78 protein-coding genes, 1 tRNA gene and 1 pseudogene (1 of these 80 running past the window's edge) are annotated in these 84,124 nt (G+C 63.9%); 36 read left to right on the top strand and 44 right to left on the bottom strand.

Translation table 11 applies throughout. The annotated features are described in order from the left end of the window. Window positions 1–1,229: carotenoid oxygenase family protein (locus CFE35_RS16055; RefSeq protein ID WP_292932023.1), on the top strand; the 1,229-nt coding region annotated here is incomplete at its 5' end. A 20-nt stretch (window positions 1,230–1,249) separates the two neighbouring features. Further along, window positions 1,250–2,863, top strand: coding sequence for an AMP-binding protein (locus tag CFE35_RS16050; RefSeq protein ID WP_292932022.1), 1,614 nt, complete (start codon window positions 1,250–1,252; stop codon window positions 2,861–2,863). Window positions 2,864–3,096: 233 nt separating this feature from the next. Here the strand turns inward: CFE35_RS16050 and CFE35_RS16045 are convergent, their stop codons facing one another. Genes CFE35_RS16045 through CFE35_RS16035 form a run of 3 tightly spaced genes read right to left on the bottom strand, consistent with a single transcriptional unit; the run spans window position 3,097 to window position 4,678 of the window. After that, window positions 3,097–3,903 carry an SDR family oxidoreductase gene (locus tag CFE35_RS16045; RefSeq protein WP_292932021.1) on the bottom strand — a complete coding sequence of 269 codons (807 nt, stop codon included), beginning with the start codon at window positions 3,901–3,903 and terminating at the stop codon, window positions 3,097–3,099. Between the two features lie 20 nt (window positions 3,904–3,923). Then, entirely contained in the window at window positions 3,924–4,277 is a 354-nt protein-coding gene (locus CFE35_RS16040) for an antibiotic biosynthesis monooxygenase (RefSeq protein ID WP_292932019.1), read from the bottom strand. Continuing rightward, entirely contained in the window at window positions 4,274–4,678 is a 405-nt protein-coding gene (locus CFE35_RS16035; protein WP_292932017.1) for a nuclear transport factor 2 family protein, read from the bottom strand. The genes CFE35_RS16040 and CFE35_RS16035 overlap by 4 nt, the downstream gene beginning before the upstream one ends. Window positions 4,679–4,835: 157 nt before the next feature. On the opposite strand from CFE35_RS16035, the gene CFE35_RS16030 reads away from it, so the two are divergent. From CFE35_RS16030 to CFE35_RS15995, 8 genes are all read left to right on the top strand, one after another. Next, window positions 4,836–5,609 (top strand): SDR family oxidoreductase, encoded by a 774-nt coding sequence (locus tag CFE35_RS16030; protein ID WP_292932015.1) that lies wholly within the window; start codon window positions 4,836–4,838, stop codon window positions 5,607–5,609. 4 nt (window positions 5,610–5,613) lie between these two features. Then, window positions 5,614–6,039, top strand: a complete 426-nt coding sequence (locus CFE35_RS16025; protein WP_292932013.1) for a nuclear transport factor 2 family protein — start codon at window positions 5,614–5,616, stop codon at window positions 6,037–6,039. Between the two features lie 3 nt (window positions 6,040–6,042). Then, window positions 6,043–6,834 (top strand): SDR family oxidoreductase, encoded by a 792-nt coding sequence (locus tag CFE35_RS16020; RefSeq protein ID WP_292932011.1) that lies wholly within the window; start codon window positions 6,043–6,045, stop codon window positions 6,832–6,834. Window positions 6,835–6,963: 129 nt separating this feature from the next. Further along, window positions 6,964–7,938 (top strand): thiamine pyrophosphate-dependent dehydrogenase E1 component subunit alpha, encoded by a 975-nt coding sequence (locus CFE35_RS16015; protein WP_292932010.1) that lies wholly within the window; start codon window positions 6,964–6,966, stop codon window positions 7,936–7,938. Window positions 7,939–7,957: 19 nt separating this feature from the next. Continuing rightward, on the top strand, window positions 7,958–8,971 hold the full coding sequence (locus CFE35_RS16010; protein WP_292932008.1) for an alpha-ketoacid dehydrogenase subunit beta: 1,014 nt from the start codon (window positions 7,958–7,960) through the stop codon (window positions 8,969–8,971). A 10-nt stretch (window positions 8,972–8,981) separates the two neighbouring features. After that, complete coding sequence (locus tag CFE35_RS16005) at window positions 8,982–10,433, top strand: dihydrolipoamide acetyltransferase family protein (protein ID WP_292932006.1); 1,452 nt, start codon at window positions 8,982–8,984, stop codon at window positions 10,431–10,433. Window positions 10,434–10,446: 13 nt separating this feature from the next. Beyond that, a complete protein-coding gene (locus tag CFE35_RS16000) occupies window positions 10,447–10,980 on the top strand; it encodes a VOC family protein (protein ID WP_292932005.1) in 534 nt (177 codons plus the stop codon). An 11-nt stretch (window positions 10,981–10,991) separates the two neighbouring features. Next, the gene (locus CFE35_RS15995; RefSeq protein ID WP_292932004.1) at window positions 10,992–12,002 is read left to right on the top strand and encodes an NADP-dependent oxidoreductase; all 1,011 of its coding nucleotides are present in this window, start codon (window positions 10,992–10,994) and stop codon (window positions 12,000–12,002) included. Between the two features lie 165 nt (window positions 12,003–12,167). Here CFE35_RS15995 and CFE35_RS15990 read toward each other — a convergent pair whose 3' ends face one another. From CFE35_RS15990 to CFE35_RS15935, 12 genes are all read right to left on the bottom strand, one after another. Continuing rightward, window positions 12,168–13,511, bottom strand: coding sequence for an aromatic ring-hydroxylating dioxygenase subunit alpha (locus CFE35_RS15990; RefSeq protein ID WP_292932003.1), 1,344 nt, complete (start codon window positions 13,509–13,511; stop codon window positions 12,168–12,170). 16 nt (window positions 13,512–13,527) lie between these two features. Further along, complete coding sequence (locus tag CFE35_RS15985) at window positions 13,528–14,052, bottom strand: nuclear transport factor 2 family protein (RefSeq protein ID WP_292932002.1); 525 nt, start codon at window positions 14,050–14,052, stop codon at window positions 13,528–13,530. A 4-nt stretch (window positions 14,053–14,056) separates the two neighbouring features. Beyond that, on the bottom strand, window positions 14,057–14,566 hold the full coding sequence (locus tag CFE35_RS15980; RefSeq protein ID WP_292932000.1) for a nuclear transport factor 2 family protein: 510 nt from the start codon (window positions 14,564–14,566) through the stop codon (window positions 14,057–14,059). Beyond that, a complete protein-coding gene (locus tag CFE35_RS15975; protein ID WP_292932033.1) occupies window positions 14,563–15,078 on the bottom strand; it encodes a nuclear transport factor 2 family protein in 516 nt (171 codons plus the stop codon). The genes CFE35_RS15980 and CFE35_RS15975 overlap by 4 nt, the downstream gene beginning before the upstream one ends. 2 nt (window positions 15,079–15,080) lie before the next feature. Continuing rightward, a complete protein-coding gene (locus CFE35_RS15970; RefSeq protein ID WP_292931999.1) occupies window positions 15,081–16,460 on the bottom strand; it encodes an aromatic ring-hydroxylating dioxygenase subunit alpha in 1,380 nt (459 codons plus the stop codon). A gap of 46 nt (window positions 16,461–16,506) precedes the next feature. Further along, window positions 16,507–19,005, bottom strand: coding sequence for a TonB-dependent receptor (locus CFE35_RS15965; RefSeq protein WP_292931997.1), 2,499 nt, complete (start codon window positions 19,003–19,005; stop codon window positions 16,507–16,509). Between the two features lie 205 nt (window positions 19,006–19,210). Beyond that, window positions 19,211–20,209, bottom strand: coding sequence for an NADP-dependent oxidoreductase (locus CFE35_RS15960; protein WP_292931995.1), 999 nt, complete (start codon window positions 20,207–20,209; stop codon window positions 19,211–19,213). A 91-nt stretch (window positions 20,210–20,300) separates the two neighbouring features. Then, entirely contained in the window at window positions 20,301–21,251 is a 951-nt protein-coding gene (locus CFE35_RS15955) for an NmrA family NAD(P)-binding protein (protein WP_292931994.1), read from the bottom strand. A 10-nt stretch (window positions 21,252–21,261) separates the two neighbouring features. Then, on the bottom strand, window positions 21,262–22,878 hold the full coding sequence (locus CFE35_RS15950) for an FAD-dependent oxidoreductase (protein WP_292931993.1): 1,617 nt from the start codon (window positions 22,876–22,878) through the stop codon (window positions 21,262–21,264). A 1-nt stretch (window position 22,879) separates the two neighbouring features. Then, window positions 22,880–23,653 (bottom strand): SDR family oxidoreductase, encoded by a 774-nt coding sequence (locus CFE35_RS15945; RefSeq protein ID WP_292931991.1) that lies wholly within the window; start codon window positions 23,651–23,653, stop codon window positions 22,880–22,882. Further along, window positions 23,650–24,942, bottom strand: a complete 1,293-nt coding sequence (locus CFE35_RS15940) for an aromatic ring-hydroxylating dioxygenase subunit alpha (RefSeq protein ID WP_292931990.1) — start codon at window positions 24,940–24,942, stop codon at window positions 23,650–23,652. Before CFE35_RS15940 ends, CFE35_RS15945 begins: the two co-directional genes overlap by 4 nt. 40 nt (window positions 24,943–24,982) lie before the next feature. After that, window positions 24,983–25,753 carry an SDR family oxidoreductase gene (locus CFE35_RS15935; protein WP_292931988.1) on the bottom strand — a complete coding sequence of 257 codons (771 nt, stop codon included), beginning with the start codon at window positions 25,751–25,753 and terminating at the stop codon, window positions 24,983–24,985. Between the two features lie 88 nt (window positions 25,754–25,841). Between CFE35_RS15935 and CFE35_RS15930 the strand changes: the two genes are divergently transcribed. From CFE35_RS15930 to CFE35_RS15920, 3 genes are read left to right on the top strand one after another with little or no spacing between them, the layout of a single operon-like run. Then, window positions 25,842–26,306, top strand: a complete 465-nt coding sequence (locus CFE35_RS15930) for a nuclear transport factor 2 family protein (protein ID WP_292931987.1) — start codon at window positions 25,842–25,844, stop codon at window positions 26,304–26,306. A 31-nt stretch (window positions 26,307–26,337) separates the two neighbouring features. After that, the gene (locus CFE35_RS15925) at window positions 26,338–27,078 is read left to right on the top strand and encodes a glucose 1-dehydrogenase (RefSeq protein ID WP_292931985.1); all 741 of its coding nucleotides are present in this window, start codon (window positions 26,338–26,340) and stop codon (window positions 27,076–27,078) included. 14 nt (window positions 27,079–27,092) lie between these two features. Continuing rightward, window positions 27,093–27,887 carry a TIM barrel protein gene (locus CFE35_RS15920; RefSeq protein ID WP_292931983.1) on the top strand — a complete coding sequence of 265 codons (795 nt, stop codon included), beginning with the start codon at window positions 27,093–27,095 and terminating at the stop codon, window positions 27,885–27,887. Here the strand turns inward: CFE35_RS15920 and CFE35_RS15915 are convergent. The 5 genes from CFE35_RS15915 to CFE35_RS15895 all read right to left on the bottom strand — a co-directional run bounded on the left by CFE35_RS15915 (window position 27,884) and on the right by CFE35_RS15895 (window position 32,916). Beyond that, the gene (locus CFE35_RS15915; protein ID WP_292931981.1) at window positions 27,884–29,482 is read right to left on the bottom strand and encodes a peptidase S10; all 1,599 of its coding nucleotides are present in this window, start codon (window positions 29,480–29,482) and stop codon (window positions 27,884–27,886) included. The two genes, CFE35_RS15920 and CFE35_RS15915, sit on opposite strands and share 4 nt — an antisense overlap. Window positions 29,483–29,603: 121 nt before the next feature. After that, window positions 29,604–30,536: an NmrA family NAD(P)-binding protein gene (locus tag CFE35_RS15910; protein WP_292931980.1), complete on the bottom strand. Its 933-nt coding sequence runs from the start codon at window positions 30,534–30,536 to the stop codon at window positions 29,604–29,606. Between the two features lie 66 nt (window positions 30,537–30,602). Then, window positions 30,603–31,373: an SDR family oxidoreductase gene (locus CFE35_RS15905; RefSeq protein ID WP_292931978.1), complete on the bottom strand. Its 771-nt coding sequence runs from the start codon at window positions 31,371–31,373 to the stop codon at window positions 30,603–30,605. Window positions 31,374–31,378: 5 nt separating this feature from the next. Then, complete coding sequence (locus CFE35_RS15900) at window positions 31,379–32,527, bottom strand: thiolase family protein (protein ID WP_292931977.1); 1,149 nt, start codon at window positions 32,525–32,527, stop codon at window positions 31,379–31,381. Beyond that, complete coding sequence (locus tag CFE35_RS15895) at window positions 32,524–32,916, bottom strand: OB-fold domain-containing protein (RefSeq protein ID WP_292931975.1); 393 nt, start codon at window positions 32,914–32,916, stop codon at window positions 32,524–32,526. The genes CFE35_RS15900 and CFE35_RS15895 overlap by 4 nt, the downstream gene beginning before the upstream one ends. A gap of 180 nt (window positions 32,917–33,096) precedes the next feature. On the opposite strand from CFE35_RS15895, the gene CFE35_RS15890 reads away from it, so the two are divergent. The 3 genes from CFE35_RS15890 (at window position 33,097) to CFE35_RS15880 (ending at window position 38,859) form a co-directional block, all read left to right on the top strand. Then, window positions 33,097–34,386, top strand: a complete 1,290-nt coding sequence (locus CFE35_RS15890) for an MFS transporter (RefSeq protein WP_292931974.1) — start codon at window positions 33,097–33,099, stop codon at window positions 34,384–34,386. Window positions 34,387–34,432: 46 nt separating this feature from the next. After that, the gene (locus CFE35_RS15885; RefSeq protein WP_292931973.1) at window positions 34,433–36,007 is read left to right on the top strand and encodes an aromatic ring-hydroxylating dioxygenase subunit alpha; all 1,575 of its coding nucleotides are present in this window, start codon (window positions 34,433–34,435) and stop codon (window positions 36,005–36,007) included. A 287-nt stretch (window positions 36,008–36,294) separates the two neighbouring features. Next, the gene (locus CFE35_RS15880; RefSeq protein WP_292931971.1) at window positions 36,295–38,859 is read left to right on the top strand and encodes a TonB-dependent receptor; all 2,565 of its coding nucleotides are present in this window, start codon (window positions 36,295–36,297) and stop codon (window positions 38,857–38,859) included. A 333-nt stretch (window positions 38,860–39,192) separates the two neighbouring features. On the opposite strand, the gene CFE35_RS15875 is transcribed toward CFE35_RS15880, so the two are convergent. Beyond that, the gene (locus tag CFE35_RS15875; RefSeq protein ID WP_292931969.1) at window positions 39,193–41,346 is read right to left on the bottom strand and encodes a molybdopterin-dependent oxidoreductase; all 2,154 of its coding nucleotides are present in this window, start codon (window positions 41,344–41,346) and stop codon (window positions 39,193–39,195) included. A 153-nt stretch (window positions 41,347–41,499) separates the two neighbouring features. Between CFE35_RS15875 and CFE35_RS15870 the strand changes: the two genes are divergently transcribed. After that, window positions 41,500–42,510 (top strand): NADP-dependent oxidoreductase, encoded by a 1,011-nt coding sequence (locus CFE35_RS15870; protein ID WP_292931967.1) that lies wholly within the window; start codon window positions 41,500–41,502, stop codon window positions 42,508–42,510. Here the strand turns inward: CFE35_RS15870 and CFE35_RS15865 are convergent. From CFE35_RS15865 to CFE35_RS15840, 6 genes are all read right to left on the bottom strand, one after another. After that, window positions 42,507–43,310, bottom strand: a complete 804-nt coding sequence (locus CFE35_RS15865) for an SDR family oxidoreductase (protein ID WP_292931965.1) — start codon at window positions 43,308–43,310, stop codon at window positions 42,507–42,509. The two genes, CFE35_RS15870 and CFE35_RS15865, sit on opposite strands and share 4 nt — an antisense overlap. A gap of 11 nt (window positions 43,311–43,321) precedes the next feature. Then, entirely contained in the window at window positions 43,322–44,125 is an 804-nt protein-coding gene (locus CFE35_RS15860) for a glucose 1-dehydrogenase (protein WP_292932031.1), read from the bottom strand. Then, window positions 44,125–45,567, bottom strand: a complete 1,443-nt coding sequence (locus tag CFE35_RS15855; RefSeq protein ID WP_292931964.1) for an aromatic ring-hydroxylating dioxygenase subunit alpha — start codon at window positions 45,565–45,567, stop codon at window positions 44,125–44,127. Before CFE35_RS15855 ends, CFE35_RS15860 begins: the two co-directional genes overlap by 1 nt. Before the next feature lie 177 nt (window positions 45,568–45,744). Next, window positions 45,745–46,917, bottom strand: coding sequence for an acyl-CoA dehydrogenase family protein (locus CFE35_RS15850; protein ID WP_292931963.1), 1,173 nt, complete (start codon window positions 46,915–46,917; stop codon window positions 45,745–45,747). A gap of 42 nt (window positions 46,918–46,959) precedes the next feature. Beyond that, entirely contained in the window at window positions 46,960–47,385 is a 426-nt protein-coding gene (locus CFE35_RS15845; RefSeq protein ID WP_292931961.1) for a GFA family protein, read from the bottom strand. Window positions 47,386–47,460: 75 nt separating this feature from the next. Continuing rightward, entirely contained in the window at window positions 47,461–49,203 is a 1,743-nt protein-coding gene (locus CFE35_RS15840) for a class I adenylate-forming enzyme family protein (protein WP_292931959.1), read from the bottom strand. Between the two features lie 128 nt (window positions 49,204–49,331). Between CFE35_RS15840 and CFE35_RS15835 the strand changes: the two genes are divergently transcribed. The 5 genes and pseudogenes from CFE35_RS15835 to CFE35_RS15815 all read left to right on the top strand — a co-directional run bounded on the left by CFE35_RS15835 (window position 49,332) and on the right by CFE35_RS15815 (window position 55,566). Continuing rightward, entirely contained in the window at window positions 49,332–50,267 is a 936-nt protein-coding gene (locus CFE35_RS15835; RefSeq protein WP_292931956.1) for a thioesterase family protein, read from the top strand. After that, window positions 50,267–51,490, top strand: a complete 1,224-nt coding sequence (locus tag CFE35_RS15830; protein WP_292932029.1) for a serine hydrolase domain-containing protein — start codon at window positions 50,267–50,269, stop codon at window positions 51,488–51,490. The genes CFE35_RS15835 and CFE35_RS15830 overlap by 1 nt, the downstream gene beginning before the upstream one ends. A gap of 59 nt (window positions 51,491–51,549) precedes the next feature. Next, window positions 51,550–52,785: pseudogene (locus tag CFE35_RS15825) on the top strand (3-hydroxyacyl-CoA dehydrogenase NAD-binding domain-containing protein); the annotation flags it as partial. A 14-nt stretch (window positions 52,786–52,799) separates the two neighbouring features. Beyond that, window positions 52,800–54,398: a class I adenylate-forming enzyme family protein gene (locus CFE35_RS15820; RefSeq protein ID WP_292931954.1), complete on the top strand. Its 1,599-nt coding sequence runs from the start codon at window positions 52,800–52,802 to the stop codon at window positions 54,396–54,398. Continuing rightward, window positions 54,391–55,566 carry an acetyl-CoA C-acyltransferase gene (locus CFE35_RS15815; protein WP_292931952.1) on the top strand — a complete coding sequence of 392 codons (1,176 nt, stop codon included), beginning with the start codon at window positions 54,391–54,393 and terminating at the stop codon, window positions 55,564–55,566. The genes CFE35_RS15820 and CFE35_RS15815 overlap by 8 nt, the downstream gene beginning before the upstream one ends. A gap of 78 nt (window positions 55,567–55,644) precedes the next feature. Here CFE35_RS15815 and CFE35_RS15810 read toward each other — a convergent pair whose 3' ends face one another. Further along, window positions 55,645–57,288: a calcium-binding protein gene (locus CFE35_RS15810; RefSeq protein ID WP_292931950.1), complete on the bottom strand. Its 1,644-nt coding sequence runs from the start codon at window positions 57,286–57,288 to the stop codon at window positions 55,645–55,647. Between the two features lie 300 nt (window positions 57,289–57,588). Here CFE35_RS15810 and CFE35_RS15805 point away from each other — a divergent pair, with 300 nt between their 5' ends. The 3 genes from CFE35_RS15805 (at window position 57,589) to CFE35_RS15795 (ending at window position 60,755) form a co-directional block, all read left to right on the top strand. After that, entirely contained in the window at window positions 57,589–58,347 is a 759-nt protein-coding gene (locus CFE35_RS15805) for a hypothetical protein (RefSeq protein WP_292931948.1), read from the top strand. Window positions 58,348–59,479: 1,132 nt separating this feature from the next. After that, the gene (locus CFE35_RS15800) at window positions 59,480–60,076 is read left to right on the top strand and encodes a hypothetical protein (RefSeq protein WP_292931946.1); all 597 of its coding nucleotides are present in this window, start codon (window positions 59,480–59,482) and stop codon (window positions 60,074–60,076) included. Between the two features lie 40 nt (window positions 60,077–60,116). Further along, window positions 60,117–60,755, top strand: a complete 639-nt coding sequence (locus CFE35_RS15795; protein WP_292931944.1) for a DUF4410 domain-containing protein — start codon at window positions 60,117–60,119, stop codon at window positions 60,753–60,755. Between the two features lie 34 nt (window positions 60,756–60,789). On the opposite strand, the gene CFE35_RS15790 is transcribed toward CFE35_RS15795, so the two are convergent. Both CFE35_RS15790 and der read right to left on the bottom strand, forming a co-directional pair. Then, a complete protein-coding gene (locus tag CFE35_RS15790; RefSeq protein ID WP_292931942.1) occupies window positions 60,790–61,215 on the bottom strand; it encodes a DUF983 domain-containing protein in 426 nt (141 codons plus the stop codon). An 8-nt stretch (window positions 61,216–61,223) separates the two neighbouring features. After that, window positions 61,224–62,621, bottom strand: coding sequence for a ribosome biogenesis GTPase Der (der, locus tag CFE35_RS15785; protein ID WP_292931940.1), 1,398 nt, complete (start codon window positions 62,619–62,621; stop codon window positions 61,224–61,226). A 238-nt stretch (window positions 62,622–62,859) separates the two neighbouring features. On the opposite strand from der, the gene CFE35_RS15780 reads away from it, so the two are divergent. Next, complete coding sequence (locus CFE35_RS15780) at window positions 62,860–63,540, top strand: CHAP domain-containing protein (protein WP_292932028.1); 681 nt, start codon at window positions 62,860–62,862, stop codon at window positions 63,538–63,540. Between the two features lie 77 nt (window positions 63,541–63,617). Here CFE35_RS15780 and mmsB read toward each other — a convergent pair whose 3' ends face one another. The 6 genes from mmsB to CFE35_RS15750 all read right to left on the bottom strand — a co-directional run bounded on the left by mmsB (window position 63,618) and on the right by CFE35_RS15750 (window position 69,525). After that, window positions 63,618–64,607 carry a 3-hydroxyisobutyrate dehydrogenase gene (mmsB, locus tag CFE35_RS15775; protein WP_292932027.1) on the bottom strand — a complete coding sequence of 330 codons (990 nt, stop codon included), beginning with the start codon at window positions 64,605–64,607 and terminating at the stop codon, window positions 63,618–63,620. Continuing rightward, entirely contained in the window at window positions 64,492–65,274 is a 783-nt protein-coding gene (locus tag CFE35_RS15770; protein WP_292931938.1) for an enoyl-CoA hydratase-related protein, read from the bottom strand. The genes mmsB and CFE35_RS15770 overlap by 116 nt, the downstream gene beginning before the upstream one ends. Next, a complete protein-coding gene (locus CFE35_RS15765) occupies window positions 65,271–66,317 on the bottom strand; it encodes an enoyl-CoA hydratase/isomerase family protein (protein ID WP_292931936.1) in 1,047 nt (348 codons plus the stop codon). The genes CFE35_RS15770 and CFE35_RS15765 overlap by 4 nt, the downstream gene beginning before the upstream one ends. 26 nt (window positions 66,318–66,343) lie before the next feature. Continuing rightward, window positions 66,344–67,489: an acyl-CoA dehydrogenase family protein gene (locus tag CFE35_RS15760; RefSeq protein WP_292931935.1), complete on the bottom strand. Its 1,146-nt coding sequence runs from the start codon at window positions 67,487–67,489 to the stop codon at window positions 66,344–66,346. A 151-nt stretch (window positions 67,490–67,640) separates the two neighbouring features. Then, on the bottom strand, window positions 67,641–67,991 hold the full coding sequence (locus CFE35_RS15755) for a RidA family protein (RefSeq protein WP_292931934.1): 351 nt from the start codon (window positions 67,989–67,991) through the stop codon (window positions 67,641–67,643). A 37-nt stretch (window positions 67,992–68,028) separates the two neighbouring features. Next, the gene (locus tag CFE35_RS15750; RefSeq protein ID WP_292931932.1) at window positions 68,029–69,525 is read right to left on the bottom strand and encodes a CoA-acylating methylmalonate-semialdehyde dehydrogenase; all 1,497 of its coding nucleotides are present in this window, start codon (window positions 69,523–69,525) and stop codon (window positions 68,029–68,031) included. Window positions 69,526–69,619: 94 nt separating this feature from the next. On the opposite strand from CFE35_RS15750, the gene CFE35_RS15745 reads away from it, so the two are divergent. Continuing rightward, a complete protein-coding gene (locus CFE35_RS15745; protein WP_292932026.1) occupies window positions 69,620–70,510 on the top strand; it encodes a LysR family transcriptional regulator in 891 nt (296 codons plus the stop codon). Between the two features lie 68 nt (window positions 70,511–70,578). On the opposite strand, the gene CFE35_RS15740 is transcribed toward CFE35_RS15745, so the two are convergent. Further along, a complete protein-coding gene (locus CFE35_RS15740) occupies window positions 70,579–70,896 on the bottom strand; it encodes a DUF3297 family protein (protein ID WP_292931931.1) in 318 nt (105 codons plus the stop codon). Between the two features lie 103 nt (window positions 70,897–70,999). Here CFE35_RS15740 and CFE35_RS15735 point away from each other — a divergent pair. Next, window positions 71,000–71,074 (top strand) — tRNA-Val (locus CFE35_RS15735). Between the two features lie 125 nt (window positions 71,075–71,199). Here the strand turns inward: CFE35_RS15735 and CFE35_RS15730 are convergent. The 3 genes from CFE35_RS15730 to CFE35_RS15720 all read right to left on the bottom strand — a co-directional run bounded on the left by CFE35_RS15730 (window position 71,200) and on the right by CFE35_RS15720 (window position 72,785). Continuing rightward, complete coding sequence (locus CFE35_RS15730) at window positions 71,200–72,063, bottom strand: tyrosine-type recombinase/integrase (protein ID WP_292931929.1); 864 nt, start codon at window positions 72,061–72,063, stop codon at window positions 71,200–71,202. Between the two features lie 92 nt (window positions 72,064–72,155). Then, window positions 72,156–72,527 carry a hypothetical protein gene (locus CFE35_RS15725; RefSeq protein WP_292931927.1) on the bottom strand — a complete coding sequence of 124 codons (372 nt, stop codon included), beginning with the start codon at window positions 72,525–72,527 and terminating at the stop codon, window positions 72,156–72,158. Window positions 72,528–72,545: 18 nt separating this feature from the next. Continuing rightward, window positions 72,546–72,785 carry a hypothetical protein gene (locus CFE35_RS15720; RefSeq protein ID WP_292931925.1) on the bottom strand — a complete coding sequence of 80 codons (240 nt, stop codon included), beginning with the start codon at window positions 72,783–72,785 and terminating at the stop codon, window positions 72,546–72,548. A gap of 110 nt (window positions 72,786–72,895) precedes the next feature. On the opposite strand from CFE35_RS15720, the gene CFE35_RS15715 reads away from it, so the two are divergent. Continuing rightward, on the top strand, window positions 72,896–73,285 hold the full coding sequence (locus CFE35_RS15715; RefSeq protein ID WP_292931923.1) for a helix-turn-helix transcriptional regulator: 390 nt from the start codon (window positions 72,896–72,898) through the stop codon (window positions 73,283–73,285). Window positions 73,286–74,088: 803 nt separating this feature from the next. On the opposite strand, the gene CFE35_RS15710 is transcribed toward CFE35_RS15715, so the two are convergent. Continuing rightward, window positions 74,089–76,608: a S8 family peptidase gene (locus CFE35_RS15710; RefSeq protein ID WP_292931921.1), complete on the bottom strand. Its 2,520-nt coding sequence runs from the start codon at window positions 76,606–76,608 to the stop codon at window positions 74,089–74,091. Then, the gene (locus CFE35_RS15705) at window positions 76,559–77,590 is read right to left on the bottom strand and encodes an ATP-binding protein (protein ID WP_292931919.1); all 1,032 of its coding nucleotides are present in this window, start codon (window positions 77,588–77,590) and stop codon (window positions 76,559–76,561) included. The genes CFE35_RS15710 and CFE35_RS15705 overlap by 50 nt, the downstream gene beginning before the upstream one ends. Window positions 77,591–78,160: 570 nt before the next feature. Here CFE35_RS15705 and CFE35_RS15700 point away from each other — a divergent pair. After that, the gene (locus CFE35_RS15700) at window positions 78,161–78,985 is read left to right on the top strand and encodes a lytic transglycosylase domain-containing protein (RefSeq protein WP_292931918.1); all 825 of its coding nucleotides are present in this window, start codon (window positions 78,161–78,163) and stop codon (window positions 78,983–78,985) included. Between the two features lie 45 nt (window positions 78,986–79,030). On the opposite strand, the gene CFE35_RS15695 is transcribed toward CFE35_RS15700, so the two are convergent. Both CFE35_RS15695 and CFE35_RS15690 read right to left on the bottom strand, forming a co-directional pair. Further along, a complete protein-coding gene (locus CFE35_RS15695) occupies window positions 79,031–79,474 on the bottom strand; it encodes a hypothetical protein (RefSeq protein ID WP_292931916.1) in 444 nt (147 codons plus the stop codon). A 150-nt stretch (window positions 79,475–79,624) separates the two neighbouring features. Beyond that, window positions 79,625–80,011 (bottom strand): hypothetical protein, encoded by a 387-nt coding sequence (locus CFE35_RS15690; RefSeq protein WP_292931914.1) that lies wholly within the window; start codon window positions 80,009–80,011, stop codon window positions 79,625–79,627. 292 nt (window positions 80,012–80,303) lie between these two features. Between CFE35_RS15690 and CFE35_RS15685 the strand changes: the two genes are divergently transcribed. From CFE35_RS15685 to CFE35_RS15660, 6 genes are all read left to right on the top strand, one after another. Further along, entirely contained in the window at window positions 80,304–80,624 is a 321-nt protein-coding gene (locus CFE35_RS15685; RefSeq protein WP_292931912.1) for a hypothetical protein, read from the top strand. 84 nt (window positions 80,625–80,708) lie between these two features. Beyond that, the gene (traL, locus tag CFE35_RS15680; RefSeq protein WP_067614853.1) at window positions 80,709–80,993 is read left to right on the top strand and encodes a type IV conjugative transfer system protein TraL; all 285 of its coding nucleotides are present in this window, start codon (window positions 80,709–80,711) and stop codon (window positions 80,991–80,993) included. A 3-nt stretch (window positions 80,994–80,996) separates the two neighbouring features. Then, the gene (locus tag CFE35_RS15675; RefSeq protein WP_292931910.1) at window positions 80,997–81,560 is read left to right on the top strand and encodes a type IV conjugative transfer system protein TraE; all 564 of its coding nucleotides are present in this window, start codon (window positions 80,997–80,999) and stop codon (window positions 81,558–81,560) included. Further along, a complete protein-coding gene (locus tag CFE35_RS15670) occupies window positions 81,557–82,390 on the top strand; it encodes a type-F conjugative transfer system secretin TraK (protein ID WP_292931908.1) in 834 nt (277 codons plus the stop codon). Before CFE35_RS15675 ends, CFE35_RS15670 begins: the two co-directional genes overlap by 4 nt. Next, complete coding sequence (locus CFE35_RS15665) at window positions 82,387–83,730, top strand: TrbI/VirB10 family protein (protein WP_292931906.1); 1,344 nt, start codon at window positions 82,387–82,389, stop codon at window positions 83,728–83,730. The genes CFE35_RS15670 and CFE35_RS15665 overlap by 4 nt, the downstream gene beginning before the upstream one ends. A gap of 12 nt (window positions 83,731–83,742) precedes the next feature. Continuing rightward, window positions 83,743–84,124: the beginning of a DsbC family protein gene (locus tag CFE35_RS15660; protein ID WP_292931905.1), read on the top strand. The gene runs 452 nt beyond the window's last position; only the first 382 of its 834 coding nucleotides appear in the window; it begins with the start codon at window positions 83,743–83,745; its stop codon lies off the right edge, out of view.

Genomic DNA, 84,124 nt, shown 5'->3' with positions numbered 1-84,124 from the left:
GCCGCGTCTCGATGCGCAACCGCTGGGTGAAGACCGAGAAGTTCGAACTGGAAAAGGCCGCCGGGCGCCGCCTGTTCGGCATCTTCGGCAATCCGATGACGTCCGACCCCAGCGTGCAGGGCAAGCGATACAACACCGGCAACACCAATATCATCCTCCACGGCGGGCAACTGCTGGCGCTGATGGAAGGCGCGCCGCCGGTCGCGCTCGATCCGCGAAAGCTCGATACGCTGCACGAGGAGACCTATGGCGGGCTCGTCACCTCCAGCTTCTCCGCGCACCCCAAGATCGACTACGCCACGCGCGAGATGATCAACACGGGCGCTGCCATCCACGGCATGATGGGCCCGGCGGAAATGCGCTACGATGTGGTCGCGGCAGACGGCACGATCCGCAAGACCGAGATCATTCCGATGCCGCATTTCAGCCTGATGCACACCTTCCTGCTGACGGAAAACTGGGCGATCTTCCCGTTCATTCCGATCGATACCGACCTCAAGCGCTTTGCCGCTGGCGGGCCGATGACCGCGTGGGTGAACGACCGGCCGACCAAGTTCGCGGTGATGCCGCGCGAAGGCACCGCCGATCAGATCAAGTGGTTCGAGTTCGAACCGCGCCACATGTTCCACGAGCTGAACGTGTGGGAAGAGGACGGCAAGATCATCGCCGATGTCGCTGCCGCCAACGGCACCGCGCTGTTCCCGGACGAGACGGGCGCGCGGCGCACCCACGGCGATACGCAGCAGAGCCTGCGCCGCTGGACCATCGACCCCACCGGCAACACCGGCTGGATCAAGGAAGAAGTGCTCAACGGGCGCGACATCCAGTTCCCCCGCCCCGACGACCGCCTGATGACGCGCAAGAGCCGCCACAGCTTTGCCAACATCAACCTCAAATCGCGCGATGGACGCGTGGAGGGCATGGACGCGGTGCTGCGGTATGACACGCAGACGGGCGAGGAAGATATCTGGCACTTCGGCGCGGGCGCTGCGGCGGGCGAGCTTGTCTTCGCCCCCCGCCTTGGCAGCACCGACGAAGCCGACGGCTATGCGATGACGCTGGTTCACCCCGCGAACAGCGGCACCAGCGAACTGGCGATCTTCGCCGCCAAGGATATCGCAGCCGGGCCGATTGCCCGCGTCCTCATTCCCTTCCGCGTGCCCAGCGGCTTCCACTGCAACTTCTACGCCGAGGACAATCCGCTCTACCAGCAGACCCTCGCCAACTGACCTTCGAACGAAAGCATCCCATGACCACGATCCCCGCGCACCTTGCGCAATACGCTGCCGATGGCAGCTGGACCGACATGACCATCGGCGATTACGCGCGCCGTTGGGCCGAGACCGATCCCGACAAGGTCGTGTACCTCAATGATCCCGCTGCCCCGACTTATGCCAGCCTGCTGGCGGACGGCGAGGCACTGGCGCGGGCGCTGCGCGATCTGGGCCTGCGCACCGGCGAGGTGATCGGCGTTCAGGTGCCGAACTGGGTCGAGGCTTCGGTGATCAATCTCGCCGCCAATCTCGGCGGCTTCGTGATCGCGCCGATCGTGCCGATCTACCGCGATGCCGAAGTGATCCAGATGCTGGGCGATTGCGGGGCCAAGGCCTACTTCGTAGCGGAAAGCTTCAGGGGCTACGATTTCGCCGGGATGATGGACCGGGTGCGCCCGCACCTGCCCGATCTGAAGCACGTCATCTACGTGCGCCCCACCGAACGCACGCCCGATTTCGCCGCGCTGGTAGAACATGGGCGGGGCCTCAACACGCCGCTCGAGAAGGTCGACCCGAATGCGCTGAAGCTCGTTCTTTACACCTCCGGCACCACGGGCCGGGCCAAGGCGGTGCTCCATTCGCACAACACGCTGGACCGGGTGGCACAGTTCGGCCGCCAATATAGCGGCGTGCCGGGTGACGTGACGCTGATGCCCTCCCCCGTGACGCATATCAGCGGGTTTTCCGGCGGGCTGGAGAAGCCGTTCGCCTCGGGCAGTCAGGTCGTGCTGATGGAAGTGTGGAAGGCCAAGGAGGCGGTCGAACTGATCGACCGCTACGGAATCACTTCCACCGTCGCCGCAACGCCCTTCCTGCAGGAACTGTGCGATGCGGCGGACGCCGCCGGTTCCAAGCTCCCCACCTTCCGCCGCTTTGCCTGCGGCGGCGCAGCGATCCCTTCGGAGCTGGTCTACACCGCCAACAAGCGCCTCGCACACGCCTGCGCCTACCGCGTCTATGGCAGCAGCGAAGTGCCGCTGGCGACGCCGGGTGTCTTGCCCGAAGAAAGCCTTGAACTGGCCGCCGAGACCGATGGCCGGCCGCTCGATTATGAACTGCGGCTGGTGGATGACGACGGAAACGAAGTACCCCACGGCAGCGACGGCGAAATCCTCGTGCGCGGCCCGGCCATGTTCCTGGGTTATGCCGACGAAGCGCAGACGCGCGAGGCGCTGACCGAGGACGGCTATTTCAAGACCGGCGATATCGGCCGCATCACGCCATCGGGCTCGCTTGTCATCACCGGACGCAAGAAGGACCTCATCATCCGAGGCGGCGAGAACATCAGCGCCAAGGAAATCGAGGACGTGATGCATCTGCACCCCGCGATCAAGGAAGCCGCCGTCGTCTCCATGCCGCACGCGCGTCTTGGCGAGGGCATCTGCGCCTATCTGATCCCCGAAGGTGCGGATCATCCGGACATGGCGAGCCTTTCGGCCTTCGTCAGCGATGCGGGCCTTGCCAAGCAGAAGTGCCCCGAACGCATCGAATGGGTGGAAAGCTTCCCCCGCACCGCTTCGGGCAAGATCCGCAAGGATGTGCTGCGCGGCATGATCAAGGCGCAGATGGAAGCGGAGAAGGCAGGGTAGGCGCTGCGCCTCCGGCACCTCCCAAACCACACACGGTCCATACCGCCACACTTTCCGTCGCCCCGGGCTTGACCCGGGGCTAGGCTTCTATGGTCACGCGCTGCACCCGCAGAAAAGCCCAACCGCGGGTCAAGCCCGGGGTGACGAAGGCGGGGCGGCTTGGGCGAAAACGAAAAAGCCCCCTCTCCTTTCGGAGAGAGGGCTTTCAAGGCAGTGTATAAGCTGCGGTCTGATCAGTTCCCCGCCGCCTGAATCGCCGCCATTGCAGCGCCGATAGCAGCCTGGATCTCGCCCGGGCGCGGGTTGCGGCGCAGGGTCAGGCCGCCGTTGATCTGCAGGTTCTGGCCCGACATGAAGCAATCGTCGCTGACGACCCAGAGCGCGGCCTTGGCGATGTCTTCCGAAGTGCCGACACGGCCCAGCGGATATTCCTTGGTGAACGCATCGACGAGGCCGGGCACCGCGAACGACTGCTCGGTCATCGGGCTTGAGGTGAAGCCGGGCGAGAGCACGTTGGCACGGATGCCCTGCGGGCCATACTGGTTGGCGACGCAGCGGATCAGCGCCTCAGACCCCGCCTTGGTGGCGATATAGGCGGCGTGATCATCGATGATGCACTGCGTGGTGGCCGAAGAAATCTGCACCAGCGAACCGCCATGCGGCATCGCGCGGATGAACGCGCTGAGGAAGTAGTGCACGCCCTTCAGCTGCAGCGCGATGATCTGGTCGAGCTCGTCCTCGGTGATCTCGTGCAGGCCCTTGAGCAGGCCCCAGCCGGTAGCGTTGATGGCGATATCCACTTTGCCGTGCCGTTCCAGCACCGTGGTGGCAAGCGCTTCGACATCGGCCTTCTTCGACAGATCGCACAGCGCCCAATCGCCCGCGATCACCCCGGCGAAGCGCGAGAGTTCATCGGCCTTGCGCCCGGCGACGACGACTTTCGCCCCCGCATCGGCGAGGGTCTGCGCAATGTGCTGGCCCATGTTGCCCGCACCCGCCGCGCCGATCACGACGGCGACCTTGCCCGAAAGATTGGTCATGAGAGGTATTTCCTTTTCAATTAGGCCTTTGCGGTGAGAAAATTGGCGGTGGCCACGCCGTCGGGGCCATAGACCGGCTCCGAAATGTCACAGCGATACTTGCGCGTGTTTGCGCCCAGAATGGTGAAGCCCGCGAGGTGAGCGCCCATCTTGAAGTAGGATTCGGCGAGCAGATGCACGGCCAGATCCTCTGCCGTCTCCCACTCCTCGAACACGTGGATACGGCCCGGATTGTGCGGGTCGAGGCTCCACGCGTAGTGGCGGCAGCCCTTTTCGGCGAGCGCCATGTCGATCAGCGGCTGGGCGTCCTTCAGAACTTCATCACGGACTTCAGGCGCGAAATCGATTTCACCTGCAACAACGACGATCATCATTCATACCCCTTCAGAACTGCAAAGCTGCGGCTCTTGAAGAGCCAGGTCCCGCCGCGCTTGACGTAAGTGTCCTCATAGCGGCCGATGCTGCGGCGCAATTTGCCTTCGAGGTCTTCAAGCGTTTCGTTGGTGTAGACGCGGCCCGTTGCCGTATCGCCGTCGATGACGATGGCGGCGGTCTGCTGGAAGAAGCCCACGAACGCGAAAGTGCCCATCGCGCCCTGCCACAGGCCAACGATGGAGTCCTTGCCGTTCACCGTGGTGCCCGCCAGATCCCAGACGGCATCGTCCGCCCAGAGCGCGCCCCAGTCGGCCGCATCGCGCCGGAACACGGCGTCAGCGTAAGTGTCGTGCAGCGCGCGGATCGCGAGCTGGTCTTCGATTGGTCCGGCGATAGCCATGGTCTCTCCCGATCTTGGCCCAGATCTTGGCCCGATTTGAGCGGAGCCTAAGGCGATTCAGAAGGCTCAGAAACTATCATTTCCGCGCGCTGTCAGGCATCCGGATTTGGCTATTCTGGCGCGGCAAAAGCCCGGACTTGCCGGGCACGAACCATGGATGGAGAGCGCGATGGATCTGGGTCTCAAGGGCAAGAAAGTCATCATGAACGGCGGTGCGCGCGGCATCGGCCTCGAAATCCTCAAGATCCTCACCAGCGAAGGCGCGGACGTCGCGTTCTTCTCGCGCGATCAGGGCAAGATCGATGCCGCACTGGCCGTTCTTGCGGGCAATCCCGGCAAGGCGCACGGCGATGCGTTCGATATGACCGGCAACCTCGAAGGCTACGTCGCGTGGTTGAATGGCGCCGTGGAGAAGCTCGGCGGCTGCGACATCTTCATCAACATGGCGAGCGTTTCGGGCGCGGGTGCCACGCAGGATTGGCAGAAGTGCCTCGACGTGGACATCATGGCCGCGGTCAAGGGCATCGAGACGCTGACTCCGGCGCTGGAAGCCTCGGGCGCAGGCTCGATCATCGTGATGTCGTCCACCGCTGCGGTCGAGACCTTCATCATGCCGCAGGCCTACAACGCGATCAAAGCCGCGCTGATCACTTATGCCTCGCAGCTTGGCCAGGCGCTTGCGCCCAAGGGCATCCGTGTCAACACCGTGTCGCCCGGCCCGATCGAGTTCCCCGGCGGCAGCTGGGAGATGATCCAGGGCGCGATGCCGGACTTCTACAACAGCATCAAGGCGCAGATGCCGATGGGCCGCCTTGGCGCACCGGACGAAGTGGCGCGCTCGGTCGTGTTCCTCGCCAGCCCGGCCTCGTCCTACTCGACCGGCGTCAATCTGGTGATCGACGGCGGCTTCACCAAGCGCGTGCAGTTCTGATCTCATGACCAAGACACCGCGCGAACTCGCCGAGACCATGCTCGGCTGCATCGACAAGGGCGATTGGGCCGGGCTGATGGCGATCACCTCGCCCGATTATGTCGTACACGAGCCGCCGGAGCTTCCCTTCGGCGGCGACTGGAAGGGGCAGGATGCGCTGATCCGCCTGTTCCCCCACGTGTGGAGCTACTGGGACGACGTCGTGGTCGATCGGCTGGGCATCCTGACGGACGAGAACTACTTCTGCCTGCAGCTGCGCATGTCGATGACCTCGAAGCTGACGGGCAACCGCATCAGCACCTCGCTGGCAGAGACGACGCGCTGCGTGGACGGGCTGATGGTGGAATACACCATCCACTACCACGAAACCGCGCTCGTCGCCCGCGAAGCCGGCCCGCCGCGCCCCGGCGCGGTGAAGCTGGAGGGCTGAGGCATGGATCGTCTGAAAGGCAAAGTCGCCATCGTCACCGGTGCGGCCAAAGGCCTCGGCGCGGCGGATGCGCGGCTGTTCGTGGCCGAGGGTGCGCGCGTGATCCTTACCGACGTCGATGACGCGGCGGGCAGCGCGCTTGCGGCGGAACTGGGCGAGGCGGCAGAATACCACCGCCTCGACGTGACCAGCGAAGCGGCATGGGAAGCGCTCGTTGCCGATGTGGTAGCGCGCCACGGACGGCTCGACGTCCTCGTCAACAACGCGGGCGTCGTCGAATTCGGCGATCCCGAAACGCTGACCGAGGCAAATTACCGCAAGATCATGGCTGTCAGCATCGACGGCGTGGTGTTCGGCACCAAGCACGCCATCCCCGCGATGGCCGCGAACGGCGGCGGTTCGATCGTCAACATGGCCTCGATCGCCGCGATCCAGGGCGAGCCGACCTTTGCTGCCTATAGCGCCGCCAAAGGCGCCATCGACGCCTATACCCGCGCCACCGCCGCTTATTCGATCAAGAACGGGCGGGGCGTGCGGGCCAATTCGGTGCTCCCGGCGGGGATCGATACGCCGATGGTGCGCAGCCTTGGCGGCAAGCTGGCCGATCTGGGCGCAGCGGCCCCGGCGCACGACAACGCCACCGCGATGAACCGGCTGGGCGAGCCGGTTGATGTGGCGAACCTCGTCCTGTTCCTCGCCTCGGACGAGAGCCGCTTCATCAATGGACAGAGCCATGTGATCGATGATGGGGCTTCCATCATCGCCGGTGGAACGGTACCTCGCACAGATCGGTGATTGCGCGGAAATCCGCGCTTACCTATCACTTTTGCGGCTTCTCAAGCGTAGTGCTGGGTGGCCATGTCATTTGCATGATCTGCGCGCGGCCACCACCGCCCGCGCGGCCTCGTAACCGGGAGATTGAAGGTGCAACTGAGCCGCGACCAATTGCTGCAGGCCTATCGCCAGATGAAGGTCATCCGCGAATTCGAGGAACGCCTGCACGTCGATATCCAGACCGGCGAGATCGCCGGCTTCACCCACCTCTATTGCGGGCAGGAAGCCGTCGCGGTCGGCGTGTGCGAGCATCTTTCGACCGATGACAAGATCGTCTCCACCCACCGCGGCCACGGCCACTGCCTTGCCAAGGGCTGCGATGTTAACGGCATGATGGCCGAGATCTGGGGTAGCCGCGAAGGTTTGTGCAAGGGCAAGGGTGGCTCGATGCACATCGCCGATATCGACAAGGGCATGCTGGGCGCGAACGGCATTGTCGGCGCGGGCGCGCCGATTGCGGTGGGCGCGGGCATTGCCGCCAAGATCGATGGCAAGGGCCACGTTTCCATCGCCTTCTCCGGCGACGGCGCATGCAACCAGGGCACCACGTTCGAGGCGATGAACATGGCCGTCGTCACCAAGGCGGCGTGCATCTTCGTGTTTGAAAACAACCACTATTCCGAACACACCGGGTTCGAATACGCGGTCGGCACCGACAAGGACATCGCCAGCCGCGCGCAGGCCTTCGGCATGAAGGTGTGGCGCGGGGACGGCACCGATTTCTTCTCGGTCTATGAAACGATGCGCGAAGTGCTCGAATATGTTCGCGTTCCCGGCAATGGCCCGGCGGCGGTCGAGTTCGATACCGAGCGCTTCTTCGGCCACTTCGAAGGCGATCCGCAGCGCTATCGCGGCCCGGGCGAGCTTGATCGCATCCGTGAGACGCGCGATTGCATCAAGAAGTTCCGCGCCAGCGTAACCGGTGCCGGTCTGCTGACCGATGCCGATATCGATGCTGTCGATGCCGACGTGATGGACGCCATCGAAACTGCCGTGGCCAAGGCCAAGGCTGCCGACCGGCCCACCCCCGAGGACGTCCTCTCCGACGTCTATATCTCGTACTGAGCCCCCAGGAGCGCGACCAATGGCAAGAATGATGTATCGCGAGGCGGTCCTCTCCACGATCGCCGAGGAAATGGAGCGCGACGAGAACGTCGTGGTGCTGGGCGAAGATATTGTGGGCGGCAACGGCACCGCAGGCGGCCCTGAGGCCATCGGCGGCATCTGGTCGACCTCGACCGGCCTCTACGGCAAGTTCGGCGCAGACCGCGTGATCGACACCCCGATCTCGGAAAGCGCGATCATGGGCGCAGCGGCGGGCCTCGCGCTTTCGGGCAAGCGCCCGGTGGCCGAACTCATGTTCGCAGACTTCATCGGCGTTTCGCTCGATCAGATCTGGAACCAGCTCGCCAAGTTCCGCTACATGTTCGGCGGCAAGACCAAGTGCCCGGCGGTGATCCGCATGGCCTGGGGCGCGGGCTACAACGCCGCCGCGCAGCACAGCCAGGCGGTCCACCAGATCCTGACCGGGATGCCGGGCCTCAAGGTCGTGATGCCCAGCACCCCGGCCGACGTGAAGGGCCTGCTGCGCACCGCGATCCGCGATGATGACCCAGTGATCTTCCTGGAGCACAAGGCGCTCTACGGCGTGAAGGGCGAAGTGTCCGACGACAAGGACTTCATGATCCCCTTCGGCCACGCGCGCCTGACCCGCGCGGGCAACGATGTCACCATCGTCTCCACCGGCCTGCTGCTCGGCTTCTGCGAGGCCGTGGCCGACAAGCTGGCGGCGGAAGGCATCGGCTGCGACGTGATCGATCCGCGCACCACCAGCCCGCTGGATGAAGAAGCGATCCTCGATTCGGTCGAAGTGACCGGCCGCCTCGTGGTGGTCGACGAATCAAACCCGCGCTGCGGCTTTGCCGGTGATATCTGCGCGATGGTGGCGGAAAAGGCTTTTGCCAGCCTCAAGGCCCCCCCGCTCAGCGTCACCCCGCCGCACACCCCTGTCCCGTTCGCGCGCGAGCTGGAAACCGCGTACCTGCCCTCGATCCCCAAGATCGAAGCGGCGGTGCGCAAGGTCCTCTCCTACCGCTAAGGAAGCCGTCATGGCCGATATCCGCCCCTTCTGCATGCCCAAGTGGGGCATCGAAATGACCGAGGGCACCATTGCCGAATGGATGGTCCAGGAAGGCCAGGCGTTCACGCGCGGCCAGGTCATCTGCCTCATTGAAACCGACAAGATCACCAACGAAGTCGAAGCGGAATACGATGCCGTGCTGAAGCGCGTGCTCGTGCCCGCCAGCGATCAGCCGCACCCGGTGGGCGCGCTGCTGGGCGTGTTCACCGATGCCGCCACCACGGATGCCGAGGTTGACGCCTTCATCGCCGCGTTCAAGCCGGCGGAAACCGGGGTTGCCGCCAAGGCCGCCAGCGCAGACGCAGCGCCTGCTGCTGCCGCTGCGCCGGAACCGGCCCCTGCCCCCGCCGCTGCTGCGCCGAAGAAGATCGTCACCAACCGCCCGATCAGCCCCGAAGCCCTGAAGCTTGCCGAAGCCAATGGGGTCGATATCGAGCCCATCGCGGGTTCGGGCCGGGGTGGCCGCATCACCTATCAGGATGTGGTGCAGGCGATGCGCCCAGAGCAGGTCTATACGCCGAAGGGTCCCGCCGATCTGCCGCCGGTGGCGCAGGCGATCTATGCCTCGCCCCTCGCCGCGCGCCTTGCCGCGCAGTATGGCATCGACCTGAGCACGCTCAAGGGCACCGGCCCGCGCGGCCGTATCTCGAAGGCCGACGTGCTTGGCGCGGTAAAGCCCGCCGTGCCGGAAGCGGCCCCTGCCCCCGCGTTCGGTGCGCCCTTCGTGGCGGTCGCCAACACGCCGGTCGTCCAGCCGTTCGACAAGGTGCGCAAGGTCGTCGCCCGTCGCCTGACCGAAGCCAAGCAGACCATCCCGCACTTCTACTTGCGCGTTTCGGCGCGGGTCGATGAACTGGTCGCGCTGCGCAAGACGGCGAACGTCGTCATGGGCACCAAGGCTTCAATCAACGACTATCTGGTCAAGGCCGTCGCCATGGCGCTGGTCCGCCATCCGGATGTCAACGTGCAAGTCGCCGCCGAGGCGGTGCACAGCTTCCCCCATGCCGACGTGGCGATTGCGGTGGCGAGCCCCAAGGGCCTCGTCACGCCGATCGTGCGCCAGGCAGACCGGATGCACATCGCGCAGATCGCGGCCACCACCCGCGCCCTGATCGACAAGGCGCAGGCCGGACGGCTGAGCTTCGAGGACATGGACGGCGGTACGTTCTCCATCTCGAACCTCGGCATGTTCGGGATCGAGGAATTCGACGCGATCATCAATCCGCCGCAGGGCGCAATTCTGGCCGTTGGCGGGATCAACCGCGTCGCTGTGGAAACGGCAGACGGTGACATCGCGTTCGAGGGCCAGATCAAGCTTTCGCTCTCGGTCGATCACCGCGCCATCGACGGTGCGGCGGGCGCGGCCTTCCTGCAGACGCTGAAAGCGCTGATCGAAACGCCGGAATCGCTGTTCTCCTGATGGGGCGGGTAAGGTGATCGGCAGGCCCATCCGGCAGGTCGCCTATTTCTGCGCCGACGTGCGCGCGGCTGCGGCTGCGCACCACGCGGCGTTTGGCTCCGGGCCGTTCTTCGTGGCGGACAACATCCCCGTTGCGCGCTCGGTGCATCGCGGGGTGGAACGCGTGCTCGATCATTCCTCGGCCTATGGCCAATGGGGCGAAGTGATGATCGAGTTCGTCCAGCAGAACAATCCCGGCCCTTCCCCCTTCCACGACATGTATCCGGAAGGCTCGGGCAGCTACGGCATCCACCATACGGCCGTGTTCGTAGACGATGTGGATGCCGCGCTGGCCCAGCTCGAAGCGCAGGGCGCGCCTTGCGCCATGCGGGCGGAAATGGCCGATGGCTTCGTCTTCGCCTTCGCAGACACCACTGCCACGCTCGGCCACATGACCGAGCTTTACAGCCCGCGGCCCAGCCTCCTCGGTTTCTACGCGATGATAGCCAACGCGGCCCAGGATGGCGCACCGGAGCGCGACCTCATCACCACCATCCGCCTGCGCTGAAAGCCTCCCCCATGACCACCAACCGTTTCTGGCAGCTCGATGCCCATCCCAAGGGCGACGACTTCGCCAGCGCGCTCTCCTTGCGCGAGGAAGCGCTCCAGCCGCTGACCGAAGGGCAAGTGCGCATCGCCGCGCAGTGGCTCTCGATGGACGCGGGCACGCGCATGTGGATGAGCCCGCGCACCGATGGCTATCAGCCGCCCCTGCCGCTTGGCGCGAAGATGTCCGGCCTCGTGATCGGACGGATCACCGAAAGCCGCGATGCGGCGTTCCCCGAAGGCACCCTGGTGCGCGGCTTCGGCCAGTGGGCGGACTACTCCGTTGTCACCCCGGTCGAAGCCGGACTGATGGCGCTCGATGAAAGCCTCCCTGATCTGCGCGAGCATTTCGGTGCGCTCGGCATGAACGGCTGGACCGCGCTGCTCGGCGTGCGGGATACCGCGCGCATCCAGCCCGGCCAGTGGATCGCCGTCTCCGCTGCTGCCGGGGCCACGGGCAGCCTTGCCGTGCAGGTCGCGCGCAATCTTGGCGCCCATGTCGTCGGCATTGCGGGCGGACCTGCCAAGTGCGCCTACCTGACCGAGGAACTGGGTGCGGACATCGCCATCGACTACAAGGCCGACGATATCGCCGCGCGCCTTGCCGCCGAAGTGCCCGGCGGGCTCAATGCCTATTTCGACAATGTCGGCGGGCCGATTCTGGATGCGATCCTGCCCAACATGGCGCTGTTCGGCTGCGTCGCGGTTTGCGGGCTGGTTGCCGCCTATGATGCCGACAAGCCGCTGCCCGGCCCTGCGCGCTATGATCAGGTGCTGATGAAGCGGCTGCGGATCGAAGGCTTCTTCGTGCCCGATCACTTCGGCCGTGCGGAAGAGTTCATCCCCCCGCTGCGCGCTTGGCACGATGAAGGCCGCCTCGTTTCGCGGTTTGACGAAACGCCGGGCCTTGAAAACACGCTCGCCGCCTATGCACGGATGCTGGGCGGCGGCGCTATCGGGAAGGTGCTGGTGAAGGTGGCGTAGCACCCCGCACGGGCGTGTAAGCGGCCCAGCGCTGGAATACATCCAACAGAAGCGTCGGCCCGGACTTGATCCGGGCCTTGGCTTTCTTTTTTCCGGCGCTGCGCTGGAAGCAGAGCCTAACCCCGGGTCAAGCCCGGGGTGACGCAGAATGAATGAGCGTGACGTCTAGTCCGCCATCCACTTTTCCAGATTCTCGTGGAAATACCGCACCCGGCGTTCCTGAAACGCGAGGTAATCGCGCTTGTAGCCGCGCGAGTGCAGGCCGCGCTGCTGCTGCTCCCAAACCGACACGTCCTGATCGATGCCCGGCCCAGCGGAAACCTCGCCCCACTTGCCCTGCACGTGCGGCGCGGGGACCGAGACGTCGACCCATTCCGACATCGACTGCGAGTAGTACCGCGTCGTGCCCGCGGGGAAGAGCGTCATGTACCACATGTCGAAGTAGCACTTTTCCGGATCGGTCTCGTGCGGGCGGGCGCGCAGCCAGATGTTGCCATCGGGCTTGAGGCTGAACGAGAGGTTCGGGAAGATCGTGTAGTGCCAGTGATCGGTCAGCTGGTCATCGTGGTAGGTCGAGAAATCAAAGCCCTTCTCGGCGCCCTTCTCGCGCTTCGCTTTCTGCAGCGCTTTCCGGATCTCGCCCGTCTTGCCGCCGCGGAACTGAGCGGGATCGAGCCCCCAGAACTCCAGCTCCTCGCGCAGCATTTCGAGCGTTTCCGCCTCGCCGCCGCGCAGCTGCTTGGTCGGCCCGGCGCCCGGCATGAACATGCGCGCGTGGCCTTCGGGGTAGAGATCGAACTGGCACTGGCTATAGGCATATTCCATCACGAACTTCGTCTGCGGATGGACGAAGGGCACGTGATAGCTCTCGTTGAAGTTGTCCTGCACCAGCTTCCAGTTGAAGTTGCCCTCGATCGTCACCCAGTGCGTGCGGACCATCGCGTCCATCGGATACGTATCGATCTGATCGGCGATCGGCCCCATGAACTGGCGCAGTGGCGCAGCGTCGTTGTCCATGTTGATCCATACGAACCCGGCCCAGGTCTCACACTTCACCTCGATCAGGTTGAGCTTGCCGCACGGCGAACCCTGCACGAAATCAGCCTCATCCGGCACGACCTTGAGCTTGCCGGCAAGATCATAGGACCAGCCGTGATAGGGGCAGACGAGCCGCTTGGAGTTGCCCTGTTCACCCGAGACAACCGGCATCGCGCGGTGCTGGCACACGTTGTAGAACGCGCGCACCTGCCCGTCGTCGCCGCGCACGCAGACGATGGTTTCGGGGCCGAAATCAGCCGTCAGCCAGTCGCCCGTATTGGGGATCTGCGCCTGTGTGCCCGCGATCTGCCAGGTCTTGGTCCAGATCTTGTCCCACTCGCGGTCCGCCCATTCCTTCGAGAAATAGCGATCCGGCGTGATCGGCGCGTTGCCCAGCGCCGGATCGGCCAGCGGGGTAATATCGGCCAGCGACGTGGCGCGGGCGCGGGCGAGCTGTGCTTGAGTCGTCATGGGATGGTCTCCTGTTTCAGGCACCGTTGAAGTGGTTGTATGATGGATCGGCGTGGCCGCGTTCGCCAAATGCGTATCCCGGCATGGCGGCGCGGTCCCACATGTCGGTCGAAGCTTGTGCCGTGCTCCAGTCATAGACGGCATGGCGGTGCGACATCTTCCATGTCCCATCGCGCCGCTCGAACCGGTCGAGATAGCGCCCGGCGGCGACCATGAAGGTATCGCCGCTTTCGCCGGGGATGTGGTGGTGCGCGATGAAATAGGCCTCGCCCTGCGCCTTGTCGCCGTCCACCTCGATCAGCACGTTGCCGATCATGTGCTGGGTGCGGCGCATCCCGGCGAGCACTTCCATCACCCACGGCACGAAATCGGCGGCCGTGCCCTGATACATGCCGTGGTCGTCAGTGGCGTCGGGGTGGAACACCGCGCGCACCAGATCGGCATCGCATCGGTCGATCCCGCGCGCGAGGCGGTGGACGAGTTCGGTGCAGGCCATCTTGTCGAGCAGCAGCGCCACGCGGGGATCGAGATCAGCGGCCATCGGTTCAGTCTCCGGTATAGAGGGCATCGTCGGGCATGCGCTTGCCGTGGCGCTTCAGCGTACCGTAGAGCGGTCCGTCCCACTGCGCAGTCGAGGGACAATTCCGGCTCCAATCGAGCACATAGCGGCGGTGAAGCAAGCGCCATTCGTCGCCGCGTTTCTCCAGCCTGTCGAGATAGCGCCCGCCGACGTCCATTTCCTGCGGGCCATCGGGCGAATCGACTTCATGCCACGCGCGGCAATAGGTCTCGGCAGTTGCGCTCGCGCCGTCGATATCGATCAGCATGTTGCCGAGGAAGTGCTGCGTCCGCCGCATCGCGCCAAGTGCGGGCAGCACGGTTTCGGACCAGCCTAGCGCCGGGGCTTCGCCGGTGCCGTAATCGACCAGCGCATCGTCCCACCACACGCTTTTCAGCACCGCGAGATCGCAACGGTCGATCCCGCGCGCATAGCGGTTCAGCACATCCACGATCGCCAACCGATCGGCGACCTGCTCAGGGTATACCTTGCTCATCGGGTCCGCATCTCCTCGCGCCGGCAGCTGAGATCATCGGGGCTGCGCCCGCCCCACGGGAACATCGTGTCGCTGCCGGGCAAGTCGGCTGCGGGCTCATCACGCACCCAATCGACCAGTTCGGTGCGGTGCGCGATCTTCCACACGCCCGCGCGCCGCTCGTACCGATCTACGTAGCGCCCGGCGACGAACATGTCCCGCTCGCCGTCCTCCGCCACGATCCGGTGGTGCGCCTGAAAATAGACTTCGCCGAACGCTTGGGTCTCGCTTTCGAAATCGATCCGCACTTGCCCGATCATGTGGTGATTGGCCTTGTGCGGGGTGAGCACACGCTGCGCGAATTCGACGAAGCCCGCTGCATCGCCTTGCCAGCCAGCGCCGTAATCGGTTGTCGCATCATCGTGGAACACCGAGATGTGCAGCGCGGGATCGAGCCGGTCCTGCGCGCGCATGTAGTCGCAGCTGAGGTCGTAGATTGCCTGCCGCGAAACGAGACGGTCGAGCGCGTCCATCGTCACGCCCTTTCCAGATAGCTGTCGAGCGTCTGGTGGAACTGCCGGATGCGCGCTTCCTGATAGTTGCCCAGCGTCTGCCCGCGCTTCGCCGAGCCGAGAAAGCCCTGATACTGCAGCGCGAGGTTGTCGGTGTCCTGATCGTAGACCCCGCCCAGCCCCGGGTTCATCCCCGGCGCTTCGGCATAGGATTGCTCGACCGAAAGCCGCACCGGCTCGGGCGGATGCTCAACCGGGGTGCCCGGCGGCACCAGCTTGAGGAACATGAGATCGAACAGCGAGCGCGACGGATCATTGCCGATGGGCCGGAAGCGGTAGATCATCGGCAGCGAAACGCCCGGAAACAGGCACATGTTGGGGAACAGGTGATACTCGATGGAATCGAGCATCTCGCTGTCGGAATACATGTCCAGCGGGACGCCCAGATCGGCCGACATCTGTTCGCGCAGCTTCTCCGCCGCATAGGACCGCGCCGTCCGCCCTTCAGGCAGGACGCCGGGCGAAACGCGCATCCGGTCAAACAGTTCCTGCTCGGTCTGCGTGCCGGTGTAGTGCGGGCTCGCCACGCCGATGGTGTGGACGAAGCGCGTCACGTGATCGCTGAACAGATCATACTGCGCATTGGCGTCCGCCGCCGTCGGCAGCGCCTGAGAGTGCGTTTCGTAGACGTGGTAGGCTTCGAGGAAGGCCTCCTGCGCAGCCTTCCAGTTGGTCGGCAGTTCCTTCTGCACATGGAGCGCGATGCGCCGGTCAGCGAGATCCCAGCGGCCGGAGAAATGCTCGGCCAGCGGCCCCAGCTGTTCGGCCAGCGGGCGCGCTTCGGGATCGAGGTTGATGAAGATGAACCCGCCCCAGGTTTCCATCTGCACTTGCGGCAGGCTGAAATCCTCGTCCTTCACATGCGGGAAGTCCCACCGGCAGGGCACATGCGAAAGGCCCCCTTCGAGCGACCAGCGCCAGCCGTGGAACGGGCAGCGCAGTTCCATCGCATTGCCGCTGGTGTCCGACCGTTTGAGCTGGGTGCCGCGGTGGAGGCAGGCATTGCGATAGGCACGGATCTCCATGTCATCGCCGCGCACGATGAGCACCGACCACGGGCCGATATCGTAGGTGATGTAATCGCCCGCTTCGGGAATATGCTCCTCGCGCGCGGCCCATTGCCAGGTGCGCGCCCACATCTGGGTGAACTCGCGCGCCATGAAATCGGAGCTGGTGTAGCGGTCATATTCGATGTCGGCATCGCCAGCGAAGCTGTAGGCCTCGGCGATCAGCGCGGGCGGCACGTCCTGCCCGTCGGCGAGGATGATATCGCGCGTGCTCGGCCCGGGGCACCGAGCGGTTCCGGGCTCTGCAGGAAGAGGCAGGCTGGTTTCGAGGTTCATGCGGTTATGCTCCTTGTCACCCTGATCTGCCTCTTCCCGCTGATCATCAATAGCGGACGGTAAGCTGGAACCGCACCGTGCGCGGCATTGCGCCGTAGCCGATGATATCGCCCCGCGTGGCGTTGTTGGTGCCAGTGCCTGCCCCCGTCAGCGGTGCGGTGCCTCCGCCGATGAAGTAGAACTTGTTGGTCAGGTTCTTGCCGATGACAGCCAGCTGCCAGCGATCATTCTGGGCACCGATCCGGAGGCCCGCATCGAGCACGGCATAGCCATCCTGACGGGTATAGGGATCGCCGAAGCTCGATCCGAGATACGAGCTCGAGGTGCGCGTATCGACGTTGCCGCCGATCTTGAGGCTCGATCCGAGGTCGGTCTCATAGGAAACCCCGGCCGTCGCGGTCCATTCCGGGGCAGCCGAAGTCGGCGTACCGGAAAGGTCCTGCCGCTCGATACCGTTCACCTTCAGCGAGCAGCCCGCCGCAATGCTCTGGCCCGACCAGCACGGCGCGATGAAGTTGATATAGCGCGCGCGGTTGTAATTGAGTGTGCCGCGCAGCGTCAGGCCCGGGACCGAACGCGGCGCGTATTCCAGCTCCAGTTCGGCACCCTTCGAGCGCGCCGCACCGGCATTGTAGGTGACGTAGGCGAAGACCTGCGCGTTGAAGAAGTCGATCTGCAGGTCGGTGTACTTGTAGCTGTAGAGTGTCAGGTTCGCGCGCAGCTGGCGGTCGAACAGCGTGGTCTTGATACCCGCTTCGAAACCACGGCCCTTTTCCGGGTTGAACGCAAGGTCCGCGGAAGGATTGACGGTCACCAGCGAGGAGTTGATCGCGCTGTTGGAGAAGCCGCCCGACTTGTAGGCGGTCTTGTATGCGCCGTAGACCATCACGTCGGTTGTCGGCTTCCAGCTGATCGTCACGTCCGGCGACCAGTCGTTGAAGGTCTGGTCACCCGTCAGCACGCCGTTCGCCGCAGCGCTCTGCGGACGGAAGATACCGGTGAGCGCCGGGTTCACGTAAGGCTGCGTGAAAGTGCTCTTCTTGGTTTCGTGCGTGTAGCGCACGCCCGCGGTTGCTTCGACCGTGGGGAGGATCTTCCACGTCGCCTGACCATAGGCCGACAAGGTTTCGCCGTCGGTCGCCGATTCCTTGGAATAGGCGACATAGCGCATGCCCGTGGGCGCAGCCGAGTTCTCGAGACTGGCGAAGAGCACCGCCTGGAAGAAGTCCCGCCTGGTCTTCTGGTAAAGACCGCCGACCATCAGGTTGACCGGGCTGTCGAACTTGGTCTGTGCGCGCAGTTCCTGGCTGAAGGCGTGGTAGCTGGCGTTTTCCGTCGCCCACACGCCGCCGCCGAGGAAATCGCAGTCGCAGCCGAACTTGTTGTTGTTCCAGTTGTAGTTGGTGACCGAGTTGAGGGTGACGTTCTCCATGTCGTAGTTGACCGTGCCGGTCACCTGCCACGACTTGTAGGTGTTGTAGAGATCGCCGTTGGAACGCGCAAACGGGGTGGCCTGCGCGATGTCAACAGGGAAGTTGTTCTGGTAGATCTTGAAGCCGCCATCGCACTTGTAGGCCGGGTTCAGCGCGGTCGCGCCCGTCGGGCACCGCACTGCCGAATAGTTCCAGCCATTGCCGATGGTGTCGTTCCACGAACCCGAAGCCTTGAGCGTCGCGGTGAGGCCACCGCCGCCATCATACTTCAGCGTCGCACGCCCGATCAGCTCGCGCTCCTGCGGCTGATCGGCCGCGGCGGGGGCGGCGACGTGGTTGGTCGATACAAAGCCCTTGGCGACGTCGAGGGTCGGGTAATTCTGCGAACCGGCGGCATTGCGATACCAGCCGCCGAACATCTTCGAGCCACGCACCGCGAGGCGAAGGCCCCAGTTGTCGCCCAGCGGAGTCGAATAGATGGCCTCGCCGTAGAGCTGGCGGGCATTGGCCTCATAACCGATCCGGCCGATGATCTCGCGGTCCTTGCCGGGGTCCGCCGTGGTCAGGCTGATCACGCCGGCCGTCGCGTTCTTGCCGAAGAACAGCGCCTGCGGGCCCTTCAGCACCTCGACCCGGGCGAGATCGAAGAAGCCTTCGTTGATGACGCGGCCTTGCCCGTAATAGACGCTGTCCACCACGATCGCGACGGACTGCTCGATGCCGATCGAGGTCGCGTTGGAGCCAATACCGCGCATCGTGAGCTGCGCGCCTGCGCCGTTCGAGGCGCGCGCGACGGTGAACTGCGGCGTGGCGGCGGCAATCTTCTCAAGGCTGGTGAGATCGCGTGACTGGATGGTCTGCGCGCTGATCGCCTGCACGGCCACCGGAATGCTCTGCACGCTTTCCGAACGGCGGCGGGCCGTCACGATGATGTCTTCGACCCCGCTGGAGGCTGTGGTTTCCGCAGCCGCTCCGGCCTGCGGCGGGGCCTGCTCTTCAGCGGCCAACGCCGGGTTTGCTGCCAGCAGCGCTCCGGGCGCCAACAGGGCCAGAGCAGCGACACGCGCCGTGCTCGAAAGAAATTCCGGTCGCACCGATTTGGTGTGCTGCATTGTGCCTCTCCCGCTTCATGATGCCGCCGCCCGGATTCTTTCGCGGTACAGCTGACGGGTACAAGGGTATCAATCCAGCCCTTCTGCTCAACTGTTTATGCGCGTCTTAGATACTTTTGATAGGAAACCGGCAGGGGTGCCGGAACTGAGCCGGCACAAGCTGGCCCGCGAGCGCCATGCGGCGCGCGCGGGCCAGATGCCGGGATTACAGCTTGAGCAGCTGCTTGCCCTTGTTCGAGCCGGAGAACAGGCGCTGCAAGGTGGCAGGCGCGTTCTCGAAGCCGTGCTGGACGTCTTCGCGGTAGGCCAGGCGGCCTTCGTTCACCCACTTGACCAGACGGCGGCGGATATCCGGGAACTCGCTGGCCCAATCAAGCACGATGAAGCCCTGCATCCGCGCGCGGCGGAACACGAGGTTGAAGTAGTTTTCGGGACCGGCAGGCAGGTTGCCGGTTTCATAGCGGCTGATGCCGCCGCAGATCACCACGCGGGCATTGGTGGCGATGCACGCGAGCATGTCATTCAGGATCTTGCCGCCGACATTGTCGAAGATCACGTTGATCCCGTTGGGCGCGAGTTCCTTCAATTGCGCGCGGATCGGCCCGGCCTTGTAATCGATGGCGTGGTCATAGCCCGCTTCCTTGACGAGCCACTCGCACTTTTCAGGTCCGCCCGCGATGCCGATCACGGTGCAGCCCGCGATCTTGGCCAGCTGGCCGACGATCGAGCCTGTGGCGCCCGCCGCGCCGGAAACGACGACGACATCACCCGCCACCGGTTCGCCGACCTTGAACAGGCCGCAGTACGCCGTCACGCCCGTGGTCCCGAGGATCGAGAGCATCGCCGTCGGCGGCAGATCGGGCATCGCAGGAATCAGGCCATCGCCGTCATGGATGAGGTATTCGCTCCAGCAGATCGAACCGGCCAGCACGGTGCCGACGGGGAACTTGCCGCCATTGCTCGCCACGACCTCGACGATACCCGAGCCGCGCATCACATCGCCGATAGCCATCGGCGCGACGTAGTCGGCAATGTTTTCCATCCAGCCCTTCTGTGCCGGATCAAAGCCGAGGAAGTGCGTCTTGAGCAGCATCTGGCCCGGACCGGGTTCGGGCAGCGTGGTCGTCACCAGCTTCAGATCATCATCGTTGATCGGGCGGCCGCGCGGGTGTCCATTGAGCAGCCATTGGCGGGTTTCAGTCACGCGAGATCTCCCAGAAGTGTTGTGTTGTTGCCGAGACTAGCGGCAGTGCCGCACATCCGGACCTACCGAATTGAATGAGCCCGAAAGGGTACTAGCGCGCCATACCCGCCATACGGGTGGCAAGCGCCGGATCGCGCGGATCGTTCCAGTCCTGCCGCGCTGCCCATTCGGCAAGGCTGGCGGGCTTGTGCTTGAAGTGCCGCGCCATTTCCTCCGGCGTCACCACCAGCGGCGAGGTGGCTTGCGCGTTGTACCAGCGATAGAACTGAGCCATCCCGTCATAGATCGAGGCGGGCTTCACTTCCGCCGACCCCGTCACCAGCAGGCTCATGGCCGAGGCGAAATCGTCCGGCGTCAGGCTCTTGAACACGATCGCCTTGCCCGAGACCTTGCTCAGGGTCGCGGCAACCTCGTCGCCCACCAGCGCTTCCGGCCCGCCGACCTTGTAGCGCCCGCTGGGCAGGTCCGGATTGGTCAGCGCCTCGACCATGAAGGCCGCGACGTCATCAAGGCAGATCCACGAAATCCTGAGATCGGGCTTGGCCGGATAGGCAAAGATGCCCTTGTTCACGATGCCGGGCTTGTTCCAGCTGCGGATCATATTGTCCATGAACACGCGCGATTCGATGATCGCCCATTCGCAGCCGCTGCCCGCAATCGCGGCGATGATATCGCGCCGCCCGTCCATCGCCGGGCTGCCAATGTCCTCGTCAGTGATGTGGCAGCTGGTGTGGAAGACAATGCGCTTTACGCCGTTCGCCTTGCCTGCCGCCGCGATGCTTGCGCCCATCTTCTGCGCGAGGTCCCGGTCGAACACGAAGGGCAGGTGCGCGGCAATCGCGTCCATCCCCTTGGCCGCCGCGATCATCGAGGCTTCGTCGTAGATATCCGCCGCCACGGTTTCGACATGCGCGAACTCGGTGCCTGCCAGCGCCTGCGGATTGCGCAGCGCGGCCACCGGGGTCAGCCCCGCCGCGATCAGCCGGGTGAGCAGCGGATGCCCCTGGTCGCCCGTCGCGCCCAGTACCAGTATGCGCTCCATTTTGATTTCCTTATTGATTGGCGAGCCGTGCGGCTGTCCGCCCGGCAATGCATCCGAATGTCAGTGCTGGCCCCAGCGTGCCGCCTGCGCCTGCGTAAACGCTACCCGTGGGACACGCGATCACGTTGCCCGCGCCGTAAAGCCCGGGGATCGGCTCGCCGTTCACATCCAGCACTTGCGCCGCAGCATTTGTCCGCGCCCCGCCATTGGTGCCGAGTGCGCCGAGCTTGAGCTGCACGGCATGAAACGGCCCCTGATCCAGCGGCCCCAGGGTTGCCGCCGCGCTGGGGCGCGAACGGTCGCCGTAGAAATGATCGTAAGCGCTGACGCCGCGCCCGAAATCGGGGTCTTCGGCGGTTGCAGCATGGGCGTTGAAGCGCTCCACCGTCTGCACAAAAGTTGCAGCATCAACGCCGATCTTCGCGGCCAGTTCTTCCAGCGTATCGGCCGCGAAAACCCAGTCCGGCAGCGGATCGAACGGCATCACCGTGCCCAGCGGATAACGCGCGCGATATTGCGCATCGAACACCAGCCACGCCGGATTGTTGGGATAGTCATACGTCGCCGGATCGAACTGGTGGAACGCGCCCGCCAGCGAGGAATAGTTGTTCGCCTCGTTGCAAAACCGTCGCCCCGCGCGGTTGACAAGCAGGCTGTGCGGCAAGGTCCGCTCGATCAGCACTGGCGAAGCGCGCTGCTCGCCGCCCGGCCACTGCGCGCCGCTGGGGGAAAGCGTGGGTACCCACCAAGCCGAGGTCATGTTGCCCAGCCCTGCGCCGACGGACATCGCCAGTTTCAGCCCATCGCCGGTATTGCCTGGCGGCGAGGCCGGCATATCGAGCGGCCCGCGCAGGAAGGTTTTCTTGAGGCTCTCGTTCCACTCGAACCCGCCGGTTGCGAGAATGACGCCCCTGCCTGCGCGAATGCTGCGCCCGCCAGCAAACTCCACACCGACCACCCGGCCAGCCTCGACGATCAGCCGCTCGGCCTTCAGGCCCAGCTGCGGCTCGATCCCGCGCGCAAGGCAGGCTGCCAGCAGCCGCCCGACCATCGCCTGCCCGAACCCGCGCAAGTCCGCCTCCGCCCGGCGCTTCAGCTCCGCCGGATCGACGTACCCGCTGCTGCCGCCGAGCGGCGTTTCGCGCAGCATCATGCGCTGGATCACACCGTCGCTGAACACCTTCTCCGCCCACGGACCGAGCGTGGTGAAGTCGAACAGTTCGTTATCGAGCGCCCGCCCGCCTTCCGGTTTCGCACCGGGCCGGTCGAGGTAGTAGTCCGGATAGCTCGGCAGGATACTGACCGCGAGCGCGCCTGCATCTTCCAGAAACGCCAGCGCGCCGGGTGCTTCGCGCACGAACGCGCCCAGCACTTCGGGCTCCATCTCGCCGTGATCGAGACTGCCGAAATAGGCGAGCGCATCCGCCTCGCTGTCAGCCAGCCCCGCAGCCTGCATGCGGGGGTTGTTCGCCGCCCAGATGATCCCGCCCGAAACTGCTGCCGTGCCGCCCAGCCGGTCAGCCTTTTCGACCAGCGTGACAGACGCGCCCGCCGCATGGGCAGACAGCGCCGCCGCCATGCCCGCCGCGCCTGCGCCGATGATCAGGACGTCAGTCGTCTCGCTCACCTCACAGCCCTCCGGCGACATAGAGGCACTGGCCCGTGACCCAGCCCGATGCGGGCGAGCACAGGTAAAGCGCCGCCGCCGCGATATCCTCCTCGCGGCCATAGCGCTGGAGCGGGATGCGGATCATCTCGCGCAGCGCCTCGCGCGCGGCTTCATCGCCGGTGCGCATGCAATCGTTGAAGTTCTGCGTGGGGATCGGCCCCGGCGCGACGGCATTGACGCGGATCTTCGGCGCGAGTTCGCGCGAGAGCGTTTCGGTGAGGCTGTTCACCCCCGCCTTCGCCGCGGCATAAGGCCCGTTCTTCGCCTGCGGGCCGAACGCCGCGCGCGAGGACGTGCTGAGGATCACCCCGCCTGCCTCACCCATGGCTTTCGCAGCGACGACCGCGCCCATCCACACGGCCTTGAGGTTGAGGTCGACCTGTGCGTCCCAGCTTTGTTCAGTCGTCTTGGTCAGATAGCGCGGATTGCCATCGGGGATGCCGCCGGCATTGTTGACCCAGATGTTCACCGGGCCAAGCTCTGCCGCAGCCCGCGCGGCAAGGTTTTCCAGCGCATCCATGCTGGTGGCATCGGTCGGCACCGCGAGGGCGCGCCGCCCGCGCGCGCGGATTTCCTCGGCCACGGCCTCGATGTCCGCCGCCGTGCGTGCGCCCAGCGCGACGTCTGCGCCCGCTTCGGCCAGCGCGATGGCGATGGCGCGGCCGATGCCCTTGCCCGCGCCAGTGACGACAGCCACTTGTCCGTCGATGCGGAAACTTTCCAGAATGCTCATGCCGGCTGCGCCTCGCGTTCCATCAGGGTGATGCGCGGATCGTTGGGCCAGACCCATTCCTTGCCGATGACCTGCTTCACCGCGAGGTGCTCCGGCACGTTCTCCAGCCCGATCATCTTGTCGCAGGTCTGGTGGAAGCTGTAGATGCGCGCTTCCTGATAGCTCAGTGGCACGGACTTGAAGCCGTCGCTTTCCATCGACTTCTGGATCGCCTCGCCGAACTGGGTGTCTTCCTGGATGATCGGGCTCATATCGCGCCCGCCCTTCCCGTCCGGCACGGTCCACAAGTCCGGCGTGGGGCCATCACCCCAATCGAGTGCCATGGTGATCAGTTCGAGCCGGGTGGTGTTCAGCGAGGTCGGCCAGAAGATCAGCGGCGGAATGAAGAAGTTGGAGAGCGGCGAGACCCAGTTGGGGAACATCGTGTAGCTCTGCGTGGTGCTGCGGCCGAGTTCGCCCACCGTCTCGATCTGCTTCCATTCGGGCGGGCTGTCGATCGCGCGCACGTGTTCGCGGTTGGTGTGCTGCGGCGCAGGCGCGATCATCCGCGCGTGGCCATGGGGGTACATCGTGTTGACGTTGCGCTTGTGATCGACCAGCGGCGCGACCGTATCGGGATGGATGAAGGGCACATGGTAGACTTCCATGTTGGCCTCCATCGCCACCTTCCAGTTGCAATTGAGGTGGAAGGAATTGCGCGCGGCGAGCTTGATCTTGTCGAACGCGAACTCCTCCCACTCGTCCCAGATCGGCCCCATCCAATCGCGCAAGCTCATCGCATTGTCGTCGAGGTTCACGAAGATCAGCTTGCCGTACATCTCGCAGCGCACGCCGATCAGGCTGCGGCACGACTTGTCGAAATTGCTGCCGAAATCCTGCGATTCCGGCACGCCGATCAGCTCGCCGTCGGTCTTGTAGGTCCAGTTGTGATAACCGCACATCAGGCGCGGCGCGCGCCCGCTCTGCTGCGTGACGACCGGCGCGCCGCGGTGGCGGCAGGTGTTGTAGAACGCGCGGACCTTGCCATCCATGCCGTGGACGATGATCAGCGGCTGTCCCGCGTTGTCCCACTGCATGAAGCTGCCCGGTTCGGGCACTTCATCGAGATGCGCGGCGAACAGCCAGCTCTTCTTCCAGATGTGCTTCTGCTCGAGGTCGTAATACTCCTGAGACGTGTAGCGCCCGGCGGGAAGGTCCGGCAGCGGCGGGAAGCCTTCGGGCGGGCTCCCCCGCGCCGCTTCCCATTCCATCAGACGCTTGATCGTGTCGACCGTCTGCTGATCCATCATCTGCCGCACTCCTTTTCGGGCTATCGCCACTGAGCCGAATTCAGGCGTTCCCTGCGATCACCGATTTCGCATCGTCCGCGCGGATTGCCGCGCCGTTGATGAACTTGCTCTCGTCCGAGGCGAGGAACAGCACCGTGTAGGCAATGTCGTCCGGCTCACCGAGCTTGGTGATCGGTCCGGCGTTGAGCGCCTCTTCCGCGCCGCGCATCAGCGCCGCCTGCCGGCCGACTTCCATCACCATCGGCGTCAGCACGCCGGCCGGGTGGATCGAATTGCAGCGGATGTTGTAGCCGCTCTTGGCGCAGTGAACGGCCACCGCCCGCGTCAGCGCCTCAACCGCGCCCTTGGCCGCGCAATAGGCCGCAACCGCGCTTTCGCCCTGCACCGAGGCGATCGAGGCCATGTTGATGATCGATCCGCCACCCGTTTCCTTCATCACGCGCACCGCGTGCTGGCAGCCGAACCAGGTGCCGTCCGCGCTGACGGCCATGATGAAGCGGTAGTCCTTCTCGGTCTGCGTCTCGATATCGCCAAGCTCGACCACGCCCGCGTTGTTGACGAGAATATCGAGCTTGCCGTGGCGGAGGGCGACGTCGTCGACCAGCACCTTCCATTCGGCATCATGCCGCACATCGAGGTAGCGGAACTCGGCCATTTCGCCCAGTTCGGCGGCAACGCGTGTCCCGTTTTCACGGTCCACGTCGGTGAGGACGACCCGCGCGCCTTCGCGCACGAACATGCGCGCATCCGCCTCGCCAAGGCCCTTCGCGGCCCCTGTGATGATCGCGACTTTGCCTGCCAGCCTGCCCATACCCGAATGTCCTCTCAATTATGCAAGTTCCCACCAATTCACCCCGGATGCTAGGCAGACGTTACTAGCAAAAGAGAGGGGAAGCGCCGTGACGCTGACGACAAACGAGCTCTCGGCGCGCGAGGAGATCCGGGATCTGCTCCACCGCTATTGCAAGGGAATCGACCGGAAAGACTGGGCCTTGGTGCGCTCGTGCTTCGCCGATGACCATGTCCACCGGCACTCCACGTTCGTCGGATCGCCGGACGAGTTTATCGGTTTTGCCAGTGCCGTGCTCGGCACCATCCCCGCGACGCACCACACCATCGGCAATCTGCACTTCGCCTTTGCGCCGGACGGCCAGAGCGTGGAGACCGAAGCCAACTTCGTCGCCTACCACTTCATCGAAGCCGGCCACACCGAAGGCACGCCGGTGCCGACCGGCGGCAAGGCGACCGACTGGATTGTCGCGGGCCGATACTGCGACCGGATGGAAAAGCGCGATGGGCGCTGGCTTATCGTCGCGCGGCAGGCGCACCATGATTGGGAACGCGTCGATCCGGCAAATGTCTGAACAAACAAGCAATTTCACGGGAGAGAATGACATGCGACTGAACGGCAAGACCGCGCTTATCACCGGCGGTTCCTCGGGGCTCGGTGCAGCCATGTCGCGGCGCTTTGTTGCCGAGGGCGCGAGCGTCGTGATTGCCGATATCGACGATGCAGGCGGCGAGGCCCTCGCCTCCGAGCTTGGCGACAAGGCCCGCTACGTGCACCTTGATGTGACGCAGGAAGCCGATTGGGCCGCTGCGATGGACGGCATCGGCGCGCTCGATTGCGTGATCAACAACGCGGGCATCACCACTGCCGGGAACATCGAGCAGGTGACGCTCGCGCAGTTCCGCCATGAATTCGAGATCGATGTCGTCGGCGTGTTCCTTGGCTGCAAATATGCCGTGGCGAAGATGAAGGCCGCTGGCGGCTCGATCATCAACATGTCCTCGCTCGCGGGCATCCGCGCCAATGCCGATCTCGTCGCCTACAACGGCGCGAAGGCGGCGGTGGCGCACATGACCAAGTCGATCGCGGCGCATTGCGGCAAGAGCGGCTACGGCATCCGCTGCAACTCGATCCACCCCGGCGTGATCCGCACGCCCATCCTCGACAAGGTGCTGGCGCAGGTGCCCAACCCGGACGAAGTCTACGCGGGCTGGGTCGCGGTCCACCCCATCGGCCGCATCGGCACGCCCGAGGAAATCGCCGCCATCGCGGTGTACCTCGCTTCCGACGAATCCGGCTTCACCACCGGGGCCGAGTTCCGCATCGACGGCGGCAGTTCGATTTAGGATTGGTCGATCTGATGAACCCGATCAGCCTCGCCTCGGGCGTCGTTCCCGAATTCGGCCCTGTCGAAACCATCCGCGCCGCGCGCTTTGGCGGGTTTGACGCGGTCGGGCTCTGGGTCGATCCCGAGGCGTGGACTGAGACGACCACCCGCGAGGCCCGCGCCGCGCTGGCGGATACGGGCCTCCCGCTGGTCGACGTGGAAGTGATCTGGCTTCAGCCGGGCAGCGACATGGCCGCGCACAAGAAGGTCATCGATGTCGGCGCCCAGCTTGGCGCGCAAAACGTGCTGTGCGTTTCCTCGGAAGCCGACATGGGCAAGACCGCCGCGCGCCTCAACGAGCTGTGCGTCCATGCCGAAGGGACGGGCCTGCGGGTGGCGCTGGAGTTCGGCATCTTCACCGAAGTGAAGAACCTCGCCATGGCGCTATCCGTGCTGGATCAGGTCGCGCACCCGCTGCGCGCGCTGCTGATCGATCCGATCCATGTCGACCGCTCGGGCACCGCGCCCGCCGATCTCGCGGCTATCCCGCGCGAATTGCTGCCCTACGCGCAGTTCTGCGATGCCCCCGCCAAGCGCCCCGATCCGGCGGATTTTGCAGCGATCATCGAAGACGCCATCGACCTGCGCCAGCAGTGCGGCGAAGGCGCGCTGCCGCTGGCCGCGATGTATCTGGCCCTGCCGCCCGGCATCCCGCTCAGCATCGAGCTGCGCTCCAAGGCCCTGCGCGATGGTTTCCCTGATCCCGGCGAGCGCTCGCGGGCCGTCGCACAGGCCACGCGGCGGTGGCTGGCGGCGAACGCAGGCTAGTTCCCGCGCCCCTTCACGAAGGCCGCCACATCATCGTGCAGCGCCTTCAGCGATGCCTCCAGCGCATAGACCATGTGGCCTGACGGGTAATACTTGTAGGAAATGTTCCCGCGCAGGTTCTCCGGCACGGGCAGATGGCGCATCTGGAAGCGGCCTTCGAAATAGGGCGTCGCGGTATCGTAGTATCCGCCCAGCACCAGCACCCTCAGCGAGGGATTGGTCTTCATCGCGAAGGCGAGGTCCGGCAGCACGTTCGCCGCGCCTTCCACTGCGTATCCGGCGCCCGGCGGAGTGTGCTTGAGGTCCCACTCCCCCACGTCGGCAAAGAGCTTGAACGCCTTGCCCGTGCCATAACCCAGCTTGCCGCGCGCGTAGTCGTTGAACGCCGAGACATAGGCAGAGCTGATCGCAGTGGACTGCGGATCGTAGTCCGCCTCGCGGCTCAACACATCGAGGCTTGCTCCGGAAAAGCGCGTATCGAGCCGACCCACCGTCTGCCCGGTCTCGTCCATCAGGTTGCGATTGAACTGGCCGAGATTGACCCTGAGGTTCGAGCGGAGGATATAGGCCGGGCTAAGGCCGGTGTAGCGCGCTAGCTTTTCGGCCATCGCCTGCTTGCGCTGCGCTGAAATGTCGTTCCCCTCGATCAGCGCGGCGGCATAGTCGGTGGTCGCAAAACGCTCCGCCTCGGCAAGGAACGGTTCAAGCTCTGCCGGGCGGCCGCCGGGCACGCGGTTGTGATACCAGGCGGTTGCCGCATAAGTCGGCAGCGTCGCGATATAGGGCAGGTCGTTGCCGGGGTTCCACTGCGGCGCATCGGCCCAGAAATCGAACGCGAGCGTCACCGAAAGCAGCATGATCCCGTTGAGATCGACCGCATCCGACGACTGCAGCTTCGCGGCCAAGGCCACCGCGCGCGGCGTGCCGTAGCTTTCGCCGAAAAGGTAGCGCGGCGAATTCCAGCGCTGGTACTTGGAGAGGAACTGCTTGATGAAATCGGCGAAGGCGTAAACGTCCTGATCGATCCCGTAGAACGCCTTTTCCTTGTCCTTGCCCGCGATCCGGCTGAACCCCGCTCCCGGCGCATCGATGAACACGAGATCCGCCACATCGAGCGGGCTCTCGCCGTTATCAACCACCTGATAGGGCGCGGGCGGGGTGTGCTGGCCGTCCGCCGTCACCACCCGGCGCGGGCCGAACGCGCCCATGTGGAGCCACACGGTGGAGGAACCCGGCCCGCCATTGAACACGAACAGGATGGGGCGATCCGCAGCGGGCGCACCCTTCTTGAAATACGCGGTATAGAACATCGAGGCTTCGGCAGCGGCCTCATCGTCCGCCTTGGGTTTGGCGGCGTCGTCCCAGCCCTTCGGGTGGACCACCAGTGTGCCCGCGATGGCCTTGTAATCGATCCGGCTGCCCCGCACCGTGACGGAGCCTTCGCTGGCGACTTCCTCCGGCTGGAACAGGGCGGGAGGCACCGCCTTTGCTGCTTCGGCTGGCTTGGCCGCATCCGCCGCCTTGTCCGCCGCCAGTGCCGCCGTGCTCAGCCCGAAAGCCAGAGCCAGTGCCGAAATATCCCGCAGCCACCGCATGAAAGCGCCCCACCTGAAAAAAACAAAACCGGCGCGGGTGGTCGCACCGCGCCGGTTTGTTGTCCAGCAGTCATGAAGGGCCTGGGAGGGCATGTAGCCCTCCCCAACCGTTACCGCGCCATCACCCCGCCGAAGGCCGGTGCGCCGTATCGGACCAGTCCTGCCGTGCAACCCACTGCGCCAGCGTTTCCAGCTCGATCCCCGGCAGGCGTTCCATCATAGCCTCGGTGTTGACTTCGAACGGCTTGGTCGGCGCGTTGTTGTTGTAGTTGTAGAACGCCGCAATCCCGGCAGCGAAGGGCTTGCGCTCCTCCTCAGCCATCGAATCGCCCAGCGCCTTCACCAGCAGATCGCCAAACTCTTCCGGTGTGCAGGGATCGTACTTGATCGTGTGGCCGAAGTGATCGGACAAGATCTGCGCGACTTGCGGCGGCAGCAGGCGCTCCGGCCCGCCGATGTTCATCCACGTGCCTTCCATGTCCGGGCGGTCCATCGCGTGGATCATGATCTTGGCCACGTCATCGAGGCTGATCCAGTTCGCGCCCAGCGTTGGCTTGTGCGGATAGACATAGCGCTTCTCGTGCATGATGAACGGGCGCGCCCAGTTGGTCAGCAGGTTGTCCATGAACAGCACCGAGCCGAACACCGTGGCCGGAACGCCCGAACGGAACAGCGCGTTGATGCCCGCGGTGTTGCCCGCATAAGTAAATGCATCGCCGGGCTTGTCCGGAATCCAGCTGGAGGTGTTCCAGACGAAGCGCTTGGCGTCGACTTCCTTGGCCGCCTCACCGATCCAGCCCGCCAGTTCGGCGCGGGAATCGCGCAGTTGCAGCGGGTGATTGTAGAACACCGCGTCCGAGCCTTCGAGCGCCTTGGTGTAGGTCTTGCGGTCGTACAGGTCGATCACGCGCGTTTCGATATCGGCGTTGGTTGGCCCAAGATCGGGCTTTTCATTGCGCGAAAGCGCGCGAACCGAGTGCCCTGCGGCAACGAGTTGGCGCACCTGCGCCAGCCCTTGCCGACCGGTTGCGCCCACGACGGATACCAGTGCCATTTCGCATCTCTCCTCTTGAGTGGAGCTGCCCGGCTCTCTGGCCCGGTGCAGCCGGATTATTCGGGCCTAGCTGCGGATTGCGCTGGCTCCGTCGACATTGAGGTCGGTCCCGCTGGTGAAGCTCGAATCCTCGCAGCTGAGAAACAGGATCGCGCGCGCCACTTCGTCAGGCTCGCCCACGCGGCCCATCGGGTGCGCGGAAGCCATCACCCCCTCGATCTGCTCGGGCGTTGCGCCGCCCGCGTTGAGGTAGCGATTGTACATCGGGGTGCGGATCGCGCCGGGATGCACGGTGTTGGCGCGAATCTTGAGGCCACGTTCGGCGCAATCGAGCGCGACCGACTTCGTGAGATGCGTGACGCCCGCCTTCGACGCGCAATAAGCCGCCATGCCGCCTGCCGCGCGGTGCGCCAGCATCGAGCCGATGTTGACGATGGTGGCGTTCTCGCCCGAAGCCGCCAGCGCCGGGAGCGCGGCGCGGCAGCCATAGAAGCTGCCGGTCAGGTTGATATCGATATGGCGGTGCCAGCTATCGAGATCGACGTCGACGGTGTTGCCCGGCTCGGAAATGCCCGCGATGTTGCACAGCGTGGTCAGCTTGCCGAAGCGCGCCAACGTGGCGGCGACGGCGGCTTCCCACTGCGCCAGATCGCGCACATCAAGCTGCACCGCAGCGGCATTCGGCCCCAGCCTGGCGGCATGGGCCTGCGCCTTGTCCAACTGCAGATCGCCGAGCATCACGCTGCCGCCTTCGGCCACGAACAGTTCGGCAACCGTGCCGCCAATCCCTTCCGCGCCGCCCGAAATCAGGGCGACCTTGCCGGTCATCTTCCCCATCTGTTTCAGCGCTCCAGAATGCACACGCCGGACAAGCCAGGTGCGCCATAGACGTGGCTGTAGGCCGCCTTGGGATTGTTTGGCACCTGCCGCCCGCCGCCCCGGCCGCGCAGCTGCACGGTGTTTTCATAGACCTGACGCAGACCCGAAGCGCCGATGGGTTCGCCGCAAGCAAGGCAGCCGCCATCGGTGTTGACCGGGAGCGTGCCGGTGACTTCGGTGCGGCCTTCGCGCAGCCACTGTTCCTGATCGCCATCCTTGCAGAAGCCGTTTTCGGCCATGTGCATGATTTCCGCGCCGGATTCGGTATCCTGCAACTGCGCGACGGAGATATCCTCCGGCCCGATCCCGGCTTGCTCGAACGCCGCCTTGGAGGCGAGGATCGTCGGCTTGCCGCCATTGTCGATATCAACCGAAGGCGCAAACACCTCGAACGAGCCCGGCGGACGGGTGCGGACGGCGACGCTGGCGATCTTCACCGCATCGGCACCCAATTCGCGCACTTTCTTGCCGCTGGCGAGGATCAGCGCCACCGCGCCTTCGGCGGGCGCGCAGAACATGTACTTGGTCAGCGGATCATTGACCATCGGCGAGTTCAGGATGGTTTCCAGATCGACCGGCGAACGCCGCCATGCGTGATCGGCATGGACGCCGTTGCGGAAGGCCTTTTCCGCAACGCGGCCCAGCGTTTCCCGGCTGATCCCGTAGAGCTGCATGTAGCGCTGGATCTTCAATGCGAAGAACTGCGTCGTCAGCATCATGCCGGTCTGGCCGTACCATTCGGGCAGGCCATAATCGCGCGGCTTGGCGTTGAATGCGCCGCGCGGGTGCTTGTCGAAGCCGACCGCCAGCGCCACGTCGAACTCGCCCGCCGCAATGGCATTGCGCGCGGAGGCCAGCGCAGAGCCGCCGGTGGCGCAGCCGTTGGCGACGTTGATGAACGGCAGGCCGGTGAGGCCCAGTTCGTTGACCATGATATCCGCGCTGCCTGCCGCCGCCGAGCCGCCATAGGCGCAGCCCACGTCGGTCCATGCGATCCCGGCATCGGCCATCGCCTGACGCACGGCGAACACGCCCTGATCGCGGCCCGAGCGGCCATCAGTGCGGCCAAAGGGGTGGATGCCCGCCCCGATGATATAGACGTCTTCCATCACGCTTTCTCCGGACGAAACGCATAAGTCGAACGGGTCGCGTCAAACGGCGCGACCACGAATTCCATCGGCATGCCAAGCTTCAGATCTTCCAGCACGCAATCGACGATGCGCGTCTCGACGATCACTTCGCCGGGCAGCTCGACATAGCCGAGCAGGTAGGGCTGGAACGGCTCCGGCCCTTCGAATGGCTCCTTCGGCTGGAAATCCTGCCGGGTCCACGACCACAGCGTACCCTTGCGCGAAAGGCGCCAGAGTTCGACGCCTTCGGCCGCATCGCCGCTGGGATAGGGGAACACGATCTTACCCGATGGCAGCCGCCCGCCGATCAGCGCGGGCTCCGCCTCGTTCGTCCACAAGTTCTCTGCAATCGGCTCAAGCACGTCAGCCATACCTTTCCCATCAGGGGCGGGCCGACGGCTGCGGCCCGATATGAAAAGTATCGTGACACCAAAGCCGGGGGGCGACGATCATTGAAAGTGCTAGGTCGCGCCATCCTGGCCCTCACTCAATGTGTTAGTCGCCGCCGCGACCGCGAATGCCTAGCCCTTGGAAAAAGAGGAGCGAGCGACTTGGGAGAGCATCGCCACTACCGCCATTTCGTGCTCGGCGTGATCACGTTCGGCGGCATGCTCAATATCGCCGACAGGCTGATCCTCTCGATCATGATCGAGGATATCAAGCACGCCTTTGCCCTGTCCGACACGCAGATCGGCCTGATCACCGGCTTTGCGTTCACCGTGCTCTATGTCGTCTGCGGGCTGCCGCTGGCCTGGCTGGCAGACCGGATGAGCCGCCCGCTGATCATCGCCTGCGCCATCGCTTCGTGGAGCCTGATGACCGCGCTGTGCGGCATGGCGACCGGTTTCTGGACCTTCTTCCTTGCGCGCATGGGGGTGGGCATCGGCGAATCGGGCAGCGGCCCTGCCGCCACCTCGCTGCTGACGCAGACGTTCAAGGGCCACGAACTGGGCCGCGCGATGGGCATCTATTTCCTTGGCCCTACGCTGGGCACCGCGGCGGGTCTCATCCTTGGCGGGGTGCTGGCCCATGCCGTCGGCTGGCGGATGACCTTCCTGCTGCTGGGCCTGCCCGGCATTGCCTTCGCGCTGTTCGTGTTCCTGACGGTGAAGGAGCCGGGCGGCCGCCCCGTCCCGCCCAAGGTCGGCCTGACTGAAGGGCTGACCGCGTGGTTCACCGGGGTGCGCGCGCTGTTTGCCAACCGCGTGTTCCTTGCCGCATCGTGCGCCTTTGGCTGCATGATCGTGACGGGCTATGTCTTTGCCACCTGGCTCGCGGCGATCATGCTGCGCGGCTTCCCCGTCTCCACCGCCGATGTCGGCTTCTACCTCGGCCTCGCGTTCGTGCTGGGCGGCATTCCCGGCCCGCTGCTGGGCGGCTACCTCACCGATTGGCTGGTCCGGCGCGATGCTCGCTGGCGGGCATGGCTCCCGGCGATTGCCACGCTGGGCTGCCTGCCGTTCTACCTCGCCGCGCTCATGAGCACGCATTTCTGGACGTTCCTCGGCCTGTTTTCCTGCGGCTATCTGGTGTTCCTTGTCGCGCAGGCGCCCACCGTCTCGCTGATCCAGCTGGCCGTCCGGCCCGATGAGCGCGCGATGGCGATGGCGGTCGCGATGATCTTCAACAATCTCATCGGGCAGGCGCTCGGCCTGTTCCTCGTCGGCTATGTCAGCACCAGCCTGACGCCCCTGTTCGGCATCAAGGCGCTGAGCTGGGCGGTGATCGGCGTCAGCGCGGCCTTCGCGGTGCCCGCCGTGCTGTTCTACCTCTACGCGGCGGGCGGCATGGAGCGCGGTCCCCTCAAAACTGGTAATGGCCCCGCCTCTGCGGAGGCGTAGACTTATCGAAAGTGGACTTGTGACAAGTCCATGGGAGAGCAGACAAATGGTGGAAACCAAGACCGGGCACGACCGTACTGCAGGCGTGACCTACCTCGATGTGATCAAGAGCGACAAGGTCGCTCCGCCGCCTGTCTATCTGGAAGAATCGCCCTATCCCGGCGGCGTCACCAAGGTCGCCACGCACCGCTACTACAGCCGCGAGGAGCACGACCGCGAGGTTGAACGCCTGTGGAAGCGCGTGTGGCAGATGGCCTGCCACGAGGACGACATTCCCAACGTGGGCGACACTTTCGTCTACGAGATCGCAGGGCTTTCCTTCATTCTCGTGCGCAATGCCCCCGGCGATGGCCCCGGCGCGGTCAAGGCTTTTCCCAACGCCTGCCTCCACCGCGGGCGCCAGCTGTGCGATGCGCACCGGCAGGGCCTGAAGGTGCTGCGCTGCCCGTTCCACGGCTGGTCATGGCACCTCGATGGCAAGCTCAAGGAAGTGCCCAGCCACTGGGATTTCCCGAGCGTCACCGAAGAGGAATATTCACTCCCCGCCGTCTCGGTCGGCCATTGGGGCGGCTTCGTGTTCATCAATCCGGACCCGAATGCCGAGCCGCTCGCCGATTTCCTCGGCGATATCGACCGCCATTTCTCGCTGCCATTCAAGGGCCGCTACAAGGCCGCGCACATGGTCAAGCGCCTGCCCTGCAACTGGAAAGTGGCGCAGGAAGCCTTCATGGAATCCTACCACGTCGTCGGCACGCACCCCGAACTGCTGCCGATGTTCCTCGATACCGGCTCGAAGTACGACGTGTGGCCGAACATCAGCCGCGCGATGTCCGCCTCCGGTCCGCCAAGCGCGCACACCGATCTCGATGCGCCTGATCCCAGCGCGTTCCCCGAAGGACAGGCCTTCACCAGCTTTCGCCACCCGCTGAACGGGCACCTTTACACGCGGCTGGACGAAAACCGCGTCGAAGTGCGCCATCCCAATGGCAAGACCGGCATCTTCGACATGACCGGCGCGCATGTTGAGGGCGAAGTGGTCAACGCCGATGCGCACATGTGCAACTGGATCGGCGGCAAGATCGCGCCGGGCGAGGAAAACACGCCCACGCGCTTTGCCAGCGCTTCAGCGGCGGATTTCCGCGCCGATGCCGCGCGCGACCGGCGCGACACGATGCGCCCGCAGTGGGGCGATGCGATCGACCAGTTCAGCGATGCCGACATGATCGACGCGATCTTCTATTCGGTGTTCCCCAACCTGCATCCTTGGGCGGATTTCAACCCGATCTTCTACCGCTTCCGGCCCGACGGGAACAACCCGGAGCAATCGCTGCACGAAGTGATGTACATGGTGCAGGTGCCCGAAGGCGCAGAGCGCCCCGCGCCCGCCAAGTGCACCTTCCTCGATCTGGACGACGACTACACCAAGGCGACCGAATTCGGCAGCTATCTCAACAAGATCTTCAACCAGGACGGCCTGAATCACGCCGCTGTACAAAAGGGCCTGCACAATCACCCCAAGGGCGAGGTGATTTTCGCGAGCTATCAGGAAAGCAAGATCCGCGATTTCCACGAGAAGCTGAACCACTGGCTGGATAGCGAAACCCCGCCGAAAAGCCGCTGATCTCCTTGCCGGCCTTTCCCTGCGCGTGCGGCCTGCAATCCGGCGCGCGGGGCCCCCTGACGATACGCGAGGATACGGCCCCAACCAAAAGGCTGGATGAAACCTAACTTCCGTCACGGAATCCTTGCGCTTTTCCGGCCACACTGCGCCGGAAAACCCACACTTTGTCACCCTTTTTGATAGTTGCTGTCAGCCCCCTGCGCCCTAGCTTATCATACGGGATGATAAGGAAAAAATCGTGCGTTAACAGCATGATAAACGCCTTATATCAAATTGGGAGGATTGCCATGAGATTGAACACACTCGCATCGCCGCTGCGCATCGCGCTTCTCGCGGGCGTCGCGTCGACTTCGCTGGCGCTGCCGGGGCTGGCCCATGCCGCCGATGCCGCAGCCGCCGATGCGGCGTCAGCACCTCCGGCAACCACCGAGGAAATCACCGTTTTCGCTCGCCGCGATGCAGAATCGCTGCAGAACGTGCCGCTGACGATCACCGCGATCGGCGCTGCCACGCTCGCCAAGTACAACGTCACCAAGCCCGCTGACATCGTCAGCCGCATCCCCACGCTGAACGTCCAGATCGGCGGCTCGGGCGCAGGCGCGCAGCTCTCCCTGCGCGGTGTCGGCTCGTCCAACATCTCCGCCGCGTTCGACAGCGCCGTGGCGCTCGATTTCGACGGCGTGCAGGTTTCCACTAGCCGCCTGCTGCAGGCCGGCTTCGTCGACCCCGCCCAGATCGACGTCCTCAAGGGCCCGCAGTCGCTCTACTTCGGCAAGAGCGCCTCGGCAGGCGTGCTGCAGATCCGCTCCGCAGACCCAACCTCCACGTGGCAGTACGGCGGCAGCGCTTCGTATGAGTTCGAGGAAAAGGGCTACCTCATCGGTGGCTTCATTTCCGGCCCGCTGAGCGACACCTTCGGTATCCGCATCGCCGGCCAGTACAACGACGTGAAGGAATACGTGAAGATCGCGCCCGGCACGCCTGCGCTGCTGCGCAATCGCGGGCTTCGCGATTTCGTCGGCCGTGTCACGCTGCAGTGGGAACCGTCGAGCGATTTCAAGGCCAACCTCAAGGCCACCTACACGCGCAACACCAATGACGGCGCCATCGGCACCGCAGATATCTCGTGCGGCAAGAACGGCCGGGCGGATGAAGTCGTGCTGCTGGGCGGCGCGATCGCGATCCCCTCGAACGCGGATTGCAACCCGTTCGACAAGTACTTCACCACGTCCGATCCTTCGCCCACTGCGGTCAAGAAGTTCCCCGATGGCAGCGCGGGCGCCAACGGCGGCTATCCTGGCCACCCCTTCGGCAAGACGGACCTGTTCTTCACCCGCCTGCTGATGAACGCCAAGGTTGCCGATAACCTGAAAGTCGTCTCGACCACCGGCTTCATGAGCCTCAAGGCAGTCGACTTCGACTCCTACTCCTACCTCGGCGTCGGCCCCGCGTTCAACCCGAACGGCGTCCCCGTCGGCCTGATCGCGCCTGCCCTCGCCGCAATCAATGGCCCGGGCGTCGCGCTCGGCATGGGCTCCAGCGATCCGGAGAACAAAACCAAGCAGTTCACCCAGGAACTGCGCATGGTCAGCAGCTTCGACGGGATGTTCAACTTCACCCTCGGCGCGTTCTATGAAAAGCGTACGATCGATTTCAATACGTCGCAGATGGGCGTGAACATCTCGATCATCGCGCCCGATCCTGTGACGGGCAACACTTATGACTGGTACAAGAAGCACCGCACCAAGACCGATGCCTATTCGGCATTCGGCAGCGGCACGCTGACCTTCACCGATCAGCTCGAACTGACCGGCGGTGTGCGCTGGACGCGCGAAAAGAAGGTGAACACAATCACCGTTCCTTACGTGCACACGTTCCTGTCGGCAGGCCCTGCCTTCATCGACAGCGGCTTCTTCTCGGGTCCGATCAACTTCAAGGACACCAAGTGGACGCCTGAAGTCACGCTGCGCTACAAGGCGACGCCTGACCTCAATGTCTATGCCGCGTTCAAGACCGGCTTCAAGTCGGGCGGTATCGACAACTCGGCACTGCCTTCGTCGAACCTGCTCGGCCTGGACAACCCGGCCACGCGCGATGCCGTTGCCAATGGCCTGATCTTCAAGTCGGAAACCAGCCGCGGCGGTGAAATCGGCTTCAAGTCGCAGCTCGCCAACCGCACCATCACGTTCAACGCGACCGCGTACTACTACGTGTTCAAGAACCTGCAGGTGCAGAACTTCAACGCCACCACGATCCAGTTCATCACCAGCAACGCCGGTGAGCTGACCACGAAGGGCATCGACATGGACTTCAGCTGGCGCACGCCGGTTGACGGCCTGCGCTTCACCGGTTCGGCGGCCTATACCAATGCGAAGTTCACCAAGGACTTCATCACCGGCACCGGGCCTGACGGCATTGCCGGCAACGCGGACGATCCGAACATCAATGGCCGCCGCGCTGCGCGTGCACCGCGCTTCGCGGGTAACATTGCCTTCGATTACACCGCACCGCTGGGCGATTCGCTCGAACTGGGCCTGGCCAGCAACCTCGCCTACAGCGGCGCGTACTACACCCGTCAGGAAAACGTGGCTGACTACATCCAGCCCGCCTATGCCACTCTCGACGCCCAGATCTCGGTCGGCGCACCTGATGGCCGGTGGAAGCTGGCGCTGATCGGCAACAACGTCACCAACAAGATCTTCGTCAACACTTCGGGCGGCCGTCCGTTCCTCGCCGGTCCCGGCGGGCTCGGCACCCCCGGCAGCGCGACCTACGTGCCGCAGGGTGACGATGAAGTGTTCACCGTCAACCGTGGCCGTCAGGTCTTCGTGCAGGCCAGCTTCAAGTTCTGATCTTCAGAGCTTAGGCCGGAAAAAGGGCCGCTCCGGGAAACCGGGGCGGCCTTTTTCGTTGTGGGCGCCTTTCACTTTGTGGGCGCCTTTCACTTTGTGGACGCCTTTCACTTTGTGGACAGGGCACAGAAAAAGCGCGGCTGAAGCAATCTGCCTCAGCCGCGCCGTCTCCCATTGGGGGCCAGATGTATCAGATGACATCGTCGGCCCGTGCTTGACACGGGCCTTGGCTTTCTTCTTCGCCCGCCGCGGCTGAAGACCAGCCAAACCCCGTGTCAAGCACGGGGTGACGGAAAGGGATTAGCCAGGCTGACGGGGCTCTGCAGGAGGACCTCAGGCCGCGACCACCCGAACCGGAATCGCGCTTTGCAGAACCATGCCGGTGATCGGATCGGCGTCGTCCGCGTCGTCGATCAGGCGGTTGGTCGAGCCGCCCGCCGTCATCACATCATCCTTGCCCGCATCATCGTTGCCCCATGCGTGGGACATCGAGATGACCCCGCGCCGCACCTTGTCGCTCGCGCTGGCCACCGCGTGGATCGAGGCGACGCGCGAGGCGATCTCGATCACCGCACCGTCTTCCACGCCGAGCGCGGCCAGATCCTCCGGATTGATGTAGGCCGGGTTGGTCGGCATCTTCTTCTTGAGGAACTCGGAGATATGCCCGTTGCTGTTGTAGCGGTGCTTGGAACGGCGCGAGATCAGGCGGAAATCGAACCCGTCCGCCTCGGGCCGCTGCGCCGCATAGCCGGCAAAGGCCGCCGGCATCGCGCCCGCGCCAAGCTGGAACCGGTTTGCCGCATCGGGATCGGCAGGCGCAATCACTGCGTGTGCTTCGGGATAGATCATCGCCCCACCCGGCGTCGCACTCGCCAGCCCGTCGGCTCGCGCCTTGCTCGGCGCGATCAGGCAGCCATGCGCGATGAGATCGAGCATCGTCATCTTGTCTGGCACCGCATCCATCGAACACGGCCCGCCCGGCAGCTGGAGCTGAAGGCCGAGGTGCTTGGCGAGCCACCACAGCATTTCGTACTCGTCCATCGTATCGCCCGGCGCGGGCACCATCGCCTCGGCATAATGCGCGTAAGGCTCCTCGCAGAACGGCTGCGAGACGTTGTTGATGTCCTCACGTTCAAGGCACATCGAAGGCGCGAGGATCACGTCCGCCCGCTTCGCGCTGGCCGACATATAGGGATCTACCTGCACGAACATTTCCAGCGTTTCGAGCGCTTTGCGCACCTTGCGCTGGTTGGGGAAGGCGATTTCCGGGTTGCCGCCGATCGAGATGAGCACCTTGATCTGGCCTTCACCGGGGGTGAGGATCTCATCCGCCAGCACCGGGCAGGGCATTTCGGTGCCCAGCTTGCCGATGCCGCGAATGCGCGACTTCGTGAAGCCTTCGCCGAACATCGGCATCGGCGGCGCAACTTGCGCCTTCTTCGGCCCAGCGGCAAACGGCATGAACACCATCGGGTTCGCCACTTTGTCACCCGCCTGGTTGAAGCGGGCGCAGACCACGTTGAGCGCGGTCACCATATATTCGGTGAGGACGCCGCGGCCCGCCATTTCCGGCCCGGTGCCCGTGACCACCCGGCCCTTGGCGGCGCGGGCGAACATGCGGGCAGCCGCAACGATCTGTTCCGCCGGAACGCCCGACTTCTCGCCTGCCAGTTCGGGCGTGAAATCCTTCACCGCTTCGGACAGTTCATCGAAACCATCAACGTGGGCGGCCACGAAGTTGCGGTCGTAGAGCCCTTCCTTGATGATCACGTGGAGCATCCCGCCGAGCAGCGCGGGGTCTTCGCCCGGCTTCACCTGCAAGTAGAGGTCGGCCAGATTGCCGGTGTCGCTCTGGCGCGGATCGGCCACGATCACCTTCATCCCGCGCGCCTTGGCATCGCGCAGGCGGCGCGAGGGCGAGAACGGCGGCACGCCGCCGCTCGGCGTGTAGTGGGAGACGAGCGGGTTGTTGCCGACGAACATGACGACGTCGGATTCCTCGAAGTTGTTCGGCCCGCCCATCCACTGGCCATAACGCGCGGTGGTGAAGACCTTGGCGGGCTGGTCCACCGTGACGCTGGTATAGTAGTTGCGCGTGCCAATCGCCTCGGCCAGCGCATAGGACGTGCCCAGCACCGCGCTGTTCTGGAAGGCATTGGTGCCGCAATAGAGCGCCACGGCATGCGGGCCATGTTCGGCGATCACCGCGCGGACCTTGTCCGCCACCTGCTTCAGCGCCTCTGCGGTAGACGTCTCGACGAACTCCGCGCCTTTCACGCCGCCCTTGCGCACCAGCGGGCGCATGTGCCGTTCGGGCAGGTTGTGCATTTCGGGCATCTGGCGGCCCTTCACGCAGGTATAGCCACCAAACAGCGGGTTCTCGGGATCGCCCCGCACCGACTTCACCTTGTCGCCTTCAACATCAACCAGCATGGCGCAGCTGGCATGGCAGAAGCGGCAGAAGGTACGCAGGGTCTTATCGGCCAAGACACGTCTCCCAATATTTTGAGTGCGGAGGCTATCGGCAATTGCCCCCATCTCCCACTGATGAAAGAGAGGGTAGGCCCCCGCCTTTTCACCAGTAGCATGGCGGTCGAACCCGGGTTTGATGCGCAATCAGCCCAAACCGAAGGATAGCAGATGAGCCAAGAAAACCGCCACTGGATCCTTGCGCGGCGGCCCGTGGGCAACGCCTATGCCGAAGCCTTCGCGTTGGAGACGGAAACCCTGCCCGCACTGGCAGAAGGCCAGATCCTCGTCGCCAACAAGGTCCTTTCGATGGACAGCGGCACGCGCATGTACATGACCGACCGCGAGGACAGCTATCAGCCCGGCACCCCCTTGGGCGCTAAGCTGATCGGCACGGTGCTGGGCGTGGTGACGCAAAGCCGCCATCCTGCCTACAAGGCAGGAGACCGCGTGCGCTGCTATGGCCAGTGGGCGGATTTTTCAGTGGTAGAGCCTGATGCGACGTACTGCACCACGCTCGATGATGCGCATGCTGACCCGAAAGAATACGTCGGCATCTACGGCGCGAACGGGTGGACGGCGTGGGTAGGGGTGGTTGAGACCGGCGCGGTGCAGGCGGGCGAGACGTTCGTCGTCTCAGCTGCGGCGGGCTGTACCGGGCTGATGGCCGGGCAGATCGCCAAGGCGCGCGGCGCCTGCGTGATCGGCATTGCGGGCGGCGCGGCCAAGTGCGGCCTGCTGACCGGAGAGTACGGGTTTGACGCGGCAATCGACTACAAGGCTGGCAATGTCGAAGCCGAACTGGCGCGGCTCTGCCCGGACGGGATCGACGTCTATTTCGACAACGTTGGCGGCGAGATTCTCGATGCAGCGCTGGCGAACATGGCGCTGTTCGGCCGCGTCGCGGTCTGCGGCCTCATCACCAACTATATCGCGCAAGGGCCGGTGCCGGGCCCTTACCGGTTCGATCAGGTGCTGATGAAGCGCCTGCGCATCGAAGGCTTCTTCTCGCCCGATTTCTATGTGCGCGAACCGGCGTTCAACCCGGAACTGGCGCGGCTTGCAGCAGCAGGGCAGCTGCGCCTGCCCTTCGAGGTGAGCACGGGGCTGGAGGCAACGCCCGAAGCCTTCACCAAGCTCTTCACCGGGGCGAATATCGGCAAAGTGGTGGTGGAACTCTAAATCTGCGTGAAGCCGCCGTCGATGACCAGCTCGCTGCAGGTCATGTAGCTGGCGGCGTCCGAGCACAGGAACACCACGCCGCCGCCCATTTCCTCGGGCCGGGCCATGCGGCCGATGGGGTGCGTCATCTTGACGCCCTCCAGCGCCACCTCGCGGCTGGGGGCGACGCCCATTTCGACATAGCGGTCGATGATGCTTTCCAGCATCCCGGTATCGACGCCGCCGGGATGCACGCTGTTGACGCGGATGTTGTAGCCCAGCGCGGCAAATTCAGCGCCCATGCACTTGGTCAGGCCGGTCAGCGCGAACTTGCTGGTGCAATAGGCCGCGTTGAACGCCGCGCCATTCAGCCCGCCGACCGACGAGAAATTGACCACCGAAGCACCGCTTTTGCGCGCCTTGCCGCCTTCGCGCAGCATCGGCAGCAGCGCCTGCGTGCCAAGGATCACGCCATCGACATTGACCGCATTGACCCGGTGGAACTGCGCCAGCGTGGTCGCCTCGAAGCTTTCGACGATGGAAATGCCCGCGATGTGCGCCAGTGCATCGAGCCGTCCGAACCGCGATTCAATGACTTCGGCCAGCGCCTTCCAGCTGGCCTCGCTCGTCACGTCGAGCGACTGATAGAGATCGCAGGCGAGATCCCCCGCCGCCCCGCCGGCCTCGTCCCATTCCAGCGTAGCCAGATCGGCCGCGATCACGGTCGCATGGGCCGCCTTCAGCGCCTTGCACACCTGACGCCCGATCCCCCCGGTCGCTCCGGTGACCAGTGCGACAACTCCATCCAACGCAATCGTCATGGCAGAAATCCTTATTGGGCGGTCCAGCCGCCATCGACGACAAGCTCCGCACCCGTCACATAGCTGGCGTCATCAGAGGCGAGGAACGCCACGGCGGGGGCGATTTCATCGGGCTCGGCGATGCGGCCGATCGGCGTGCTCGCGCCCAGCCCGGCCATCAGCGTATCGACGGATTCGCCCATGCCCTTTTCCACCCAGCCCGCCATGCCCTGTTCAAGCAAGTGCGTGCGCACGAAGCCGGGGTGCACGGAATTGACGCGGATCGGCATGCGCTTCTGCGCGAATTCGACCGCCACGGCCTTGCAGAACAGCCGCACCGCACCCTTGGAGGTGTTGTAGGCGGAGGCATCGGCAATGCCGACGATCCCCATGATCGAGCTGATCGCGATCACCGAGGAGCCGCCGCGCGTCGTCTTGCCCGTCTCTTCCATCAGCGGCGTGCAATGCTTCACGCCGAGGAACAGGCCATCGACATTGACCGCCATCACGCGGTGCCAATCGGCAAGGCTGATCTCCTCGACCCGCGAGGTGCAATCGGTGCCGGCATTGGCCACCAGCACATCGAGCCGCCCATGATCCGCGCGGACCTGCGCGGCGGCCGCCTGCCAGTCGGCCTCCTGCGTCACGTTAAGCCGCAAGTAGTGCGCCGCAGCCCCCAGCCGGGCGAGCACGGCGGAAACCTCCGCCGCGCCCGGATCGGCAATGTCGGTCAGCACCACGCTCGCGCCTTCGGCCAGCATCCGCTCTGCCGCCGCCAGGCCAATGCCGCGCAGCGCGCCGGTGACCAGCGCAACGCGCCCTTCGAGCCGCTGCATCACGTCGTCTTCGGCAGCTCGCCGGAGATGTACTTGTCCATCGTGCGGTGGAACTGGCGGATGCGCGTTTCTTGATAGTGGCCGAGCTCAAGCCGCTTGTTCTTGCTCGCCTTCATGCCGGCCTGCACGTGCGGCAGGTTTTCCATGTCCTGATCGAACACGCCCGCCAGCGCGGCACCGATGAGGTGTCCGGCATAAGTCCAGGGCTCGCCATCGGGGATCAGGAACATTTCCGGTCCGCGTGCGGGCTTCTCGCCCTTTTGCGCGCGCATCAGGATGCGCACTTCCATCAGGCAGTGATCGGCATCCTTCCACGGCCGCCAGCGATAGACGATGTTGGGCACGAAGCCGCCCCACGGGCTCCAGTTGGGGAAGATGTTGTAGGTCAGGTTGTCGAGCATCTCGCTGTCGGAAGCCTGCGAGTAATCATGCCCATTCATTGCCGCGAAGCCTTCGCGGTTGGCCTGCGCCAGCACCTTGCGCGCCAGCAGCGGATCGGCGGGATCGAAGCCCTTGAGGTCGGTCGGTTCAGCCGCATTGCGGCGGCCGCGCCCATCGCCTGCGCCAAGGAACTCGGCCAGTTTGTTGATCACATACATCTGGTCCTTGCCCTTGAGGTGGGGCGAGAGGGTGCCGTTGGGCGTGATCGCCCGGTTCATGTGATCGCCGTAGAGATCGTAGCGGGTGTTGGCGTCTGCCGTGAAGGGCAGGATCTGCGGGTGCGTGACGATCGAGTGCCAGGCTTCCATGAACGCCTCGGATACCGCCTTCCAGTTGGCCGGAACCACGCGTGCGACCCACGCGCCGGTGGTGCATTCATCGAGCCGCCAGTTGTCGTAATGCTCGACACCGGGGCCGATCCATTCGCGGAAACTCGGCAGATCGTGGTTCTCGGTGATCAGGATGAAGCCCTGCCAGCGCTCGACCTTCAGTTCGGGAAGCGAGAGGTCCTTGTCTTCCAGATGCTTGAAATCCCACGAGCAGGGGATTTCCTTCAGGCTGCCATCGTTGTTCCAGGTGAAGCCGTGGAACGGGCAGCGCAGGTTGATCGCGCGCCCGCCTTCCAGCCGCAGCTTGCGCCCACGGTGGAGGCACACGTTGTAGAACGCGCGAACGCTGTCGTCCGGCTGGCGGACGAGCAGGAACGACTTATCATTGATCTCGTAGACCACGGTGTCGCCCGGATCGGGCATGTCTTCCTCGCGCGCGGCGAACTGCCACACGTTGGACCACATCTTCTCGTCTTCCAGCGCCTTGAACGCGGGGCTGGTATAGCGCTCCGGATCGAGCGGATCGTCGCCCAGTTCCTGCGTCGATTCCATCACGAGGTAATCGGGCGCGGGGCGCGTATCGACGGCCAGCATGTCGGTGTAAGTGATCCCCGGACAGCGGTCGGACCGGTCTGCCTTGAAGTCGTCGATCTGGGGGTCAATGTCAGCCATGGCGGATCCTGATTGTCAGAGGCGCAGGGCAGGCCAGGCAGGCCTTACCGCACGCGCAGTTCTTGCACGCGTGATATATTGCCATCGCGCTGTCTGCCAACAAGCTGGCGCATTGAATAGGCGGGGAAGAAAGCCGGGCGCGCGCCCTCAGCAAGACCGTCCTCAGTAAGAGCGTCCTCAGTAAGAGCGGGGCAGGCCGAGCACGTGTTCGGCAATGTAGCTCAGGATCATGTTCGTGGAAATCGGCGCCACCTGATAGAGCCGGGTCTCACGGAACTTGCGTTCGATGTCATATTCCTCGGCAAACCCGAACCCGCCGTGCGTCTGCACCGCCGCTTCGGCTGCGGCCCACGAGGCATCGGCGGCGAGCATCTTGGCCATGTTGGCCTGTTCGCCGCAGGCCTCGCCCGCTTCGAACAACCGCGCGGCTTCGTGCACCATCAGTTCCGCCGCGCGCATCTGGGCATAGGCCTTGGCGATGGGGAATTGCACGCCCTGATTCTGGCCGATGGGGCGGCCAAACAGTTCGCGCTGGTTGGCATAAGCGCGCGATCGTTCGATGAACCACTTGGCATCGCCGATGCATTCGGCCGCGATCAGGATGCGTTCCGCGTTCATGCCCGAAAGAATGTAGCGGAAGCCCTTGCCTTCCTCTCCGATCAGGTTGGCCGCGGGCACTTCGACATTGTCGAAGAACACCTCGGTGGTCGAATGGTTCATCATCGTGCGGATCGGGCGGATCGTCAGGCCGCCCGCCGCGCGCGCCGCGTTCATGTCGAGGATGAAGATCGAGAGGCCATCGATCCCCCGCGCCGATTCCTCACGCGGCGTGGTGCGCGCCAGCAGCAGCATGAGATCGGAATGCTCGGCGCGGCTGGTCCAGATCTTCTGGCCATTGACGATGTATCTGTCGCCCTGCCGGACGGCTGTGGTCTTGAGCGAGCCCGTATCGGTGCCGCTGGTCGGCTCGGTCACGCCGAAGGCCTGCAGGCGCAGTTCGCCGCTGGCGATGCGGGGCAGATATTCGCGCTTCTGCTCCGCGCTGCCGTGCCGCAGCAGCGCGCCCATGATGTACATCTGCGCGTGACAAGCCGAACCGTTGCACCCGGCGCGCTGCACTTCCTCAAGGATGGCCGCAGCGGCTGAAAGCGGCAGGCCCGAACCGCCGTATTCCTCCGGGATCAGCGCGGCGAGATAGCCCGCTTCGCCCAGCGCACGGACGAACTCAGCCGGGTAGGCCATCTCGCGATCGAGCTCGCGCCAGTAGGGATCGGGAAAGCTCTGGCACAGCTTGGCCACTTCCTCCCGGATTTCGGGAAAATCGGTTCCCTGCAAACTCGCCAATGCCATCTCGAATACCTGTCCTGCTCGCGCTTACTGCTTTTCCAGCCCTTACTGCTTTTCCAGCTTTGCCACGCCATCGGGGATCGCCACCCAGTTCTGCGCGCTCGAAGTCCAGAAGTGGACGGTGGGCGTGAGATCGGCCACCGCGTCCAGCGTGCCCGCCTTGATGAAGATCATGCCTTGCGCCATCCCGTCCGGCGTCTCGCTGAACACGGGCGAGCCGCACTTGCCGCAGAACTTGCGCAGCACCGGATTGCCCGATTCGCTACCGTCTTCGTAGACGGTCAGTTCGCCCGTGCGCTCGAGCGAAGCGAACGGGACGGCCACGAGCACCGAAAACGCCGTTCCCGCCTGCTTTTGGCAATGGCGGCAATGGCACACGCCGGTCAGCAGCGGCGGCCACGATGTTTCATAGCGCACCGATCCGCACAGACATCCGCCCTGGCGCCGTTCCCCTGCTGCTGCTTCGCTCATAACCCTGTCTCCCTGATCGTTGTTGCCTTCATTGCACGGCCCCTGCCGCGCGCCATCTCACGTTTCTGCCAGCCCTTATCCTTCGGCCAACATTGCGCGCAGTTCGCTCTTGAGAATTTTGCCATTGGCGTTGCGTGGCAGGGTCGCTTCCGTGAAAGCGATCCGCACCGGCACCTTGAAGCCCGCCAGCCTCGCTGCGACGAAAGCGCGCAGTTCTTCCTCGCTCGCCTCGGTTCCGGGTGCAAGATAGACAACCGCGGCCGGTTCCTCGCCCAGCGTGCGGTGGGGAATGCCGACCAGCGCGGCATCGGTCACGGCTGGATGTTCGTAGAGCACATTCTCGACCTCGATCGAGTAGATGTTCTCACCGCCCCGGATGATCACGTCCTTGGCGCGGTCGACGATGGTGCAGAAGCCTTCGTCATCGAGCTTCGCCAGATCGCCGGTGCGCACCCAGCCGTCCACGAAGGTCTGCGCGGTCGCCTCGGGCCGGTTCCAGTAGCCCGCCACGATCATCGGCCCGCTGGCCCAGAGTTCGCCGACCGTGTTCGGCGGCAATACCGTCACTCCGTCGTCGGCGCGGATTTCGAGGCTGGCGACGGGTGCGGGCGGGCCGCAGCTGGAGGGCCGGTTGAGGTAATCCTCGGCCATGTGGTGCGTCACCGTGGCGCTCGTTTCCGTCATGCCCCAGCCATTGCCGGGCAGCGCGCCGAAAGTCTGCCAGATCGCCGTCACCAGTTCGGGCGCGGACGGCGCGCCGCCATAGGCGATGGCCTCAAGGCTGGAGAGATCGAACTGCCCGCGCTCGGGGTGTTCGATCAGCTGCCAGGCGATGAACGGCACCCCGCCGGTCATCGAGACGCGCTCGCGCTGGATCAAGCGCATCGCCTCCAGCGTATCCCACTTGTGCAGCAGCACGAGGCGGCTGCCGCCTGCGAGCGAGCCCATCAGCGTGGCCGAAAAGGCCGTGGCGTGAAAGAACGGCACCGCGAGCAGGATCACGCGCGGCTTGGGCTCGGGCAGCCCCTCGCCGCGCCGCCGCGCCGATTGCGCGCCGCTCCACGCGCTCGTCATGATGTTGGTGACAAGGTTGCGGTGCGTGCCAAGCGCGCCCTTGGGCCGCCCGGTGGTGCCGCTGGTGTAGAAGATGCCGGCGGGATCATCGCTGTGGATCTGCGCTGCGGGCAGCTGCGCATCGGGCAGCACCGCCCAGATCGCGGGTGTGCCGATCAGGTCTTCCAGCGCTTCCCCGCCTGACGAGTTCCCGCGCGAGACCACCACGTTCTTGAGCGGAAGGCCTGCCGCGTGCGGCCCGATCCGTGCCCAGCGGTCGGCATCGGCAATCAGCATGCGCGCGCCGCTGTCTTCCAGCGCGAAGGCCAGTTCCTCGCCCGTCCACCACGCATTGAGCGGCACGATGATTGCACCGAGCGCCGCCACTGCCATGAACGCCACCGGCCATTCCGGCAGGTTGCGCATGGCGAGCGCCACCCGGTCCCCCTTGGCCACGCCGCGCGCGGCCAGCGCGGCCATCAGCGCGGCGACCGCGCGATGGAAAGCATCGAAGCTCACGCGCTCATCGCCGTAGACCAGGAAATCCGCCGCGCCGTGCGTGCGCGCTGCCGCCATCACGGCGCGCAGATCGGGCAGCGCGTTCTTCCACACCCGCGTCGGCACGCCGCGAATGGTCAGGTTTTCCATCTCGAACGGCATGCCCGGCGCGCACAGCTCGCTGCGGATTTCCGCCAGCGTGTGCACCGGCCAGCCGGGGGGAATGGCCGGGAGCGCGCCGGTACGTTCGGGGGCTTGTTCAGTCATGGCATCCTCATGGGCGCGGCTCATTCCGGCAGCGCCTCTTTGAGGGGGAGACTAGGGCCAGCCCCGGCTTGCAGCAAGTGCCCGCAAAGCCCTGCTTGCCGTAGCGGAAGGGCGCGAATCCGGCGGAATTGCTGCATTTTTCGAATGGCCGCACCGCGCAAAGCGCTTCCCTGATCCCGTTCGATGACCTAATCCGGAGCTATAACAAGATTCGTGGGAAGGACGCCAATTTGCCGGAGAGCGAGCAGCCGGATACCGCAAACACCGGGGGCGACGAGGCCGGCATGGGCTTTGGCGCCCTCGCCGCGCGGCTGGAGCCGCTGGGCAGTGGGCGCTTCAAGCTCGATGGCGCAGCAGGCTGGATGCAGGGCCGGACGATGTATGGCGGCACGGCGGCGTTCATCGCCTACTCCGCCGCCAAGCTGGCCTTCCCGGATCTGCCTCCGCTGCGCGCCGCGCAAGTCGGGTTTGTTGCTCCGGTGGGCGAACAGCTCGAAGTTGAAGTCGTGATGCTCCGGCAGGGGCGCAGCGTGGCGCAAGTGGAAACCTCACTGCTGTGCGATGGCGCGGTCGCGCAGCGCACGCTCTGGCTGTTCGGCGCGGAGCGCGAGAGCAATGGCAGCGTGGCGGCCTCGGTCCTGCCGGGGCTGATCCCGCCGGAAGAGTCCCCGCACCTCACCGCAAGCGACATGGCCCCCGCCTTCACCGCGCGGATGGACATGCGCCGCGCCGATCCCGCTGGCGGCTCACCTGCGGGCACGATCCGCCGCTGGGTGCGGCTGAAGGACCGCGCCGGGCTTGATCCCGTGGGCGAACTCGTCGGCATTGGCGATGCCTTGCCGCCCGGTTCGGCGCGCGCGATGGAGCGCAAGGGGCCGATCAGCTCGATCACCTGGGCGCTGACGATTCTGGGCGAAGTGCCGCAGACGCGCGAGGGCTGGTGGCTGCTCGAAACCAGTTCGAACCACATGGCCCATGGCTTCAGCAGCGAAACCCTGCGGCTGTGGAGCAGCGAAGGCGTGGAAGTGATGCACGGCCTACAATCGGTGGCGGTGTTCGGGTGATCCAGCTGGCTGATCCTGCCGCCCACGGCTTCGATGCCGCCCGCCTGGCGCGGATCGGCGCATTCCTCGAAGAACGCTACGTCGGCCCCGGCCTGATCCCGCACGCCGATCTGCTGATCGCGCGGGGTGGCGAGCCGTTCCACCGCGTGACGCTCGGCAAGGCCCGCGCTGATGGCGCGCCGCTGGCGCAAGACGCGATCTTCCGCATTGCATCGATGACCAAGGCGCTCACCAGCGTGGCGTTCATGATGCTGCTGGAAGAAGGCAAAGTCGCGCTCGATGATCCGGTCACCAAGGTGATCCCGGAATTCGCCGGCCTCGGCATCTACAATGGCGGCGGCGGCGATGCCCCGTTTTTCCCGACGCGCGCGGCCACAAACCCGATGCGGATGGTGGACCTCCTCACCCACATGTCGGGGCTGACGTATGGCATCCAGAACCGCACGAATGTCGATGCCGCCTACCGCAAGGGCCGGCTCGACGGGCACGCCTCGCTGCCGGGCAATGATCACTTCATTGCCGAACTCGCCAAGCTGCCGCTGGAGTTCGATCCGGGCACGGGCTGGAACTATTCGGTCAGCACCGATGTGCTCGGCGTGATCGTGGCGCGGCTTTCCGGCATGGGCCTTGGCGCGTTCTTCGCGGACCGGATTTTCGCGCCGCTCGGCATGGTCGATACCGGCTTTCACTGTCCACCCGAAAAGGCGCACCGGCTCACCGACAGCTGGGCATGGAACCCGATGGGCGCACCGACGCTGATTGATCATGCCGAAACGTCGAACACGCTGCGCGAACCTCGCTTTGAAAGCGGCGGCGGCGGATTGCTCTCGACGACGGCGGATTATCACCGCTTCTGCGCGGCGCTGGCCAAGGGCGGCGCGCCATTGATTTCGCCCAAGACGCTGGCGCTGATGACCGCCAACCACCTCCCCGGCGGCGCGGACCTGACCACGCTTTCGCGCGCCTTGTTCAGCGAGGCGGGCAATGCGGGTATCGGTTTCGGCCTCGGCTTCGGCGTCGTGATCGATCCCGCCAAGACGCTCATTCCCGGCACAAGGGGTGAGTTCCACTGGGGCGGCATCCATTCCACCGCCTTCTTCGTCGATCCGCGCGAGAAGCTGCACATGGTCTTCATGACCCAGCTGCTCCCTTCGTCCAGTTATCCCATCCGCCGCCAGCTCAAGACGCTGGTCTATTCGGCGATGACCCACAGTTACGCCTAAACTCTGGCACGCCTAAAACCCATCACAGGAGACACCGCATGTCCGATCCCATTCCCGGCGCCAAGGACCACATCGATACCGCGCGCAAGCTTGCCGCGACGGTCAATGATATCCCGGCCGATACCGCGCTGTTGCCCGTGAACAAGGTCGGCGTGATCGGCGCAGGCACGATGGGCGGCGGCATCACGATGAACTTCCTCACCGCAGGCATTCCCGTCACCATCGTGGAAATGACGCAGGAAGCGCTGGACCGCGGCGTCGCCACGATGCGCCGCAATTACGAGAACACCGTGAAGCGCGGCAAGATGGACGCGGCGCTGGCGGAGGCCGCAATGGGCCGCCTCACCCCGACGCTCGATTTCAATGCGCTTGCGGATGCAGATCTGGTGATCGAGGCGGTCTACGAGAGCATGGAGGTCAAGAAGGAAGTCTTCGGCAAGCTAGACGGCATCGTGAAGCAGGGCGCGATCCTCGCCAGCAACACCAGCTACCTTGATGTGAACGAGATCGGCGCCTGCACCAAGCGCCCTGAAGCCGTGCTCGGCATGCACTTTTTCTCGCCCGCCAACGTGATGAAGCTGCTCGAAGTCGTGCGCGGTTCGGCCACGGCCAAGAACGTGCTCGCTACGGTGATGGCGCTATCGGTGAAGATCGGCAAGGTGCCGGTCGTATCGGGCGTGTGCCACGGCTTCATCGGCAATCGCATGCTCGGCAAGCGGCAGGAGCAGGCCAATGCGCTGATCATGGAAGGCGCGGACTTTGCCGAGGTGGACAACGCGCTCCTCGCCTTTGGCTTCCCGATGGGTCCGTTCCAGATGGCCGACTTGGCCGGCCTCGATATCGGCTGGCACCGCGATCCCAATCGCATCGAAACGCTGCGTGAGGCGCTTTGCGCGCAAGGCCGCTGGGGCCAGAAAACCGGCAAGGGCTTCTACGACTACGACGAGAACCGCCAGCGCACCCCCTCTGACCTCACGCGCGGCCTGATTGCCGAATGGGCTGCCAAGGCCGGCAAGCCCCAGCGCGCAATCGACAGCCAGGAAATCCTCGAACGCCTGCTCTATCCGATGGTCAGCGAAGGCGCGCTCATCCTCGAGGAAGGCATTTCGCAGCGCGCTTCGGACATCGATACCGTCTGGCTCAACGGCTATGGCTGGCCGGCGTGGACCGGTGGCCCGATGTTCTGGGCCAGCCATATCGGCCTTGGCACGGTCGTCGCGGGCCTTGAGAAGCATGGCCTCCCCGTCGCCCCACTGCTCGCCAAGAAGGCAGCAGCCGGCGAAGCGTTCGACTGAGGAAACGGCAGGCCATGCAGATCGAGGACATCATCGCGAGCCCGTTCATCCCGCTGAGCGTGATCCTGCGCGCCCATGCGGCGCGGCGGGGCGATGCCATCGCGATTGCCGACGAAACCTCGTGGATTTCGTGGGCCGAGCTTGACGCGATGCTCGACCGCGTGGCCGCCGCCCTGCAGCGCGAGGGGGTTGCGGCGAACGAACCCGTCGCCATCGCGGCCAGCAATGCGGTGAACACCGGCCTCGCCTTCCTTGGTGCCCTGCGCGCCGGGGCCGTGGCCGCGCCGCTCACCTCCACAGCCGCGCCCGCCACGGTTCTTGCCATGCTGGCGGACAGCACCAGCCGCGTGCTGCTGCTCGACAAGGCGATGGCCGAGGGGCTCGCTGGCCTGCCCTTCCCCGCACACGTCAAGCGCATCGCGCTCGATGACAGCGACGCCGGTGAACCGTTTTCGGAGTGGATCGCCCCTGCGGGCGCGAAGCCCGAAGAGCGGCTCCCCCGGCCAGAAGACCCGTTCAACATCATCTATTCCTCGGGCACGACCGGCAGCCCCAAGGGCATCGTGCAATCGCACCAGATGCGCCACGAATATGTGCGCCGCGGGCTCGGCTCGGGCTTTGACGACAACAGCGCGACGATCTGCTCGACCCCGCTCTATTCGAACACCACGCTGGTCAGCTTCCTGCCTACGCTGACGGCAGCGGGCAAGGTCGTGCTGATGAAGAAGTTCGACGCGCGTGGCTTCCTCGAACTCTCGCAACGCGAGCGCGTGACGCATGCCATGCTGGTGCCGGTGCAATATCGCCGCATCATGGAAGTGCCTGATTTCGACAGCTTCGACCTCTCGTCCTACCGGCTCAAGACCTGCACTTCCGCCCCCTTCCCTGCATGGCTCAAGGCCGATGTGCTGAAGCGCTGGCCTGGCGGCCTCGTCGAAGGCTACGGCCTTACGGAAGGCGGCGCGACCACCAACCTTGTCGCGCACGAATACCCGGACAAGCTCCACACCGTCGGCCGCCCCTCGCCGGGGCATGTCATCAAGATCATCGACGAGGACGGCAACGAATTGCCGCAGGGCGAAGTGGGCGAGATAGTCGGCCGTTCGCCGATCATGATGAACGGCTACCACGGCCAGCCCGCCAAGACGCGCGAAATGGAATGGTTCGACAAGGACGGGCAGCGCTATTTGCGCCACGGCGATGTGGGCCGGTTTGACGAGGACGGCTTCCTCATCCTGATGGACCGCGCCAAGGACATGATCATCTCGGGCGGATTCAATATCTACCCGACCGACCTTGAAGCCGAACTGACCCGGCAGGATGCGGTGAAGGAAGCCGCCGTTGTCGGCATTCCCTCCGACCAATGGGGCGAAACTCCGCTCGCCGTGATCGTGCTGGCCGATCCTCCCGCCGACCCCGAAGCGATCCGCGCCGAAGCGAACCGCGCGCTTGGCAAGACCCAGCGCATCGCCCGCATCGAAGTTATCAGCGAACTGCCCCGCAGCCCGATCGGCAAAGTTCTGAAGCGGGAACTGCGCGATCAATTCGGCGGAAATCCTATCGAACAAAAGCCCTTACCCCAATCGGATTCCAAGGAGACCAACCATGCGTGATGCCGTTATCGTCGCTGCCGCCCGCACCCCCATCGGGCGCGCCTACAAGGGCGCGTTCAACGCCACCGCCGGGGCCACGCTCGGCGCGCTCTCGCTCGAAGCCGCCGTCGCGCGCGCCGGGATCGAAGGCGGCGAGATCGACGATGTGCTGTGGGGCTCGGCGCTCCAGCAGGGCGCGCAGGCTGGCAATATCGCCCGCCAGGTCGCGCTGCGGGCGGGCCTTCCCGTCACCGTTTCGGGCATGAGCATGGACCGCCAGTGCTCCTCGGGCCTGATGACCATCGCCACCGCCGCCAAGCAGATCATCGTCGACCGCATGGATATCGTGGCGGCAGGCGGTCAGGAATCGATCAGCCTCGTCCAGACCAAGGACATGCGCGTTGCGCCCGATCGCAGCCTCGTTGCCATGCACAATGCGGTCTACATGCCGATGCTGCAGACCGCCGAAACGGTCGGCAAGCGCTACAACATCAGCCGCGAGGCCTGCGACGAATACGCCCTGCAATCACAGCAGCGCACCGCTGCCGCACAAGCTGCGGGCAAGTTCGATGCTGAGATCGTGCCGACCAACAGTTCGATGGGCGTGCAGAACAAGGAAACCGGCGAGATCACGATGCAGGACGTGACCCTCACCAAGGATGAGGGCAACCGCCCCTCGACCACGCTGGAGAACCTGCAGGCGCTGAAGCCCGTGATCGAGGGCGGCATCGTGACGGCGGGCAACGCCAGCCAGCTTTCGGATGGTTCGGCTGCAGTCGTGCTGATGGAAGCCACCGTTGCTGCGAAGAAGGGGCTCACCCCGCTGGGCCGCTATGTCGGCATGGCTGCCGCTGGCACCGAGCCAGACGAGATGGGCATCGGCCCGGTCTTCGCCGTCCCCGCGTTGCTGAAGCGGTTTGGCCTCAAGATGGACGATATCGGGCTGTGGGAGCTGAACGAGGCGTTCGCGGTGCAGGTGCTCTATTGCCGCGACAAGCTCGGCATTCCGAACGAGCTGCTCAACGTGAACGGCGGCGCGATCTCCATCGGCCACCCCTATGGCATGACCGGCGCGCGCGGCGTGATGCACGCGCTGATCGAAGGCAAGCGCCGGGGCGCGAAGCATGTCATCGTGACGATGTGCGTCGGCGGCGGCATGGGCGCGGCGGGGCTGTTCGAAGTCCTCTGATCGCGCTTTGAACACACAAAAAGGGGCGCTGACGGACCACCCGGCAGCGCCCCTTTTTTTGATGGCTGCCTTAGCAGATCACAGCACCAGATCGGCCGCCGTGATCGCGTTCACGCCTTCAAGCACGATGGCGAATTCCGCCGCCGGGCCTTTGTCGATGCTGCCGAACAGCGTGTGCGTCGCGGCATCGAACCACACCACGCCCGCGCCATTGCCCGGCGTCGGCGCACCCGCCACCAACATGAAGGCATCGTCGCCGCCGCCCTTGATCGCGTCGATCGCCGAAAGGTCGATCTTGTCGCTCCCGGTGGTGAAATCGGTCACGTGATCGGCGATACCTGGGCGCGTGTCCTTCACATCAGTGAAGCGGAACACGTCGTCGCCGCTGCCGCCCGTCAGCGTGTCGCCACCGCGGCCGCCGGTCAGGGTATCGTTACCCGCACCGCCATCCAGCATATTGGCTTCCTTGCTGCCGATCAGCACATCGCCAAAGCCCGAACCGGTAACGTTCTCGATGCCCTTGATGGTGTCGAGCCCAGTCCCGGAATCACTGGCGATCGGGTTGGCGATACCGATGAAAAGATCGATGCTCACCCCGGCCTTGGCGGCCGAATAATCGATCGTGTCGGTGCCCTTCCCGCCAGAGAAGGCATCATTGCCGGCATCCTGCCCGGCGAGGAACACGTCGTCGCCCTCACCGCCGCTGACTTTGTCCTTGCCTTCGCCGCCCAGCAGCGTGTCAGCACCCTTGCCGCCATCGAGCTCGTCGTCGCCGATGCCGCCGTTCAGCATATCGGTGCCGTCAAAGCCGATGACCTTGTCGTTGCCATCGCCGCCGTTCACGGTGTCATCGCCGATCCCGCCGCCGACGACATCGTTGCCATCACCACCATTGAGGGTGTCGTTACCTTCCGCACCGCGCAGCGTGTCGTTGCCGAGGCCGCCCTGCAGCGTATCGTTGCCAAGCCCGCCGAACAGGCCATCCTTGCCGTCGCCGCCGTTCAGCGCATCGCTGCCGTCGCCGCCCGTCAGCCTATCGTCGCCAGTGTTGCCATAAAGCGTATCGTCGCCCGCGCCGCCATCGAGGTCATCACCCTTGGTGCCGCCATAGAGATCATCGTTGCCATCGCCGCCAAACAGCTTGTCGTTGCCGTCGCCGCCATCGAGGATGTCGTTGCCGCTGCCGCCATCGAGCACGTCGTTGTCGGCATCGCCGATCAGGCCGTCGTTGCCCGCGCCGCCATCGAGCACATCGCCGCCATTGCCGCCGAGCAGAACGTCATCCCCGGTGCCGCCGTGCAGCACGTCCGCGTTGCCAAGCCCGGCGATATGATCATCGCCCGCACCGCCGCTGATCACGTTCTTGCCATGATCGCCTTGCAGCGAATCGTCGTTCGAACCGTCATTGTCCTGATCGCCCGGCACGTTGCCATCATCCTCGCCTGCGGTCGGATCGTTGATCACTTTGCCGTCGAGCGTCGTGAACACCACGCCCTGCCGCGCATAGAACGAAGGATCATCGCTCGTCGAAGCCGTCGGCACGAACGTCTTGACCTTGATATAAGCCCCAAACGTGCTCGTGAGCGTGATCACGCCCGTCCCGGCGTTCAGGCTCAGGGTCTGGTTCTTGTTCAGCGGATCGATCTCGAACGTGCCGTCGCCTTCCACTTCGTAGCGGGTAATCGGATTGGTCGTGGTGTCGAACTTGTAGACTTGCGTCATGGGGGGTCCCTCCTTCGCACTGAAGCCCTTGCTTGCGGCATAACTACCGGTTTTTGCTGACACATCGGCGACAGGACCGTTCATGGGGCGTACAGCTTGGCGGTGCCCTGCCACTGCAGCTCGGCGCGCCAAGGTCATGAAAACAGGAGGGAATACAGCCGTGCAGCGCCCCGTTGAGGTTGCGCCGATGACACCGGATCGGACTCAATGTGGCATAGTGCTTTGCGGCCCGACCATCCCGATTCGCGCTTGAGCCTGCGCGCCTGCCGCCCTAGCCAAGGGGCCAAGGAGCCTGCCTGCATGACCACTGCCCAAGACGACACGCGCCACCCCGAGGACAGGCCATGGCCGCAGGACGGCCGTGAACGCCTGATCTACCCCTCGCCCGTTGGCTGGAAGGGCACCGATTTCGTCGACAACGAGAGCGAGCTGCTCAAGCGGCTGAACCCCAAGACGGTATTCATGATGGGCGACAACCCCGCCCTGCCCCGGATGCCCGAACGCCCGCGCCTGATGGATTTCTTCCGCTGCCGTTTCGGCGATATTACCGTGCGCCACCTGCTGGTGAGTGCCAAGCGCGCGCTCGACGACGGGCTGCCGGAGAAGGTCGTGATGGCCTGCCTGCTGCACGACATTTCCAACGGCTGCCTGATCCGCTGCGACCACGGCTACTGGAGCGCGCAGCTGGTGGAGCCTTATGTCGATCCAGAAGTGGCCTTCGCGGTGAAGTACCATCAGGCGCTGCGCTATGTGCCCGATGAAAGCGTGGGCTACGCCTACCCCGAAAGCTACCACGCCTTCTTCGGCCCGGACTATCAGGTGCCGGAGTACCTCCTGCGCGACGCCGAGTATGCGAAGAACCACAAGTGGTACATGACCGCGCGGCAGATGACGCTCTACGACACCTACTTCTTCGACGATTTCCCGGTGGTGGTGCCGGAGGAGCTGGAGGACGTGATCGGGCGGAACTTCAGGGAACCGGCAGAAGGGCTGGGGTTTGATGGTTCACCGACGTCGCATATGTGGCGCACGATGATCTGGCCGAACAATTTCCTGTGAGGGGGTGGCCTTGGCTGGGTCGGGACTGAAAGCCGACTTGCGACATACCGCGCCACTGCTATCATCCGGCGATACATTACAAGGCCTTAGATGCGATTTTCTGTACTCTGCATTGTTTTATCATTCGTCCTCGGAGGGTGTGGCAGCAATCCCGTCGAAGTAAGTCATCCTTTCTTCGTATGGTATATTGAAGACCCGTCCAAAACTTACATTTTTCGTTGCCCTGAAGGTCCAGAGGCAGGGTGCAGCCATGAAGGACTACCGGGACCGGGGATTATCGCCGTTGGCTCGGATAGGACCCACATCGTGGTCCATTCTGCGGAAGGCTTCTATTTTTTCACGCGAGTACCCTATGAAAAGAATGGTTGGGGAAACTATTCCGAGACCATCATTGGCCCAATCACAAAAGATCAATTTGATTTGGAGTCCCGAAGGCAGAACCTTCCGACGTTCTCTGCTTATTTTTGAGGGTCCAATCTACACCCAACTCCAGCCATGGCTGCTGGCAGATCTGATCCTCAAACCCCGCCGTTGCCCCGTGCTTGACACGGGGCTTGGCTACCTTTCGGTATCTCCCTCGACGCGGTAGCGGTTCGCCATGACGTAGATCCAGCCGCCCTTCTTCAGCGGGCTTTCATGCCTAACGCGAGGGCGCAAGGGAAGCCAGGCCCCGTGTCAAGCACGGGGCGACGAGGGTGGTGGTTGAGAGCAAACCGTCCGATGCTCGGTCCTCCCTGTTTTTCCGAAGGACAAACGGGGAGGGGGACTGCCCGCGTAGCGGGTGGTGGAGGGGGCATTACCCCTCCGTCAGCCCTTCGGGCTGCAACCTCCCCATTTGTGCGATCGCAAAAATGGGGAGGACTACGCCACCCCACCTCAACCTTCCCCGCATGCCCGGCAAAGCCCTGCATCCCCAGCCCTCACTGCGGCGCGATCACTCCACTTGGACAAATGCAGCCACATCTTCGCAAATAACTATACGCTAATTACTTAGCTATTTTTTGCTATTTCGCAATATTGTATAATTATTTTGGCAAACTCTTGGAATATATTAATAAAAAAATTCCCTCAAACCAGTATTGCGCTCCTCAAATTTCGTCATCATCAAAAGCGCATTGGGAGGATTTTTCACATGCGCATGATTTGCATTCCGGTCGCGTTGCTTGCCACCTGTTCTGCCGTGCTCGCTCAGCCGGTTGCAGCGCCCGCACCGGTCGCCGCTCAGGCCACCAGCGAGACCGCACCCGTCGCCGCTCTTGCGCCGACTCCGCAGAAGATCACGCTCCCGGCGGAATCGCCGATCAAGCTCACTATCGTCGATAGCCTCTCATCGAAGAAGGCCAAGCTGGGCGACAAGTTTGCGATCGTGACGCTGGATGACGTTGCGCAGGATGGCGTGGTGATCATTCCCAAGGGCACCAAGGGCGAGGGCAGCGTTTCGTTCCGTGGCGGCAGCGGCTCGTTCGGCAAGTCTGGCCGGCTGGAGATCGCGTTCGAAACGCTGATGCTCAACGGTCAGAAGATCACGATCACGGGCAAATATCGCGATGAAGGCAAGGGCAATGGCGGCGCCGCAACGGGCGCGGTGCTGGCGGTTGGTCTCGTCGGCGGTCTGTTTGTGCACGGCCATGCCGCAAAGATCGAAAAGGGTGAGGTTATGGCGGCGCAGACGGTTGACCCGATAACCGTCGATGCCCCGGCTTCTGCACCTGCACCTGCAAGCAATTGATCTGCCCACTGCGCACGTCCGTCTCGTGCTGGAGAATGCGATGAAACGCATGGATCTGGTCGTGCCAGCGCTGCTCCTCACGCTGGGCACACCGATGCCGGTCATGGCCAAGGAAGCCAAGGCGGCAAAGGTGGAGGGCCCGACCTCGCTGGGCAACACTGCTCCGGTGAAAATCACCAGGGTCATGCTCGACTCCGCCCCCGGCGTGTTCGTCGGCGATGACGACCGCCTGCTAATCCTGAGCAAGATCCAGTCGCGTCTCAACACACTTAGCCCGAGCCCTGCGGCCGATGCTCCGGCCTACCGCATGTCGGTCATCCTGACCCGGTTCTCGCACGGTGAGGCAGCCGCTCGCATGGCGTTGATCGGGCTGGGCAGCATCCATGTCGAAGGCAAGGTCCAGCTGATCGGCACCGACGGCAAGCAGGTTGCGGAGTTCGTCATCACGAAGGGACTGGTGCTGGGCGGCCTCGCCGGCGGGTTCGCAACCGCGAGCAGCGTGGAAGACCGCTTTGCCAATGCGGTCGTGGCGACCATCATTCCACAACCATCCACCGCTGCCAGCAGCCCGGAGGTCAAGCCGGGCGATACGCCAGCGGCCTCGACTTCCGTGTCAGGCGCAACGCCCCTTGCAGGTACTGCGCAGGCTCCGAATCAAACGAAGCCGACGGCCCCTTGACGTTATCTTTCCTTAGCGGTGCTCGCAGCGCAGCTCAGGCCACCCCCGCCTCGACATTACCCGCGTGCCCGGCGAAGCCCTGCATCCCCAGCCACCATTGCAGCGCGATCACGCCGCCCTTGGCGGGGCGCAGGATCGCGGCGATCAGTGATGCGGCGAGGACCAGCGCGATCAGCATCATCGCCCATTGCGGCAGGCTTTCCATCTGGCCCAGCGTGATGATCACTGGCGCCATCAGGTGCCCGGTCAGCAGGATCGCGATATAGGGCGGGAAATCGTCCGCCGCGTGCAGCGTCCAGTTCTGGCCGCACATGCGGCAGCGCTCGACCGGCCTCAGCCCGCCTGCGAACAGATGCGTGCCCCCGCAGCGCGGGCACTTGCCCGCAGCGCCGCGCAGGATCGCGCTGCTCGCACTATGCGGCAGGATCGCGGGATCGAGCGGCAGGGCAACATTGGGCATGACGCGTCCTACTTCTTGGCGAAGGGGTTGGCCGGGCTGCGCAAGGTCAGCCGGATCGGCACCGCTTCGAAGCCCAGTTCGCGGCGGATGCTGTTCACCAGATAGCGGCGATAGCTTTCGGGAAGCTGATCGAGCCGGGTTCCGAACATCACGAAGCTGGGCGGGCGGGTGCGCGCCTGCGTGATATAGCGCAGCTTGATGCGGCGGCCGCCGGGCGCGGGCGGCGGATTGGCGGCGAGGGCATCATCGAACCAACGGTTCAGCGCCGAAGTCGCCACGCGCTTCGACCATGCGGCGCGGATATCGAAGGCGGCGGTCAGCAGCTGATCCAGCCCCTTGCCCGTGCGCGCCGAGACCGCGAACATCGGCACGCCGCGCACTTGCGCGAGGCCTTCATCCAGCGCGGCGCGAATGCCGTTGAACAGGGCGGAGGGATCTTCGGCCACGTCCCACTTGTTGATCGCGATCATCAGCGCGCGGCCTTCCTCGAGCACCAGCGAGGCGATCTTGAGGTCCTGATGCTCCAGCCCGCGCGTCGCATCGAGCAGCAGCACGACGACTTCGGCAAAGTCGATGGCCCGGCGCGCATCGGCGACGGACATCTTCTCCAGCTTCTCGACGACTTGCGCCTTCTTGCGCATCCCCGCCGTGTCGATCAGCCGCACGGGGCGGTAGTCATCGCGCGCGGGATCGAACCACTGCCAGTCAATCGCGATGGAATCGCGCGTGATCCCGGCTTCTGGCCCAGTCAGCAGCCGGTTTTCGCCGAGCAGCTTGTTGATGAGCGTGGACTTGCCCGCATTCGGCCGCCCGACGATGGCGAGCTTGAGGACCGATTCGGGATCGAACTCCTCTTCCTCCTCCTCGCCTTCCGGCGGGGGCGCGTCAGCATCATCGTCGTCCTTGACCGTGCCTTCGATGTGCGGGCGCAGCGCTTCGAACAGATCGGCGAGGCCCTGCCCATGCTCGGCGGAAAACGCCACCGGCTCACCAAAGCCAAGCGCGAAGGCATCATAGAGCCCCGGATCGCCCGCGCGGCCCTCCGCCTTGTTGGCCATGAGCACGATCGGAATGCGGCTTGAGCGCAAATACCGTGCGATTTCCTCGTCCAGCGGGGTAATCCCGGCGCGCGCGTCGATCACGAACAGCGCGACATCCGCGCCGATCAGCGAGGCTTCGGTCTGCTGGCGCATGCGGCCCGGCAGCGTCTCGGGATCGAGGTCTTCCCAGCCTGCCGTGTCGACGATGGTGAACGGCATCCCGAGCAGATCCGCATCGCCAAAGCGGCGGTCGCGCGTCACGCCTGGCTGATCATCGACCAGCGCAAGCTTCTTGCCGACCAGCCGGTTGAACAGCGTCGATTTGCCGACATTGGGCCGGCCGATGATGATAACCTGGGGAAGCATGGGCATCCCGTGGCCCTAACGCGCCCGGAACGCAAGGGTTGCGTGGGAACCGAGTGGCCAGAACCGGCCCACGCGCCAAACGCAAATGCCTTGTTAACCAGCTTCGCAAGAGCAGCTTTAACCACATCGGACCCAAATGGGACGCATGAGGCTAGCTCCCCTGCGAATCGCATTCCTGACCCTGCTCACCGCCTGTCCGGCTCTGGTGGCCGCGCGTCCGGTCGCGCCCGATCCGGCCATGCTGACCGGCGATGATGCCGCGGAAGAGCGCGGCCTACCCTATATTCAGTGCGTGCCTTATGCCCGCAAGGTCTCGGGCATTCAGCTCTATGGCGATGCCCATACGTGGTGGAAGCAGGCGGCAGGCCACTATGCCCGCGGCACCCGCCCCAAAGTCGGCGCGGTTATGGCGTTTCGCCCGTATGGTCCGATGCAATTGGGCCATGTCGCGGCGGTGAGCCGCGTGGTCGATTCGCGCACGGTGCTGCTGCGCCATGCCAACTGGTCCCCCATCGAAGGGCGGCGCGGGCAGCTCGAAGACAATGTGCGCGCGGTGGATGTCTCCCGTGCGAACGACTGGAGCGAAGTGCGCGTGTGGTATGCGCCGCTCGGAGGCCTCGGCACGACGCACTGGCCGGTCGAGGGCTTCATCTACAACCAGAAGGCGCTTCAGAACGAACGGCTGACGGTGCTGGCCTCGGCGGAACCGCCCAAGGCCAAGGCGGCCTACACTTCGCGCATCGGGGCGGACTTCCTGAAGGGCATCGTGCCGGAAACCAGCCGGACGGCCGCGCGCCGCCCGCTGGCCAATCGCGAAGTGCCGAAGGTTCAGGTCGCCAAGGAAGACCGCACCATCGCGGTCTCCACCAACCTCGCCCGCGATCCCATCGGCCGGATCATCGCCAGCCGGGTGCGTTAAGGAAAACGCTCCTCCCCATTTTCACGAAGTGCAAATGGGGAGGTGGCAGCCCGCAGGGCTGACGGAGGGGTGATCCCTCAAAGCGTCTTGATGATTGCCGAGAAATCGAGCCCACCGTTGCCGGCATCGGCAAACGCCGCGTAAAGCTCTTCAGCCCGTGCGCCCATCGGCACATTGGCACCCGCCGTCTTCGCCGCTTCCATCGCCAGCTTCAGATCCTTCAGCATCAGCGCGGTGGCAAAGCCGCCCTGATAGCCGTTGTCTGCCGGGGTCGTCGGACCGACGCCGGGCACCGGGCAATAGCTCGTCATCGACCAGCACTGGCCCGAGGCCTTGGACGAAATGTCGAAGAAGGTTTGCAGATCGAGGCCCAGCTTCTCGGCCATGGCGAAGGTTTCGCAGGTTGCGACCATCGAGGCACCGAGCAGCATGTTGTTGCAGATCTTGGCCGCCTGCCCCGCGCCGCTGTCTCCGGCATGGATAACCGCCTTGCCCATAGCGGCAAGGATCGGCTCGCCGCGCGCGAAAGCATCGGTGCTGCCACCGACCATGAAGGTGAGCGTGCCGCCATTGGCCGCCGCGATCCCGCCCGAAACCGGCGCATCGACCATGGCATAGCCCGCGCCTGCCGCTTGGCCGGCGACTTCGCGCGCGGTGGCAACGTCGATGGTCGAGCAATCGAGCAGCAGCGCCGAAGTGGGCGCATGGCCGATCACGTCCGCCGAGTAGACCGCCTTCACGATGGCGCCGTTGGGCAGCATCGAGACGACCACATCCGCGCCCTGCACGGCTTCCTTCACAGAAGTGTAGGTGGTGCAGCCGTTTTCCTTCGCGCGGGCCAGCGCCGCTTCGGCAAGATCGAACGCGTGGACGTCATGCCCTGCCTTGACCAGATTTGCGGCCATGCCGCCGCCCATGTTGCCAAGGCCGATAAATGCGATTTTCATGGTCTTACTTCCCCTTCCACACGCCGGGGCGCTTTTCGATGAAGGCGGCCATGCCTTCGGCCTTGTCTTCGGTCGCCGTGAGAATCTGGAACACGCGGCGTTCGAACAGGATGCCCTGATCGAGCGTCATCTCGAAAGCGGCATTGACCATTTCCTTGTTGGCGATGGCGGCAACCGGCGGCATCCCGGCGATCACGTCCGCCGTCTTGAGCGCTTCGTCAAGCAGATCGGCGAGCGGCACGACGCGCGTGACGAGGCCCGAACGCTCGGCTTCCACCGCGTCCATCATGCGGCTGGTAAGGCACATGTCCATCGCCTTGGCCTTGCCCACTGCGCGGGTCAGGCGCTGCGAACCGCCCATGCCAGGCGCAACGCCGAGCTTGATTTCGGGCTGGCCGAACTTGGCGTTTTCCGAAGCGATGATGAAGTCCGCCATCATGGCCAGCTCGCACCCGCCGCCGAGCGCGAAGCCGTTCACTGCCGCGATCCACGGCTTGCGCGTGGTCTTCACGAGGTGGCTGGTCCAGCGCGAGAAGAAGTCGCCGGTGTAGAACTCGGTCGCGGCCTTGTCGGCCATTTCCTTGATGTCCGCGCCTGCGGCAAAGGCCTTCTCGCCCGAGCCGGTCAGCACCGCGCAGCGCTGCGAGGGATCGGCTTCATAGGCCGCGAAGGCCGTGATCAGCTCTTCGAGCACCTGCGAATTGAGGGCATTCAAGGACTTGGGACGGTTAAGCGTGATCAGCGTGACGGCGCCGCGCTGTTCAACCAGGATCGTTTCATAGGTCATAGGGGGCTCCATTCCTCGCTATCGGTGAGGGGCGCGAAGATCGCGTCCAGCATGTCGTCGGTCACGCCTTCGGGCGTGGCCGGGTTCCACTTGGGGGCATTGTCCTTGTCCACGATCACCGCGCGCACGCCTTCGGCAAAGTCCGGGCGGAGCAGCACGCGGCTGCAGATGCGGTATTCCATCACCATGTTCGCCGCGAAATCAGGCAGGGTCAGGCTGGTGGCCAGCTGGCGCAGCGCGACCTTGCAGGTCTGCGGGCTCTTGGTGTGGAGGCTCGCCGACGTGGCGGCGGCAAACTCGCTGCCATCGGCGGCCAGCGCGGCGAGGATGTCCTCGTAGCGATCCGAAGCGAACAGCCGCGCAATTGCCTCGGCCTGCGCCGCAATCTTCGGTTCGGGCGGCACGGCGGCTGCCGCATGCAGGATGGCCGGGATATCGCCGGGATTGGCCGCAATCTTCGCCTTCACTTCGGCCAGCGCGGCGGAAGGCAGATAGTGCGTTGCAGAGCCTGCCCAAAGGCATTCGGCCCCGTCCATCCGCGCACCGGTGAGCGCGAGATACTGGCCCAGCCGCCCCTTCATGCGCGAAAGGAACCAGCCGCCGCCGACATCCGGGAACAGGCCGATTCCGGTTTCGGGCATGGCAAGCCGGGTGTTCTCGGTCGCGACACGGTAGCGCGCAGGGTCCGCGATGCCGACGCCGCCGCCCATCGTGATCCCGTCCATGAACGCCACGATGGGCTTTTCATACGTCATGATCAGGTGGTTGAGGCGGTATTCGTCGAAGAAGAACTTGCGGCCCGAAACGCCCTCGTCATTCAGCGCCGAATTGCGCAGGAAGGCAATGTCGCCGCCCGCGCAGAAGCCGCGCCCTTCGGAATGGTCGATGATCACCGCACCGATGGCGGGGTCATCGCGCCACTTCAGCAGCGCCTCGGTCATCCCGTCGACCATCGCGCGGTTGAGCGCGTGGATCGCCTTGGGCCGGTTGAGCGAGAGCACGCCCATCCCGCCTTCAACGCGTACCAGAATGTCTTCGCTCATTGCCTCGTTCTCTCCCGAATTCGTGATTACTGCCGAAGCAGATCGCGCCCGACGATCAGCTTCATCACCTCGTTGGTGCCTTCGAGGATGCGGTGGACGCGCAGGTCGCGCCAGAAGCGCTCGATCGGATAGTCCTTGAGGTAGCCATAGCCGCCGAAGATCTGCAGCGCGCGGTCGACAACGCTCGAACCGGTGTCGGTCGCCAGCTTCTTGGCCATCGCCGAAAAGCGCGTCTTGTCCGGCGCGTTCTGCGTCACCTTGGCTGCCGCGAGATAGAGCAGCGCGCGCGCCGCTTCGAGGTCGGTCGCCATGTCCGCCAGCGCAAACTGGGTGTTCTGGAACTCGGCAATCGGCTGGCCGAACTGGCTACGGTCCTTGGCATACTTGATCGCTTCATCGAGGCACCGCTGCGCCCCGCCGAGCGAGCAGGCGCCGATATTGAGCCGCCCGCCATCGAGCCCGGCCATGGCAAAGCGGAAGCCATCGCCTTCCGCGCCGACGCGGTTCGCCACTGGCACCTTCACGTTTTCAAGGATCACTTGCGCGGTGGGCGAGGCGTTCCAGCCCAGCTTGCGTTCCGGCGCGCCGAAGCTGACGCCGGGCATGTCCTTCTCGATCACGAGGCACGAGATGCCCTTCGGCCCCGCCTCGCCCGTGCGCACCATCGTCACGTAGATGTCGCTCACGCCGCCGCCCGAAATGAACTGCTTGGTGCCGTTCACCACATAGTGATCGCCTTCAAGCTTCGCCGAAGTGCGGAGCGCCGCAGCATCCGAGCCCGAACCCGGCTCGGTCAGGCAATAGCTGGCAATCTTGTCCATCGTGATGAGCTGCGGGAGATAGCGCGCTTTGATCTCCGCACCGCCGAACCGGTCGATCATCCACGAAGCCATGTTGTGGATCGAAATGAACGCGCTCGTGGCGGGGCAGCCATAGGCCATGGCTTCCATGATCAGCGCCGAATCGAGCCGTCCCAGCCCGATGCCGCCGCTTTCCTCGCTCACGTAGATCGAGGCGAAGCCCAGTTCGGCGGCAGACTTGATCGTCTCACGCGGGAAGGTGTGCTCCTCGTCCCACTGCGCCGCAAACGGCGTGATCGCATCGGCGGTGAAGCGCCGGGCCATTTCCTGAATGGCGATCTGGTCATCGGTAAGGGCGAACTGGTCGGTCATGCTCTGGCCTTGCGTTCTAGGGATGGGCGTTCTGGGGATGGTGAAAAGGGAAAAGCTGCTGCGCGTCCTAGCCGAAGCGAGGCAAAGGGCAAGCGATGGCCCGTGGGGGCGAGACCACCTCGCGGCCGCGCATCATGGCAGCACCGCGCCGTCATTCTTCCATCACTTCCGCTTCGATCTCGACCTTCCATTCGGGCCGGATGAAGCCGGAAACCACCAAGGTGGTGGTCGCCGGGCGAGCAGTGCCGAACCACTTGCCGTGGACGCGCGCGACCGCTTCGAAATCGGCCCGGTCGGTCAGGTAGATGCACGTGCGGACGGTATCGTCGATCGAGCCATCCAGATCGGCAATCGCCTTGGCGACGATGGCGCAGCAGCGCTCCATTTGCGCTGCTGCATCACCGGGCGTGCTCGATCCATCGGGTTCGATGGGCGCCGTCCCGGCAACCATGATCTGGTTGCCGGTGCGCACTGCCCTTGCGAAGCCAAGGATCGGTTCCATCGGCGAACCACTCGAAACCCGCAGCTTCGCCATCAAATTACCCCATCGTCGGGATGACGAAGGCGTTGCCGCCCGAAGGCAGGCCTTCCGGCCAGCGCTGGGTGACGGTCTTGACCTTGGTCCAGAACTTCACGCCTTCCACGCCGTGCTGGTTGGTATCGCCAAAGGCAGACCGCTTCCAGCCGCCGAAGGTGTGATAGGCCACCGGCACCGGGATCGGCACGTTGATGCCGACCATGCCGACATTGACCCGCGCCGCGAATTCACGCGCCGCATTGCCGCTGCGCGTGAACAGCGCCACGCCGTTGCCGTACTGGTGCTTCGAAGGCAGCGCGAGCGCTTCCTCGAAGTCCTTGGCACGCACGATCTGCAGCACGGGACCGAAGATCTCGTTCTTGTAGCTCTCCATATCCGCCGTCACGTGGTCGATCAGCGTGGGGCCGACGAAGAAGCCGTTCTCGTGGCCCTGCAGCGTAAAGCCGCGGCCATCGATCACGATCTCGCCGCCTTCAGCCTCGCACGTTGTGATCCAGCGCTCGATGTTCGCCTTGTGCGCAGCAGAAACCACCGGGCCGTAATGGCAATCATTGTCGGTCGAGATGCCGACGCGCAGCTTCTCGATCGCCGGGATCAGCTTGGCCTTGAGGCGTTCCGCCGTCTCGTCACCCACCGGCACGACCACCGGCAGCGCCATGCAGCGCTCGCCCGCCGAACCGAAGGCCGCGCCCGCGAGATCGTTGACGACCTGATCGAGATCGGCGTCGGGCATCACGATGCCGTGGTTCTTGGCACCGCCCATGGCCTGCACGCGCTTGCCCGCAGCAACGCCGCGGTTGTAGACATAGTGCGCAATATCGGACGAGCCTACGAAGCTCACCGCGCCGATGGCCGGGTGATCGAGGATCGCGTCGACCATTTCCTTGTCGCCATGCACGACCTGGCAGATGCCCTCGGGCAGACCGGCTTCAAGGAACAGCTCGGCAAAGCGCACCGGCACCGAAGGATCGCGTTCCGAAGGCTTGATGATGAACGCGTTGCCAGTGGCGATGGCCACACCGGCCATCCATAGCGGGATCATGCCGGGGAAGTTGAACGGGGTGATGCCCGCGCCGATGCCGATGGGCTGGCGCATCGAATAGATGTCGATGCCCGGGCCAGCGCCCTGCGTGTATTCGCCCTTGAGCACATGCGGGATGCCGCAGCAGAACTCGATCACTTCCAGGCCGCGCTGAATGTCACCCTTCGAGTCGGCAATGACCTTGCCGTGCTCGGAGGAAAGGAGGTGCGCCAGCTCGTCGATGTTCGCTTCGACCAGCCGCTTGAATTCGAACATCACGCGGGCGCGGCGCTGCGGGTTGACTGCGGCCCATGCGGGCTGCGCGGCAAGCGCAGCCTGCACGGCGCGTTCCAGCGTGGCGGCATCGCCCAGCGCCACTTCGGCCTGCACGGCGCCAGTGTTGGGATCGAACACCTGGCCCTTGCGCGCCGGCGCTCCGCCGGAGCCGCCAACAATGAAATGATCGATCTGGCGCATATTCCGCATCCTCTCTGGTGAACTGAATTGGCAGCTCCCTGCACCCCGGATGATTTGCAAGCAAGGCGAGAAAATGCGAGGAACACCTGCAATGATGCAGGTACCTGACTGGAGCGATTTCCAGACCTTTCTCGCCATCGCACGCGCCGGGCAGCTATCCCGCGCGGCGCAGGCCATGGGCGTGGATGCCACGACCATGGGCCGCCGCCTGCGCCGCCTCGAAACGCGCATCGGTGCCACCTTGTTCGAACAAACGCGCGAGGGGCAGGTGCTCACCGAAGCGGGCGAGGCGATGCTCGTCGAAGTCGAGGCGATGGAGCGCGCCGCCAGCCGCATTGCCGAGCACAGCGGCGGCGGCCCGGCAGGCCTGCTGCGCGTCAGCCTTTCCGAAGGTTTCGCCAGCTGGATCGTCGCCCCTGCGCTCGGCAGCTTTACTGCGGCACATCCAAGGCTGGTGATCGACCTCGTGGCGAACTCCGGCTTCCTCAGCCCTTCGAAGCGCGAGGCGGACCTTGCTGTCACCCTTTCGCGCCCGCGTGCGGGGCCGGTCATCGCGGGCAAGCTTTCAGACTATCACCTGCGGCTTTACGCCTGCCCGGACTACCTTTCCGGCCACGCCCCGCTGCGCCGCCCGTCAGACCTCGCCAAGGGCCACGCCCTCGTCGGCTATGTCCCGGATCTGCTCTATGCGCCCGAACTGCGCTATCTCGCCGAAATCGAACCCGGCCTCGCCGCCACGGTGCGCTCGTCCTCGATCAACGCGCAGCACCGCCTGATCGCCGCAGGTGCGGGCATCGGGGTGCTGCCCTGTTTCATCGGCGATGCGGACCCCAGCCTCGTGCCCGTGCTGCCGGAGCGGCGCATCACCAGATCGTTCTGGCTCGTCATGCACAAAGACACGCACGCGCTCGCACGCGTTCAGGCGTTCAAGATGTGGCTGACAGGACTTGTAGAGCGCGAAAGGAGCAGGCTGCTGCCCCATTAGGTCCTCCCCATTTTTGCGATGCACAAATGGGGAGGTGGCCTGCTGCAGGTAGGTCGGAGGGGTTTTCTCTACAGCTTCGCCACCGGCGCGTCGTCGCCAAGGTCCTCGTACCATGCCTCGACCGCCCCTGAGAGCTTGAGCGTCAGCGGATTACCCTTGCGGTCCATGGTCTTGCCCGCCTGCACGCGCACCCAGCCTTCGGAGATGCAATACTCCTCGACATTGCGGCGCACCGTGCCCTTGAAGCGGATGCCAATGCCCCGACGCAGCTTCTCCGCGTCAAAAAACGGGCTGCGCGGATTGATCGCGAGGTGATCGGGGGGCACGTCCGGTCCGGCAGTCGTGGCGGGAGCGGTGGATTCGAGCGCTGAAGCATCTTCGGTCATGGGGCCGCAAATATCTTGATCCCCCCACTTGTCAATCAAGCGCCGTCATGGCAGAGGCCCGCGCCTGTCCGGTCGCCACGCCAATCGCATGGCTTCACCGCACGGGCGCGTAGCTCAGTGGTAGAGCACACCCTTCACACGGGTGGGGTCGCAGGTTCAATCCCTGCCGCGCCCACCATAAAACCCTCTGAAATAAGGGGATTTTATGGGGCCACTTCCGGGACCGAAAATCTTCGATGCGGAAAATAACGGGAACAAACACCCCATTTCGCGTCCCGCTCGTACAAAACCCGTACACGGACATCATGACTTCCCCTTCCTTTTGCCGTCAGGCGAGCTGAACAGGGTCAGCTTGGTTGCCTGCTCGGCTGCTCGAAGACCCCGCATTTGGGCCTCGTGAATTTTCTCAGCCGTCTGCTCGGCGTGGGTATAAGTTCTGCGCATCAGGCTCGTATCGGACCAACCGCCGAATTCACCGGCAGCCTTCTCGTCAATGCCCTGCCGCACATTCATTTCCTGGCCAAAGCCATGGCGGCCGGCGGCATGAAACGGCAACAGGTCGATCCCGGCCAGTTTGCACGCACGTGCCCAGCCTTTCCTTGGACTTGAACGATCCGCAAAGCCGAAGACGCGCATATTTTCCACCGTCCGGTCAAACCCGCGCGGATATATCCGCGGAAGAGACGCGAGTTCCGTGGCAAGTTCCTGCGGGACCGAGATCCAGCGATCGTCGTGACCCTTCGCCGCGGGAATGCAGACCAGCATATCATCAAGCTTGAGATGTCGATCGGGATGCATTGACACCGCCTGGCTGATCCTTGCGCCGGTCATAAACATGAACATCGCCAAGGCGGCATGACGCTTGGGCGCATGTTGGCGAAATTTTAGGAGCCATTCCCAGCTTCCGGGGGTCTTCTTGACTCGACTTTTTCGCCCGCGCTTGATATCCTGCGCGACGCGTTCTTCCTTGGAATAGCCCTTGATGCGGATTGGCGCGCAGTGGCCGAGATCGTGGGCGTTATTAATTACCGATCGCACAGGCGTGACGACATGGCGGACCCAGGTATCTGTGGAGGCATCAGGGTAAAGCTCTTGGCCAAGGTCGCGTACCTGTTTCGGCGTGATAGCGGCGACCGGCAACGATCCGAGCTTTTTAAGGATCGGCACGAGATACCCAGCGTCGGCCGCGCTTGGTTTGTAAATGAGGACGGCGTCGGCGAAAGTGAATATCGCACCCGGCTGCGCATCTGTCTCATCACCTAAGACGTGGCGACGAATCTGCCTTTCTTCCTCGGCGCGGCACCAGTCCCAAGCGCCTGCTTCCTCAGATGCGCCAGTGCTGCATCGATAGTAGTCGGTGATGGCGGCGCCGAGATATTCGACGCGCCCGCGAGCCCACCACGTTGGGCCTCTGCGAAACGGTTCGAGGGGCATGGTTTGCGACTTTCCAGAATTTGATCGATTTGATCGGCGGTGATGATCATTGTCCGGCCAAGCCGATGGCAGGCGCCGATACGGCTCGCCTTTTCCCGCAGTGAGCGCTCGGAGATGATCAGGCCTCGTGTGGACAGCAGTTCGACCCATTCACTGGGTGGCTTGCCGGAATCGAGGATGGTCGAAAGTATAGCCATTTCAAAAGCTCCCCGCACTCAGCGCGTCGGTTCAGGATCCTGCCCGGGGTTGGCGAGTATGAGCCGCCCCATGGGTGTTGAGCGCCCTGCTGCCTTGACGAAATGGTTCGCTACATAGTCCTCGATCGCCGTCTCAGGCAGCAGCAGCCTGCCATTGACGCGGATATGCGACAGCAGGCCACGCGCGACCATTCGGCGGACGCGGGATTCCGGCCAGCCACTTTGCGCTGCCAGTTTTGGGAGGGTCAGCAATTGCATGACTAGCACCTATGTAGTAGTTTGGGGTTTGAGTTCAACTGAAACTCACGATCATTGGAGTAACTCATGTTTGTGAGTTTCGTCAAGGCGGATTCGCGTGCAGGTGCCGAATGAGTATCGGCGCCCGTTTTCTGGAGATCAGAAAAGCCAAGGGGCTGAACCAGACCGACGTCGCAGCTGCGATCGGCATTTCCCACGGAGCGCTGGTCAATTATGAAAAAGGCCGGGAGCCGCCAGCGTCAGCGGTCATCGCCTTCAGCAAGGCGTATGGGGTCAATCCGACCTGGCTGCTGCTGGGCGAAGGTCGTCCGGAGCAAAACAGTCTGGACGACTTATATAGCCGGTCCATCAACATCGCTTGGGCCTATCTTACCCGCGGCGGCGATGAGGTCGAGCGAGACCATCTGATCAAGCTGAGCAGCGCCCTGTTTCAATACCTCATGGAACATGGTGACATCAGCGAAGCCATGACCGACAAACTACTTTCGCTGAGCGCATGACATGAACAATAATTCTGACGGCTTGGTCGTCGATGCCCGGATCTTGGCGGCTTTACGCGCTGTGAACCCACCGCTTGAAAAGCTCATGTCGGATCGGTTTGCGCTACGACATGAGGTTCGGCACGCACATGCCGAACTGGAGTGTGCACAGCGACGAGTCGATGATCTGCGCGATTTTCGCGAAGTCCTAGTCCCACGCTACATCGCCTTTGCGAAGGCAGTTTCGCTGGGCGCAGCTGGCCTGACACTTCTGGCTCTTGCCGCCGCTTTCTTTACTGACCTCTTGGAGGTCAGAACCACAGCCTCCCTCTTTGCCTCTCTACTCCTGCCGCTCTGGCTTGTCGATCAAGCTGAGCAGGAGTTCGGTCGCTGGCGTGTCCGCCTCGGGAAGCCTCCAAGTTTCAAATCGCGAGCTACCGATAATTGGTCCCTTGCTAGCTAGTTTGTGGACGCAAAACAGGGCACAGTTGCGTACCCACCTTTTGGAAATGGATCGACTCAGAGTCGGCCTCTCAAATCCGCCACCATGAACGTCCGCTCCTGACAGAAGCTCCCGATACTGCGATTCGCAGCGGATGGTCGGCAGGCGCGCAATTGCAGTCGTCCAGACGATTCGGCATCGATCACGGAAGCCGGCCTTCCATTTTTCGCAAGGCGGCCAGAGCGGCGCTTCCACTCGCTTTACGCCACGAGAAAAGCCTTCAGTGGGCGGCTTTCCAGTATTATGTTGATGCAGCCCAGATCAATGGAATCTCTCTGACCGGCATATCTGCGCCACTGACGGCGATCAGCCAATATCGTTGTCAGGGTCGTGCTGTTGGTCGGATTGGCGGTTGCACCCGGGCGTAGAGTTCGTCGTACAGTCGCACCTCGCCCGGCATCGCGATCGTAACGGCCAAGCCAAACACCACATACTCGTCAATCGTCGCGCCCTGATCAGGCTCGCGCTGCACTACGAGCGGAATGGTCATGTCAGCAGTGACAGCCGGCGCATCGTTGCCCTCCCAGCACCGCGAAAATATGGTGCCGCGGTTGGTCTGATTCTCATCGGGCTGCCAACTGTGGCTACCTACTCCAAGCTCACCGAGCGCGTCAGGCTTCAAAATCTTCAGCTTGCATGTCCGATAACTCTTCCGCCCAGGCGCGACCGGCGTGAACCAGGCCAACGTCGCGGACAAGCTGTGTGGACGCGCCTGGCCGCCGATTGCGACCGGGACTGGGACCTGGACCGTAACGCCGCGGTCGCGCGCAAGACGGCCAGTCGCGAAGAACGTGGCCCGGTCTGATGCACAGGCCACGGCGTCGTTGGCATCGACGCAGCCAAATCCGATGAACCGGCGAATATTGTCCTTCTGCTTGCTAGCTTGGCCTTGGCCCCATGGCCCGACCGTCGCCTTGATGAGGTCGGCGAGCTGACGCGGCCAGCGGGCCGGATGCACTAGCAAGGCTTTGAGCAAGACCGCGCGCTCGATGGTCGGCAGGCGAAGGAAAGCGTTGCCATAGGCGGCTTCCAGTGCATCATGGATCTGATGACAGGTGCGTGAGGCCAGCGCAGCGGCGGCACTAGTCCCATTCGTGTAGCCGTCGAGATTTTCCCGGCCGCCGGCCGGCGGCGCCGCGACCTTCAGACCGGCGCCGCGGGATGCCTGTCCCGGCCGAACATCGATATGAACATGGTTGCGGATGACCTGCATATGCTCGCGGGCGCCCGGCATCAGGATGTCGGGTTTTACCGATCGCGCAAATCCTGGGCCGAGTGAACTCGAGGGGTTGGGCGCGTCGTGAGCAGGAAAGGGATCGATGAAACCGCGGGCCAGTGCTCGCACGGCAGGGCTCACGGCATCCTGGTTGCAGGCACCCACAGTGATGCCGTTCACCGTCTCCGCCGGAGAAATAATTCTTCGCTCGCCTATCAGCGCATGGAGCGAGCCGATCATCGCTGTAGCGCGACCATCCGCGTTGGCGCCTTCATAGGCTAAACTCGTTGCAAAGCCCGGAATGCCAAACTCAGTCGTTACATTGCCTGCGCTGACGATGAAGAGCAGCCCAAATCGATTGGAGAGGCGGTCGAGCAGGCGCGCCCATGGAGAAAGCTGGCCATGAAACGGCCGAAAGCGATTGCCCAGCGACAAGTTGACAATCACGACCCCTGGGCGTTGCTCGCGTAGCCGGATAACCGCCAAATAGATAAGATCCACGACGAGCCGATCGCTCGGAAACGCATCGTGGTTGCCCATCACCGGCATGACATGGATGCGACGTGGCAGGGGCAATGCCGGCGCATTCCGATCACCATGTATGATAAGCGATGCCATTGCGGTGCCATGAGAGCGATGCGCGACCAGCGCGCCGGGCTCAAGGCCGAACGGATCGTCTAGATCAACATGGTCGCTGAGCAGTCGGTGGGCAGCAACCGGAACGCCGTCAAGCAAGGCAAGAATAGGATCACCCAATTGTGCCGGCGGGGCGGTACCCAAGTCCTCCTCACCTACGTCGCCGAGCTCGATTGTCGTCGGTTCGCTCTGCGGTCGGATATGCAAGACCGGTTCGAGGCCGGCTATTCCCTCAAGGCGTCTCTCGACAATGTCGCGCACGGCGCGCGCGGGAATATCCGCAAGCAGCGCATGGTAGCTGATCTCGGCGATACGAGCGCGTGAGACGACGACGCCACCACGTCCCACTATCGCGGCCCGGACGTTGGCCTCATTCTCATTCGCTACGTTTACGCGCTCTCGGTAGACCAGCTCAACCTCTAGGCGCACAAGATCATCATCATCGAGCCCGTCGATGGCTACCGCAAGTAGGCCTGCGTCATTGCTGTGGACGCGATCAAGCGGGCCCCACGGCCTCAGATCCCGAAGAAGCTCGAAGACGCTTGCCCAAGGCGTTTCGCCGCGCTGAAGCTGGCCATTCTCCCACCGTCGCCAGAGCTGCTCGAGATTGCGGAGTGCGGCCATGTCGGGTACCAGCAGATACGCATAAGGCTGCGGATCGCCCTCATCGCCTTCCAGCTCCTCCTCGTCGATCAGCTCAAGGCCCGCGACGTTCTGTATGGCCGCCGCAAAGGCGTTGATCGACCCACGGACCTCGAACACGAGCAGACGCTCGGGCGCCAGGCCGGCGGGATCGGCGCGCAGCGCCATTGCATCGGCACCGCGCGCGAGCACTTGGGCAAGACGATTGAACGCAGGACCAAAGGTGTCGGTCTGACGCTGGCGAGGAAAGGCTTCAGAAGGACGGGGGAAGCCGGCACGCCCAGGCTTACGGGCTTGATCAGCCTGCGGCGTCAGCCTCAGAAGCGGCTTCGTCGGATCGCTCGGCATTTAGGGTCTCCGGCGTTACCCGCGCGGTCCACAAGCCGAGCTCAGCACGTAACGATTCATCGACAGAAACCTCCCCCAAACCCAAAATCTGCCGCCTTCGTACATTCTGGCAAAAATCGAGTGCCTCCGCATAGCTGACCATGCCGAGCTTCGCAGCAACTTTGGCAGGCGACAACTTCGGAGCGCTCGGCCAGTCCGAGAATACGCGATCGAGAAACACTGTAATCTCTTTTCGATGTGGCGCTGGCATCGCCAGCCTCATCTGGAACCGACGCCAGACGGCACGATCGAGCAGCTCGCCATGATTTGTCGCGGCGACGAGGATAACATAGCTCGGTAGCTGGTCGAGCTGCATGAGCAGGAATGAAACGACCCGCTTGATCTCGCCGGTTTCGTGCGTATCGCCGCGTTCCTTCCCGATGGCGTCAAATTCGTCGAAGAACAGAACGCTCGGTGTCGTGCGGACATAGTCGAAGAGTTTTCGCAGGCGCGCGTTCGTTTCGCCGAGATAGCTGCCGATCAGCGCATCGTATCGAACGACATAAAAGGGTAGCCCAAGCCCCTCTGCAATCGCTTCCGCGAAGGACGTCTTACCGTTCCCCGGCGGTCCCGAAAGCAACACGCGATGACGCGGTTCGAACCCGCTCGCACGTAGCACGTCGGCGCGCTGATGCTCTTCGATCAGCTGGCGGCCGCTTTGCTGGGCTGGCAAAGGGAGAAGCAAATCGTCCAGACGGAGACGTGCGGTGACTTCAAGGATAGCCTCGCGGCCGTTCACCGGATTGAGCTGAGGCGCGCTCGTGGTAAGTGCAGGAGGGGTAATCGGAACGGTCGACAGCGCGCGCTGCAGTCGGTCGGCAACGATGTAATGTTTTTTTGCGCGTTCGTCCGCGACAATCGCTTCCGCGGTCGAACGCAGGGCTTCACGATCGCCAACGGCGCTCGCGCGCACCAAACTTACCAGAAGATCGCTACGTGCCATGGTCGCCTAGACCTATTCCCCGCTCCGAGCCCATGATTGATTCTCTACCTTACTCATAATTGCGTCGCTTGCGCGATTATGTTTGCGGTTGCGCGCCAGTCCGAATCAAAAATGCGCCGTATTGATTCAGCAGAGGCGTTTGCCGCTCTAGCCAACGTAGGCGGTTGCAGCAATCGCCCCGTTTGGTGCCGCCGTCTGGTAGCGCGCTGGCGAGCCGAATCCGGGGTAGTAGATAAAATGAACGCCAACTGGCCGCCGCAGCTGTCGAGATGGGGCGCCAAATTCCGCTTCGCGCCGCCGCACACGTCAGCTCTGCCAGTCTACTCTCCCCGAGCACTCGACCGTCGCAGCGGGCATTTGCGCCGCACCACGCATGACTAGTCTCCCCCTTACTAGTCATGCCCACGATGGTTGCGATCGGAAGGATCGCCTCATATTCCGCCCATCAAGTCTCCAACGTTGTCGCGCATATGCCGGATGAAGATCAGCCCTTGCGCAGCCTGGATATTTCGAGAACCATGGCTGCGCGATAACTGTACCAGGCCCGGTCGAAAGAACGGGACTGACGACGTGAAACTTTTGATTTTGAGCCTTGCGGCTGCCGCTGCATCTTGGCCAAACACTGGCGCTGCGCGCGGAGTCGAATATCAGGACTTTGGCCAGCTAAAGCCATCGAGCTTTGTCCTCGGCACGCCGCCTCGATCAAATGAAGCACCGGACATGCGCGTACGTGGTGACAATGAGCTGAGCATAGAATTCGTGGCGATGGGCGTAGAATCGCCGGAACAACCAGTTCGTTCGTCCGAGCCATCGTCAAATTTTTTGCCCGACACGGTTTGGCGGCGACAACGCAATCTAGGGGCGCAGGCAGATGCCATGCTCTTGGCTGCACCGGCGTGGTCCGATGGCTGCCCGAATGAGGAATACATGCCCAATCCTTCGCTCCCAGTGGCTGCACAACGCCGACGGGCGACGTGGTATTCCGCCATGGCTTCGGTATCATGCGAAGCAGGCGTTCCCGTGGCATTGTTCGACGCCCTCATTATTCAGGAGAGCGGCTACAATCCAATCGCGGCAAGCTCCAAAGGCGCAGCAGGAATGGCGCAGTTGATGCCATCGAGTGCCCGCAAACTGGGTGTGCGCAATGTCTGGAATCCCGTCGAGAACATGCGTGGCGGTGCCCGCTATCTTCGCGCGCTTCTCGATGAGTTCGGCCGATTTGATCTGGCACTTGCCGCCTACAACGCCGGCGAAGGCCGGGTGCGTGCTGCACGCCAGGTTCCTCGCATTCGCGAGACCGTAAATTACGTCTCGTCCATTCTGCTGACCATGCGTGACCAGTTCAGGCGTCGGCTTGATGCCGGCGAGCGCAACGTCACGAGCATCGATCCGTGATAGCTGTTCCGATGTTCGCAAAGTGGTCGCGGTTAGACGAAACGGCTAGATTTCCGGCAGCTTGATGAAGCCATCGCGTCGATTGCGGACCTGTTCTTCATTGGCGATGATCGTGTTTGCGAGCCAGTCGGATAGCGTGTCCTGCGCAGGGTTTGTCAATGGCTCGATCGGGAAATCGGCGCGCTCCCCAAGTTTCAGCACGACTGGTTTGAGCAGCCGGATGACGAGGCTGAGACTTGGGTCGTCATAGCTTTGCCAATCGCCCATGACCTCGATCGCGATCGTGGCTCGAGCATGATCGATTTCAAACAATTCGGTCAGGGCATTCAATTCGGCCAGTCGCAATGGTCGTTGACCGCCGAGCATCCGCCCGAGCTGCCGCCGACTTACGCCCATCAACTCGGCAATTTCACATTGTGGTCGGGGGTCTTTCGCGGCGTGTTGATTGATGAGAGCCAGGTACGCATCCGCATCAGTGAGTCTACGCATTTCCTGTTCAGTGCATACTATAGTATGTTTGTCGCAATCAGGCAGTTTTTCGTGGCCCATTGAACCCCTCGCCTTGTCTCCCCGTCAGCGCAGTCGGGATCATGCGGCCGGTCTGTCAAGACTAATAACGGTCCATTTTCGCAGCAATTATCAGTTGCGCGTAATAACGTAGATACAGGCTTGGATCGCCTCAAGCACACTGACCGGACGGCCAAGTTTCGCCTCGGCATGTTCTCGAAATTCGCGCAGCCGATCGTTGACGCTGGAATCGATCCGAATGTTGACGCGGATGGTGCCGATGAGGGCGTCCGCGTTGCAAATATCCTCCAACTCATTGACCGATAGATTGAAAATCTGATTTCCCGGATCGGTCAGAACTTGGGTGAGCAACCGACGCGGGGAGCAAGTGATGTGCTCGCGCACCGAAAGCTTGAACAGCGCCTCGCTTAGGGCCCGAAAGGTCAGCGGGTTCACGTGCACGCGATGCGTCGCCTGGGCCGGACCTCCAGCTTGGGTTTTTGCGCTCGAATCACCCATTCTCATGCGCCCCCGCTCAATTCGCTCGCGTGATACCTTTTCTGCCCGTGTGTGGGCGCTTTGCGCCCAATGGCGGGCGCTTTACGCGCCCGTTCTGGCCCTGATCGCCCATCGGCGTGCGCAACGCGCGCGGTCGTGGGCCGAATCGACCTCTCCCAAGCATATCTTATAAATTTCGCCGGAATAGTTACCCAAAAAGGGCTTCAGTGCCTTGCCCGATAGGCACAGCCGGGCGGAATTTCGGGATCGGCAGACAAGTGATGCCGCCATTCAACCCCGAAAGGACATACCCATGTCGACTGCGTCATTGGATGCGCGAAATCGCGCATCGCTCCTGAGCTACCTCGTGCCGGCAGTTGTGGCGGCAGTCATGATCGCGCCGGCCGCCTACGCTGGCACCGACGCGACCTTTGGCACCGCGCTCACTCAGTTCTCGAACTTCCTTTCGGGTTCGGGCGGCAAGGTGATCACCGTGCTCAGCCTCGCCGGCGGCATCGTGGGCCTTGCGTCCGGTCGCTTCTCGCTCGGCCAGGTTGCTGTGCCCGTCGGCACTGGTGTTGCCGCCGGCACCGGTGTTCCGATCGTCACCGCGATGGTGACCGCCACCATCTAAAAAGAAGCCCGGCCTGCCGCCTGCCCCCCAGAGGCTGGACCGGGCTCACCTTCCCCCCAAAAACTCATGTGACGGCGGGCAGCAATGGAACGCTATGCTATTCCCAAGCATCTGGATGATCCCGAGTTGATCGGGTTTTGGACGCTTGATGAATTCCTGGTGATGGTCATCCCCTTTGTTTGGGGGATCATGGCCCAGCATATCGTTATCGGGCTGATCATCTCCACCGCGGCTTGGTTCGGTTATCGCAAGCTACGAGCTGGCCGGTCGATGTCCTGGATCCTGCATTTTGGGTACTGGCATCTGCCTGGTGAGTTCTTCGGCCTGAAGTGCTTGCCCCCGTCACATCTTCGCGTCCTGGCCGGCTGAGCCATGGATCTCGATCTCGCCCACGGCAATGCGCAGCGCGTGCTGCGCCAGCGCAATGCGCTGGCGGTGGCAGCTCTTGCGCTTGGCCTGCTGCTTGCCGGGACATTCGTGGTTGCGCAACGGCGCGACCGTGAGATCGTGCTGGTGCCAACCCTGCGTACACCGGTGACGCTGAGCAGCGTGGCGGTTTCGCCCGAATACCTCGAGATGGTGACGCGGGACGTGGCAGCGGTTGCGTTGAACCGCTCGCCGGAATCGCTGACTTGGTGGATGAATTCCATCCTCGAACTGACCGACGAGCGGGCACGAGGGCAGGTCAAGAAGGACCTGATGAAGATCGTTGCCGAACAACAAGGCTCGCAGATCACTCAGTTTTTCACACCGGATATGCTGCAAGTTGACCCGGCCCACCTTCAAAGCGACGTGGGCGGCACTGTGCATACCGTCGTCGCCTCCAAGGAGGTGACCAACGCGCATCGGACCTTCCGCTTCACCTGGTCTTACAATGGCGTGTCCCTGAAACTGGTCGGCTTCGGCATGGTTGCAAAGGCGGACCCGGCAAAATGATCGTCGGAACCGCACAAGGGGCGAACCTCATGGCAAGGCTGGAAATTGCTGCCGCGGGGGCGCATGCCTCCCGGCTTAAGTGGCGCGCGCGCCTGTTCGGGGCGTCGCTATTGGGCTTGGGTATTGCCGGCGTGGCAGAGCCTGCCTTGGCCGATCAAAACGTTCTCGCCGCCGACAATGGCACCGTTCATTGCGACGCATCGCTCAAGGATCTGACGCGTGTCACCTTGAAGGACGATCAGTTCGCCTCGGTCTCAAAGGTCCAGACCGGCAATCCTGCTGAGGACTTTCAGGTCGTCAACGAGCCACTGCGCGGTGACATTTACCTCTCGGTGGGTTCGGGCTTTTCCAAGCCGTCGATCTCGTTCTTCGGCACCACGCGCAAAGGCTTTGTCTACAAATTCGTCTGCACAGTCGCTGGTGGTGATGCCAAACAGGTGTTCGTTGCCAATGCAGATCGGGAGCAGCCTGCATCTATCGGCGAGCGTTGGCCAACCAACCTTTCCGCCCAGGAGACGGCAGCACGGCTGATCGCGGCGATGTACGCCCAGAAGCCAGTCGAGGGCTACGACATCACGTGGCGCGCACTGGCTCCGGTCAATGTGGGGGCGATCAAGGTGCAACTGGTAGGGCAATATGCCGGGTCCGCGTTCACCGGCAAACTGCTCAAGATTGCCAACACCGGCACCAAGCTCATCGTGCTCAGCGAAGACCAGGTCGCACCCGCCGAAGCGGTTGCCGTGAGCATCACCAATCCAAACTTGGAGGCAGGTCAGGAAACGACCGCCTTCGTCATCGTCCGCTCTTCGGGTCCGGGAGAACGGCCATGAACGGCGCTACCGGCCAGGGTTCGGCCGAAACCGCCGCGCCACAGGTGGGCGATGATCTTGATCGCAACGCGGTGACCCGAAAGCGCCAGAGGCTCGCAATGTATGCGCTCGGCGGAACGCTCGTTCTTGCTGGCATCTGGTGGATTACTGGCACGCCGTCCAGCGAGCCCACGCAGATGGCGCAAGCTGACCAGACCAAGTCGGTAAAGATTTCCACCGACGACATGGTCAATCGCTCCATGGCCGACAAGGAGTGGATGGCGCTCTCCGAAAACCAGATCAGCACCCAAGGGTCCGAAATCAAATCGCTTCAGAGCGATAGCGCCCGGCTCGATCAACTGCAAAAGCAGCTCCAGGATCTTCAGGGGCAGAACCAGTCGCTCAAGACCGATGGGACCAAGGTTCTATCAGCGTACCAGACTGAAAACGACCAACTGCGGTCGCAGATTTCTGCCCTCTCCACGCAAATGCAGCGTGCAACTGCCGGGCCGACGTCGCTCTATGGCGCAGGTGCGCCCGGCACGTATCAACGTGCTGGCACTGCACCACAAGGCCCAGCGGGGCCGCCCGCAGGCGCGGAGCCTTTGGCATCTTCGCCGCCTATGCGGCCGAACGAGGTTCGGCTGATCGCCTTCATCGGCGATGCGTCGGGAACAGCCACGCGGATGGTCCCGTCCAAAACCACGCAGTTCACCGACAGCGAGAATTATCTGCCGCCGAACTCGATCGCGATGGCAAAGGTGGTGGTAGGCGTTGATGCGACAGCCAACACCAAGAGCCAGACCGATCCCTTGCCAGTCGTCCTGCGGATCACCGGACAGGCAAGATCGGTCTATGCGCAGGGCAAGTTGCTCAAGACCAACATCGTTGGCTGCATGGTCAATGGTGCGGCCATGGCGGATCTCAGTTCCGAGAAGGTCTACGTCAAGCTTCAGCGCATGACTTGCCCGCAGCCGGGCGGGCGCGTGGCGGTGAGTGAGGTCAAGGGTTTCATCGCCTTTGGCGGCAAGACCGGCGTGCGTGGACGGGTCGTGAGCCGATCGGGTAACCTCGTGACACAGGCCTTCGTGGCGGGCGCTCTGGGTGGTTTCGGGCGGGGCTTTTCAGCCAATTCGCAAAGCTTCCTGACCGCGCCGTCGGTCAATGTGAATGGCCAGCGATCCTCGCTGTCACCCTTAGACATCGCCCAAGGCGGGCTCGGACAGGGCGTCGCCCAGTCCGCCGATACAGTTTCCAAATATCTGATTGAACGCGCCGAGCAGTACCAGCCAGTCGTCGAAATGCCGACCGGCCTCGATGTCGAGGTGGTGTTTCTCGACGGCGTATTCATCCGCAACTGAGGGAAGTTTGGCATGACGGGTTTGAAATTCCTTGGCCTCACCGCGCTTGCGACGATGGCAACGCATTCGTCGCCGAGTCTTGCCGGACCGAACCTTGCTGGATCAATGAACGCGCAAACTGTCGCTCACGCGGTATCGGCGCGACTGCCGCGCACGCAGGTCTCGAAGGTGGACTGTGCCAAGGTCCCCGGCATCTGCGAGGTGCAGGCGGGCAGCAACATCTTTTACGTCGATCCGTCCGCTCGATATCTGATCGTCGGGCGCGTCTATGACATGGAAACCCGCCAGGACATCACGGCGGCGCGGCTTCTCGAAATCAATCCGGATCTCCTTCTGGGCGGTGCGGCTTCCGTGCGCGGGGCAAACGAAGACGCCGCCTATGCGCCCCAGGCCC

Source organism: Novosphingobium sp. PASSN1 (assembly GCF_002278815.1).
This window is presented reverse-complemented; position numbering and strand designations above follow the sequence as displayed.

Coding starts and splice junctions, on each gene's coding strand:
- CFE35_RS16050 (WP_292932022.1), top strand. CDS start 1,250: ATGACCACGATCCCCGCGCACCTTGCGCAATACGCTGCCGATGGCAGC.
- CFE35_RS16045 (WP_292932021.1), bottom strand. CDS start 3,903: ATGACCAATCTTTCGGGCAAGGTCGCCGTCGTGATCGGCGCGGCGGGT.
- CFE35_RS16040 (WP_292932019.1), bottom strand. CDS start 4,277: ATGATGATCGTCGTTGTTGCAGGTGAAATCGATTTCGCGCCTGAAGTC.
- CFE35_RS16035 (WP_292932017.1), bottom strand. CDS start 4,678: ATGGCTATCGCCGGACCAATCGAAGACCAGCTCGCGATCCGCGCGCTG.
- CFE35_RS16030 (WP_292932015.1), top strand. CDS start 4,836: ATGGAGAGCGCGATGGATCTGGGTCTCAAGGGCAAGAAAGTCATCATG.
- CFE35_RS16025 (WP_292932013.1), top strand. CDS start 5,614: ATGACCAAGACACCGCGCGAACTCGCCGAGACCATGCTCGGCTGCATC.
- CFE35_RS16020 (WP_292932011.1), top strand. CDS start 6,043: ATGGATCGTCTGAAAGGCAAAGTCGCCATCGTCACCGGTGCGGCCAAA.
- CFE35_RS16010 (WP_292932008.1), top strand. CDS start 7,958: ATGGCAAGAATGATGTATCGCGAGGCGGTCCTCTCCACGATCGCCGAG.
- CFE35_RS16005 (WP_292932006.1), top strand. CDS start 8,982: ATGGCCGATATCCGCCCCTTCTGCATGCCCAAGTGGGGCATCGAAATG.
- CFE35_RS15995 (WP_292932004.1), top strand. CDS start 10,992: ATGACCACCAACCGTTTCTGGCAGCTCGATGCCCATCCCAAGGGCGAC.
- CFE35_RS15990 (WP_292932003.1), bottom strand. CDS start 13,511: ATGACGACTCAAGCACAGCTCGCCCGCGCCCGCGCCACGTCGCTGGCC.
- CFE35_RS15985 (WP_292932002.1), bottom strand. CDS start 14,052: ATGGCCGCTGATCTCGATCCCCGCGTGGCGCTGCTGCTCGACAAGATG.
- CFE35_RS15980 (WP_292932000.1), bottom strand. CDS start 14,566: ATGAGCAAGGTATACCCTGAGCAGGTCGCCGATCGGTTGGCGATCGTG.
- CFE35_RS15975 (WP_292932033.1), bottom strand. CDS start 15,078: ATGGACGCGCTCGACCGTCTCGTTTCGCGGCAGGCAATCTACGACCTC.
- CFE35_RS15970 (WP_292931999.1), bottom strand. CDS start 16,460: ATGAACCTCGAAACCAGCCTGCCTCTTCCTGCAGAGCCCGGAACCGCT.
- CFE35_RS15965 (WP_292931997.1), bottom strand. CDS start 19,005: ATGCAGCACACCAAATCGGTGCGACCGGAATTTCTTTCGAGCACGGCG.
- CFE35_RS15955 (WP_292931994.1), bottom strand. CDS start 21,251: ATGGAGCGCATACTGGTACTGGGCGCGACGGGCGACCAGGGGCATCCG.
- CFE35_RS15945 (WP_292931991.1), bottom strand. CDS start 23,653: ATGAGCATTCTGGAAAGTTTCCGCATCGACGGACAAGTGGCTGTCGTC.
- CFE35_RS15940 (WP_292931990.1), bottom strand. CDS start 24,942: ATGATGGATCAGCAGACGGTCGACACGATCAAGCGTCTGATGGAATGG.
- CFE35_RS15935 (WP_292931988.1), bottom strand. CDS start 25,753: ATGGGCAGGCTGGCAGGCAAAGTCGCGATCATCACAGGGGCCGCGAAG.
- CFE35_RS15925 (WP_292931985.1), top strand. CDS start 26,338: ATGCGACTGAACGGCAAGACCGCGCTTATCACCGGCGGTTCCTCGGGG.
- CFE35_RS15920 (WP_292931983.1), top strand. CDS start 27,093: ATGAACCCGATCAGCCTCGCCTCGGGCGTCGTTCCCGAATTCGGCCCT.
- CFE35_RS15915 (WP_292931981.1), bottom strand. CDS start 29,482: ATGCGGTGGCTGCGGGATATTTCGGCACTGGCTCTGGCTTTCGGGCTG.
- CFE35_RS15910 (WP_292931980.1), bottom strand. CDS start 30,536: ATGGCACTGGTATCCGTCGTGGGCGCAACCGGTCGGCAAGGGCTGGCG.
- CFE35_RS15905 (WP_292931978.1), bottom strand. CDS start 31,373: ATGGGGAAGATGACCGGCAAGGTCGCCCTGATTTCGGGCGGCGCGGAA.
- CFE35_RS15895 (WP_292931975.1), bottom strand. CDS start 32,916: ATGGCTGACGTGCTTGAGCCGATTGCAGAGAACTTGTGGACGAACGAG.
- CFE35_RS15885 (WP_292931973.1), top strand. CDS start 34,433: ATGGTGGAAACCAAGACCGGGCACGACCGTACTGCAGGCGTGACCTAC.
- CFE35_RS15880 (WP_292931971.1), top strand. CDS start 36,295: ATGAGATTGAACACACTCGCATCGCCGCTGCGCATCGCGCTTCTCGCG.
- CFE35_RS15870 (WP_292931967.1), top strand. CDS start 41,500: ATGAGCCAAGAAAACCGCCACTGGATCCTTGCGCGGCGGCCCGTGGGC.
- CFE35_RS15865 (WP_292931965.1), bottom strand. CDS start 43,310: ATGACGATTGCGTTGGATGGAGTTGTCGCACTGGTCACCGGAGCGACC.
- CFE35_RS15860 (WP_292932031.1), bottom strand. CDS start 44,125: ATGCAGCGGCTCGAAGGGCGCGTTGCGCTGGTCACCGGCGCGCTGCGC.
- CFE35_RS15855 (WP_292931964.1), bottom strand. CDS start 45,567: ATGGCTGACATTGACCCCCAGATCGACGACTTCAAGGCAGACCGGTCC.
- CFE35_RS15850 (WP_292931963.1), bottom strand. CDS start 46,917: ATGGCATTGGCGAGTTTGCAGGGAACCGATTTTCCCGAAATCCGGGAG.
- CFE35_RS15845 (WP_292931961.1), bottom strand. CDS start 47,385: ATGAGCGAAGCAGCAGCAGGGGAACGGCGCCAGGGCGGATGTCTGTGC.
- CFE35_RS15840 (WP_292931959.1), bottom strand. CDS start 49,203: ATGACTGAACAAGCCCCCGAACGTACCGGCGCGCTCCCGGCCATTCCC.
- CFE35_RS15820 (WP_292931954.1), top strand. CDS start 52,800: ATGCAGATCGAGGACATCATCGCGAGCCCGTTCATCCCGCTGAGCGTG.
- CFE35_RS15815 (WP_292931952.1), top strand. CDS start 54,391: ATGCGTGATGCCGTTATCGTCGCTGCCGCCCGCACCCCCATCGGGCGC.
- CFE35_RS15810 (WP_292931950.1), bottom strand. CDS start 57,288: ATGACGCAAGTCTACAAGTTCGACACCACGACCAATCCGATTACCCGC.
- CFE35_RS15805 (WP_292931948.1), top strand. CDS start 57,589: ATGACCACTGCCCAAGACGACACGCGCCACCCCGAGGACAGGCCATGG.
- CFE35_RS15800 (WP_292931946.1), top strand. CDS start 59,480: ATGCGCATGATTTGCATTCCGGTCGCGTTGCTTGCCACCTGTTCTGCC.
- CFE35_RS15795 (WP_292931944.1), top strand. CDS start 60,117: ATGAAACGCATGGATCTGGTCGTGCCAGCGCTGCTCCTCACGCTGGGC.
- CFE35_RS15790 (WP_292931942.1), bottom strand. CDS start 61,215: ATGCCCAATGTTGCCCTGCCGCTCGATCCCGCGATCCTGCCGCATAGT.
- der (WP_292931940.1), bottom strand. CDS start 62,621: ATGCTTCCCCAGGTTATCATCATCGGCCGGCCCAATGTCGGCAAATCG.
- CFE35_RS15780 (WP_292932028.1), top strand. CDS start 62,860: ATGCTGACCGGCGATGATGCCGCGGAAGAGCGCGGCCTACCCTATATT.
- CFE35_RS15770 (WP_292931938.1), bottom strand. CDS start 65,274: ATGACCTATGAAACGATCCTGGTTGAACAGCGCGGCGCCGTCACGCTG.
- CFE35_RS15765 (WP_292931936.1), bottom strand. CDS start 66,317: ATGAGCGAAGACATTCTGGTACGCGTTGAAGGCGGGATGGGCGTGCTC.
- CFE35_RS15760 (WP_292931935.1), bottom strand. CDS start 67,489: ATGACCGACCAGTTCGCCCTTACCGATGACCAGATCGCCATTCAGGAA.
- CFE35_RS15755 (WP_292931934.1), bottom strand. CDS start 67,991: ATGGAACCGATCCTTGGCTTCGCAAGGGCAGTGCGCACCGGCAACCAG.
- CFE35_RS15750 (WP_292931932.1), bottom strand. CDS start 69,525: ATGCGCCAGATCGATCATTTCATTGTTGGCGGCTCCGGCGGAGCGCCG.
- CFE35_RS15745 (WP_292932026.1), top strand. CDS start 69,620: ATGCAGGTACCTGACTGGAGCGATTTCCAGACCTTTCTCGCCATCGCA.
- CFE35_RS15740 (WP_292931931.1), bottom strand. CDS start 70,896: ATGACCGAAGATGCTTCAGCGCTCGAATCCACCGCTCCCGCCACGACT.
- CFE35_RS15725 (WP_292931927.1), bottom strand. CDS start 72,527: ATGGCTATACTTTCGACCATCCTCGATTCCGGCAAGCCACCCAGTGAA.
- CFE35_RS15720 (WP_292931925.1), bottom strand. CDS start 72,785: ATGCAATTGCTGACCCTCCCAAAACTGGCAGCGCAAAGTGGCTGGCCG.
- CFE35_RS15715 (WP_292931923.1), top strand. CDS start 72,896: ATGAGTATCGGCGCCCGTTTTCTGGAGATCAGAAAAGCCAAGGGGCTG.
- CFE35_RS15710 (WP_292931921.1), bottom strand. CDS start 76,608: ATGCCGAGCGATCCGACGAAGCCGCTTCTGAGGCTGACGCCGCAGGCT.
- CFE35_RS15705 (WP_292931919.1), bottom strand. CDS start 77,590: ATGGCACGTAGCGATCTTCTGGTAAGTTTGGTGCGCGCGAGCGCCGTT.
- CFE35_RS15695 (WP_292931916.1), bottom strand. CDS start 79,474: ATGCGTAGACTCACTGATGCGGATGCGTACCTGGCTCTCATCAATCAA.
- CFE35_RS15690 (WP_292931914.1), bottom strand. CDS start 80,011: ATGGGTGATTCGAGCGCAAAAACCCAAGCTGGAGGTCCGGCCCAGGCG.
- CFE35_RS15685 (WP_292931912.1), top strand. CDS start 80,304: ATGTCGACTGCGTCATTGGATGCGCGAAATCGCGCATCGCTCCTGAGC.
- traL (WP_067614853.1), top strand. CDS start 80,709: ATGGAACGCTATGCTATTCCCAAGCATCTGGATGATCCCGAGTTGATC.
- CFE35_RS15675 (WP_292931910.1), top strand. CDS start 80,997: ATGGATCTCGATCTCGCCCACGGCAATGCGCAGCGCGTGCTGCGCCAG.
- CFE35_RS15670 (WP_292931908.1), top strand. CDS start 81,557: ATGATCGTCGGAACCGCACAAGGGGCGAACCTCATGGCAAGGCTGGAA.
- CFE35_RS15665 (WP_292931906.1), top strand. CDS start 82,387: ATGAACGGCGCTACCGGCCAGGGTTCGGCCGAAACCGCCGCGCCACAG.